Consider the following 115343-nt stretch of genomic DNA (forward strand, 5'->3'; position numbering starts at 1 on the left):
ATCGGCCGTCTGATTGGTTGTCTGCTGGGTATAATGATTTGCTCCTGTACCGACGCTATCGCTCAGGTACGACCTCAAACCGGTGCTTTACTGCCATTAAGCATTACCATACTGTATTTTGATCAAAGTAGTCCTGCGCTTCGGCCTGGCGTGAAGACAACCCTCGATTCATTGGCTCAGGTGTTGGTAGAACAACCTGCACTGATAGCCACAGTAACGGGCTATACCGATACCATAGGGAAGCGTGAACTGAACCTGGCTTTGGCCGAACACCGGGCCAAAGCGGTCGGAGGTTATTTGGCGCAGCGTGGTGTACGCAAAGACCAGATCATAGCCAATTGGGAGGGGTCCGATAAAAAAGCCACCACAACTGATTCGGAGGGTGTAAACACCATTGGTAGGCGAGTCGTTGTTCAACTACTGCCCAAGGAACAATAGAGAGCAAGCAGTAACAAGACCGTTGGCTAATTAATAATAAAATTGGGAGGGGATAACAAAACTTGTTGGGAAGTTCACTAGTTAATGTGTCGGTTGGCTTCGCTGTAAAACAAAAAAGAGTTTCTCTAATAGAAAAACTCTTTCACCATAATATGATCTAATATGTTAATAGCTGTTTAACAATTATGAGGCCAGTTTTTTCTAGCGGGCCAGAATTGATAGACAGTGGATGCTAAAACGAGTTGCTGATCAGCAATTTTTTTATAAAGATCTGATAGTCAGCATAAAAAAATTTTTTCATTGAACGGCTCCTGACTGCTTTTTTGCAGTCAGGAGTCTCTTTTTAAGAGATCTTGTTCCATAAAATGGAATAAAAGGCCAAAAAATAGACTTTGGTCGGCTGTTAGCCAGTATTTTGGGTTACTAAATTTAGTCAAAGAGAAAAAAGAAGGAATTTAAGTATCCAATAACACTAATTAGTATACGATATTTTCTATTTATCTGGAATTTTTTTAATCGTTTATAGCCTAATCATTTTGGGGCACGATCTATTGTATTTATTTATAATATTATGTTCAAGTACTTATACGTGTAAGAAAGCGTATTTATGCTCTTCTGTAAGTTATTGTAATTCAGTTACTTTGCTGTAATTGAGGGCATTTTATTCGCTGAAGGTCAACCTAATTCGGTTGATAGGAGCTACTTACCAAATGGTTTAAGAATAGCGGCCTGCCATCCGGTGGTTATGGATACTTTGGCAGAAGACTGACCTGATTCCAAATATTGGAAAACCAGTAATGATACAAAGTGAGCTATGACTATTCTGCCCATCAGCGACCCTGCTACCCTCGATCTAGCTACCGACGTAATACATCAGCGGCCTATTCTTGTCCAGTTTCCATCTGTTTTTGTTCTGCTTGCTGCACCAACGTCGAAGGGGGCTAGCCAGTTGGATGCCACAAAAGAACGCCTATCAGGTAAAAACTATGGAACCGCCATTGGCAGCTTAGAGCAATTTATTACACAGGCCCAGCCTGGCACCTTGCCCCATGAATTCACCCGTTGCGAGCACTTCACGGCGCTCACGGGAAGTTTTATTCGCTTACAATTTGATCAGGAGACGTTTCAGTCAAAGACGATTCGCAATGGTACGCATCAGGGCTTATTACTGGACGGTATTTATGGCAGGATGTTCAGGCGTATAGAGGAGTCTTTCGCTGCATCATCGTCGGAAGGTATGTGGAATCACCGAGATTACTGTGCCCCTTTATGCACTAGCTGTAACCTGAGCGGAGATCCGGAGGGGTCCATTACGGACTATGATAAAGCCTATTGTTTTGCTAAAACCAGAGGGATCGATCTCTTTATCACCGCTACGCAGTTGACAGGCGAAAAAGGATCGTATCCTATATTCGGTTTCGAGTCAGGTAAGGTAACCATTCATCGGGAAGGACCCGGTCTGGATGCATTTAAAGGAAGGATTCCGCCCCGGCTTCGAAGTTGGGAGCAGACATACAGTCAGTCAATGCAAAAAACCTTAATTGACAGTAGAAGGTAAATAAAGTGAAAAATAAAACCTCTTTCGTCTCACGCTGCACAATAAAAGGGTTTTTACGGCGTTTATAGACTGTTACATGACTTCTGCCCCGGTAAGCGAACGCCCACCGGGGCTTTTTTTTGTCTGAGCCAGACTAAAAGGTTGCCCCTTCATCATGGCAATAATAAGCTGTCTGAATACTAGAATGGTGGCAAAAAGATGGTGTTTGCCCCATTTTTGACAGGCTGTTCCTGACTGGTTGATTAACCAGAAGACTGAAACCTCATTAGACAACGTTAAATCGAACTGATATGACACATGAACCTAACCTAACGCGATTTTTAGACGCTCAGGAGAACGACTACGCCAGAGCATTAACTGAAATAAAGAACGGACGGAAACAAAGCCACTGGATGTGGTATATTTTCCCCCAGATTGCGGGCCTGGGCTTTAGTGAAACCGCAAAATTTTATTCGATACAGGATGTGGATGAGGCCAATGCGTACCTGACGCATCCGGTGTTAGGGAGTCGGCTACGGGAAATTTCGAAGGCATTGCTGACTGTTGACGGAAAAACCGCCCATCAGATTCTGGGAAGCCCGGACGATGTAAAATTAAGCTCCTGCATGACGCTGTTCGGGGCGTTGACGCCAACCGATCCCGTATTTCAGGCCGTTCTGGATAAATACTATGCCGGTATTCCCGATTCCCGAACGCTGGCTATTCTGAAAAACGGGCAGTAAACCCATTAAAAGCATAGCCAGAAAGACAAATAAGGGCGAAGAAGTTCGTATCGAAGCATCAGAAACTCGAGTGGAGCGGGCTGTGATGGGGTAAAATCTACGCTAAATTCCCTTTACCCGCTATACTTGAAACCATGCATTTCCTATGCAGTCCAACAGACGAACATTTATAAAAAGCTTGTCGGCCGCTTCGGCAGTAATCGCTACGGAGGCAGTTGCCAAACCATTTGGCGCTCCGGCTTACATTCCGAATCTGATGAAGATCAGCCCGAACGACAAGATTCGATTTGCCACTATTGGTATGGGTATTCAGGGCAATTTCGATACGCAGGCTGCTTTGCGCAACCCCGATGTCGAGCTCGTTGCCGTTGCCGATTTATACAATGGTCGGCTTGAACACGCCAAGACGGCCTACGGAAAGGACAAAGAATTGTTCACAACCCGCGATCACCGCGAAATACTGGCCCGGCCGGATATCGATGCAGTACTGGTTGTTACGCCAGACCACTGGCACGACCACATCACCATTGCCGCGCTCAAGGCAGGTAAGCACGTCTACTGCGAGAAACCGATGGTGCAGCACCTCAACGAAGGCAAAGCGGTGATCGATGCCTGGAAAAAGTCTGGTAAGACGATGCAGGTGGGTAGCCAGCGCATCAGCAGTGCGTCGTTTAAAGAAGCCAAACGGCTGGTTGAAGCGGGCGAAATCGGGCAGATCAACTACATCGAATCCAACAACGACCGCTTCAACGCCATTGGTGCGTGGCAGTACTCGATTCCGCCCGATGCATCGACGCAAACGCTGGACTGGGACCGGTTTCTGGGCGATGCCCCCAAGCGGCCTTTCGACGAAAAGCGGTTCTTCCGCTGGAGAAACTACAAAGATTATGGTACGGGAGTAGCGGGTGATTTATTCATACACCTCATTACGGGCGTTCACTTCGTAACAAACACAATGGGCCCCACCCGGATCTATTCGTCGGGGAATCTGGCTTACTGGAAAGATGGACGTGATGTGCCCGATATTATGGCATGTATCATGGATTATCCCAAAACCGACCAGCACGAAGCGTTCCAGATGGTGCTGCGGGTCAATTTTGCCAATGCGGGCAAAATCAACGACGTAACTCGCATCATCGGGAACGAAGGACAGATTGAATTTTCGGAGAACAACCTTATTATGACCAAAAAGAAACTGCCAACGGCTCCCGGCTACGGCGGTTACGACAGTTTCTTTACATTCACGGAGCCCGTTCAGCAGGAATTTGTGAAGCGGTACGATAGCCTCTACCCACCGGATACCCGCAAAGCCGATCCGGTGAAAGAGATCAGGTTCGAAGCGCCTAAAAACGACGATGCCCACGCCAAACACTTCGGCGACTTTTTCGATAACGTTCGTAAGGGTAGTCAGGGTACGGTTGAAGACCCCGTATTTGGTTTCCGGGCTGCCGCGCCAGTACTGGCCTGTAACGAAAGTTTCTTTGAGCAGAAAGTAGTGCATTGGGACCCTATTACGATGACGCAGAAAAATCTTGCAGCCAGCGCAACGTCTACTAAAAAGAAGCCGGTAACGTCGGCAAAGGCATCGACGAAAAAATCGTAAGGGATATCGATACGAATGAGTTTACGTGCGGGAGTTGGTTTGGTGTAGGGGCCGTATAGCTGAAATATGGCCCCTACACCAAACCAACTCTCACTGTTTTTATGAGGCTTGCTGGGTGGACCGTAGCTGCTTTAGGGCCTGGCGTAGCTGCTGACGCGCCGTTTCGACGGGGAGGCCGAGGGTACGGGCGGCTTCTTCGGGCGTACAGTTGTTGAAAAGAACCGAGTCAAGGAGTTCGGTCAGTTTAGAATTGGTTTCTTTCGCTGCTGACCTGACCAGTACTTTAGGCCCGTTTGTCGGGAGAGCGATCACTTTCCCGCTTGATGTCAACTGTACAGACCGCGTGGACGATTGAGCCTGCTCCCTAAGTGCATCCAGGCCTATACGTCGCGCTACAACCAACAGCCAGCTGAATATGGGTTGCTTTTCGGGCCGGTAAGTACTTATTTCAGAACGGGCTTTGATAAACGTTGTCGCCAGCAGCTCAACAGCCAGCTCGTTGTCCGAAACAATCCGGGTGATCACGCCAAGCAAAGCCGGGGCATATCGGTCGTATAGGGTTGCAAAATCAAGTGAATTCCTGCCGTTAGGCAGTCCGGGTACGTTGGGCTCCTTAAGGAATGGAATTTCGCTAACCATAGGTGAGGGAGAGTAGGTGGTGTTTGCTGATGATGCAATAATTGACGATTAGCCAGCCGTTCGTAAACACCCGGGCTGGTAAAAGGCTAATCAATAACAGCATGTTATTTATTTAGTTTTTTTAATTTTTTATTCGGTAGGAAATCCCTGAACAAGGAAGGTATCGAATGGAATGGTCGTTGTGTTGGTTCTTGTTACCTTTGGGTATCGATTTAACTAAGTTTATGAAATACAAAAAGCACGTTTTCATCTGCAACAACCAGAAAGTAGCTCCCAAGAAGTCATGCGGTGAAGCCCACGGTAATGAACTGGTCGACGCATTCAAAGCGGCCCTCGCCGAGCGTGGTCTGCTAAAAGAAATGCGGGCACAGCGCACCGGTTGTCTGGATGCCTGCGCCTTCGGGCCAACACTGGTTGTATACCCTGAGGGCACGTACTACGGTAATGTCCAGCTTTCCGACGTTGCTGAAATTGTTGATAGCCATCTGGTAAACAATCAACCCGTAGAGCGGCTCAAGCTGGATTTTTAGTAGCTACATACCTGGCGCAGGCAACTACCTGCGCCAGCTTGTCCTTTATGTACAAACACTTGTTTTTTGACCTGGACCATACACTCTGGGACTTTGATCGTAACTCGGCCGAGTGTATTACCGAGCTGTATGACACATTTCGGCTGGCCGATCTGGGCATCGAATCTGCCGCGGAGTTCAGTCGACAGTTTGTTGCAATAAACCGGCAGTTGTGGGCCGACTTCGACAAGAATCTCATTGAACACACCTACATTCGAAAACACCGGTTTCCGCTGGTATTTCGGGCGATGGGGGTCGATGAGTCGGCTGTTCATGCCGATATGAACGTGGAATATCTGAAGCTGCTGCCCCGCAAGCCTCATTTACTGGAATCAGCCAAAGAGTTGCTGGATCACCTGAACGGGCGCTATACGATGCACATTATTACCAATGGCTTTGCCGAAATTCAGGCCGTAAAAATGGATAGCGCCGAAATCGCGCATTATTTTACGCATGTGATCACCAGTGAGAACGCGAATGCCAAAAAGCCAAATCCGCTGGTGTTTCAGTACGCCATGGAAATCAGCGGCACCAACCCGTCGGAAAGCCTGATGATTGGTGATAATTACGAAGCCGATATTCTGGGAGCAAAAGGCGTTGGTCTGGACACCGTTTTTTATAACCCGCAGGGGCAGCCGGTCAGCGACCCGCCTACCTACGATATCCGCCACTGGAAAGAATTAATGGCTATCTTATAAGAAACGTCATGCAACTCACTAACTCAACCGCCATCGTTACCGGAGGAGCTTCGGGCCTGGGCGAAGCTACCACCCGATTACTGGTTGCCAATGGTGCCAATGTGGTTATTCTGGATTTGAACGAGTCCCGTGGACAGGCGCTGGCAGAAGAGCTGGGCGAAACCGTTCGGTTTCATAAAACCAACGTGACGGATGAGTCCGACGTACAGGCCGCTATCAACCTGGCCATCGAAACCTTTGGTGGGCTGCATATCAACGTCAACTGCGCCGGAGTGGCCGAAGCCCGCAAAACGTTGGGTAAAGTAGAAGGGGTGTACGGTGCCCATTCGCTGTCAGTCTTTCAGAAAGTCATCTCCATTAACCTGGTTGGTACGTTCAATGTGATCCGGCTGGCGGCTCTGGCTATGGAAACAAACGCACCCAATGCCGAAGGGGAGCGGGGAGTCATTATCAATACCGCGTCTGTAGCGGCTTACGACGGCCAGATCGGGCAGGCCGCTTACGCTGCCTCTAAAGGGGGAATTGTTGGCATGACCCTGCCTATTGCCCGTGATTTGTCCCGGTCCGGCATCCGGGTCATGACCATTGCGCCGGGTTTGTTCGAGACACCGTTGCTGGCCAGTTTACCGGAAGAAGCGCGGCTGTCGCTGGGTCAGCAAGTACCGTTCCCGTCGCGCCTTGGGCGGCCGGGTGAGTACGCGATGCTGACGAAAAGCATCATCGAGAACCCTATGCTGAATGGTGAAGTGATCCGGCTGGATGGTGCCATTCGAATGGGACCCAGGTGAGTGGTTTTAGTTGGGCACTAAATCGGTAAGTCAGTAAGTGGCTAACGCGAAAGCAATATGAACGCGTCAGCCACTTACCGACTTACTGACTTATTAGTGCGTTTGTTCCGGCTGCGTACCACAGGGCGGCTACCGCTTTCTGCTGTTTGGTACGTAGCTCTTCCAGCTTGATCTCCAAGTCGATCAGCTTCGATTCCCGGCTATTGACCAGAAACAGAGAACTCTCGCCGATGTCGAATTTCTGCTGTTCTGCGCTGAGTAAAATCCGTTGGTTATTAACGGTCTGCTGCTGTATATCGATCTGGCGCTCCAGGGCTTTTAGCTCGTTCCAAGCAGCCTGAACATCATTGCTGATGGCCCGGCTGGTTTGTTGCCGTTCCAGGGTAACCTGCTGGTTTTTGATTTGAATTTGCCGAAGCTTACCCCGCTCTTTTCTCAGGAAGAGGGGAAAGGTGAGGTCCACACCGATTTTATGATTATCGGCCCTGAAGGCGTAATAGCTTGCCCAGTCGTAACCAACGCCTGCTGCGGGCGTCCGGCTCAGCAGATTGGCGTTTACTACCAGTTGCGGTTGCAGCAGCGACCGCTGAAACCGCTCATCCAGCGCCAGTTGCTGCCCTTTGGCCGTTAGTTTCAGTAACTCCGGGTGCAGGTCGGCGGCTTTGCCCAGCAACGCCTGAAGCGTTGCTTCGTCGAGCCGGCCGTTGGGGACCGGCTGGGGCGCCACGTTAGGCAGCAGATCAACCGGCTGGGGCGTGCCACCATCAGCACTGTTCCATAAAAAGACGCTCAGCCGCAATCGGGCATTTTGCAGATTGACCTCCGCCTGCTGGAACTGTACCAGCCGGTCCTGGGCCGTAATGAGCGCTTCGGTAGTATCGATAGCTGCCGCATCGCCCAGCAACGACCGCTGTTGTATGGCCCGAAAGCGGGTATCGGCTACCTGATATCCGTTCTGGATTAGTCGGTATTGCTGATACGCCATGTACCATTCCCAATAGGTTTTGGCTGCATCGAATAGGGTTTTGTTAATGAGTTTAAGGCGTTCGGCATCGGCCAGGTTAACGGCCAGTCTGGCCTGTCGCAGGGCAGTGCGTCGGGCGTCAATGATCAGCCCCTGACCAACGGGAACGCGTATCCCTAGGGCTGCCAGTCCGGTTTCGGGCACTCGGTTCTCGGGGTTGAGGTACTCACCAATGTTTCGGTCGTAGGTTAACTTGACGTCGATACCGGCGGGTAATACCGGCACCGTCAGGCCAGATTGCCATTGGTCGTAATACAAAGACTGCCCAAACTCTTTCCGGTCGTAGGTTGAGAATAGCTTAGGGTCAAAGGCTCCCCGGGCCTGCATGATTTCCTGCTGGGCTTCGCTGTTTAGCAAGGCAGCCTGCCGAACAATTGGGTGATGGCTAAAAACGACCCGGTAAAAATCGGCGGCTGTAAACAGGGTTGTGTCAGAGGAGGATGTTCCCGCTGGCTGTGCTTTAGCGATCGAATTCAACTGACTACTGATCAACAGACTTAAACCGAATATAATCGTCTTCATTTTTTGCTCTCTTCTTTGGGCTCCTCTTTCAAACTCGGCGGGAAACCGTTCAACTGCCGCCATAATTCATACCAGATCGGTACATCGTCGAGCATTACCCAGCCATAAACGCCCGAGCCCACCCGAAGTTGCTGTGGCCAGGGCTGGTCGCCTTTCTGTACTTTGGGTTTCACCAAAAGCCGATATTTGCCATTTACACTATTGACCGCATCGATGACGGCTACTTCACCGCCAAACGTACCAACAGCTACAGAAGGCCAGCCCGAAAACTGAATGGCAGGCCATCCGTCAAACTGGAGCCGCACCGTACGGCCTCGCTGAATCAGCGGCACATCCATGGGGCGGACGTATAACTCAATGGCCACTGAGGGGTGAGCAGGTTGTAATGTAGCGATCGACTCACCTTCTTTGATCATTTCCCCAATACCGGCTTTCATTGACCGTACTACAAAGCCATCCTGCGGGGCACGAACGACATAGAGACCCCGCCGAACATCGACACTGCTGATCTTATTCTGTAGTTTCGAAATCTCACCTTCCGCTTCGGCCCGGTACGAAACCGCTGAACTACGATCGGACATCGTTTTAGCTATTTTCTCCTGATAATCGGCCTGAATGGTGTTCAAGTCGAGCCGGGAGTTGATAAGCTCCTGTCGGGATACGTTCAGTTTATTTTCCTGGGCAATCACTTTGGCGTTATCTTCCTGAACTTTCAACCGGCGGGTTTCCAGGTCCGTCAGCGAAAAGAGACCATTGCGGTAGCCTTTCTCGAAGCGTTCAAGCCGGTCGAGGGCAATCTGGTAATTTTTCTGAACGGCAATCAGATCGGTGCTGTCGCTGATGACTTTGAACTGGCTCTGCCGTACTTTGTTACGTGCCGCAGCCAGCTTCACCTGCAAGCCTGCCTGTAGAGCCGCCAGTTGCCCATCCAGCGCCGAAATTTTAGCCCCTGTCGCTGTCAGGCTGCCTTGCTTGGCGTCCAGCTGTTCATCCAGTCGCTGGGGCAGGTTGGGATCGAAATAGTCGTCTTTGATCTCGGAAATAACCAGCAAGGTATCGCCCTTCCGAACGGCCTGTCCTTCCTGAATTTTCCAACGCTCAATTCGGCCCGCGATGGCATTCTGCACCGTTTGTGGCCTGTCCTGAGGGGTTAGTGCGGTTACACTGCCCTCGCCGTTAATGTTCTGTTGCCAGGGTAAAAACAGCACCGCCAGGCTGAGGAACAAGATGATCAGCATCCAGCGACCCAGCCGTCGACCGGCATCGGGCTGGGGTAAGGTATGCAGGGTCTTGAGCGGGTAGTGGTTAAACAGCTGTTCGTCAACCCGCTGATTGGATATGTTAAGCATGGGTTTCTGTATCTGTTTCTAAAGGTAAATCGGTGACGGTTGCAATTTTTTCAACGGCGGTCAGCAAGTCAAACACAGTATCAATGCCAGAAATTAACTTTTCGACCGAGCTGGTTATCAAAACAATAACGAGTTCGGCGGCTACAAACTGACCCAGCGACATTTCCCGACTTACCACCAGGGTTGTTCCTAAAATAAGCAGGCCCCCCGTCACGATGGTCTTGAAGGCGACGGCGCTGTAGAAGAATCGTTTCAATACTTTGAAGTGAGCCGATCGATAGGCTACGTAGTTGGCTACCAGGTCGTCCATACGGTCTATGGGTTCCATCGAGTCTTCCCGATGGCGGATCAGGGGCAGATCGCGGGCCAGATCTTCGAGCCAGGCCACCACCTTATATTTATACTTCGATTCGTTGAGGCTGGTGCGCAAGCCAGAAGGGCCATAAATCCAGCTTATAGCCACGATGGCCACCAGTGTAAACAAACCAAAGGCCAGAAAGACAGGGTGGTAAAATGAGAGCAGGATAATGCCGAACAGAATCTGTACCGCAGCGGCCGTCAGGTCGATGAGCAGTTTAGGCAGCCCTTTCTGAATGGTGAGCACATCGAAGAAGCGGTTCATCAGTTCAGGCGCGTAATAATCCGACAGAGCTTTGGGGTCGATGCGGGGCAGTCGATAGGTAAATTCAAAAGCGGCTTTGGCAAAAATACGCTGTTGGAGCACTTCGACCAGTGTCATTTGACCAACCAGTAGCAAGCCTGTAATGAGGACGCCTAGTACGACCATGCCAATCAGTACATACACTGAGCTGAAAACCAGTCCACCGGAAACCAGATTAAAAACGGCCTGAATACCGAGTGGCAAGGACAAACTAATTACGCCGGTTACGAGCGCATACAAGTAGATGTAGCCAATATCTTTTTTCTCCGTGCCCAGCAGCCGGAATAGCCGTTGCAGTGGAGAAGGCTGGGCTTGCGGGTAGGTGACTGAAGCCATATTAAAAAGGTTTAATCTCTTGATAGTAATACTATCAGTTATGCAAACATAACTTTTATGTCTGAAAGTTCGTTTCTTTGCTTACCGTTTTTTATGTCAGCGGTGTTTACGTTCGATAAATGGAATACACTGTACTGGTGCGGATGAACGAGAAGTTATTTCTACGTGATCCAGAGAGCTCAGAATTAGGTCGGCGAATAGTTCGGCAAGGTATCCTTTTGATGGCAGATATTGGCTTCGAAGAAATGACATTTCGTAAGTTAGCTGATCGCATCAACACAAAAGAAGCCAGTATCTATCGTTATTTTGAAAATAAGCATCGTTTGCTGGTTTATGTTGTTGCCTGGTATTGGCAATGGCTTGAATACCAGCTTATTTTTCAGACCAATAATCTGCCTGATCCCAGAGAGAAGCTGGAGCGGGTGCTGAAGTTGCTGTTACTCAAAGATGTCAGTTCTTTCAGCTCGCAACCTGTTGCCGACGAACTGGACATTGTGGCCCTGCACGGCATCGTTATTCGTGAAGCTAGCAAAGCCTACCTGACACGCCACATTACGGAGGATAACCGGCAGCAACTCTTCAAACCCTATAAAGATTTGTGCAGCCGTATTGCCGGTATTATTCTGGAGTACCGTCCCGATTATCCGTTTGCTCGCTCGCGTGCCAGTTCAATCATTGAAACCGCTCATTATCAGGCATTTTTTATGCAAAATTTACCGTCGTTAACGGATTTTGGTTCGAAACCCAACGAGACGCCTTCGCCAGAAAACGATGAGCGTCTGCTGCGCTTTCTTCAGCATCTCCTCTTTTCCTCACTCGAAACAGATACGTTCTGACCAAGATTATAAGTTCATACCGCTGCCCCGATCACTATAAAAAATCACCGGCTTTCGAAGTTCGAAGTGCCGGTGAAGAATACTACCAACCTAATTTCTAAAAATTGATTAGAGAAGGCAATATAAGAATGAATGGATACAATCTATAAATATTTATAAAATACACTGAATTAGTTAAAATAATTTTATTGGCTTTACCCTGTCCTTCCGCATACGCTCGCGTATTCATGCTGAAAGCTATCCAACTGCTAGGGTAGCCATGTTTGCCTATATATAATCTTATGACCTTACGTAGAATAAATTACTACATAAACTATAATTGAACGAATAATATATTTAATTAAAATTATTGTAAGGAATTTTATTTTATAGATCTGATACTTAGTAAAATATAATAATTTATAATTGTCCTTTAATCTACGTTATAGTTTTTCTTGTATAAACTCTCTATCGCTAATTGCATGAAAGAACGATTATTTGCACTTCTCTGCTTACTCCCTTTGCTTTCAGTGGCCCAGCAGCGCGTTGTGCGTGGTAAAGTGAGCGATGCTAATGGGAAAGAATCCCTCCCGGGCACAACCGTGACGGTGAAAGGTGGTACTGCGGGTACAGTAACCGATGCGCAGGGTACCTATCAGATAAATGTTCCTGACAAATCAGCAACGCTGGTTTTCTCGTCTGTCGGCTTTCAACTACAGGAGGTGTCTGTTGGTAATCAGCAAGTTATTGATGTGTCGCTTATTGCCGATACCAAGCAACTAAGTGAAGTTGTAGTAACGGCAGCGGGTATAAAACGAGACAAAAATGCGCTCGGCTATTCAGTATCAACCCTGGATGCCAACAAGCTGGCCCAGCGATCAGAACCGGACCCGCTCCGGGCACTTACCGGTAAAGTGGCGGGTGTCAATGTACAGGGGTCGGGTGGGGCCGCCGGTGGTGCAACAAATATTACTATTCGGGGAAACTCCTCGTTAGGCAATAACAACCAGCCCCTGTTTGTTGTCGATGGAGTACCCTTTGATAATTCCAGTTTTGGTGGTACAGATGGTACCGTGGGTGGCTCGACTGTTACTAACCGGGCCTTCGACCTGGACCCGAACAACATCCTGACCATGACGGTGTTGAAAGGTGCTGCTGCGGCAGCGCTTTACGGTTCCAGAGCGGCTAACGGAGCAATTATTGTGACCACAAAAGCTGGTAAGAGTACCAGCCGAAAAGGGCTTGAGGTTACGTATAGTACTGGCTATTCAACAGAAACGGTAGCCGGTTTGCCGGAATATCAAACCAAGTACGGCCAGGGGACAAACTTCGATTACCGGAGTGGCGTATTCGGTTCGTGGGGGCCTCCTTACGCGGGTTACACCAGCCTGATTCCAACACGGGCCACCATTCCGCATCCGCTCACGACGAATAACCGCTACCCATCAACGGTATTTCCGCAGTTTTATCAGGCCGATGGCATAACACCCATTCAGGTACCTTACCAGTCGTATTCGCAGGGTAACGCCAAAAATTTCTTCCGGACAGGAAACGTCTTTGAAAACGCCCTCTCAGTATCGACAGGGGGGGCGAAGGGGAATTTTACAGTGGGCCTTTCCCGGACGGGCAATCAGGGTGTAGTGCCTGAGAACCAGATTACCCGTACCGGAATAAACATTGGTGGTAACGCCCAACTGGACAACAAGTTCTACGTGAGCGGTGCCCTGAACTACGTCAACACCGAACAGGTATCTCCGCAGGTGACGGCGGCCAATGGCAGCGGTAGTTCCATCATGGATATCCTGATGTTCGTGCCCACCAGCTTCGACCTGACGGGCTACCCAAATACCAATCCGCTAAACGGCAACAACGTATATGACCGCGTTGGTACGGATAATCCTTACTGGTCGGTCAAAAACAGTCCGACGATTAGTAAGGTGGATCGGTATTACGGAAACGTTGTGTTGGGTGTTGATCCGCTGCCGTGGCTGAACGTGCAGAATACCGTTGGGTTCAATGCGTATACCGACCGGCGTGTGGTTGTCAATGGAAAAGGCGGGGATTACTTCCCGAACGGCAACATTACGAACGACAATATCTATCGGCAGGAGCTGGACAACACCCTGCTTGTAACGGCAACGAAACCCCTTTCGGAAAACATTGGCCTGAAAGTAATTCTGGGTAACAACGTTAACCAGCGGGTAACCGAGCGACAGGTCGTGTTTGGCGATGGGATCATTTTTCGGGGCATCAACTCGCTGAATAACACCAGCGTGACCATTCCCCGCGTGTTGCCTAACAACCGGAATAACTTCAAGCAACGTTACTTCGCGTTCTTCACGGATATTTCGCTTGACTACAAAAACTACGCGTTTTTAAACCTCGTAGCCCGTAACGATGTCTCGTCTACACTGCCCGCCAGCAATCGGAGCTACCTGTATGGCGGGGCCAGTGCTTCCCTGATCTTTACCGAAGCGTTGAAGCTGCCTAAAAACGTTCTTTCGTTTGGTAAGCTTCGGGCGGGGTACACACGGGTAGGTAATGAAGCTACACCTTACCAGACGCAAACCGTGTACATCGCCAATCCTGTTCTGGGCGTTGGCACCGGCACGGGGTCAATCTCATCGCCGTTCAGCGGTCAAAGCACACTATCTGAATCAGACTTGCTGGCTAACTCAGAGTTGAAGCCAGAGTTCATTACCGAGCTTGAGGTGGGTACGGAATTGCAGTTTTTTAATAACCGGATTGGCCTGGATATCACCTATTACAACAAGATCAGTACGTCGCAGATTTTCACGGTCAACGCTACTCCCTCATCGGGGTATACGCAGCGGGTAATTAACCTGGGGCGTTCGTCTAACGAAGGTATCGAGATTGGTCTGACGGCAACACCCGTAAAACTCAAGAACGGGTTTAGCTGGGATATTTCGTCGGCCTTTACCATGAACCGTAACATTGTACTGGACATAGGTGCGCTGAAAGAACTACCGTACGGTGGTTTCTCAGATCTAGGCAGCGTACACATTGCCGGTCAGCCCTACGGACAGATTCGCGGGTCGACGTATGCCAGAGATGAGGTGGGCAATATCCTGGTCAACCCGAATACAGGGAAGCCGATTCTGAGTGGTAAAACGGCCGCTATCGGTAACCCGAATCCAGATTTTATTCTTGGCATAACCAATACCTTTACTTACAAAGGACTTACGCTCAGCGCCTTGTTTGACTGGAAGAAAGGGGGCGACATGTATTCTTTTACGGCCTATGAACTGCTTAGCCGGGGCGCAACTAAAGATACTGAAGAGCGGGAGGCCATTCTGGTTGGGCCGGGTGTGCTAGGTGATGTGAACACGCTGAAACCTTTACTGGATGGCGAAGGCAAAAAAATTCCTAACAACATCGGTATTGCCGTAGCGGATTACTATTTCACGGGCGGCTTTGGTCCGGGTGGCGCGGGCGAAACGAATATCTTCGACGCCACCGTTTTCCGGCTTCGTGAAGTATCGCTGGGGTATCAGTTCCCGAAGAAATGGCTGGCTAAAACACCCTTTGGCGGTGCATTCCTATCCGTCAGTGGGCGCAACCTGTGGTATCTGGCTCCCAACTTTCCCAAGTACCTGAATTTCGACCCCGAAGTTAGCTCGTTGGGTGCCGGCAATTCACAGGGCTTCGATTTCATTGGTATACCGACAACCCGCCGTCTGGGTGTCAACCTGCGGTTCAGCTTCTGATTTTATTCATCAATCCCATTCGAATACCAACTATGCGATTTATAGTTTCCATACGACGTCTTTCTCTGGTGGGCCTGTTGTTTATCAGCTGGTCATGCAACAAATTCGTTGACATCAATACCGACCCAAACAACCCGGTTACGCCGGTTCTGGAGTTGCTCCTACCCGCTACGCAAGTTTCGATGGCGGGTAGTTTGCGGGATGTAAATCAGGGCACATCCATCGTGATGCAGCACCTGTACTCGAGTAACACCAGCCGTAATTTTCAGGATGGTACCGATTACCAGCAATCGTGGAATGCCCTGTATACCCAAACATTGAATGATATTGAGATTATCATTCGGGAGGGAACCCGCCTGCAACGCTGGGATTATGTAGCCATTGCCAAACTGCAAAAAGCCTATATCTACAGCCTCATGGTGGATATGTGGGGCGACATTCCGTACACGGATGCTACGCAGGGCAATACCATCTCCGACCCGGCCTTCGAAAGTGGTGCCACCATCTACGACAAACTCTTTGTCCTGATCGACGAAGGACTGGCCGATGCTGCCAAAGGGAACTTCGCCATCCAGCCCACCACCGCCGACATTATCTATAGAGGGGATAAAGCGGCCTGGATCCGCATGGGTAACTCGCTGAAAATAAAGCTGTTTAATCAGATTAGGCTCGTGCAGCCCGATAAGGCTAAGGCGGGAATAGCAGCCCTATTAAGCAGCAATGCCCCCCTTATTACGACCAACGCGCAGGATTTTGCCTTTCGATTCGGCACCACAGAAACCCCGGCCAACCGGCACCCCTGGCACCGGGCCGAATACCAGGCGGGTAAAAGCTACTACATGAGTCAGGGATTCATTGAGCGGCTGTTCAATACTGACGACCCCCGAATCCGGTATTACTTTTACCGGCAGACGTCGAACTATACGGTAGGCTTCACCCCAACGGGCAACGGTTATTTTGGCCGTTATACCGGCGATGCCACCGCATCGCCCAATGATAACGCCCTGAAAGCAACCGTGGGCGTGTACCCGGCAGGTGGTCTGTACGATAACAGCCCGATCAATAATATCCCGACTACCAATGTGTTCGTCACAAATTCAGGAGCTACATCGGCCCCCAAGGTTGTCACGAACCTGGATGGCTCCGGCGCGGGCGTTTTTCCGTTCATTACCAATGCCATGGTGAAGTTTATTCTGGCCGAAGCTGCCTTGACGATGGGTACGACCGGTGATCCAAAACAGTTATTTCAGGATGGTATCACGGCTCAGCTAAATAGTGTCAACACAATTTCGACCACGTCGGGCAATTCGGCACCTGTATTGCCTGCGGCTACCATTACGGCTTTTGTGGCAAATCGCACGGCTCAGTACGATGCGGCTGATGCGGCCGGAAAACTGAACGCCATCATGACGCAGAAATACATCGCCCTCTACGGGAATGGTATGGAAGCGTACAATGATTACCGGCGGACTGGATTACCGGTATTACCGGCTCCGATTGCTCCATTGAACACGTTTCCGCTCCGGCTAACCTACTCCATCACGGAACTATCGACCAACGTAACTATTTCCGACAAAGCCGACCAGCTTCAAACCGCTCAGCAAACAACGCCCGTTTTCTGGGACAAGTAAACCGACGCAACCATGAAAAAGATCATACTATATTTTTCTCTCCTTCTGTTGGTCGCCCTGGATTCCTGTAAAACAGAAGATTATGTTTGGGAGAACTGGGCGTATACCGCTGTTCCGCTGGTGGCTGTAAACACCGGCAAGTCGGCCCTGCCGACTATCGCTACATCTAACACGTCCTTTTTTGACTTGGGTGCGGCTGATCTTGGAAGTCAGGTGTTTGAATACACGCTAACCTGGGAAGGCTTCGGAAAAGCGGAAGTCAAGTCAATTGACGTGTATCTAGGTTTTGTCAAAGCCCCCGCTACTGGTAACCCGGCTTACCCGATCGTGGTGTCGCAGCCAGGCGGACTTTACCCGAGTGTAACCCAGTTCCCGTTACCAAGCCGCGTAGGAACGAACGATAAACTGTACGAAACAGTAACGCAGTTCCCCAAAACGTTCACCGTAACGGCGGCTCAAATGGCGGCCTTTACCAAAACGACGCTGACGACTGTTGCCCAGAATGATTACTTCATTTTCAAATTTATTCTAAACCTGGCCGACGGACGACAGATTGCGGGCTATCAGGAAAACGTGTGCGACGAAGCCCGTGGCGAAGTCGGCGATTGCCGCGTTGGCGTTCGCTTCCGCAGGAAATAATGTAGTGGGTGAACGTGAGTGGAGTAGTCAAGTACTAATCTATTACTCCACTCACGTTCACCCACCACACTACTCCACCAATTAACCACTCCACTCACTCAACTAATAACCACTAACCCAAACCTAACTCAATGCGTTTTTTATCCAGCACATTCTTTCTTGCCCTGTTGCTGAGTCTGACGACAGCATGGGCACAAACTGTCCCGTCGCCAAAAGAGCATTTTGGCTTTAACATCGGCGATAACTATCAGCTCGCCACCTATACGCAAACCGAGGCTTATTTTAAGAAAGTAGCCGCTGCATCGGACCGGGCCAAACTCGTGGATATTGGAATGACCGAAGAAGGTCGCCACCAGTACATGCTGATCGTGTCCTCGCCGGAGAACCTCAAGAAGTTAACTCGCTATCAGGAGATCTCCCAAAAGCTGGCGCGGGCCGAAAACCTCACCGATCAGCAGGCCCACGCACTGGCCGATGAAGGCAAAGCGATTGTCTGGATCGATGGCGGCATCCACGCCACCGAAACAGTGGGGACGCACCAGCTTATCGAAACGATCTGGCAGTTGGTAAGCCGGAAAGACCCCGAAACGATGCGTATTCTGGATAAGGACGTTATCCTGCTCACTCACGCCAATCCTGATGGGCAGGAACTGGTAACGAACTGGTACATGCGCGAAGCCACTCCCGAAAAACGGTCGCTCGACAACGTTCCCCGTCTGTATCAGAAGTACATCGGACACGACAACAACCGCGATTTCTTTATGCTCAACATGAAAGAAACGCAGAATATCGCTCGTCAGCTGTTCGTTGACTGGATTCCGCAGATCATGTACAACCACCACCAGCGCGGCCCGGCGGGTTCGGTGCTGGCGGGGCCGCCGTACCGCGATCCATTCAACTACGTGTTCGATCCCATGATGGTAACGGGTATCGACGCGCTGGGTGCCGCTATGATCAACCGGTTGAACTCGGAAAACAAACCGGGCTTCACCCGACTGGGCGGCTCGGTTTTCTCGACCTGGTATAATGGCGGGCTGCGGACCACCACCCACTTTCACAACATGATCGGCCTGCTCACCGAAATCATCGGCGGTCCAACGCCGGAAGATGTGCCCCTGGTGCCCAAACGCCTGATTCCGAACGGTAACACACCTTTCCCGGTCACGCCACAAAAGTGGTACTTCAAGCAGTCAATCGACTATTCCGTATCGCTGAATTATGCTGTGCTCGATTATGCCGCCCGTCAGTCGGATCATCTGTTGTACAACATTTACCGCATGGGTAAAAACTCCATCGAGCGGGGGAGCAGCGATTACTGGGCGCTCTCGCCAAAGCGGATCGACGCCATTGAAGACGCGTACAATAAAGACCCAAAAAAGGTGGTTCCGCCGTCCAGTGCGGCTCTGGCGCAGTACGGTATGATTCCGAGAGGAGGGGGAATGCCCATGAAGTATTATGATACCATCATGAAAGCGCCCGTTCTGCGCGATCCTCGCGGGTATATTATTCCCAAAAATCAGCCTGATTTCGCTACGGCCGTTAAGTTCATCAACGCGTTGATTCGAACCGGCATCCAGATTCAGGAAGCAACGGCCGACTTCACCGTAGCGGGCAAAAAATACCCGGCGGGTTCGTATGTTGTAAAGACCGATCAGGCGTTCCGGCCGCACCTGCTGGACATGTTCGAGCCACAGGATCACCCCAACGATTTCCAGTATCCGGGTGGCCCGCCGGTTCGTCCGTACGATGCCGCTGGCTGGACACTCGCTTACCTGATGAACGTTAAATTCGACCGTATTCTGGATGGCTTCGATGGGCCTTTCAAGAAACTGCCGTATGGCGAACTACAGTCGCCGGAAGGAGCTATTGCGGGGGCATCGGGTGCCGGTTATGTACTGAGTGCCAAATCGAATAACTCGTTTATTGCGGTCAATGACCTGCTGGCTTCGGGCGTTGAGGTGTATCGGCTTCCGAACGGCGTTGGCGAGAAAGCCACCGTTGAGGCTGGGGCTTTCTACGTTCCTGCATCGGCGAAGGCAAAATCGTTGCTTGACAAATCGGCGAAAGACCTTGGCATCCTGGTGACGGGTCTGTCAAAGCGCCCAGCCGGGTCGATGACCAAAGTGGCCCCCATGCGCATTGCCCTGTGGGATACCTACGGGGGTTCGATGCCGTCGGGTTGGGTGCGCTGGATGATGGAGCAGTACCATTTTCCGATGAAAGTCGTCTATCCGAATGATATCGATGCGGGTGATTTAAAGAAGAAATTCGACGTCATCGTTTTCGTAACCCGCGCCATTCCGCCAGTTGGCGGCAAAGAGGAGGATATCTTTAGCCTGATGGGTTCTGAAGCGAAAGTGGAAAATACCCCCGCCGAATTCCGCCCGTGGCTGGGTAAAATCACGGCAGCCAAGTCGGTGCCGCAGATAAAATCGTTCCTGGAAGCGGGCGGTACGGTGGTTACTATTGGCAGCAGCACCAATCTGGCGTATCACCTAGGCTTACCGGTGAAAAACGCCCTGACGGAAATGACGGCAAGTGGTGCCGAGCGGCCTTTGCCCGGCGAGAAATACTACATTCCCGGTAGTGTATTGCGCGTGAGTCTGGACTCGACCCAGCACGCTACCTGGGGCATGTCGAACCAGAGCGACGTGTATTTCGATGCCAGTCCGGTATTTAAAATTGCGCCCGATGCCATTGCCAAAGGACTGGTGAAACCACTGGCCTGGTTCGACAGCAGTAAGCCACTCCGTAGTGGCTGGGCGTGGGGACAGTCGTATTTGCAAGGCGGTGTAGCGGCTTTCGAAGCGCCCGTTGGTGCGGGTAGGCTGTACGCGTTCGGCCCTGAGATCACGTTCCGGGCGCAGTCGCACGGTACGTTCAAGCTTCTGTTCAATCAGCTGTATACCACGGGTTCGAGTAGCCAGTCGGCCGTGGCTCCGGTAGCAGGACAGGAGTAACAAATTTGCTACATTTACAGCCCGAATGGCTCTGTGTGGGTAGTGCGTTTTTACGCTCCTGCATAGAGCCATTCGGGCTTAATAATCTACGCTACTTTATGGAAATCGGTAATCTGTTTGCTTCTATTCCCGGCTCGTTACCCGAGGAGTTGTTCGACGAAATACTCACCGGTGGTGCTTTCAAGCTGGAACGTATCGTCTCGAAAGGGCATACTTCACCCGAAGGGTTCTGGTACGACCAGGACAAGCACGAATGGGTGCTGCTGGTGAAGGGCGCAGCCATGCTTCAGATCGACGGCATTGACGAACCCGTTAAACTGCTGCCGGGGATGCACATCAACATCCCCGCTCACCTGAAGCACCGGGTGGCCTGGACAAAAGAAGATGAGGAGACGATCTGGCTGGCAATCTTTTACTGATGGTAGGGACGATCGCTCAAAAATAGTATTTTGCTTTACTCTCCCGCAAACACGCCTTCCTGTGGGTCGTGCGTGACAACCCGCTCTATCTTGCCCACCAGGAAAATATAGGAACAGGCACCAATCAGGCCCAGGGCTCCGACGAAGACGAGTGCGGGTTTGAAATCGCCGTCCTTCGCCAGATAGCCGATCACGATAGGCACCACGATGGACGCCAGATTACCCATGAAATTGAACACGCCACCTGTTAAGCCAATCAGATGTTTGGGTGATAAAATAGAAACGAATACCCAGGAGATCAACGCCATGCCCGAGCCAAAGAAGGCCAAAGCCATAAAGGCGATGATCAGTGCGGTATCGTTCGTGTAATTGGCCCCGACAATGCTGATCGACAGCAGTAAACCGATGATGATCGGGGCTTTCCGCGCCATCGTTACCGATTTTCCCTGCTTCACCAGTCTGTCGGAAACGAAGCCGGAAAGGAGCAGCCCCGCGCAGGCCGCCAGAAAAGGTACCGATGCCAGATAGCCCGATTTGATGAAATCCAGTCCACGGTATTTGACCAGATACGTTGGAAACCACGTCAGGAAGAACCAGAGCATAGAGTTAACGGCAAACTGCCCGATGTAAACGCCCCATAAGGTGCGGGAGGAGAACACCTGCTTCACATTTACCCAGCTCCAGACAGACGCTTTGTTTGTGCCTGCCTGTCGACCTCTGAACAGGCCGCCCCCTTCTTCGATGTAGGTTAGCTCAGCTTCGTTTACCTTCGGATGGTCGAGTGGGTCGCGGTAGAACAGGTACCAGACTATACCCCAGATCAGCCCAACGATACCGGTACATACGAACAAACCCTGCCACCCGAACTGACTCTGGATATAAGTCAGTACGGGTGTTAAAAACGCAAGGCCGATAAACTGCCCCGAAACATACAACGCAATGGACGAAGCCCGTTCGTGTTCGGGAAACCAGCTTGTAACAATGCGGTTGTTGATGGGGTAGGAAGGTGCTTCAAACGCGCCCGTTGCTAGCCGAAGCGAAAAAAGGCCGGCAAATCCCCGTACAAACCCCTGGCAAACAGTGGCCAAAGACCAGGTAATTAGACAAAACGCGTAGAGAATTCGGGGGCCAAAGCGGTCGGCTATGAGGCCACCCGGTATTTGCAGCAGGGCGTACGTCCAGCCAAAGGCCGAGAAAATGAACCCCAACTGTTCAGACGATAGGTTCATGTCTTTACTCAGCGCTGTTCCCGCCACCGAAATATTGCTCCGGTCGAGGTAGTTGATGACCACGTTGATAAAGACGAGCGCCAGCATACTATAGCGCACCCGTGTCTTTTTGTCTTTGCCGATTACTTGTTCCATTTCTTTACGTGTTGGTTAGGGGTGGTCAAGGATGGTTAGGTTTTGTCAGGCGGTGGTCAAGTGCGGTCAGGTAATGGTTAGAATTGGAAATCCTTGACAATACCTGACCCTTCCTGACCACCCTTGACAAAAAAATTACCTTGCCGTCCAGCCGCCGTCGACGGTTAGCATGGAGCCGACCATGTACGAACCGGCATCGCTGGCCAGAAAAATAGCGGCTCCCTGAATCTCCTGAAGTTGACCCCAGCGACCCAGCGCCGTGGCACCTACTACAAACTTGAGCCCTTCTTCTGTATCGGCGATGGGAAGGTTCATTTCGGTGAGGAAGGGACCGGGACAAATGGCGTTGACGTTGATGTTGAACGGGGCCAGTTCCAGCGCCAGAGCGCGGGTCATCTGCACAACGGCCCCTTTGCTGGCTGTGTAGGGAGTCCGGTTCGATAAACCTACTAAACCCAGCGTACTCGCCAGATTGATGATGCGGCCCCGACCATCTTTTTTCATGTAGGGCGTTACAGCCCGGCAGCATAACCAGGTACCCGTTACGTTGACTTCCATTACCTTGCTGAACTCGGCGGGGGTAAGCTCGTCAATGGGACCGCGAATGTTGATACCGGCGCTATTGATCAAAATGTCGATCCGGCCAAAGGCATCGAAAGCTGCAAGTGCCATCGCTTCGGCCTGTTCGGCGTTCGCTACGTCCGCTGCGAAGGACAAGGCTGTTACGCCATAATCGGTAGCTAGTTCCTGAGCGGCTGCTGCGCCTTCATCGGCGTTGCGGTTCACCAGCATGATGTTGGCACCGGCCGAGGCCAGTCCGGCCGCCATGGCTAAGCCTAATCCTTTGGAGCCACCCGTAATGATGGCTGATTTTCCGGTAAGGTCAAATAGACGGACGCCCGGAAGTAGTTCTTTACTCATTTTTTATCGTTTGTGGTTGTATTGCTTTTAATCATAAACCTATAAGGTTTTGAAAACCTTATAGGTTTGAAGCGACTACACCAGCCTCAGCTTCGCTTTGCTGTAATTGATGCAGGCGACAATGTTTTCCTCTTCGAGGGCCAGCTTTTCATCGGTACTTAACTGAGCAACTCTTGGAAGGCCGCCGGGGTATTTATGTTGCTTCACCAAGCGGAGCATACGTGCCAGATCGGAACCGGGCACGCTGCCCATCGTTTCCCAATAGGCATTGGTCAGGCAGGGAATTTCCAGCGGGTCGCGGGTGATCATTTCCAGGCTGAAAGTACCCGACGGATTGTGCTTTTTACATAGCTCGACCATCTTTGGTAAATCCAGAATGCCTTTGCCCATGGGTACTTCCGACAGCAGATAGCCATCGGCGTATTCCTCCACCGCCATGTCTTTCACGTGGGTGCTGAAGGTATACGGCGCCAACGTCTGAACGACTTCCATCGGGTCTTCGAGCAGGGCCATGCTGTTGCCAAAGTCAAGCGTTACGCCAATCCATTCGCTGTTGACCTGCTTTAGCAGGTTGACCAGATCCGGGGCGCGCCAGTCTTTGTGGTTTTCGACACCCAGCTTTACTTTGTACTTGCGCAGCACCGGCTCAGCCAGTTGAAGCGACGCCAACGCAGTTTTTTTTAACTCCTCAAAAGCTGCGGGCGAGTGGTAGGTTTCGTAGCGTCGGCCCGTCGAACAAACCGTTCGCAGTACCTGGGCTCCGGCTTCGCGGGCGTTGATAACATCCTGCTCAAATTTGGGGACGTCCTCCGCTTTTTTGGGTAGACCGATGGAGCCTTCCAGATAGAGGCCATATTTCTCGCGCTCATCGCGTACTTTTTTGGCAAAATCCGTCGACCAGCCGTTTACGATCACCTGGACCCCACCGGCACCCAACTGGTGGCAATGGTCGAGCAACTGAATGGCGTTGGTAAAGGCCGGATACTTTTTGCTGTCGGCTTTCGAGTTCCAGCGGCTCCAGTACGAATGCACCACAATACCCATTGGCCGGTCTTTTAAAAAAGCTGGCAGTTGCGGAAACGACAGCGCCAGGGCACCAAGGGATGCGTTTTGTAAAAAATCTCGTCTTTCCATTACTGTAAGGAAGGTTAGGAGTTCAGGTAACCGGGTTATTTGCCGCTGGTGGCTTTACCTTCGGAGATGTAATTGTTCAGCTCTTTGGCCGTCCAGGGAACTACCCGGCCCTGCGAGGTAACACGTGTCATACTCACCACCCGCTTGCCGATAGGGCCGGCATTGTTGCCCCACTCGTTGCGGATATACATCAGAATGGCCGTGATAGAGCCGTCGTCCATGGTCGAATGAGAGGGCATGACCGGTAAAATATCTGGTACATCATACACCCGTTTGGCTACCTCTACGGGGCCTTCCATGCCGTGAAGGACAATGAGCGACAGCCGTTTTTCATCGCCCAGAACCCAGTCGGAGCCGATGAGCGGGGGCGCAAATCGCTTGAGTCCGGCACCGTCGGTTCCGTGACAGCCCGAGCAGGTGCTGAGGTAAATCTGCCGCCCCGACGCAAATAGTTTTTGCTCGTCGTCGTTCAGCAGACTCTTTTTGGGTAAGGCTGTCTTACTGGCAACGTGACCGGGCCACTCGAACATGGCATTTAATACAGCCAGCCGCTCAGGTGTGATTTTATCCGTTGGTTGAGTCAAGATTTTAGGAGCCGCTGCCAGCTTAACGGGCTTTAGTTTGCTGGTGCTGCCCTGAATCGTCAGGCTGGTGAGCATGGCTTTTTCCTGCCAGTTCGCTGTTTTGCTAATATTGAGCCGGTTGAGTAGTGCCGCTAATTCGGTCGGGTTACGTTTGCGAATGACCGACGTAGTAAGCATTTCCAGAAAGATTTCCTTAGCCGGTTCCTGCGTTTGCCATTGGGGTGAGGTCAGTAGGGTTTGTAAAAAGGCCAACTCCTGATTGAACAGACTGCTCAGGGCTGCATCCCGAATCAGGGCCGATTCGCCGTACTTGTTCAAGATGCCCGCTAACAGGCGCTGCGAAGTTGCCGGGTCCAGAACCCCCGCCGTAAGCGTCATCTGTAGAACCTGCTCGATGGGCGCTTTCTCCCACTGGTTTAGTAGTTGCTCGCCTAGCTTTGTCCGAACGGCTTTATCGGCCTTCGCGAAGGGTTCCAGCAAACGCAGGGCCGTTGAACTGACCAGCGGGTCGGCATCGGTCAGCTTCGCGGAAAGCAGATCAGGACTGCTCATTTTTAAGCCATCCAACGTCCACAAGGCGTGAAAACGACCCAGGTTGCTGGTGCCTCTTCGGGCCAGATCGGTCAACGCCAACTGTACACTTTTGTCGTTTCGCTCGATGAGCAGCCGCTGGGCCATGTCGCGGTGCCAGCCGTCGGGGTTGGCTAGTTCAGCCACCAGATCAGCCGATGAAGCCGCCGATAGTTTCTTCGCTTTTGCCGGTTGCCAGTTCTCCGGCACGATGCGCCAGATACGGCCCCGATGGACGGGAAGGACCAGATCTCGCTCAATCGTTTTTTCTTTCAGATAGGGCGTTACGTAGGCGCTGTGCTGGATAAGACCTCGGTACATATCGGCTACGTACAACCCGCCATCGGGTCCCGTTGCGGTGTGAACTGGTCTGAACCGCTCGTCGGTCGACGCCAGAAATTCCTTGCCGGGATGCGGGTCGCGGGCGGCAATCAGCAAATCTTTATATTCTGATAGGTTACGTTTGATAAGGTTTCCGGCCGGCTCGCACACGAATACGTTGTTGTAAAAAGGCGCGGGCAAGGTTTGCGCCCGATACACGAGGGGTGAGCAGGCGGCCGTAAATTCCAGTAAGCGCCCGTCTTTATCGAGTGTTCCCGGTATATAGCCCCGGTTAACGGCGGGGTTGGGACGGATGGGGTATACGCGCCGGTCGATGGTAAGGCCGTGGTCGATGCCCGTGGTAGGCGTGTGGTGTTTGTTGCGGGATAAGTAATTAGGCGGCACCAGATCGGCGTGGAGTTGCGACCAGTTGTAGTTGTAATGCAGTCGGCCGCGGTCGTCGTGGCTGATGCCCCACTGGCCACGCGCTTCGGTGCTGTCGCGCAGCCATTTGCCATCGACCTCACGATAGCGGAAGCGTGATTTGGCGTTGTAAAACCAGTTGTCCATACTGCGCCAGAGTCCGTTGCCCGAATGTTCGGGAAGGCCGCTGCCCGCGTAGTCTTTGTCGATCAGGGTTTTGGTGTCGGCTTTGAGGTCGCCGTTAGTATCTTTAGTGAGCCATAGTGCGCCACTTTCGGCTACGAGTGCCCCACCTTTAATTAGGGCCAGCGCTCGGGGCATAACCAGGCTATCGAGGTAAACGGTACTGGCGTCCATCTGCCCGTCGCCGTTGGTGTCTTCCAGCACCGAAATGCGTCCAACGGGTTTGTCTTCGCCTTCGCCATTGATGTTAGGCATGAACCCGCGCATCTCGACCACCCACAGCCGACCGTCTTCATCGAAGGTAATCACGACAGGGTCCTGTACCATCGGCTCAGCTGCTACGAGTTGTATTTTCAGACCCGGTTCAAGCTGAAAGGTCGCTTGTTCTTCGGCGGGGGTATGGGCAGGAGAGGGACCATCGTCCAGCAAACTGCCAATCTTGCCCTTGAAGCTTAACAGTCCGAGGAGACTGGCACCCAACACGTATAGGTAATGAACGGGCTTAGCCATGAACGAGATACAGGTTTTTTACTTTCGGAATAACCTTGGTGTGATCAATCCACCAGTTCTTATAAAAGCTTTTTCGGTATTGCAAATACTACAACTTGTTCTATATTTTTTACAATTTGAGCTGTTCTTGCCTGTAGTACCGGCGGGACGGTCGGGCGAGATGTAGGTTACTTCACCGCCGATCGCGACGGTCGGTATTACAGTAAAAACCAGTTACTTTTTGATTTAAAATCTACATTGGTTCACTCGAAGAATACAGTTAGAGCATGTCAAGTCGATTCACAAAGCAGGTTGCTATTGTTACAGGAGGTGCCGATGGCATCGGAAAAGGAATTGCCAAACGAATTGCGTCGGAAGGTGCCAGGGTTGTATTGTTCGACGTCAATACCGCATCGCTAGATCGTACTGTAGCGGAATTCACGGAGCTGGGGCTGGCTGTTAGTGGTCAGACCATCGATATTTCGGATGAAACGTCGGTCATTTCAGCCGTTGATCAGGTCGCTAAAGCCTACAGTCGGCTGGATATCATGGTCAACTCGGCGGGGATTGTGGGGCTAACGAGTACCAAAATCACGGACTATTCGGTGGATGACTACGACCGGATTTACCGCATCAATTTACGCGGAGCATTCCTGATGACGAAGTATGCCATCAAGGCCATGGAGCCGCGCAATTACGGACGAATCCTGCATATGGCGTCCATTGCCGGAAAAGAAGGTAACCCGTTTATGGCCGGGTATTCGTCCATGAAAGCGGGGGTTATTGGACTGGTCAAAGGCGTCGGGAAAGAGTATGCCGAAACGGGCATCACCGTCAATGGAATCGCCCCGGCGGTTATCAAAACAGCCCTTAATGAAGATACTGCCCCCGAACAACTGGCTTATATGCTGGCCAAAATACCCATGAAACGGCTGGGAACGGTGGAGGAAGTGGCATCGCTGGCGGCCTGGATTCTATCGGAAGAAGCTAGTTTCAATACCGGCTTTATCTTCGATCTATCGGGCGGGCGCGCAACGTATTGATAACCCTCACAACCCTCTGTGCGTATTTTGGGTCAAGTGCTGTAAAGACGCGGATATGAAATGGCTATTTCTCGTTCTGCTGCTTGGTTCCTGTCGTCAGGAGCAGGCTATTCTCAGTCAGTGTGGGGTAAATGATCCCCTCACCGACTTACCCTGGCTACAGAAACTGGCCAGCAACAAAGATTTGGGAATAAGTATAGTCCAGGGTACTTACCAGAATCAAACCGTCTATGCTGTTTCAACGTGTGGTCGTTGTTTCGCAGGGCCATACATCACGGTTTATCGGTGTGATGGATCATCCATTTGCAGCGGTCTTGCCGCTGATGCAGCAGCCAGCGGATGCAGTAAAATCGCTCAGAACCTGGACGATAAACGGACGCTGCTCAACGAGTAGGACAGAAAAAGGGAGGTAAACACAAGTTGGTGACAGTTACGGCCCGTTATTAAACGGCTGTTATGCCCATTAAAGCAGCCTATAATTTTCCAGCAGGACTTAGTTCACTCGTTGCATTAACATCCCCGGAATAATAAATAATCCGGCTTGCCAGGTACGGTTTTTAAACTTGGTATCAGAATCGACACCCGGCAAAAATAAATACTCATTGAAGGCGTTGAAATAACCTACTTCCAGACCGATCCATTTGTAGCGGTAAGCTACACGAGCGGTTAGACCTACCTCCACAGGTCGATTGTTACCCGCAGGTGTTGGGGAGTAAGGTGAATAGACACTGTTCTTGACGAGCCAATTCACTTCCGGGCCGACCAACAGACTGAGATTAGTTATTGGATAAAAGCCAATCAAAGGCGTAAGACCTACGTAGTGAAAGCGGTTTTGATACATTACATCGCTGTTTTGATCGTAATGTGCATACCCTTTTTGTTGATAGTTAGCTTCTATACGGTATGCGAACCGTTTGCCAAAACCTTGTTGGTAGAATATACCTGTATAAAAGGCATCACGTGGAGCATATCCTTTATTGGAATATGTATTTCCTGAAGCAGAAATGAAAACGTCAGTCGTCACTCGTTGAAAGCCTCCTTTAATCCCGAAATAGTTCTGAGAACCAGTAGATTGGCCAAGTCCTAAATTGGCTGAAAGAATACTTATACAAGCAATCATTAAATATGTACTTTTCATAAGATCGCGTTGAGTTAATAGATTGTAGATAGGCTTTATTATTGAGCAAAAAGCGTTAGGTCGCTGATATCAACCGGGGTGTTTTTGTAAAGTAACTCTACTACCTGTTACGACATGCGTGCAACAACCAGTCGTTTATTTAAAGTTAACCCCCGTCGTGATACTAAAGCCTTCGAACTTCACCCGCGTAGACCCGGCATCGTACGGAGTCGGATATGAAAAATTGCTCAGGTAGCGTTCGTAACGCAATGTGACAGGAATGCTGATTTTCTGCCCATCAATAGTCACACCGATTCCCGCCAGCCCACTCACCGCCGAGCGGGTTACCGGGGCCAGATTGCTACTGTAAAAGACCGGACAAGGCGCGACAATGCAGTAAACAATCTGCTCCTCTTTGTAGGTGCTGCTGATAATGCGATTATAACTTACACCAGCCTCCAGAAATAGTAGTTTGCCGCTGGGCAGGACGTAGTGCCGATAAACTACCGGAATCTTAACGGTAGAAAGGCTGAAAACAGGTATTGCCCAGCTTGAAACAGGCCTGACATCCCGCACCTGCGTCCAGGACGGTTGAACGTGCAGGGAACCCAGGCTGGTGAGCCGATAGCGCAGGTCGATACCCGCGAGCAGGTCACTGTGTGAGCTGAAATGATCCGGGAGTCGGGTGCTTACGCGGGGATAAGTGTAATTCAGTCCTGCGAATATACCGAAGCCAAACCGGTTGATTTTGACGGTTGCGGACTCCTGCGCGTACAAACTCGTCAGCGTCAGGATCAAAACAAGCAGAGAGGTAAATAGATGTTTCATTGTCAGGTGTGTTGGTCTGTTTTCAGGAAATATCGGTTGTTTAGCTTTACTAAAAAAGCAGGATTCAGGTAGGACGTGATCTTCTTTTTAGCAACTAAGTTGAAATTACCGATTGGTTATGTCCCAAAGCGATTCATACGTTCAAATTTCCTTATTTTTGGCTTAAGGCCCGATTTTAGGCCGTTTTTCAATCATAAACCACGTTATGTCACTGCCTTTGCCCCGTATCACTGCTTTTGCTCTGCTGAGTGCCGGATTTATAACTTTATCTGCCAGTTACTTGCCCCTCGAGGACTTGTTTACAGCGCGCGTGTTCACCCCGGAAAATGGATTTACATCGGGCGTTGAAGGCCCGGCTGTGGATAAGGCCGGTATGCTCTACGCGGTCAATTTTGCGAAGCAGGGGACTATTGGGCAGATTACGCCAACTGGTCAGGCAAGTGTATTTGTTGAGTTGCCGGAAGGGAGCATCGGCAACGGTATTCGCTTCAGCAAACGGGGAGATATGTTCATTGCCGACTACCCGAAACACAACATCCTAAAAGTAGTGATGGGGACAAAAAAACTAAGCGTTTTCGCCAATGAACCCCGCATGAATCAACCTAACGATATTGCCATCGACAGTCAGGACCGGCTCTACGCCAGCGACCCGAACTGGAAAGAAAACACGGGCAATATCTGGCGCATTGACACCGATGGAAAGGTAACCCTGCTCGAAGCCAACATGGGTACTACCAACGGAATAGAAGTTAGCCCCGACAACAAAACGCTGTATGTCAACGAGTCGGCGCAGCGCAAGGTGTGGGCGTACGACTTGTCGAAGGCGGGTAAGGTTAGCAACAAACGGCTGCTGATCGAATTTACGGACTTCGGCATGGACGGCATGCGGTGCGACGCCAAAGGCAATCTGTACATTGTCCGGTACGGCAAAGGCACCGTGGCGAAACTATCGCCCGCCGGGAAACTGCTTCAGGAAATCAAGCTGATTGGTCAGAAGCCCACCAACATCGCGTTTGGCGGCAAAGACGGCCGGACGGCATACATAACCTTGCAGGATAAAGGCAACCTCGAAACTTTCCGCGTCGACACGCCCGGCCAGGAATGGATGATGCGGCAGAAATAGCGCGAATGGAGAGGGTTGAAACCTGTTTACAGATTAAGGCACAAAGTGCACAGAGATTCTACAAGGATAGAAGGCGACCTGTAGAATCTCTGTGCACTTTGTGCCTCTGTGGAAAAAAAACAGTTTTCGGGATCAGATCGAAGCTACAGAGACAGCAACCCCATCAAAAGCCAGAACTGATGAAAAACCATCTGGCTTTTGAGCGCTCCCAGTGCTTTGTACAGCAGATTGGCCACCGATTGCCGGTTAATTTCCATTAAAGCCGCAATCTGGTCGTTTTCCAGCCCGTTATAGAATTTAAGAAAAACAACTTCCTGCTGGCGCTTGGGTAGCGTGTTTATCGCCTGACGTACTTTATATTGACTTTCGGAATCGGCTTCGCTTTGTTCGATTTCCGTTTCAATCGTCTGCCAGTCCGATAGATCGCTAACCTCCAGGCTGTTCAGCGACGATTGTTCTGGCTTACTCCTGCGAAACTCCTGCAACAACTGATTCCGAAGCGATTTGAACAGATAAATCGAGACATACTGAATGGTAGTGGTAGCGCGTTTCTCCCAGATACGGATGAAAATCTCCTGGATCGAATCTTTTATAAAATCCCGATCCTCCGTGAAGTTAGTTGCATAGGCAAACAGGGAGCGGTATTGCCGTTCGGCCAATTGGCAAAAGGCCGCTTTATCTCCATCTTTGGCTCTATGCCAAAGGTTCAGTAAGTATTCGTTCTCTTCGATAAGTCGATGTCGCTGATCCAAAATACCCTGTTTTTTTATCGAAAGGTAAAATAACGGTAAAATTCAGGAAAACATAAATTATACGCCGATGAATTGCGAACGCGACAATCTATCATGCGTTTTCTGATAGATTGTCGAAAGATAATTATGCAGTCGTCAGCTTATGTTTATCGGGATAGTGTAAAGCCACGAACCGATCGACCCGATGCGCCCACCAGTAAATCAATACGTCCGGCAACGTTCACGGTCGCAAAATCACGCACATCGCCATCCCAAGCCAGGCCCGATGTAGCCATCGGCACGTAAGTGAAATGCCCTTTGCCCCGATTTAAAAACAACTGCCCCCGGTTAGCATCGTCCTTGCCCAACCGAACCCGGTTATACTCGCGGTTGCCGCCCACAATTAGGTCGGGCAGGCCATCGTGATTGACATCTACGGCCGCTAGGGCATAGGCCGGAGCCGTCTGCGCTTCGATGGGTAGGGGTTGCCAGGTAAAGGAGGGCGATTGCTCACCATTACTCATAAATACGCCACTTTGTAGGGTGGATGCTTCGAGTTTTTGCGCCTGTTTTAATTCATCCGGCCCAAATAGATCGGTAATAGTGGCTTTCGAATAGCTGGTGTAATCGGTGAATTTCTTTCGCAAGCTCACCACCTGATCGAGCATTTCGTCCCGGGCGTTGAATGGGTAGGGCTGTTTATCGGCCGCATTGTTTCGGTCATAACCCGCCAGAACCGGCAGCAAGGCACCTGACGTGTTTTTAATGCCGTAAAGCGTTAAGGGCCGGTCGGCTGTAGCCTGAAGCTGGCTGTTCAATCCGGCGTTTGCCGCAATGATATCCGGCTTTTTGTCGTTGTTAACATCCTGCACCAGCAACCGATTCCAGCAACCTGTTGCTGGTGGCAGCAGGTTATCCAACCGGTGAAGCGTTTCTCCTTTGCACGAAAAAGCCTGTATCGGTCCAAAGTCGGTAGCCACGATTAATTCGGGCCGATCTCCGTCGGGAATCAAGTCCGCAAAGGCGGCATCGGTCACCATGCCCAGTTGTGCCAGAACGGGACTGGGTTTATCGGTAAAATGACCTTTGCCATCATTCAGTAGTAAATGGCTGACGGGCGTTTCGGGGTAGCGGCCCGGTACCACCCGCGCTCCAATGAACAAGTCGCGGTCGCCGTCGCCATCCACATCTGCCGACCGAACGCAGGAAGCACTCACGCGTACATCGGGAAAAGCTGCCCGGCTCAGGTGGCCTTTCCCGTCGTTCAGGTACAGCCGAACCCGTAGCCGGGCATCGTCGGGAGCCAGTTCGTAACCCGCGCTGCTTACCACCAGATCCAGGTCTTTGTCGCCGTCTGCATCGAGCCATTCTGCCCCCGCATCAGCACAGGCGCGGTCAGCGAGGAAAGCCGGTTGGGGCATGGATGAGAATCCACTTTTGCCAGCGAGAAACAATTGTCCACCCTGCCCGCGTCCACCCCCGGCAAAAACGTCGTCTCGGCCATCACCGTTGGCGTCACCAACGGCAAAACAGGGGCCGATGGTCGAGAGCATGTAAGGCAACAACGGCTGGATTTTAAAGTCATTGACGGCTTCCGACTGATGGGTCCAAACCAGGTCGGTAGTTGATCGCCAATAAGGTTTTGGCGGAACGGGCTGTGTTCGTTCGGGCGTTGGGGCGTAGGCAATCGTCACCACGCCAGCCGCTGGTTTGCTGATTTGGTTCAGGTCCATAAACTGCGTTTTGCCATCGGCCCAGCGAATTAACACCGAGTCGGCCGCCGGGGACTGTCCCAATCCGAACAGCAATGGTCCGTACATGGCCGACTGAAAGCCCCGCACGGGCATGAATTCCTGCACCTGCATCCGGCCACCCGCCCAGATCGTTGCCCGTGCACCCATCAATTGGGCCGGATTCGGGCTTTTCAACTGAAGGCTCAGGTAGTGGTTTGATTCCTTTTCATTCGTGTGGTTTTCGTAAATACCCGCTTCGGCATTCACATTGTTGATGACCAGATCCAGATCGCCGTCGTTATCCAGATCGGCATAAACGGCCCCGTTCGATTGCGTTGGCTCGTCCAGTCCCCAGCTTTTGGTTTCGTTCGTAAACATCAATTGACCGGATCGCCGGACCGCGGCCTGCGAGTCACCGGACCGGTTTCGGTAGATGAAATTGGGTTCGTTGATGCTCGGCATTTTCGCAATGACGGCCATCGGGTCCAGTGACGTTGTTGGCGCATCCGGTTGGCGGGCCTTCAATTGCTCATCCATCGTGAACTTCAGAAACTCCATGTTCGTGTAATCGCGGGCGTAGCCATTGGTTATGAACAGGTCTTTCCAACCATCATTGTCGACATCCGCAAATAGCCCCGCCCAACTCCAGTCGGTATTGGAAATGCCTGCCAGCTGCCCAATTTCGCTGAAGAGGGGGGTAGAGGGTGGATAAACTCCTTTATTGGCTCCTGCTGACACCTCTCCGACATTTAGTTGCAGCATGTTGCGCATGGTCTGGTGGTGGAAGCCCGACCGGAGCAGTTGGGTGTACTTGTCGTAATTATCGTCGCCGGAGGTGAGCTTAATGCGCTCGTTGCGTTCGGGGAGCATGTCCAGGGTGAGGAGGTCCATGCGACCATCGTTGTTCACATCAGCGGCATCGGAGCCCATGGAGTAGAGTGACGTATGGCCCATCGCATCACGCACCGCTTCCCTGAAGCTGCCGTCCTGCTGGTTGATGTAGAGGTAGTCGTTTTCGTTGTAATCGTTCGAGACGTAGAAATCGAGCCAGCCGTCGTTATTGAAATCAGTGACGGCCACGGCTAGCCCGAAACTCAGCACGTTGGAAATCATACCCGACGAGACCGATACGTCCACAAACTTACCGTTCTGATTCTGGTAGAGTTTACTCGAATAATTGGGGTTTGCCTGTTGCTTATAATCGCTGATCATGCGGCTGAACCCGGCGTACTCCTGCACCGAATGGTTGAGCAGAAAGCAGTCCAGGTCGCCATCACGGTCATAGTCGAAGAAGGCGGCCTGGGTGGAGTAAGCCGGGTCGTCGAGGCCATAGTCGGCGGCTTTCTCGGTAAATGTCAAATCTTTGTTGTTGATGAACAATAAGTTACGGCGTAGCCGGATATCCGAAGCGGCTGAGCGGCACACGTAAATGTCGAGCCAGCCATCGGCGTTGATGTCGACCACCGATACACCCGTGTTCCAGCCATTGGCAGCGGCCACACTGGCTTTATCGGTAATGTCGTCGAAGGTTAAATCACCTTTGTTCAGGTATAATTTGTTGGGACTGAGATTGCCCGTGAAGTACAGGTCCGTTAGGCTGTCATTGTTAAAGTCCGCAGCCGCCACGCCCCCGCCGTTGTAGAAATAGCCGTACTTGAGGACGTTAAAATCCGGTGCTTCTTCCAGCGCGTTTTTGAAGGTAATATTCGTTTTGGAGGCAGGGAGCTTCTCAAACAGCGTGTCTGTACTGTCGCAGGCCGAGAGCAGAAGGATGGCTGTAAAGAGGAAAAAAAACGTCTTCATATGGGTAGTAACCGGCTACGGTTGGGGTTGAAAAGACGAAAGCGGACGACATTATCGCCCGCTTTCGCGACCTATCAGGTAAAAATAAGGGCAATTAGTTCTTGTCCCACCATAAGGGCGTTGTCACCTTATCGGGACCACCCAGCAGCGTCTCGGCCTTCTTGGCTTCAACAGCGTTGGTTTGCTGTTCGACCAGCAGAATCGGAATACGGCGTAGGACTCCACCAGCCGGAATATCGGGGTTGTCGGAGTTTACGACGGGGTATAGTTTCGGGAAGCGGGTTCGACGGTATTCGGCCCAGCCTTCAAAACCATCGGGGAAGATAGCCAGCCATTTCTGGGTCCCGATCTGCTCGCGCTGTATGGCTTCTGTACTGCCCCAGGCAACGGGAATGTTGCTCAACGGTGCCGATTTAAGGTAATCGTTGGGTGCAATAGGCGTTTTTGTGCTGTTCTGGTAGGCTGCAATAGCCGCTGCGTCGCTAACACCCCACTGTTTCATGGAATTAGCGATGCCCTGAAGGTAAAAATCCTTCGCCGTACCACCCATGCTCCAGCCGTTGAGGGCACCCTCTGCCCGCAGGAAATAAGATTCAGCCGTAGCCATTACATTTTGAGCCGTTCCCAATCCGGTCGATGTCCAGCGCTGACCTACGTGTGAGTTGAAGTCGGCCGTGTTGACGGTTTCGGTCAACTGCGTTGTGCCCAGTCCATTCCGAAGTCCTTCGTATGTGTTAGTTTTTACAGCGGGCAAAAAGTAGGTTGGTAACCGTGGATCCTCGTAGCCTTTCAGTACCGACTCCATGGCCGCACTCATCCGAAACTCGTTCCAGTCCGACATAATCGCCAGCCCATTGTTGTCGCCCCCTTTGGTACTGCGTTGCACCAGTGCGTCGTCGTCGGGGCTGGTGGTCAGCACACCGCCCGCTACTGCGGCTTCGGCTTCCGTTTTGGCGCGGGCCGGGTCGACTTTCGAGATACGTAAGGCTAAGCGCAGCCGAAGCGTATTGGCGAACTTGATCCACTTGGTGGCATCACCGCCGTAGATCAGGTCGAAAGCACCAAAGGGTTTTTCTGCCGTTTTAGCTTTCAGAACCGTTGTTGCAGCCGCCAGCCGCTTGAAAAAATCGTCGTATATTTTATCCTGAGCGTCATACGGTACCGAGGTGGCCGGTTCGCCCGCTTTGAAATAAGGAATAGGACCAACATAATCCGTCCAGCGGTGAAACGAATATACCCACCAGATGCTGGCCAGTGCATACTCCGCCGAATTGGGATCGGTACTCGACATGATCGTTTTCAACTGAGGAACAACCTGGGTGTAAAGCGATGTCCAGGGGCCACCCAGCCAATCCATCCGAATCACGAACCGGTCGGAGGGGAAGTACGTAGCGACGCAGGCGAAATACTGCGCATACTGATCGGAGAAGAGATTCTGACCGACCTGATAATTGCCGCCGGGAAGCGTTGCCGCCGACTGTGCTTTCGAGAACAGGTAAGGAATTTCGCCCGCACCAATAATGGTTATTTTGGTTTGGTTGGTGTTAATCTCATCGAAATTTTTGGTACAGCCAACAGCCCAGAATAACGGGGCCGAAAGGCAGGCCGCCACGACTGTTTTTCGTAATATCGTTTTATAGCTTGTCATATTGACGATCGTTTCAGGTTAAAAAGAAAGTTTCAGATTCAGGCCAAGGCTCCGGTTCGATGGGAGGGTGCCATATTCGACGCCCTGGAAATTGCCATTACTGATGTTTACATCGGGGTCGAACCACATCTTCCGCTTGCCAATACCGGGAATATCCAGCAGCGAACTACCCCGGTAAATCCAGAACAGGTTCCGGGCCACGAACGACAGGCGGGCCGACTTGATAAAGAAATTCGACGGTACCGGAATGCCATAACCGATCGAAATTTCCCGAAGGCGCACGTTGGTCGCATCGTAGGCGAAGAACTCACCCCAGCCGTAGCGTTTACCCGATACCGTTTGCCAGAACTGCTCGGCCGTAATGGCCTGTGCGTTCGTTTTGCCGGCTCCGATCAAGGTTGTTCCATCGGCCCCGGCAACGCCAGCCGTAACGCCCGGCAATACCCAGCCACCACCCCGATTCAGCGCCGTTACTTCTGGAATGCCGCTGAATGCCAGGTTCATTTCGGTACCCGATACGGCAATGCCGCCTAAACGGGCGTCGACCAGAAAGCGAAGCGAAAAGCCCTTGAACGTAAATGTATTGGTGAAGCCCAGGAGCATTTTGGGGTTGAAGTTGCCAATATACTCCTGCTCTTTGGTAGCTACGGGCAAGCCGGTCGATACAACTGATGCTTCGGATACCGTCCCGCTCGGTGTTTGCGAACCAATCAGGTATTGACCATTGGCATTTTTCGCCCAGCGGTATGATACGATATCACCGTAGGAGCCACCTTCCTGCACAATCGGTGATGCCGACCGGCCATAACCGCCCGACAGGAACGCCGTTTTAATATCGGGCGACAGGCTAACGATTTTATTCCGGTTCAGGCCCATGTTCAGCGTCAGATCCCAGGTCAGTCGGTCGGTTTTAATTGCTGTTCCATTGATAACTACCTCAAGACCCATGTTGCGGATATCGCCCGCATTGATGTATTGATCGCTGAATCCCGATGCGGGTGCCAGCCCCAGTTTCAATAACTGGTTGATCGAGTTTGTTTTGTAGGCCGTAATCGTTGCACCGATACGGTTGCTGAGAAAACGGGCGTCGACGCCAAGTTCCAGACTTTTTGTGATCTCTGGTTTCAGGTTACCAATGGCCTGTGTACCATCCCGGCTAATGAATCCGGAACCGGCACCCTGGCTGTACGAGTAGTTGGTTTGCAACAGATATGGATCGGCTCCGTTACCCACCTGTGCGAACGATCCATTGATTTTCAGGAACGACAGCGGTCCCGAAAGTTTCAGCAGATCAGACAAAACTACCGATGCGCCGACGGATGGGTACTGGAACGAATAAGGTTTTGGCAAGGTTGATGACCAGTCATTACGCAAACTGGCGTTGATAAAGATAGCATCCCGCCATGCCAGCGATGCCTGCCCGAAAAGCGATTGGGTCTGAACCCGCGAAAAATCATCGCCCAGTGTCTGGTTCGTACCAAAGTTCAGGTTAAACCGGTTCGGTACATTAAGACCGTCGGCCAGCGAGTTGGTCGATTGGTAGCGGGTGTCCTGAATAATGGCACCCGCCTGATAGTCGAGCGTAAGGTCAGTCCCGATTTTATTCCGTCCTTCAATTAACAGGTCATACCAGCTTTGGGTATTCACGATGTTGTTCCGGGAGAATTTACCACCCGCCTGGTTGGCCCACAGAATTGTGCCCTGGCTATAGTTTTCTTCATTTTTGTCGAAATACTTATCGAGGTTAGCCCGGCCCTGAATGCTCAGGAAATCGGTTAACTGGTACTTCGCCAGCACGAAGCCGATGATGCGGTCCCGATACTGGTTAATGGCCGTCTGGTTGGTCATCCAGTAGGGATTCTGGTAGATCGACGACAATGTCGATGGCCAGGCCGTTGGTGTTGGCAGACCGAACGAGTTGGGCGCAGCGTAGTTTTGTGCCGTGGTTAGGCCTACGTTACGGGGAATCTGGTAGAGGTCAATGACCGGCGCGTTTTCCTCACCCGTCCGGGGCTTGTTTACTACTGACTGATTGATATACGTCACCTTGGCATCGGTCGATAGCTTCGAGCTGATCTGGTTCGACAACCGCAGGTTGATGGTGTGACGGGTCAGGTCATTGCCCGGGACTGTTCCCTGCAATGAGTTATTGGTATACGACAGATACGTCTGCGAACGCTCTGAACCTCCTGTAATACCAATGGAATTATTTAAACTGACCGCTGTGCGAAAAAAATCACGAATGTTGTTGGGCTGGGCCGAGTACGTATCAGGATTGCCGAGGTAGTTTGTGTACGACTGGCCCGTCATGGGTGCGCCCCAGCTAGCCCCAACGGCAGGATCGAGCTTACCGCCAACGCCCTGTCCGAACTGGTTTTGTACCATAGGTAGCGCAAAGGGTTTATCGACCGAAACGCCCGAGTTTATATCGACCGATACCCGGCCCGACTTTCCGCGTTTTGTTGTGATCAGGATTACGCCGTTGGCAGCCTGACTGCCGTAGAGGGCAGCCGCCGACGCACCCCGCAATACGGTCACGTTCTCGATATCGTCGGGGTTGATGTTCGAGGCCCCATCTGAGTTGGCCACGCTGCCAAAGTCGCTGGTGGCCTGACCAAACGTACTGTTGTTGATTGGAACGCCGTCAACCACCATCAGGGCATTATTTGTTCCCTGAATGGAGCGGTTTCCCCGCAGCACAATTCGTGACCCCGTGCCCGGTCCGCCGGAACCCTGAGTAATATAAGCACCGGCAATTTTACCCTGTAAGGTGTTTAACACGTTACCGTCGCGTACTTCGTTGATCTGGGCGGGCCTAATCGTCTGGGTAGCGTAGCTGAGGGCTTTCGATTCGCGCTTGATACCCAGGGCGGTAACAACCACTTCGCCTAACTGCCGATCATCGGTCGCCAGCGTTACGCTGAGTTGTGTCTGACTCGATGATACAGGTACGTCCTTTGCCGTATACCCGACTGAGGAAATTGTCAGGATTGTATTTTCAGTAGGGATTGACAGGCGAAATTCACCAGCGGCATCCGTTGTAGTACCGCGCGTAGTTCCTTTAATGACCACGTTTGCGCCGGATATGGTCTGGCCCTGCTCATCGCGCAGCACACCCGTCAATTGTCGGGTTTGCGCCCAGAGCGGTCCCGTCGCAAGCGTAACCAGCAGAAAACATCCAAGTAAGTATTTCAGCATAGTATTGGTAAGATTTAGAATAAATGATGGAGTAAATTACAAAACGCATGATATTAAATCAATATTAAGTAATTATTCAAAAAATTTATAAAGTAAATTCGTATTTAACCTTTTTTTAATAAAATGGTCAATTTAATATGAATAATGTACCATTTGCCTCATTTGGATGTGATATTTTCTATAAACAGGAGATAAATTAGAAACTGTAAAATTGATTTTAATAAAAGTGTGTAATGGTGAATAAATGTGTTAGATAAATTCATAGACATTCTTTGTAATAAAATGCCTGTTCGGATGTGGATTCCCATGTCGCCCCCATTGATTTATGAAAAAAAAGCTACTCCTCTGTTTGGTACTGACCTGTACCGAAACCCTGATTGCGCTTGCCCAAACGCCGGTCGACTATGTATGGTGGAACCCTGCCAAAGCCGACGTTTCCGCCGTTGAGGGACAGGGCTGGACGGGGAAAGACCTCCTAAGCCCCTACGACCGCCTGCCTGCCATGGCTGAAAAGAGTGTTCGGAAAGAAGTCTGGAACCTGTCGCGCAGTTCGGCGGGGCTCATGATTCGGTTCCGGGCTAGTACGGATCAGGTGGTTGTTCGCTATGTGGTGGGTAATAAACAGCAGGCGCTGCCGCATATGCCTGCTACGGGCGTTAGCGGGGTGGATTTATACGCCGGAAACAGCGACGGCGACTGGCTGTGGGCGGCTGGGAAATACACCTTCGGCGACACGATTCAGTACCGGTTCGCTAACCTGGAACCCAACGATAGTTACAAGAGAGGGCGTGAATATCGGTTGTTTCTGCCCTTGTACAACTCCGTTCAATGGCTGGAAATCGGCGTTCCTAAAGGTGTGACGTTAACACCACTGCCGGTTCGGCCCGAAAAGCCCGTCGTTATTTACGGCACGTCCATCGCTCAGGGAGCCTGTGCTTCCCGGCCCGGTATGGCCTGGACATCCATTCTGAGCCGTAAACTGGACCGGCCACTTATTAACCTGGGCTTCTCTGGCAATGGCCGGCTCGAAAAAGAAGTCGTTGATTTGGTAGGACAGGTCGATGCCAGTGTGTACGTGCTTGATTGTCTGCCAAACCTGATCGCAACGGTGGGTATCAAGCCTGATGAAATCAAAACCCGGATTCTGGAATCGACGAAAGCGCTGCGGCAAAAAAGACCCGCTACCCCCATCCTGCTGGTCGATCATGCGGGGTATACCGATGGTAATATCAACCCTATTCGCCAGCAATACTATACGGACGTGAATACACTGATGCAGCAGGCGTTTACGCAGTTGAAAGCGGAGGGCGTCAATGGCGTTTACCTACTGCCCAAGTCGCAAATCAACCTGGACATGGATGCGATGGTCGACGGAACGCACCCGACAGATTTAGGTATGCAGCAATACGCCGATGCTTACGAAAAAAGTCTCCGACTTATTTTAAACGAACCCGTAGGGGACCTGTCGACCATGAAACCCCGCACCCAATACCGCGACGGGTCGTTCGACTGGGAGATTCGCCACCGCGAGGTGCTGGCCCGCCTGAAAGCCAAACCACCCCGTATTATTTTCATGGGCAATTCCATTACGCACTTCTGGGGCGGTGAGCCCAAAGCCTCGCGGGTTAACGGGGGCGATTCCTGGAACAACGTGCTGGAGCCGCTGGGTGCCCAGAACCTGGGCTACGGCTGGGACCGGGTCGAGAATGTGCTGTGGCGTGTGTATCATGGTGAACTGGACGGCTACAAAGCCGATCAGGTGGTACTGATGATTGGCACGAATAACCTTCAACTCAACACCGACGCCGAAATCGTGGCCGGACTCAAGTTTCTGATACAGGCTATCAAATCCCGCCAGCCCACCGCCGAGGTATTGATGGTAGGTATCTTTCCCCGCCGAAACGGAGAAGCCCGCGTGGCTACGATCAACGACGCCATTGCCCGGATGACGGGTGAGACCAACGCCAGTTTTGCACAACCGGGTTCTGTTTTTCTGCAACCCGACGGCAAAATAGACGAATCGCTATTCTCCGACGGCCTCCACCCCAACCCCGAAGGCTATCGGCGTCTGGTTGGGGCATTGAAGCCGTTTTTGAAAGAGAATGTAAAACGGAAATGAGTGTAGGCTGGCGCGAACGTAAGCTTGCGCTTTTTCATCTGGCAAGTACATGAGTGCATCAGTTAATGCTGATTTTTTCTCTCAACCGCTCAATCAACGCTCTTCCTAACGAGTAATCTATCTGCGTATATTCCTCCGCATAAGCGAAACGGCTCGTTTACAATCATCTCTACTGTATGAAACGTCTGATTGTTTTCTTCGTCCTTGGGTTAGGGATGACCTCTATGCTATCTGTCGAGAAAACCCTTTTCAAGATCATTGGCGGCAAGTCTGTTTTTGACATAAAAGACAAAAAGGTCTTTCTGTTCACGTCCGGATTTATGGTCGACGCAGATGGGGCACCCAAAGCCTATCACACAGACAGCAAAAAAGCTTTGGATTTTCTGGGTAATGCCGGAAAGCCCGGTAACTGGTGGGCGCTGGTGACGGATACCCGAAAAAAGACCGGAACTCCCATTGTGCAGGCGCAAACCGATCCGGCTCCCGGTTTTTTCGTGTCTACAACGGCATTGATAGATCCATCCAAAAGTGTTAGTGACCCCAAACGCTACGTCAATTCGGAAACCATCCCCTACATTGCCCTGCCGGGTAAATTCTCAGTCGATTTCAAATTGGGAGATATTGCGTGTGTTGTCAACACAAAAAACAAGAAGATGTGTTTTGCTATTTTTGCCGATATAGGTCCGGCTGATAAAATTGGTGAAGGCTCGATCTTTCTGGCCGAACAGCTTGGCCTGAATAGCAGTCCCAAAAACGGCGGAACCAGTTCGGGAATCACGTATATACTCCTCAAAAAATCCGGGCAGCAGTCAGTGCTGACCAACGCACAAATCCAGACGATTGGTAAATCAATGCTTTCAATGACTGATATTAATGAGTTAAGCAAGTAAAGGCTTTCCGTCACGAGTCAGTGAATATTGATTGCATAGCGACTTGCATGTGCAAATACCCGCGCCAGTCGCTATGCCTAATCGCATATAAACTCCTTACTCAATGTTCAGATTTAATGCCGATAAGTATGACTTCTGGCCTATTTATGAGGCCATAAAACGATTTTACCCCATCGGAATACGGGGAATTAACTTGGATGGAGATAATCAGATGTTTTTATCCTATCCAGGCTTAAAAGAGCTGGGAGCGATTGTCGTTGATAACATACATAATGAAACGCATTTCACGGAGCGGTGGAGCAACTTTACTCAGGAGATACAGGATGAAACGGGTAAAGAAGTCGTCGAAACAACCTACGGCCAGGCACCCTCATTCAGCTCATTCGTTCTTCTCGAAAAAACGTCATTAGGCAACCTCACCCGGACAAAGGAAATCCATTTTTTTGTTAGCCTCGTCGGACCTTTTTACACCGTTATCGGGCGAGATGCCAGCGCTGTGCTACTCGATGGAAGGTATCAATATGGAGGAGTAAATTATTTGGTCGTTTCCCCCGAAAATGAATTTGCTGATGTCTTCAAACTTTTATGCGATAAAATAGAAGACCGATTTAAAGATTATCGGTTTGTACCAGTCAACATTTGTGTACAAACCATAACCGGTTTATCCGTCCGCTATTCCGACGAAAAGCTGGAAGCCATTTTCCACGCCTTATTCAATAACAGCCTTAATCTGACCGCCCACAGCAGGCTGGGAGATGACTATTATAAATCCGCTGACTGGATTAAAGAAGGCCGGGAGGGATTGGATGGCGGTTGGGTAATCATGCCGCCATTGGGTAGTAACTAACTATAGTGACCGACCCGCGCCAGTTTACTCATGTTACTGAACCTTCTTCTCCACTTTAGGCATCATCACCTCCACTATTTTTCCAATGGGTTTTCCGTTGCGGTAAGCAATTATTTTTACTCGCTCGGCCCCTTTGGGCATCTGGAAGGGTTGGGTATACAAAGGAAAATGATCGTCGGGAACGGTGTTATCTACTGAATAATAGAGGTAGGTATCAGGGAGTTCGTGGCCTAGCGTAACTTCCATCATACCCATCGGGTGCTTTTTCAGCGTGACAATGGGGTTGTACACACTGAGGGCATAATTTACATCCTGCGCGTCGAATCGCTTGAAATGAGCTTCTACCCGTTTCATGAAGTCCGGCCAGTTCCGTTTTTCTTTCGGCGACCAAAGCACCTCAGCGATGGCAAAGGCCCGTGGCCATGTCATGTATTCAGCATGGCGATTGTTGGGTACGGATTCCGTCCAGAGGTTGCCCTGCCCACCCAGAATCAGGTCGGCGCGTACACTGTCGGGGACCGGTTCGAATGAATAGGAAGTGCTCAGCCGGGCCATGCTGTAGGTGCTAGGTTCGGCGGAGGGTTCGCCCTGGTAAAGATCGAGGTAACAGAACTGAGCGGGCGTCATAATAACGGGATGACCCTGTTTGGCGGCTTCAATCCCGCCTTTCATACCTCGCCAACTCATGACGGTAGCGTTTGGCGCAAGGCCGCCTTCCAATATCTCGTCCCAGCCAATGAGTTTTTTGCCTTTCGACTGCACAATCTTCTCTACCCGCCGGATGAAGTAGCTTTGCAGTTCCTCTACCGATTTAAGATTATTGACCGTCATGGTTGTCTTGCACTCTTCGCAGGTAGCCCAGAACCCTTTATAGGCTTCGTCGCCCCCAATGTGGATGTAAGGCCCCGGAAATAGTTGGGCAATTTCCGTCAGGACCTTGTCGATAAACAGGTACGTACCGTAGTTGCACGGGTTCAGGGTATTGTCTTCCAGTTTGTAAAACTTACCATTGGTCGGTATAAGCACCTGTTTTTTACCACAGGTAAGGGCTGGATAAGCCGCAATCGCCGACATCATATGCCCCGGCATGTCAATTTCGGGCACAATGGTAATGTTACGCTGCTGGGCATACTGAACGACTTCACGGATATCGTCCTGTGTGTAAAACCCGCCGTACGACGGCACTTCGCCCGGCTGAGGATTTTCAATCTCGTTCCAGCTTCCCGTTCTTGGTACACGCCACGCGCCTATTTCAGTTAATTTCGGCAAGCTATTGATCTGGATTCGCCAGCCCTGATCGTCGGTCAGATGCCAGTGAAACACATTGAATTTATACTGCGCCATCTGGTCGATGTACCGCTTCACGAACTGCTTGTCGAAGAAATGGCGGCTCACATCGAGCATCAGCCCCCGCCAGCCAAAGCGGGGCTGATCGCGGATGTGCAGGGCTGGTATCGACTGGCCGCGAACTGTTTTCACAACGGGCATCAGTTGCCGCATGGTTTGCAGTCCATAAAACAGTCCGGCCGCTTGGGGAGCCGTCAGCGTAACACCAGTTGGTGTAACCACCAGGTCATAGCCTTCCGGCCCAACACCCGCAATGGGCGCCAGCCGAACTGTAATGGCTCTGGTCAATTTCGGAGCATCGGAGGCCGGGATACCAGGGAGATTATCCATCACCATCCGACGCACATCGGCCACGGGGGTGAGAATGGCTAATCGAGTTTGGGCGGTTATCGCGAAGGTTCCGGTACCGGGTTCGAGCGTTTGGGGAGCCGGAATTAGCGCCGGAATCGGCATTTGGGCCGAAGCGTTGAAAGCCAGCAAAAGCAACGCAAGGAGTTTGTACATGTGGGTTCAGACGGTTTACGGTCGTTAGATAGGCAAATGGCTGCAAGGTTTAGGTGGGTATCAAGGTGTAGGTTTGTATGTATCAAACAGCAGGCCGAGTGGCCGGTGCCATGCTGTTTGGTACACAACACACAATCACCCCTTGGGCCAATTCGTTTCGATGCCCTGCGAACGAATTAACTTCTGGAAGTCACCCAAAAGTTGTCCTTTTTCCCGAACCGAGCGGGGAATTACTTTTTTGTCGAGGGAATAGGCAACCAGCATGCCTACCGCTTCGCCAATGCTCCATTCGACGGGGTGCAGCCGGTAACAGCCGTTGGTGATGTGCGTGGTGCCGATATTTTTGTTGGCGGGTAACAGGTTTTCCATGCGTTTGGGTAACAGCGCCCCCAATGGAATCTGAAACGGCATGGAGCTAAAGTCAATATAATTGTTGCCGCCGGTGCTGGGATGGAGGTCGATATGGTAGTAGCCCACGCCTACGCTATCTGGAAAATCGGCTGAGGTATTGCCCTCTTTTTTGCCCGTGATCATCGCTCGATTTTCGGCTCCCACATGCTCTTCGAGAACGGTAAATACCGCTTTGATTCGGCGGGATTCTCGAACGTATGGGTATTTGGCCAGCCCGTCTTCTGTACCCATCATATCTGGCCGAAACCGGATGCCCGGCCAGCCCTGTCCGCCGTCGGGGCGGGGCACTTCGGTCTGGAGCCAGTAAAGCAACGATAGACTCAGTTGCTTGGCCTGCTCAACGTATTTTTTGAAATCTTTCGCGCTGGCTCCAATCAGGTTTCCGGCGCTGTAATCGTTTTGCGGCCAGTTCACGCCCGACACATCGCCAGCATACGTTCCGGGTTTGAAATTCGCTTTGCTGATTACCCGACGGTAATTCCAGAGGTTGAGTTTATCGCCAGTGGCAATGCCTTCGGGGTGAAAGCCAAGCTGTTTGGGCTCTAGTGTTTTCGGGTTTGAATATGACAGGTCGAGCAACTTCCCCGACCAGGCGGGTGTAACCTTAGGCGAGTAGTTTCGCCAAAAAGCGTAGTCTTTAGGTTTGTCGATAACGTGGTTTGCACCCGCTATGTAATCCATCGCAAAGCAGACCGTAAACGCCTGACAGTTGTTGGGGTCGGCTTTTTCGGGGGCGTGTAGTTCGCGGGTTTCGGAGCGGGCTTCGGCTCCCGTAACGAACTCGGTTCCGGTGAGGGGCAGCAGGTCGCCGAGTTCGGTGGCGTCGACGAAATAAGGGGCAGTAAGAACCGTTTCTTTCCCCGTGCGCTGGCTGACAGCTTTAAGCGCACGGACCTTATCGCCCTGAACGTCGGCTCCGGTGATCTTGTGTTCGAGCAGCAGCGTCAACTGACCGGAACTCTGGTACGGGGCCATCAGCTGCTGCAGGACCGCTAGTGCCACCTTCGGCTCATGACACAGGCGCGACACGGCTCCATCACCCGGATTCAGGAACTTACTGGCTTTTGCGGCATCCGTCAGCGGATAGTGCTGCTTGTAATAGTTCCGAATAGCCGTGCGCAGGTCGCGGTAAAGCTGGGTAGCACCGTGGGTTTCTATCCACTGGTGTTCATCGGGTGGCACGCCCTGCTGAGTCATCTGCCCGCCAATCCAGTCGGTTTCTTCGGTCATAATGACCGTCAGCCGGTTGCGTAAAGCGGCCAGAGCAGCCGCACAGCCGCCCAGTCCACCACCGGCAATGACGAGATCGGCGGCTCGCTCGGCCTGCCCGAGCCGGTTCAGCAACCCACTGGCCTGAGCGTGTGATTCTCCCGAAAAGGTGAGCAGTGGAGCGGTTAACACGGCTCCACTGCTCACCGTCGCTTGTTCTAAAAAATTACGTCGATTCATGTGTATGTACTGTACAATGGAAAACCTTCGCGCGGGCGGTCCCGTCCGTTGTACATAAAGTCAATTTGCTGCATTCAGCGTTAACCGCTGTTTATCATTTAACAACACTTTGCTCAACGTTTCGTAGGGCAACCGTTGCGGACTTACCTTGTTGTCGATACTCAGCACAGCCGCCGTGGCTGCCGACTGACCCAGAATCATGAACACGGGTTCCATCCGGATAGAGCCATAGGCGATGTGCGAGCTGGAGACACAAACCGGCACCAGCAGGTTGTTACATTCTGTTTCTTTGGGTAAAATCGACCCGTAGGCAATCGAATAGGGTTTGTCGGGATGCACGCCAATGTCGCCTTCGTTCTGCACGAAACCGTCGGGCTTAACGTACCGCTGGGCATTGTGGGCATCCAGCGAGTAGGAGCCCATGCCAATGGGTTGCGGCACGGTTGTTTTCCCGAGCGCGTCGGCTTCTTTCATGACAAAGACACCCAGCATACGTCGAGCTTCGCGAATATAGAGTTGATGCGGCCAGTTGCCGTTATCGGTGAACTCATCTTTCGCCAGGCCCCACTGCTGCATGGCCTGATGAACATCGGCCGGTACGCGCGGGTCATTGGATAGAAAATACATCAGGCCTTTCTGATACAGTTCGTGGTCCTTAATGATTTGCTTCCGGCGGGCGTAGGTCGCTTCAGGATAATCATAATTTTTGCCAATGTAATCGGTGCTGAACGGGCCGTGGTTGTTGGTGTCCGTTTTGCGGTTGGGGATAGGATCGTACTTATCGAAGGTTTCGCGCCAGCCAGCCGCAAATACCCGCGCCAGTAGTTCATAACGATCGGGGTTATACCCTTCTGGTTTCGGAAAGGGCACCCGGTTGTCGGGGTGGTTACTCAGGCACATCCGGAAGCAGTAGGTCTGGACTTTATTGTCGCCCGTACCGTTCTCACCGGGTTGTTCGGCCGATACTTCGGGGAGAAGTCCGCTGGCCGGATCGCCCGGTATTTTGTACGGACTGATGTTGGTTTTGAAGTGGTGTCCGTGCTGGAAAACGCCTTTCTGCACGCCATTCCATTTTTCGCCATAAACACTGTTAGCTTCGCGGCCCACATGGTACTTCACACCGGCAGCGGCCATCAGATCACCTTCGTACGTGACGTCGATGAACATTTTGCCCTGATACACAGCTCCGCTCATCGTCCGGAACGAACGAATACTGCTCCCTTGTTTGGTTACGCCTTTGGCCGAGCGGTCGAGCCATTCATCGCGGTAAATGGTTAGTTTATATTCTTTTGCGAAATCTTCGAAGACCTGTTCGGCGGCATGGGGTTCAAAAATCCACATGGTCCGGCTGTTGCCGTCAATGGCGGGGGTGCCCTGGCCTTTGTTGCCGTACTCGTCGGGCTTTTGCCATTTCCAGGATTCTTTTTTCTGATAGTGCTGGTATAGTCGCTGATAAAACTCGCGTGATAGGCCGCCAATGACTTCTTTGTTGCCGGTATCGGTAAAGCCTAACCCACCCGACGACAGGCCACCCAGGTGTGTATCCGGCGAAACGATGATGACCGATTTGCCCATTTTCTTTACCTGAACAGCCGCCGTAACAGCCGCCGACGTGCCGCCGTAAATAATCACATCGGCCTGCCGAACCACGGCTCCAGGTTTGCCAACGGGGGGCACGAAGGCGATAAAAATCGGAAGAAAAAGCACGGCCGAAAGCCAGTTGGAGCGGGGTGAACGCCTGGCTAACGTACTGGTCAGTCGGGGCATCAAAGTTTCGAAAATGTTCATGAGGAATCAGGTAATAACGCGGATTTGATTAAATCCTGAGCGGAATAAGTTGAGCCGGGGGCAACGTGCTTCGATGCGCCCTCATCCGATAAAGAACCATCCCGAACAGGTTTACTTGATTACTGCACACAAACCAGCAGACATAGAATACATTTCGTAAAATCAATCTGTCTGTTTGCCTGGCAGACACTGAAAACGACTATAGCAGTTGGTAGGGACTTTATGCACAGTTCATGAATTGGTTATGCCAATTCATCGGATTGGAGTAGAGCAACCCCCTTACTGTCAATTACTTTTGGCTCATTAACTTTTTAATTAAAACACAACTAATGAACCCAAAACGTATCCTTTTTGCAACAATGCCGATGGACGGCCACCTGAATCCACTTACCGGACTTGCCGTTCACCTTCAGCAACTTGGCCATGATGTTCGCTGGTATACCGGTCCAGCCTACGCCGATAAAATCAAATCGCTGGGCATCCCGTACTATCCTTACCAGCAGGCGAAGGAAATCAACCAACTCAACCTGGATACGGCGCTGCCCGAACGCCAGCATATCAAAGGAACCATAGCCCGGCTGCGGTTCGACCTCAACAACCTTTTTCTACTCCGGGCACCGGAGTTCGTGATCGATTTGAAGGCCATTTACCATGAGTTTCCGTACGATTTGCTCGTTTGCGACATGCTCTTCACCGGAGCACCTTTCATTCAGAAACTGCTGAATGTGCCAGTGGCTGCGGTGGGTGTGGTGCCTTTGTCCGAGACAGGGCGGGACGTACCACCGGCAGGTTTGGGTATGGTGCCCGCGAATGGATTCTTCGGTAAACTGAAGCAGGATTTTATTCGCTACCTGACCGTCAATCACCTGCTCAAACCCTGCACCGATCTGTTCAATCAACTACTGGAAGAACATGGTCTGGCCACAACGACCGATTTTATGTTCGATACTTTCATCCGGCAACCCGATCTTTTTTTGCAGAGCGGTACGCCCGCTTTCGAATATCCTCGCCAGACGATGAGCCCGAATATTCGGTTTGTGGGTCCGATGCTGCCTCATAACAAAGGAGGACGGCATCCGTTCCGGCAGGTGGAGTTGGCGAAGCAGTACAAAAACGTGGTGCTGGTAACGCAGGGAACCGTTGAGCGCGACCCCGCCAAGATCATCGTTCCTACGCTTGAGGCCTACAAAGATGACCCTAAAACGCTGGTAATAGTTACGACGGGAGGTTCACGGACTGACGAGTTGCGGACGCGTTACCCACAGGCGAATTTTATCATTGAAGACTTCATTGACTTCAATTCGGTCATGCCGCATGTGCATGTGTACGTGACCAATGCGGGTTATGGTGGAGTCACGCTGGCCTTACAGCATGGATTGCCTATGGTGGCCGCCGGGGTTTATGAAGGCAAAAACGACATTGCTGCCCACATTGGGTACTTCAACGTGGGCATAAACCTGAAAACGGAAACGCCAACAGCCGCCCAGATTCGAAAAAGCGTAGTACGGGTGCTGGCCGACCGGAATTACAAACGAAACGTGCAGCGAATAGGTATTGACTTTATGCAGTATGATACGAACACGGTCTGCACAACGTACATTCATGACCTGCTGGGAAAGTTCGAACCTGAAACGGAATTCGTGTAACAGTAGTTGACCGCATTCTGCTGTCCCCGCCGACAGGCGAATTTTGTTTAGCAGAGGCCATATTCGCTCAGCAGCGGGGACAGCAGGATGCGGTCCACTACATCATGAGCGGGGTTGCTGGGTGACGACAACCGGGTTAGCGATGCCGTTGAGGTCGTACACAATCCTGCCTTTGCGAATGGTCATTTCGCAGCCCAATTTTTGTTTGCCTTCAATCTTGTGCCCGGTATAGTCGAAGAAACCGAAATAGCCTGTATCCCGAACCTCAAACTTGCCATCGTGCAGGTTCAGGATCGCCACATCGGCCACGGAACCTACCGACAGATGCCCCAGCTCAGGACGTTTGATAGCCTGCGCCGGTGCCCAGGTGCTGGCTTTGATCACGCTCTGTAAGTTCATGCCCATTGCCATAAACTTCGACATCACGTTGAGCATGTCTTTCATCGCGTTGTTCATGCTGCCCGTATGAATATCGGTGCTGATGGTATTAGGGTAGAAGCCGCTTTTGATAGCCGGAATTGCCTGAGAAAAAGCAAAGCTGATGCCGCCGTAGCCTACGTCGAAAATGATCCCTTTCTTCTGCGCTTCCCACACAAAAGGTTTTACCTTATTGGTCGTCACATCCAGAATAGGCTCCCTCGTCTTCAACTGCCCGAAGCAATGCGTGAAAATATCGCCCGGACGCAGCCGCTTTAAAAACAGGTCCTCAATCGACAGGGTAGGAGTACTGCCACCGAAGTCGATCATGACGGGAACGTTAGCGAGTTTTCCAGCTTCCACGGCACGATCGGTGGGTGTCCAGTCGTAGCCGTTGTAGTGAGCAAGTTTAACGCCCACTACATATTCGGGGTACTTTTTCGCCATCTCGGCCGTTTGTTTGGCATCCATGTCGTCGATGTTTTGCTCAAACTTGCCGCCCCGCATGCCACTGCCCACAATGTTAAGCAGAGCCAGTACCCGCGTCTGCGACAGGTCGATGGTCTGTTTCTTGAACGTTTCGAAGTCACGCCAACCCGAGCAGCCCGCATCCACAATAGTCGTCACGCCGTTGCGAAAGGTGAATCCATCGGGCGGCAGGGCATTGGGACCGTTGCTGTAGGTCTGGTCGAGGTTGGTGCCGAAAAAGACGTGCGTGTGCATGTCGATAATACCCGGCGTCACGTACATACCTTTGGCATTGACCACCTGAAGGGCACCTTTGGTATCAATGGATTTGGCGACCTGCGCAATCTTCCCATCGGCAATGGCGACGTCCATGATGCCGTCGATATTATTCTTCGGGTCAATGACATGCCCGCCTTTGATGACGACGCTATACGGCTGGGCCAGGGCTAGCTGGCTCAATGCGAAGCAGACGAAGAGTAGGAGTAAGGGTATCTTTTTCATAGTTGAGGGGATGTTTTTGTCATTCCTCCTGACGCATCGGCGGACCGGTCAGAATGACAAAAAGATACGTTATACAGCTGCTTTGGTCAGTTCTTCTTTAATGCGCCGGGCTACGATTTTTTCCTGGCCGGGTTTCATCATCCAGACCGTTACGCCGATGTTGCTGGGGCCGCTGCCGCCTACCTCTATCGAAGGGTCGCCTTTGCGAAGGGCTTCCTGTAGGTCCTTGCCCGTGATGCGGAGTTTGGCGGGGTCCCACGAGATACGCAGGGTGGGCGTATGGTTGCCCAGGGGCGGTACATGCACGCTGGTCGTTACACCATTAACAGCTTTGACCGTGTTCTCGACATAGGCCGTGTTTTCTTCCCACATCTTCCACACCTTGTCGTGGTCTTCGTTGATGAACCGCTCCAGCGCGACGTACATGCCCAGAATTTCTTCTTTATTTACCTTCATACCCCGGCCGATGTTGAAACCTCGGGGCGGCATATGGAGCCGGGCGGCTTCAATGATGCTTTTCTTGCCCATCAGCAAGCCCGCACTCTGCGGCCCCCGCATTGCTTTTCCACCCGAAATAACCACGAAATGGAAGCCCATGTCGTTGAATTTCCAGAGATTCTCGACCGGCGGCACATCGGCGGCAATGTCGATGGATGTTGGGATGTTGTGTTTTTTACCCAGCGCCACCCATTCTTCGTGCATGATCTTGCCTTTATCGGCTTCGATGTGCAGGAAGTGCATCAGCGCGGTTTTCTCGTTGATCGCCTTTTCTACATCTTCCGCTGTTTCGACCACCACGATTTTACAGCCGGTGTTGGTCAGGGCATGGTTGTAAACGATGTCGTGGGCTTTCTGGCAGATAACTTCCGTTTTCATGCCGGTACCGGCCAGATGCGGTAACATCTCCACCTTTTTCTGATCCATACCGGTCAGAATTCCCGCCAGTCCAAGCGTCATCCCGGAGAAAGCCCCGGAGGTAACAACGGCTGCTTCGGAGTGAACCATCTGGGCGATCTTAGCCCCGACTTTATCCTGAATCTCATCGAGCAGACAAAATTCTTTAGCGCCGTAATTAATAGCGTCCAGCACCTCGTCGTGCATGAGCGAGCCGGTCATGTAGGTGAGGGTACCAGCCGCGTTGATGAACGTACGAATGCCGAACTCCTTAAATAAATCACGCTTGGGAGCCACTGCCGGAGCCGCTTCCAGCGACAGCGGAAGCCCGCCGACCAGCCCGCCTAAAATGGGAACGCTGGACAGGCGTTTGATGAGTTTTCGTCTGCTTAACATGCGAAGATTCGAAAATAGGGTAAATAGCTAAAGTGACCGTGGTAGATGTGGTATCGGCTAGATATAAGCAATGCAATCCATTTCAACCAGCGAGTCGCCCGGTACACCGCCATACACGGCTACCGTAGTCCGAACGGGGGGCTTCTTTCCGAATCGGCCTCTGTAAACATCGTTCATCCCTTTGTAGTCGTTGAGGTCGTGCAGGAATACGCCTACTTTCAGGACTTTCTCCATAGATGAACCCGCTTTGATCAGCTGTTTTTCCATTTCCTTTAGTACCTCGTCGGTATGTACTTTAATGTCGCCCTCCTTGTGGTAGCCTATGCCCGCTATAAACACCAGATTTCCCATTTTGGTAGATTGGGAAAAAAGCGGCACATCGTCCTGCATAACCACGTTGAATACTTCTTTCTCGGCAGCAGGCTCGGCAATGGGTTCGGCAATGGCTTTGCTGGCAGCACCCAGTCCGACGACACCGGCGGCAGAGGCAAAAAGGCGTTTAAGAATAGAACGGCGTTGTGTTTCCATGATGAATTGAATTACTGGTTGTTATCGTTTGGTTTTGCTACTGGATTTACGTTTTGGGGTACTCTCTTTACGCTCCTGCTGGTTGATCGCCAGCCGGACTTCGTTGACTTCGGCCGCGCTGATGCCATCGGCGGTGTTGCCAAAGTTCTGCCGGATGTGGGTCAATACTTCAGAAAGCTCTTCATCTTTCAGAAAACTGTGCTGGGGCATGGCGTTGTTGTACGACTGCCCTTTCACCTCAATGGGGCCTTCCAGCCCTTTCAGCAGCACCGTAATAAGCTTCTTCTTATCGCCCGTTACCCACTCCGAACCGGCCAGGGGCGGAAACCGCTGTGAGTCGCCCAGGCCATTGCGCTGGTGGCAGGCGGAGCAATAAGTACCATATACTTTACCCCCCGCCACGGGCCGATCCCGATCCAGGTTGTCGGTGATAAAATCCGGGTCGCGGATGTTCGACAGGGTCTTGCGCTTCTCCATCTGCGCCAGTTGAGCCGGGCCGAAGTTCTGCTTGTTGCCTTTATAGGTGACTTTCCAGATTTTGCCCTTCTCGGTTTCGGCGAAGTACAACGAGCCATCCGGCCCCATCGCTATACCCATCGGACGATAATGCGCATCGCTCACGTTGACAATCGGGTCGACACCGGCAAAGCCATCGGCAAAGACTTCCCAGTCGCTTCCCAGCGTCTTGCTTTTGGCGGGGACGAAGCCAATGAAATAACCAGCCTGCGGATAGGGCGCCCGGTTGGTAGAGCCGTGAAAGGCAATAAATGCCCCGTCTTTGTACCGTTCCGGAAAGCCGTTCGATGCGTTGGTGCCCTGATAAAACAGGATGTCGTTGGGTGCCCAGTGCGCCGGGAAGCCAATTAACGGCTTTTCGTAATCGCCACAGCGACCCACTAGTTTACCATCGCCACCGTACTCCGGGTTGAGCAGTTTTTTGCCCTGAATCTGATCGTAATAGCAATATGGCCATCCGCCATCCATGCCGTCCTTCACCTGAAACAGCTCTTCAGCGGGGAAAACGGCACTCTGCCAGGGGTTGTATTTTTCGGCCCACAGCATCAGCAGATCGTCGCGTCCGTGCTGAAGGGCGTATAAACTGTTATTGGTTGGGTTCCAGTCCATACCCACCACCGAGCGTAAGCCGGTAGCATACCGACGGCCGTCTTTCTGGGTCTGGTTGTTTTTGTTAGCGTCGAACTGCCAGATGCCGCCGTGGTCTTCCAGCATCGGGCAGGGGTCGATACCAGCCATGTTGGGCGTCCGGTTTTTGGGCTGGCAACCGTTGGAAGCCGCCCCGAATGCAACGTACATATGGCCGTCGTTATCGAACGTAATGGGTTTGGCAATGTGTTCATGCATCCCGTGCTCATGGTCGTCGGTGAGGATCGTCTCCATGGGGCTGCTCGGAATCAGTTCACCGGGTTTGAGCTTGTAACGAAACACGTTCATCTCCGAACTGAAATACAGGTAGCCTTTGTAAATCCGCATGGCCGTTCCATAGGCACGCTCTTTACCAATACCCCCAAATGTCTTGATGATGTCGGCCCGACCGTCGCCGTTGGTGTCCCGCAGCGCAATCACCGACTCATCTTTGTTGCGGGCGAAGCGGGCTTTTACATAAATGTCGCCGTTTTCGTTGACGGCCAGGTGCCGCGCCCGTCCGGGCAGGCTGTCGACCACAACCGTTGCTTCGAATCCTTCAGGGACAAACAGGCCCCCATTGGCATCGGTTTGTATGGGAAGTCCATTCCGGGTAGCCCGCTGCGTAAATCCAACAAATGTCAGCAGGGCCAGTGCAATGCCTTTGATGTAAATTTTTGTCATTGGGTTGAGAGAAGGAAAAGGTAAACGCTACTTTGCACTCGCAATGCCAATACCATTCAGATCATACACAACCTTGCCACCTTTGATGGTCATTTCGCATTCGAACTTCTGCTTGCCCATCATCTTATAGCCGGTTTTGTCGTAAAAGCCGAACGTGCCCTGCCGCATCGAGAAAATGGCGACATCGGCAATGGCGCCTACAGATAAATGCCCCAGATTCTCGCGTTTGATGACCTGCGCCGGGGTCCAGGTGCTGGCTTTGATGACGCTCGGAATGTCTTCGCCCATCGCCACGAATTTGGACATGATGCTGAGCATGTCTTTCATGGAACCGTTCATGCTGCCGGTATGCAGATCGGTGCTGATGGTGGTCGGGTAAAATTTAGCTTTCACCGCCGGGATGGCCTGCGAGTAGTTGAAACTCGCCCCGCCATAACCTACGTCGAATACGATGCCTTTCTTACGGGCCTCCCAGGCAAACGGCTTCACAGTTTTGGTCGCTTCATCGACTATCGTCTCCCGGACGTTGCCTTCCAGCAGGGTGTAGGCATGGGTGAAAATATCGCCCGGACGAAGGTGCTTCATGAATAGTTCTTCGAGCGAAAGGGGTGGGTTATTCCCGCCGAAGTCAATGATAACGGGCATGTTGGCCAGTTTACCAGCCGCCACGGCATGGTCGACGGGTGCCCAACTAGGTCCCTGAAAGTGGGCGACCTTGAATCCGACAACGTCATTCTTGTTTTCGAGCGCCACTTTAGCGGCCATTTTGGGGTCCATGTCGGTGGTGTCCTGCTCGAAAACGCCCCCGCGCATGCCTTCGCCCACGATGTTCATAAACGACAGCACACGAGTCTTGGACGTGAAAATGATGTTCTTTTTGAACGTCTCGAACGATTTCCAGCCTGCGCCCCCCGCATCGACAATGGTCGTGACGCCCACCCGAAACGTGAACCCGTCGGGCGAGACGGCTACCAGTCCGTTGCTCAGGTAATGGTCGGGTTCGGTGCCGTAAAACACGTGCCCGTGAATGTCGATCAGGCCGGGCGTTACGTACATGCCTTTCGCATCGACCACCTGCCGCGCTTGTTTCGCGTCGATGGATTTCGCCACCTGCGTGACTTTCCCATCGGTGATGGCGACGTCCATCACCGCGTCGATGTTATTTTTCGGGTCGATCAGGTGCCCGCCTTTGATAAGAAGCGTATAGGGTTGCGCCCAGACCGAAACCGACAGAAAAGAGAAAAGGGTCAGGAAGAATAAGATGTTTTTCATGGGTTAGGATATATAAGAAGCGCGGTTCTTAAGACCACGTAACCATAGGCTAATAGCAACATTACCCCCACCCCTTAAAGGGAGCTTTAATTGAGTATGAGGGAAGCCCCCTTTAGGGGAGTGGGGGTAATTACACAGCCGCTTTCGTAAACTCTTCTTTCAGCCTTGCTGCCACAATTTTATCCTGGCCGGGTTTGAGCATCCAAGTTGTCATGCTGATGCCGTTGGGTTCGCCCACAACTTCAATGGACGGGTTTCCGTTGCGCAGGTTTTCCTGTAAAGACTTCGTGGTCAGGTTGACTTTGCCCGTTTCCCACGTTACCCGCATGGTGGGCGTGTGGTTGCCCAGTGGTGGCGCGTAGGTTTCGACGTTGATTCCGTTAATGCCTTTGATGGCGTTGGAAATGACCGCCACCCTATCTTCCAGCATCTTCCATTCTTTCTTGTGGTCCATTGCGATGAACTTATCGAGGGCGACGTACATGCCCAGAATCTCCTCTTTGTTCACCTTCATGCCCCGGCCGATGGTGGAGCCACGGGGTGGCATGCTGAGCCGGGCGGCAGCGATGTACTGTTTTTTGCCCATCAGCAAACCTGCGCTTTGTGGCCCTCGCATGGCCTTCCCGCCCGATACGCAAACCAGGTCGAAGCCCATGTCGTTGAATTTCCAGAGATTCTCGACCGGCGGCACATCGGCAGCAATGTCGATCATCGTCGGGATGTTGTGTTTCTTGCCCAGGTTTACCCATTCCTGATGCTGAATCTGGCCTTTGTCGGACTGGATGTTCAGAAACCAGAGCATGGCCGTTTTGCTGTTGATGGCTTTTTCGGCCTCTTCCAGCGTTTCGACTACTACAATTTTACAACCGGTATTAGTGAGGGCGTGGTTGTAGCCAATGTTGTGCGCTTTCTGGGCAATCACCTCCGACTTCATGTCGGTGCCTTCCAGATGCGGCAACAGCTCTACTTTTTTCTGGTCCATGCCCGTCAATACACCCGCCAGTCCAAGGGTCATGGCCGAGAAACAGCCCGCCGTCACCACCGCCGATTCGGCATGGGTCAGGGCGGCAATCTTTTCGCCAACTTTGGTCTGCACATCGTCCAGCATGACAAACTCTTTGGATGATGCGTTGATCGTTTCCACCACGTCATCTTCCATCAGCGAGCCCGTCATGGCTGTGTAGGTACCGGCCGCATTAATGAAGGTACGTAAACCCAGTTCCTTGAGTACGTTCCGCGAGGCCGCCTTGGCCGGAGCTGCCAGCACCGACTCAAGCGGAGTTACGCTACCGATCAGGCCACCCAGCAGGGGCACGGTCGACAGTCGTTTGATGAGGGATCTTCTATTGAGCATGATAAAGTTGGTTTGTATCGGTGATCGTTCTTACTCAAAAATCAGCGTTCCGAACTTCTTGAATTCGTGAAAGCTGCCACTCGTTTTTTGCCACGACCAGGTTTGATACCCCTTGTCGTAATCAATGCGGTACAGGTTACCGCGCCATTTCGTGCCAGACGTTGGTGGAGTCTGAACGAGAGGGTTTAGTAACGTATAGGGAATAAAAAACTCGGCCGTCCAGCCTTTAATGGCTGCCTTGCTTACCTTGTCGCCACCCTGAATGCTGGTCGCATGTTGCACTTTCGATTTACCTGTGTAATGCCAGGGTTTCCAGCCCATGAATTTGCCATTTAGATTCGGCACCAGAATCGCTAATTCGTAATTCAACGGTGATAGTTCGTACTCAAAGTAGATGGGTACAGACTCATCAGGCCAGAGAAATACTTCTACCACATCCTCGTTGTACAACGCCCCGAAATCGTCCTGTATCGTAGCCGTTAACGTTTCATCTTCGCACTGAAAGAGGAAATACATACCCGTACCAGAATATAGCGTTTTGGTCTTCGTCGCCAGGTTTCGCCCGGCCGATTCCTGAATCGTGATGGGTACCCAGTCTGTTTTGTTCCAGGCGCTGTTGTCGCCATTGCCATTCACTTGGAAATCATCGGTTTTTCGGACGACCATTTGCGTTGGATCGCTGGTTTGTGCGTGGATAGGCATGAGTCTTAGGGAGAGTAAAATGGCTAAAACGACGACGGTGAGTTTTTTTCGTACCCAACCGTTTCTAGCTGTTTGGTACACAGTACTACACATACGCGACGCAGTCAATTTCGACCCAGGAGTTGCCGGGAACACCGGCGTGAACGGCGACCGTTGTCCGAACGGGTGGATTCTTGCCAAAACGACCTTTATAAACTTCGTTCATAGCTTTGTAATCCTTGAGATCATGCAGCAGGACGTTCACTTTTAGTACTTTGTCCATTGACGAACCTGCCTTGATTAGTTCTTTCTCGATCTCCTTGAGCACATGATCTGTATGCGACCGGATATCGCCCTCGAAGTGAGCCCCGGCCCCGGACACAAAGACCAGATTGCCTAGCTTTGTCGACCCCGAATACAAGGGAATATCGTCCTGAGATACTACACTGGCCACTTCTTTTTCAGGGGTTGACACAGCTTGAACTTCGGTCGAGGTATGTAGTCCGGTTAGTCCGGCTACGGATGAAAACAGGCGTTTTAACAGGGAACGGCGTTGTGCTTTCATGAATCGCTTAAAAAAGGAAAAGGGCGTTTTTTAGGAACTTACTCTAAATTTAAGCCACTGCCTGTCAATTTATTAAAAAATATTAGAAACTGTAGTGTAGTGTCGGGGTAAAGACCTCAGCACTACGCTACAGTTTTGCTTTACTTATCCCACCACACTACGCTGGAGAGCGTGTTCGTGCCGCCCTGCCGCGTACGAGCTTCGATGAAGTTAGTTTTGTTGTACGTCTCTTCCGAGTCGGGAATCACAAAGCGGGTCGGGATTTTGCCGCCGGTGAGGTTGCCCGGATAATTGGTTGGTGTGAGCACCGGATACCCCGTCCGACGCCAGTTGGAGAAGATTTCGTATTCATCTTCCAGAAATAGGGATACCCATTTCTGCGTCTGAATCTGCTCCATCTGCTGCGCCACCGTTCCTGTAGCTTTGTATGGATTAACCGCCAGATAGGCGTTGATCCGAGCTTCCGAAATCGTACCGCCCGTTCCAAACAGCGCCCATTGCCGCATACCGGCACGCACGGCATTGGCATAAGCCGTAGCTGCGGTGGTGCCGCTGGCCCAACCCCGAACAGCGGCCTCGGCCAGTAACAGGTTCGTTTCGGCATTGCCAAACACGATCAGCGGGGCGCTGTATTTCAGCAGCGTGTTCGGGTTGGGCTCCGAGAACGAGTTGAAATTGGCAGGCAGGTTGTTGTAAGCTGCGTTGGGCATACCACTTTGCAGAGCCGTTGTTGTGTCGGCAGTGAACGTTTTGCCGTCGGTGGTTGTCCACACAATCGAGATCACGTTCAGACGTGGGTCTTTGGTGTTCTTGAGGTAGTCGATGAACGTTTTGGCGTACTTACCGCCTTCTACGTTATCGCCACCGGGTGTTACGTAATCCGTGCTGATCAACCCGCTGGCAATGAAGTTACGGCTGGCCGTTTGCGACCCATCGACATAGGCAATCACGGCGCGGTCGGCATCGTCGAGAATAATGCCCCCGGCAATGGCTTTTTCGCTCCAGGTTTTGGCCAGCGCCGGGTCCACTTCGGTCAGGCGCATACCCAGCCGCAGCATCAGCGAATAGGCGAATTTCTTCCATTTGGTAATGTCGCCCCCGTACATCAGGTCGGCGTTGCCAAACGTGGCTTTGCTGGCATCGAAAGCAGCAATGGATTCGTCCAGTTCTTTCAGCAGGTCGGCGTAAATAGCCTGCTGGGTATCGTATTTGGGGCTGTAATTCTTATCCGAAAGGGCTTTGCCTGCATCGAAGTAGGGGATGTCGCCGTACATATCCGTCAGGCGATGGAAAATATACGCCTTCCAGATACGAGCTGCCGAGAGTTTATTGACATCCAGCGGGCTGGTCGAAACGGCGTCGATCACCTGCCGGATGGAGACCACTGCGCCCTGCCCGGCTGCGGTACCGGCGTAGGCATTCCAGTTGCCAGTCGAATAGCTGTAGTTAAAGTACTTGTCGCCCGCAGCCGGTACCTCTTTGTAGGTGGCGAACTGCTGCATCGACTGGCCAATAGTCAGATAGGCTGCCCCGGTAAAGTTAGTGCTCACGCCGTCCAGTTGGGCGCGGGTAAAAAGGTAGCCGGGCACTACTTCCGAGTATTTGTTCGGGTCCACGTTCATCTCCTCAAAGCCCTTGTCGCAGGCAGAGAGGAGCAGAAGCATTGGGGCCACAACCAGTATTTTTTGGATCAGATTCTTCATCGTCAGAAAATTTTTTGGTTAGAATTTCACCATTAAGTTCACGCCCAGGCTCCGGGTTCTGGGTACGCCGAAAGCCTCAAGACCCTGCGCGTTGGTGCTTGTATAGCCCGACTCGGGATCGAAGTACTGGTTCTTCTTGTCTTTGTAAAGAATGGCCAGGTTACGTGCCACAAACGAGATCGTAGCCGATTGTAGCTTCAGGAACGGCAGTTTGGCAACGGGCAGGTTATAGCTGAGGATCACCTGACGCAGCTTCACGAAGTCGTTGTTGAACATGAACATGGCTGTGTAGTTCTTGTCGTTATCGTAATATGTATCGACTTCTTCTTTGCTCCATGTTTTGGTATAAGGGGCACCTTCGGGGGTTACGCCCGTAACGGTGATGCCCGTCTCGCGACCCGGCAGGGTTTCCTGCGGCAGACCGAAGCGGTAGGCGTATTGATACAGGTTCGAATACACGATGCTGCCGAATTTACCATCGACCAGAATGTTCAGCGAGAAGTTCTTGTACCGGAAATTGTTGGTAATACCCATCGTGAGCGGGGGTGTGCCCTGTCCGATCTCCTGCAAATCGCCCCGAAGCGCGTAGCCGCTGGCCGTATTGAAAACGACGTTACCGTTGGCATCGGTTTTCTTATTATAGCCCCAAACGGTGCCGTAAGGCCGGTCGAGCACATTCCGAACCAGACCACCACCTACGCCAGCACCAACGTCGATACCGGTGATGCCTGCGGCCAGTTGTTCGATTTTACTCTTGTTATACGCCATGTTGTAGCTAACATCCCACGAAAAAGGCCCTTTGCTAACGGGCGTGCCGGTCAACAGGAGTTCAACACCTTTGTTGCTCAACGCTCCCACATTCAGCAGGGCCGAGGTGTAGCCCGACGATAGAGCAATGTTCGTCGTTACGATGTCGTCGGTCGTTTTGCGGTTGTAGAGTGTCAGGTCGATGCCCAGCCGGTTATTTAGGAACTTGGCTTCGATGCCGCCCTCATAGGTGGTCGAGGTCAGCGGTTTCAGGTCGGGGTTGGGTACCTGCGACGACGATAGCACTTGTACGGGCCGGCCATTGTGACCACCCTGCTGCATGGAGTAGTACTGGTAAATCTGGTAGGCGTTGACCGTCGCACCACCCACCTGCGCCCACGACGCCCGTAACTTGGCAAAGCTAACCGCCTTGGGCAGTTGGAACGCATCCGACAGAATGAACGAGCCACCCACAGAAGGGTAGAAGATGCTGTTGCTCTTGGGGTTCAGTACCGAGAACCAGTCCTGCCGACCGGACAGCGTCAGATACGCCACGTTTTTATACCCGAAATCCGCCGAGCCAAACACCGAATTGATGGCACTTTTCAGGTAAGTCGGTGTGGTCGTTGAGGTGGCCAGGTTGGTGTAGCTGTAGAAATACGGTACGGTAAATTCACTGCCAGCTATGGTTGTCTGATCGAAGATCGCTTTCTGGGCATTGCCGCCCAGCAGGGCTGAAAAGGTAAGGTCCTTGAAAAAGGTCGTGTTGTAGTTCAGCGTCAACATGCCATTGGTTTCCGACGAGCTTGTTTTACGGGCTTCGTAGGTGCCCAGCGGCTGGTAGGCGTTGTTGGTAGGCTGGACATATTCTGACGAAAAGCTATAAAAATCCTGGCTCACGCTGCCTTTAATAAATAGGTTGTCCAGAATGTCGTAGCGGATGCTTCCCTGGCTGATGAACCGGTGTTTGGTGTCGTTGTTCTTGAACTTGTTGATCACGAAATATGGGTTCGGTGCGGCCGGAACGGGGTTCCATTCGGTCTCTTTGCCCGTAACGGGGTCGTAGCCCGGTGCCAGACTGCGGATGTCGACCACGTTGGCAATCAGGTAAGTCGCCCAGTGCGGGTTAAAATCGGCATACCCCACTTTCGGGCGGTTGATCCCCTCTTCCACATTGTACTGGAACACTGTTTCAACGCTCAGTTTCTTGCCCAGAAAGGCGTTCAGGTTCAGGTTAGCAATCCGCCGGGAGAACGATGAGTTAGGCACGATGCTGTTCGATTGGGTGTTGTTGAGCCCCAGACGGAAGTTTACCGTTTCGCTGCCACCGGTGAAGGCCAGCGAGTTGATGTAGTTGGTACCCGTGCGGTAGAAGTTCTTCAGGTTGTCTTTCTGCGGAGAGTAGGGGTGCATCTGTCCATCCACCTGAATCGTTGGTAGTCCATCCATTTTAGCCCCGTACGACAGTCGACCGGTACTTTTGGCCTCCGTTACCGTGGTTGGTTTTTTGCCATCCAGACCCTGACCGTATTCATACTGCCAATTTGGAATAACGGCAATATCTTCAAAGGTCGTGTTGCTGTTGATCTCCACCCCGACACCCTTCTGGGCGCGACCCTTCTTGGTAGTGATCAGAATAACACCATTGGAGGCACGGGCACCGTACAGAGCCGCAGCAGGGCCGCCTTTCAGCACGCTGATGGATTCGATATCGTCGGGGTTGATACCGCCAATGCCGTCGCCCCGGTCCACGTTCATACCGTTACCGTCGGCGGTGGTACCGCCGGGGGTGCTGTTGTCCATGGGCATCCCGTTGATAACGTACAGCGGCTGGTTGTTGCCGTTCAGGGAGCCGTTGCCCCGGATGATGATGCGGCTCGACCCGCCGGGGCCGGTAGCCATACCCGTTGCGTTAACACCCGCAATCTTGCCAGTCAAAGCGTTGGCTACGTTGTTTTCGCGGGCCTGCGTAAACTCGCTGCCTTTCACTTCCGACACGGCGTAGGCGAGTGCTTTTTTCTCCCGCGCAATACCCAGTGCCGTTACCACCACTTCGCCAAGGGTGCTGGCTTCCGGAGCCAGTGTTACCGAGAGGTTACTCTGGTTGCCAATGGTAAGCTCCTGTCGTTTGTAGCCCACAAAGCTGAACACCAGCACCGCGTTATCGTCCGGTACATCGAGCGAAAAACGGCCGTCGGCACCCGTGGTGGTCCCTTTCTGGGCTTCTTTGATCACGACGCTCACGCCCGGCAGACCCGCCCCGTTTTCGTCGAGAACGATACCCGCCACTTTACGTTTGGGGGCTTCCTGCTGAACAGGAACCCGGATGTCGGACGATTCCAGGCGTTTCAGAATGATCCGATCCTGAAGGACTTCGTAGGTAACCTGATACGGATACAGGATCTTGTTCAGGACTTCGGAGAGCGGTTCGTTGCGAAATTTATAGGTGGCTTTGGTGTCGTTTCCGAAGATTTGCGGATTGTACAGAAATTTTACGTTCGTAACGGTCTCAATTTTGTCCAGCACTTTTTCAACATCGGCGTTGGACAGTTGAAGGGTTACTTTTTGCTCCAGCACTTTCTGCCCACTAACCTCTAAGGCGTAGGAGAAGGTGGCAAAAGCGACAGAAAGAAAGGCCTGGTAGATGCCAATGCGCATGATTTTCTGTAAAGTCTTTTGATAAAGTACTCGTTTTGACATAGTTTTGGCTTTTGTCGGGTGAAAAATTCGGCACAATAAAGTCCCGGTCCGCTTTTTAGCGGATGTTGTAATGAGCATACACGAAGGGCGATTTTGAAGGCGAAGATGTTAGCGCATCTCCGCCTTTTTTATGCGTATGTCGGAGCGGTGTTGATCATAGGCATTCAAGGAATTAGATAGGTTAGACGATGATTTGGGTACGCGGTATTAACAGCCGTTACTACTGATCTGGATCGTTCCATCTACCTGCTTATACGTGGCATTGATGGTTCGGCAAATCAGGTCAAGTTTTTCAAAAAGGGGTTCGTCGGTAAACGAAGCGGTCAGGTAACAGGTCCGCATCAGGTCTTTGTCGAAAGCGATGGGTACGCCGTACGATTGCTCGAGGGTAGCGAACACTTCGGCAATGGGGGTGCGTTTAAAGGCAAAAAGCGGCTTCTGTAGGGCCTGCTCCAACAAAACCGGGTTCTCAATCAGGCTCTTTTTTAACTGTGTTTTCTCCGTCGAGAAGACGATTTGCTGATTGGGTGTCAGCACGATACCGTCCAGTTTATAGGTTTCTTTCTGAGGTTGCTCCGCCACCTGCTTCTGGGAGAACACGGCCACTTTTCCCGTCCGAACAACGACTTTCATCTGCTTCGCGCCTTCATAGGCCTGCACCGTAAAACTAGTGCCCAGTACTTTCGTCACCAGTCCGTTAGCATAGACGTAAAATGGTTTCGACGGATTTTTGACGACCTCGAAAAAGCCTTTACCCGAAAGGTAAATTTCCCGTTTCGTACCGGCAAATCGATTGTCGTAACTCACCCGGCTTTTTGGGTAAAGGGTAATGGCACTTTTATCGGGAAGATCGACCCGCATCGGGGCGTCGGTCGCGTTGATTACTTCGGACAGGGGTTCGGCTACCTGAGCCACGAGTTCGGTGTAGGTCACCGCCGTTTTATTGGTCGAAGGGCGGATTTGATTCCAGCCAAAAAGCCCGAGTACAACCAGTACACTAGCCGCCACCCCATAGCGAACCGGCCAGGACCGAAACCACGGCACCGCTATAACTGGCACCTCACGATCCTCCAGTGTCTCGTGCAGGCGGCTAATCTCTTCCTGAATTTCCCGTTCTGAAAGAGGTAGCCGCTCGGCAATGTGTTCGCTATAAGTGTTATGCAGGGAAATCAACAACGAAGCCGCCTTGTCGACCAGCTCGGTTTTGTCCGGATTCTGGGTCAGCCACGCTTCCCAGAACGCATTGGCTGTGGGGTCGTGGCTCAACTGCCAGCGTTGAAAAGACGAATCGAGGGCCAATTCTTCGGGTTCTAAATCCCTGTACTCCTGCATACAAACGGATGCGTTATTGGTGCATTTGGAGGAAAGATGCAGAAGTCATTGGCGAATACTCTCTTTTCCGAAACTTTATTTTAAAAAATTTTAAAATGGCAGTTGAGCGTCCCATAGCCCCTTACCGGATTGCAACCGATGTTAGCTACAGTCAACCCCGTCGGGGTTGTGGTGGCGCGGGCGGTCCTGTGCCACCGGATTGCATCCGGGGTTAACTACGGTCAACCCCGTCGGGGTTGGGGCGACGAGTAACAGGCATACAGGGACCCTCCAGTTACAAACCCGACGGGGTTATGACTGGAGGGCTCCGGATGTAGTCCGGGGTACGAGGCAGGTGTAGCCTTTAGTTACAACCCCGAGGGGGTTGACTGTGGATAGCTCCGGACGTAGTCCGGGGTTTGGGGGTTGTGTGCATCCGGGGACCACGCGTTTCGTAAAAACCGCAGCCAGTTTTTATGGAATATGTTTTCGATATCTTCCTCCGTGTAGCCGCGTTTGGCTAAAAGGCCGGTCAGGGTTTGCAGGTCGGCGATGGTGTCGAGGTCGCGGGGCGATTGTTCGATGCCATAGGTGCCGTCGAGGTCGCTGCCGATGGCGATGTGCTGGCTGCTGCCGGTGAGCTGACAGATGTGGTCGTAATGGTCGATAATGGTTTCGATAGAAATACCGAATTCGGTCGGATTGCTGACTCGCTGGGTGAAGCCGGGTTTCATCATCCAGGCGTCGAAACACCCGCCGATGACGCCACCCCGCTCGGTCAACTGCTTTATTTGATCGTCGGTGAGCTGGCGTTGGTGCGGTACCAGTGCCCGGCAGTTGTGGTGACTAGCCCAAACGGGTCCTTTGTACAAAGAAAGGGCTTCTGTAAACCCTTCGTCGGTGAGGTGGGTGGCGTCCAGGATGATACCCAGACGGTCCATTTCTTTGACCAGTTCGCGGCCCTGCACCGTCAGCGGGCCACTCAGGCCGGTGCCGGGGGCGTAGCGCCCCGTGCTGTAATGCGCTGGACCGAGGGCACGTAAGCCGTAGTTATAGGCTTTTTCCAGATACGACAGGTTCACCAGCGAGTCAGCTCCCTCCAGACTGAGGATATACCCTACAGGTTTGGTGTCGTTCGGAATGTTTTCGTCGAGCCAGAATGCCACATGTTTATCCAGACTGGCACGGTCAAGAATCTGCGTCATTTCGCCCGCGTCGACCATCGTTTCGTACCACGCCCGTTGCGCCTGCGTCATGGCCCAGGCCTGTTCGGGGGAGTTCCAGCCCGCGCCGGGCAGGTTGCCGTTGCTCTGGTTGAAACGGGCAATCTGCGTGGCTACGACCAGCCCAATACCGCCCCGGCGGAGGTCGGGCAGAGAGACAGTGCCTTTGGCCCGGTCAATTTTGTCGGTCATGTCGGCTTCCTGTTGTCTGATCTGGTGAGCCGACAGTCGGTAGTCACGGTTCCATTCGATGGCGTTGAGAGCCATGTCGAGGTGGGCATCAATAATGAACATGGGTTTGGTTTATGATTTGGTTTTGCACCAGACAGTAGGGATGCTGTCTGGTGCAAATTGACTAGTCTTCGCTCTCCTTTTTCAGCTTTTTCTTCACCACATCGGCCGGGTATTTGAGGGCTAACTGACGAATGTCGTAGCTGAACTCCTCGTAGGTTTCTTTCCAGAGTTGGGCTTCTTCGGGGGTGTATTCGTAGAAACCGTGAGCGTTCTGAACGCCTTTCCCACCTGCTTTCACAATATCGTCGATCAGTTTAGGAACTTCGGTTTTATTGCTCAGCGTGGGGAATAAGTCCTTCATAACGGTATGGTAGGCTGCTACGCCTGTCAGGTCCATCCACCGAAAAACGCCTACAAGTGTCATCCAGTAGCCGGTATTGTTTCGGCAGGCGCGGTCCACATCTTCTACAGTCGCGTATCCATTTTCGACCAGATTGAAAGCTTCCCGATACATGGCGTATGCCAACCGGTTGGCAATAAACCCCCGAATATCCTTGCGCACCAGCGTTGGCTCTTTAGCCCAGAAATGGGCTAGCGCATACAGCCAGTCGGCGGTTTGCTGATCGCTCAGGTCGCCACAGATGATTTCCAGAAAGCGGGTCGTGTGCGACGGTTCTGCCCAGTGCAAGCCCAAGAACCGCTCCGGCAATTTGATTTGCCGCTGGAGTATGCTGATTGGAATGGCCGAGGTGTTGCTCGTAATAAGGGTATCGTCGGCAACAACGGCTTCAATTTTGTCGTAGACGGATTTCTTGATACCGATGTCTTCGAGCGTACATTCCAGTACAAGCTTGCAGTCCTTCAACAGACTATAGTCCTCTGTAATGGTCAGTTGTTCAAAATAAAGCTCGGGGCTCTGGGTGATCAATCCTTTCTCGAAGGCTTTGGTCAGGTGTTCGCGAATGCGGGGTTCGGCCGTTTCCATGTCGGCGGGCAGGGGCGCAACGGCTACTACCGGGTGCCCGGCAATGAGTAGGCAGACGGTAATGCTACAGCCCATCAGGCCCAGCCCTACAACGCTCACGAGTATATCTGCCGGATTTAGTTGTTGAGGTTCCATTACTATGTGTTTGGGTACTTTTGTCAGGCTTTGCAGCCTTCGTCGCATGACAAAAGATTACGTCAGTTGGCTTATATCGACTAGTTTAGGTTTGCGGGTCAGCAAGTGGATGATAATCCAGGCGGTCAGGTACGTAAATCCACAGATAGTGAACAACAGGTTGTACCCCCCCGACAGATTTCCGGCCGCTTTGTAGGTGTCCAGCAAACGCCCGACCAGCATCGGGAAGAAGATGCCGCCGACGGCACCGGCCATCCCCGCTATACCAACGGCCGAACTTACCGCTTGTTTCGGAAATAAATCAGATGCCATCGTAAACACATTGGTCGCCCAGGCCTGGTGAACGGCCACTGCCAGACTAATCAGCCCCACCGCTACCCATACATCCGTCGCAAATTGAGCAAGGATAATGGATAATTCCAACCCGGCAAATACGATGAGGACCGTTTTTCGGGCTTTCAGTGTAGGCCAGCCACGTTTAATAAGCCAGGACGACAGGTACCCGCCCCCAATGCTGCCCACGGTGGTAGCGGTGTAGATGAGCATCAGCTCCAGACTTGGTTTTTTGAGGTCCAGCTTAAAGGTAGACGAGAAATAGGAGGGAAGCCAGAACAGGAAAAACCAGTAAATAGGATCGATAAGCCCTTTTCCGGTGATCAGCGCCCAGGTCTGTGGAAGCGTAAACAGCCGGAACCACTTGATGGGCAGTTTCTTTTCGGTTTCGACTTCCTGACCGCTGGTAATGTAGGTGTACTCATCTGCCGACAGCCGTTTTTGTCGGGCAGGAACTTCATAGAAGATCAGCCAGAATATTAGCCAGACGAATCCCATTGCCCCTGTAATCCAGAACACTTCCTGCCAGCCGTAGTGATTCAGTATCCAGGGAACAATGAGTAAGGCCACTACCACACCGATGCTGGTGCCGGCGTTAAACAGCCCCGTTGCCAGCGCACGCTCTTTTTGCGGAAACCACTCGGCTACCGTCTTTACAGCGGCCGGGTAATTTCCCGCTTCGCCCAGCCCTAACCCAACGCGGGCGAGACCAAACCCAAATGCACTTCGGGCCAATGCGTGCAGCATACCGGCTACGCTCCACCAGACGATCGTAACGGCATACCCTACTTTCGTGCCAACCTTGTCGATGAACCAGCCGAAAGCCAGCAGACCAACGGCATAAGCGGCCGTAAAGGCGATCACAATATTGGCAAACTGCGTTTCTGACCAGCTAAATTCAACTTCCAGAATGGGTTTCAATAAGCCGATGATCTGGCGGTCGAGGTAGTTGATGGTGGTAGCGGTGAAGAGCAAAATGACGATGATCCAACGGTAATTGTTGGGCTTGGAAGTAGTAGTCACTGGGAGTAGGGTTTAAAGTGTTAGGTTGGTGGGGGTGGTGGCTGCCGATGACGAGGTTGCTGGTTTGGGCATTGGCCCGTATCTTTTATATGGACAGCATTTGCTGGCGTTACAGCTATTTATCCATACATCAGTTAATACTGACTTCATAAAAAGACACGGGCCAATGCCCTCGCCAGCAACGCCATCAAACCCGCGCCTTCTCCATACGTTGTACAAAATCCTGTAGATGGCTTTTAAGGCCCTCCCAGTTTTTCTGCTGAACTAGGTTTTTGTCAAACAGGTGGCTGCCGATGCCGAGCCCGTCGGCCCCAGCTTTGAAATACGCGGCCATGTTGTCCAGACTTATACCGCCTGTGGGCATGAGTTTCAACTGGTTGAGGGGAGCTTTTAAGTCTTTGATGTAATCGGGGCCGAGGGATGTAGCCGGGTAAATCTTGACCATCGATGCACCCAGCGACCAGGCTTTGTAGATTTCCGATGGCGTAAAGGCTCCCGGAAAAATGGGCACACCGTGCTTGACGCAGGCTTTGATGACTTTCTTCTCAAGCACGGGCGTTACAATGAACTGAGCACCAGCAGCCAGTGCCTTTTCCAGGTCTTTCAATGTGCAGACCGTTCCGGCTCCGATGTTCAGCCCCTCGCTATGGTACTTTACCGCATTTTGGATGATGGCTTCGGCATAGTCGGTATTCATCGTGATCTCAATCGTCGTCAGTCCGGCTTCCCGGTAAATAGGCATGATGTGATGAATATCGTCGGGTTTCAGCCCCCGAATAATACCGACGACCGGCGCTTTGGAAAATAACTCCCAGGAGAAGGGTTGTTGACTCATGTAGGTTGGTTATTGGTTATTGAGTTAATGGTTAATGAGTTATTGGCAGGAAGTTATTAAACCTCCTGCCAATAACTCATTAACCATTAACCAGCTGGTTCTGGGCAATTTTTACTTGTCCGGCAATGGTGGCTTTGTCGATCAGATCAGCTGAAATAGTAGTTGTCCGGTTACTTAGTTGCAGCTCGTGCATGGCCAGCTTATACAGCTCATAAAGATTCGTCCCGCTGCACAAAATCAGCTGCCACTGTGGCTGGTCGATAAGCGTTTTTAGCTCCTCGCCGATGAGCAGACCACTGAGGTAAAGGGCATTCTCGGGTTTGGTCAATTGGCTGAATAACTGGTTTGTCCTGACCCGAAACAAGCTGTTCAGAATAGACGGTGACCCAGACTCCGTGACGCCGGATTTGAAGGCGTTGCATTCTCTTTCAGAAAACAAATCCAGTTCTTTGGGCGCAATGGAGTCTTTCAGAATACTGTAGTGCGCCATCAGATTAAAGACCTCGCCGGTCATGAACGTTTGAAAATCAATGACCTGCTGATTCTGGATATAGATATGCTTCGAATGCGTACCCGGAAAGATGAGTATCGACGCATTAGTAGTCACGTGCTGGGTATCCAACAGAGCCAGCAACCCAATAAGCTGCGTTTCTTCCCCGCGCATTACATCGTGCTCCGTCCGAACCCCCGAAATCAAGGTAATCTCATGCGGGAAATCACCCTGTTTGGGCAGTCGTTTGGTGCTGGACAGACTGCCATCGACCGGAAAGGGGAGGGTTGCATACGGCACTTCGGCCATCCCGATGGAGGACGAAGCCATACCCGAAATGACAATGGGGATGCCACTCAGATCAATGCCTACTTTGGTCGATAACTGCTTGATCTGCCGTTTCAACTGCCGACGGAAAAACTGTTCTCTGGGCAGCGTTGCTCCATCGCCAATGGCTTTCCAGGCCGTGAAGGTGCTGGCAATGCCTTCCTGCGATGTAATCTCCCCGATAAGTTGGTGGCCTGTGCTGTCTATGAGCCGTAGTCGAAAAGAAGACGTTCCCCAGTCGCAGCCTAATAGATAGTTTTTCATTGATTCTTCTTTTTGTGCTTGTTACGGCAACGCAAACGCTACATACGAGCCACCCGGCTTCAGGCCATAGCGGGTACCACCCGCAGCAATGACGATATACTGCTTTCCGCCAGCCATATAGGTTATGGGTGTGGCGAAGCCCCCGGCGGGTAATTTATACTCCCACACGATTTTACCGGTTTTTCGGTCAAATGCCCGAAGCTTTTCATCATATGTGGCTGCAATAAAAACCAGCCCACCCGCCGTCACGATGGGGCCACCGTGGTTTTCGGTGCCGGTGGGGGGAATCCCTTTTTTCGATAGTTCGGGGTATTCGCCCAGTGGTACCTGCCAGAGGTACTCGCCCGTGTTGAGGTTGATGGCGTTCAGCGTACCCCAGGGCGGTTTAATAGCCGGGTAATTATCCTGATCGCGAAACTGCGTATTGCCGTTGTTCAGATACGGTGGCGTATAGGGGAAGTCTTCTCCCTCAGCCGTAGGCGTGTTCACCACCGAACTGTGCTGGTCGTTGGCAGCTATGGCCGCCGTGGACGCGGCCGCCGTGGATGCGGGTTTGGTGTCGAGTTTGAACAGGTATCGGACAATAGCCTCCCGATCATCGGCAGACAGGTGCCCGAACGACGGCATACGGCCCCGGCCCGTTATCAGAATGGAAGTTACCTGCTCTTTCGTCAAACGCTTGTCAACGTCCGTCAAATTCGGGTAGGCCTGGGCCGTCTGGCTTGCTCCCCCCGATTTTTCACCCGCAGCATGACAAACGGCGCAGTTGGTGTTGAACAGGCTGCCGCCCCGTGTTAGGGCTACACCACCGGCCTGCGCCCGAACGTCGCGCATTTTGAGCCACCAGAGCATGGTGTTCGCATTTTGGTACAGAATTCCGTCCGGATCGGCAGCATTGCCGCCCCATTCGGCCCCGCCCCCGAAGCCGTAATACAGCGTCCCTTCAATACTGGGCGGCATATATTTGCTCCCATGTCGACTGTTGCGGTAACGGTCGAGGACGTAAGCGTGGGCTTCGGGCGTACGGGTCGTGATTTCGTTTTCGGTCAGCTCCTGCCGGACAAACGGAGCCGGTTTAGTTGGCACGGGCTGTGTAGGCCAGGGCTTTTCGCCGGGTAAGGCGGGCGATGTCATAACCGGAACTTCTTTCACCGGAAAGAGTGGTTTACCCGTGTCGCGATCCAGGACAAATACATAGCCGTCTTTGGTGGCCTGCGCTACGGCGTCGACCATCCGGGGCCGACCGTCGGGGCCTTTGTGTTTTACCGTGATAAGGTTCGGCGGACAGGGCAGATCGCGGTCCCACAAATCGTGGTGAACTGTCTGGAAATGCCACACCCGTTTGCCGGTGGCGGCATTCAGCGCAATGACACAGTTGGCAAACAGATTCTGGCCGGGGCGGGCACCTCCGTAAAAATCGACGGAGGGCGAACCGGTACCGGCGTACACGACACCGCGTTTTTCGTCGAGCACCATACCCGCCCAGCAGTTGGCACCCCCCAGCTTTTTGTAGGAATCTTTGCCCCAGGTTTCGTAGCCGTACTCACCCGGCAGCGGGATGGTATGGAACACCCAGGCAAGTTTACCCGTCCGTACATTAAACGCCCGGATGTAGCCCGGTGGCGCGTCGCCCCCCTCGTTAACGGCTGAGCCGGTGATGAGCATATCCTTGTAGATAACGCCGGGTGTCGTAACGCGAATGGACAGGTTCGCCACGTCGTGGCCGATGGTTTCCTTATCGCCAAGTCCTTCGTGCAGATCGACCTTTCCCTGCTTGCCGAAGCTCTCGACCGGCTTACCGGTGTTTGCATTAATGGCATACAGAAAGGAACCCACGGTGTACAGCACCCGCTTGTCGTTGCCATCTTCCCAGTACATCACCCCACGCATCGGGTGAAACCGGGGCTTGGTGTCGGGGTCGGCAAAGGGGTCGAACTGCCAGTGTTGCTTACCCGTAGCAGCATCTACGGCAAAGAGTTTTAGCCGGGGCGAGGTGCCGTAGAGAACACCGTTGACCACGATGGGCTGGCACTGAATATCCATCCCCCGTTGCGAGGCATCCTTATTATCGCCGGTGTCGTAGCTCCACGCCAGCTTCAGGTTTTTTACATTTTGTGTGTTGATCTGCGTTAGTTTCGAGTATCGGTTACCCGCGTTATTGCCGCCATAGGTCGGCCAGTCGTCGTTGGGGGGCGACTGGTTTATTGGTTTCGGGGCGTCTTTCAGGGACACAAAACTTCCCAGAATGAGCAGACCGAGTAAGGGTTTCAGGTATGTATTCATGGATTTGTTGAAGAGGTGTGGCTACCTCCCTTTTTCATAAAATTCGTACGCTATTTTCCATGTCACTTCTTTTCCGGGGGGCGCTTCCAACCTGATGTACGGCTCCGGACAGGAGGTGGTGGCGCAGGCCCAGTACACCAGCTTTTCCATGGGCTGATCGCTGGTGATATGGACGCCCGCTCCCGTTTTTTGATTCTCGATACGGATATCGTAATCGCTGGCCGTTGGCCCAAAACCGTGAACATCCGCCGTATACACGTTCTCTTTTTTCTCCAGATTACGGGCGTAAACAAACCGGTTGTCCTGCGTCACAATGAGGCTCCCGAATCCTTTTCCTTCGGCTTTTACGGCATACGGAAACCGGATTTCGATGCCGGGACCGGTGGGTTCTTTGTCGATGATGAAGAAATTGTGGTCGTACACGCTCGTTTTGATGGGCAACTTGCCAGTGTTTTTCAGGCTGTGTTCCAACACCAATTCCGGTTTGCCCTTGATGAGCCTTACCGTTTTTCGGTACACATAGCCGTAGCCCGTTGGGTCGTTCAGTTCATGCGTAAACTCAATACGGTCTTTACGCCGTTTTACCGTCCATTTGCCGTGGTCAGCCACTTCATAATTGCTCGCAAAAGTGTAGGGCTTGTCGGCAGCTTTGCGAAGGGTACCCACGCCAATCTTCACGAACGTATCCCCGGTTTTGGCCTCGGCATAACCCAGGGGCGTAAACTCCTCGGCAGGGCCGTTGATGGCATCGTGCATCTTAGGGTCGTAGTTCTCAAACCACTGGTCCACGAAACTGTGCCCTTTGTACGTCAGGCTTTTAAACGCCCCCGACCAGTCGAAACGGGTGCCCTGATAATAGCCCTGCTGTTCATCCGGCATATAAAGCGTTGTCTGAATAACACCGTTGGACAGGTCAGCCTGCGGCCAGTCGGCCAGAGGGACGGTTGTGCTGCACAAGCCGACTACGGCAAAGGCGGGGAGAAGGATACGTTTCAGGCTGGACATTTGGTGGATTGGTTAAGTCGTGGAATGGTGGAGTGAGTGGAGTGGTGTCGGGTCCTGGAACGCCAGCCCGGTCAGACCCGACACCACTCCACTCACTCCACCATTCCACTAATTTAAATTCGGGTTCAGCGACGTGTCACTATACGGCAGCGGGAACCAGTAATTGGCTTTTGTGATCGCTTTGATTGGTTGCAGGTCGTCAGGGCTCTTTTTGGCGTTGGCGGCTTCCACCTGTTCGAGCCGGACGAGGTCGAACCAACGGGTGCGCTCGGCGGCAAATTCCCAGGCTCGCTCCTCTACGACGGCGTCGGCAAACTGGCTGGCGGTCAGCCCATCACCGGGAGTTAGCGCTTTGGTTCCAGCAGCCCGTCCGCGCAACCGTACCTGATTCAGCGCATCATAGGCTGCCTGGTCGGGACCGCCGGTGCCCCGTGCTTTCGCTTCGGCGTAGATGGTCAGCACGTGGGCGTAGCGCATCATGACCGAGGGCAGCGAAATGCTCGACGTGACGATGTTTCCCTTGATGTACCACTTTTGGTAATACGGGTGCCGGGTCAGGCTTTGCTGCCACGGAATGGTAGAGGCCCCCAAACCAAACTGGGTGCGGAACGTCTTGTCTTTGCGGGGCCCTTCGGGGAACATCGCGAAGAAATTCAACTCCGCAAACATATCGTCCCAGCCGCCTTCTTCGCCGGGCATAGCCGTGTTGCCGTAGGTCGCATTGGCCGTGCCGCTGCCTGCCGCAAAGCCGCTGATTTGATAGACCGATTCGGGGATGATAGCCACCGCCGGGTCGTTTTCAAAGACGGCGGCAAAAGTAGGCATTAACTGAAATCCATACAGGGTGCTGTTGTTGATCACCTCTTTTGCTTTGGTCGCTGCGAGGTCATATTTGTCAGTTTGCTTTAACGGCCAGCCCGCCATTGTCAGGTACACATCGGCCAGAAATGCCTTCGCCGAGCCCGCATTGGGCCGACCCGGATCGCGCCGGGTGTTGGGCAGCATGGTTTCGGCTTTCTTTAGATCCGACACGATCAGGTCATACACCTGCGCTACCGTCGATTTTTTGATGGTCAGCAAACTATCCGAATATTCCCCCGCCGTAACGAGCGGAATATTGCCATAAAAGCGCGTCAGCCAGTAATACGAAAAGCCCCGGATGAAGTAGGCTTCGCCCGCAATGATGTCAATTGTGGCCTTGGTGCCCACCGTTTTCGAGTAGTTATTAATAACGTTGTTAGCTCCCTGAATGGCTTTGTAACAGCCATTGTACACCGCCCCCGAGCGCTGGTTGGTGGTCGACACGTTGAACTGGTCGAACTCCCGCCAGTCGGCCTTGTTGCTGGCGGGGTGGGTGGTCACGTCGTCGGCCCCCAGCACAGCCCCGTTGGCCGAGGGGTGAATAAATCCGTACGTCCATTGGGAGCCCAGTCCTTTGTAAGCCCCCGTCAGCGCCGATTCCAGGCCGTCCTGAGTCGACAGCACATTGGGGCCGTAGAGCAGGCCGGTGGTGTCTTCGTTGAGGTAATTTTTGCAGCCCGTTGCCAGTGCGGCAGCGAGTAAACAGATCAATATCTTTTTCATACTAGCGAAGAGTAAGGGGCTTAAAAACCGAGGTTCAGGCCGATGGTGTAGGTTTTTGAGTTAGGATAAGAGCCGTAATCGATACCGATAGCCGTATCGGTACCGGAGCCAACGCTGCTCGATTCCGGATCTGGTCCCTTGTATTTGGTGATGGTCAGCAGGTTCGTCGCACTGAAAAATATCCGCGCATTAGCCTTGTTGCGAAGCACCGACGCCGGTAAGTTGTACGAAAGACTCACGTTCTTGAGCCGGACGAAACTGCCATCTTCCAGGAATCGGCTCGACTGCGTGAACGGCTGATACGTTCTCGTGAAGGCGGGCACGTCGGAGGTTTCGTTGCCTGGTCGGTAGTAATCCCGAACTTCAGCCAGGATAAACTGACGCGCATCGCCCGCGCCGGAAAGCGCAGCTGCCCGCGTGTAATTGAGCTTGTCGACGCCAAAGACGCCGTTGAAGAAAACGTTCAACGTCAGTCCTTTGTAACTGAGCGTGTTATTCCAGCCGCCGGTTGCTTTCGGAAAAGCGCGACCGATAATCTGGAAATCGTCGGTCGTGATGGAGTTGTCGCCGTTGAGGTCTTGGTAGTGCGGATCGCCGGGAACACGGCCGAATCGGGCGGCCAGATCGGATTCATTGGGCTTGAAGGTACCCAGGTATTTCAGGCCCCAGTATGATCCGAGGGGTTCGCCGGGCATCAACATAAACTCGTTGGTGGTCGACATCCCCGCGCCTACGCCTGTACCGGTACCCAGCCGGGGTAGTCCACCCAGGCTGATGACCTGATTTTTAAGGGTAGAGAAGTTCAGGTTCGTTTCCCAACGGAAGCCGCCTTTGTCGAAGGGCGTTCCACCGAGCGATAATTCAAATCCTTTATTCTCGATTTCGCCCACGTTTCGGGTCTGCGTACCACCACCAGCATAACTCGGTAAGGCGACGTTCAGCAGCAGGTCGGTGGTGTTTTTCTTGAAGTAATCCGCTTCGAAGCGTAACCGTCCGTTGAAGAACTCCATTTCCAGGCCAACGTCGGTCTGTTTAGTCGTTTCCCATTTGAGGTTGCGGTTGCCCTGATTTCCCTGAATCACCCCCGCCACAGCCGCTGTGTTGTTGAACGCCACAAAAGTGGTGTTGTAGGGCGACAGTGTAGCGTAGGGGTTGATGGCCTGACTGCCCGTCATACCCCAGCTTCCGCGAAGTTTGAGGTTGCTGAACACGTTCATCTTTTTGATGAATTCCTCTTCCGACAGTCGCCAGCCCAACGCCAGCGAGGGGAAAACACTGTTTCGGTTCTCGGGGCTGAACTTGGACGAGCCATCCTGCCGAACGGCTGCCGTGACCAGATATTTGTCTTTGTAGGCGTAATTGACCCGGCCAAGCAGTGAGAGCAGTGTCCATTTCTGGAAGCCGGAGCCTACCGAAGCCGCCGAGTTGCCGCCGATGTTATTGTAGCCCAGTTGCGGAAAACGCAGTCCCGTAGCGGTGGCCGTAAAGTTATTATCTGTAAACTGCTGCGTTTCCAGCACCGCCACCGCATTGATGGAGTGGTTGCCGAACGCCACCGTATAGTTCAGCGAGTTCGTGTTCTGTAACGTCACCTGCTCCGACGAATAGCGGCTGGCGCTGGGGTTGTTGTTAGAAAGCCGTTTGCCCGAAAAGTTCAGGTTTTGGGCGTTCAGGTAGTTGACAGCATATTGCAAATCCAGCGTAAGGCCTTTGATCGGAAGCTTGTAATTCAAGCCGCCATTCACGTTGATGGATGACCGGTCGAGGTCTGCCGCCTGATCGTAGAGGTAGTCAATCGGATTGCGGTACACCGATCCGATAGGGTCGGTAAAGGTAGGTTGCCCGTCGGAGCCGTAAGCGGGGGTTGTAGGCGCCCACGCCAGTGCCTGAATGATGGCTCCACCCCCGTTGGTGTTATGGTTTCTCGACTTCGTACCCCATAAATTCAATCGGAACGAAAGCTTGTCATTGATCTGCGTATTCAGATTGGTGCGCAGAATATACCGTTTAAAACCGCTGTTTTCCACAATACCGTTCTGGTTGACGTAGTTACCGGAAATCAGAAACGTTGTTTTGTCGCCACCGCCCGATACGGTAATCTGGTGCTGCTGGCCGCTGCCCGTTCGGAAAACGATGTCTTGCCAGTCGGTGCCGCCATTTTGTTTAAACTGGGCGATCTGGTCGGTAGTAAAGGGGAGATTTGAGCCGGTAGCCGTGGCGCGGGCGTTCACGATTTCGGCAAATTCACCGGCGGGTAAAATGTCATATTTCTTGATCACGCTGGAGACGCTGCCCTGCCCTTCGTAATTGACTTTAATACCCTTGGCTCCTTTTTTGGTGGTGATAATGACCACGCCATTTGCCCCGCGGCTGCCGTAAATAGAGGTCGAAGCGGCATCTTTCAACACCTGTAGCGTTTCGATGTCGCTGGGATTTATGAAGTTGAAATCAGCCCCGACAAAGCCATCTACCACGTACAATGGGTTGTTGCTGCCCAGCACCGAATTGGCTCCCCGTATCCGGATGCGGGCATCGCCACCGGGCGCTCCCGTTGCCTGGGTTACCTGTACGCCAGCCGCGCGGCCCTGCAAGACCTGATCAATGCGGGTAACGGGCTGCTGGGCAAATTCCTTCGTCGAGATGGCCGACAGAGCACCGGTAACGTCCGTTTTGCGTTGCGTACCATACCCTACCACGACTACTTCATTGAGTGTTTTCTGGTCTTCGGCCAACTGCACATTAATGACCGTGCGTCCATTTATAGGCACCGTTTGCCCGGCATAGCCAATGTTTGAGAACACCAGCGATCCATTACCCGGCGCATTTAGTGTAAAATTTCCCGACGCATCGGTGGACGTTCCCAGCGTAGTTCCGCTCACTTGGACGTTGACGCCCGGCAGCCCCTGATTGTCCGGTCCGGTAACCGTACCCGTGATTCTGGCGTTCTGTGCGAAGGCATAGCCCCGGCAGAGCAGCAGTAGAAAAAAGAAAAGTTTTACATGCTTTTTCATGAGATAAATTAATTGAGTAGAGGAAATTGATTGTGTTGGGGTAGTTCACTATAGAATTGTAATAACTCCTCTACCAGTCCACCACCGAGCCGTCGAGCGCGTTGTACGATTCGGGGTTTTTCCAGTCGTGGCCGATCTTGTCTTTTAGCTGGGCTTCGTCCAGTTCGACACCCAGACCGGGTCCCTGCGGAATCATGACGGTACCGTCTTTCTGTAGCTTGAACGGGTTCTTGATGTAGCCTTCGCCCAGCGATACCTGCTCCTGTACCAGAAAATTTGGTACACTGGCGGCTAGTTGCAGACCAACGGCCAGTGAGATTGGACCCATCGGGTTGTGCGGGGCAATGGGCACATAATACGCTTCGGCCATGCCCGCAATCAGGCGACCTTCCGTAATACCGCCCGCATGACAGAGGTCGGGCTGGACGATGCTGACGGCCTTTTTCTCCAGCAGCTCGCGAAACCCCCATTTGGTGAAAATCCGCTCTCCGGCAGCAATGGGCAGGTGGGTGCCCCGTGCAATGTCGACCATTGTATCGACGTTCTGCGCCTGACAGGGCTCTTCCACGAACATGGGCTGATAACGCTCCAATTCTTTGATCAGAATCTTGGCCGTCTGGGGTGGAATACTGCCGTGGAAATCAATGGCAATGTCCATATCGTCGCCACCGGCCTGCCGCAGCTCCGCAAAATTGTTGATCGCATTCCGGACAAAACGGGGGTTCTCGACAATGTTGGCCGGGTCTTTTTTGAAAACACCCGTTTTGATGACGGTATACCCTTCGGCCTTCCGTTTCTTGATCTCCTCGCCCGAACTGGCGCGTCCGTACACGCGCACCCGGTCGCGGGTGGGGCCGCCTAGGAGTTCGTAGACCGGCACGTTCAGGAGCTTGCCTTTAATGTCCCATAGGGCGTGGTCGATGCCGCTCAGGGCGCTGGTCAGAATGGGACCGCCCCGGTAGAACGCGTGGCGATAAATGGCCTGCCAGTGGTGAACGATATGACGCGGGTCTTTCCCGATCAGGTAAGGCTCCACTTCTTTAATGGCCGTTTGGATGGTCAGCGCCCGCCCTTCGAGCAGCGGCTCGCCCAGCCCGACGACGCCTACATCGGTATGGATTTTCAGGAAGATCCAGCGGGGCTTCACCAGAAAGGTTTCCAGCTTCGTGATCTTCACCTTGCTGTAATCGGCAAAGTGCCCCGGACTGGCCGCATACGACGATTGCGGGAGCGTCATGGCCGTTACGCCCGTCACACCCAGTACCGACTGGATGGCCGCCCGGCGGGAGATACCCGTTTTTTTATTTGATGATTTCATAGAGGGTTTAGGGGAGTTTAGTGGTGGAGCAGGTGGGGTGGGTGGTGTCGGGTTCTTAAACCCAACTCCACCCACTCCACCAAATCACGGCCGGATGATCGTTCCGTCCATCTTCCGCACCTGCCAGTTCGACTTGGTTGTAATCGGGTATTTGGCGGCTTCTTTCTCGTTGATGTCAACCCCTAAACCTGGCACCTCGTTGACCGACATGTAGCCTTTGTTCATCGTTGGGCAACCGCTGAAAACGGCCTGGGTCTTCTCCGAAAACTGCACCGCTTCCTGAATGCCGAAGTTCCAGACCGCGAGGTCGATGTGCGCGTGGGCGGCATGCCCCACCGGCGATACATCGCCCGGTCCGTGCCAGGCGGTGCGAACGTTGAACCACTCGCCCAGCCGCGCTACCTTCATGGCCGGGGTGATGCCGCCGATCTGCGACACGTGAATCCGGATGTAGTCGAACCACTGGTTCACCATCGGCTCCTTGAACTCGTTGATGTTGTTAAATAGCTCACCCATCGCAATAGGTACCGTGGTCGTTTGCCGCAACTGGGCGAACCACTTCATGTTTTCGGGCGAGAAGGGGTCTTCGATAAAGAAAGGGCGGTATTCTTCCACCTGCTTGATCATGTTGATGGCCTCCATGGGCTGTACCCGCTCGTGTACGTCGTGAAGCAGTTCGATTTCCTCGCCACACTCTTTGCGCACGACATTGAACATCTTGGGCACCGATTTCAGGTAGCCCATTACGTTCATGTACGCGTCGCCTTCGTAGCCGAAACCGGCCGCTTTGAAGTCGGGCTTGTCGACGGTGCTGCCTACGCCACCGTAGCCGCCCTGCTGAATACGGATGTACTTGAAGCCCTGTTCCATGAACTTCTTCACGCTATCGGCGGTGGCTTCGGGCGTGGTGCCGCCCGCGTGGGTGTAGCAGGGAATGGCGAAGCGCACTTTGCCGCCCAGCAACTGGTAAACCGGCATATTCGCCCGTTTGCCTTTGATGTCCCACAGTGCCTGATCAAGACCGGAGAGGGCGTTGTTGAGCACCGGCCCGTTGCGCCAGTAGGAACTGACATAGGCCGACTGCCACATGTCTTCAATGTTGTCGACGTCCTTGCCAACGCAGAAGTCATTGAGGTAGCTGTTGATGGCCACAACGACGGCGGCAGCGCGCTGGGTGAAGGTAGCACAGCCAAGGCCATACAGACCGGGTTCGGTGGTTTCCACCTTCACGACGATCAGGTTCGAGCCCTGTGGCGCGGTCGCGATGGCTTTGACACTTTTGATCTTGACGGGTGCCAGCCCTTTAGCATACTGCGGGGTTCCCTGCTGTTCACGGGCTTCGGCGGTGGAGATGCCACCAAACAGACTTAACAGACCGGCAGACGAGCCGAATCCAAGCATTTTCAACGTGTCGCGACGACTTTGATCAGGTTTATTCATTTGAGAAAAAGAAAGGTTAATAGGTTGTAAGTATGAGGGGTAGGGGTGAATCCCTACTTCTTGTCCCACCACACTCGTGTATCAAGCGTGTTTGGTCCCTGCCGGGTGATGGCTTCGTTCAGGTTTGCCGAATTAACAACGATCTCGCTGTCCGGGTAGGGCATGCGCCGGATGAAGTCGCCTTTCACTTCGGAGCCGGGGTACGGATTTTTCTTCAGGGCCGGGAAGCCGCTGCGCCGGAAATTGGCGAAGGACTCATTGCCATCCAGGAAGGTTGCTACCCAGTACTGCGTGTTTATCAGTTCCAGCGCTTTGGCCGCATCCAGGGGGTGCGTATCCAGATACACTTTAATATCAGCTTCCGGAACGGCTGATCCATAAGACGCCATCTGTTCCAGATTGGCCCGGATACCTTTGGCGTAATAGTCGGCTGCCGAGCCCGTTACCCAGCCCCGAACGGCGGCTTCGGCCAGCAGCAACTGCACTTGTGAGTAGGTGATGTGAAACTCAGGGGCATCTAACTTCAATACCGTGTTCAGGTTTACCTGGCTGTAATCCCACAGGCTGGCTACTCCGTTTTGGGCTAGTGTCGTTGTAATGGACACGTCATTGTAGCCCATCGGCATCCCGATCTGCACTTTTGGGTCGGAGGAGGCACGCGAAGTTGTTTGTTCCTGGCCACCTTTGGCCCCTACGTAGCGAACCGCGAAAATGGGCAGACGCGGATCGTTGTTCTCTTTCAGGTAATTAACGAACGGAGCCGCGAGGTAGAAATTGGTTTTTTCGCGGGCGGCCAGGTGGTTGGCAATGTAGTTGTTGTAAATGGCCGTGTGCCTGATAATCGAGTTGTCGGCGTTGGACTGGAACACGCCCCCCGCTACAGCTTTGGCTACGTAGGATTGCGCCGTGGCGGGATCGACTTTGGTTAACCGCATGGCGGCTCGCAGCATAAACGAATAGCCGAGCTTTTTCCATTTGGCAACGTCGCCCCCGTATAGAATATCCGTAACGACGGGCGTCTGTGCCGTGGTCAGCGCGGCCGATGCTTCCTCAAACTCTTTCAGGATATCTTTGTAAATGGCCTGTTGGGCGTCGTATTTAGGGGAGATGATCTCGTTCGTGTAGCCCTGTCCCGCTTCGAAATACGGTATATCGCCGTAGGTATCGGTCAGGATCATAAAGATGTATGCTTTCCAGATGCGGGCCTGGTTATAGGTATTGGACTGGAGCGGGTCATTTTTGGTCTGGTCCAGCACGGCGACCAACTGTTTGAGCACATTTCGGTAGAAGTTAACCCACACCAGCGGGGTATTGCTCCCGTTGACCTGGTCGTAGTTGGCCCCCGACAACGAACTGCCATAAGGCGTAATGATCTGCTGCACAATGCCAAAATTGTACGTCAGCATGCCCAGCGTGCCAAAGCCATCGAGGTAGGTAGTGCTGATAATGGCTTTGTTAAGCACCAGCGAAGGAGCTAGTGCCGTCGGGTTTACCCGGTTCGTATTTAATTCGGTAAACCCTTCATCACAGCCCGAAAGCAGGCTTAGCGAGAGGAGTAAGGGAAGGATGTATCTTAGATTTGTTTTCATGATTTCTGTCGTTTGGGTTTGTCATTGCGGGAAATGACAGAAAAAATTAGAAGCGGGCGTTCAGGTTGAAACCGATGCTGCGGGTAGGTGGCAGGCCTGGCCAGAAATCCAGCCCTACGGCGTTATCCGACGAAACAAGCACTTCTTCAGGGTCCATGTTCTCTGTCCACTTTTTGATGATCAGGACGTTGTTGGCCACCGCATTCACCCGCAGGCCTTTCAGGAAAAACCGTTGGGGCAGGATCTTATCGAAATCGTAGCCCAGGGAAATCTGACGCAGTTTCCAGAAGCCGGCGTTGAATACGAAATCTTCATTGATACCCAGCGGATTGATTGACTCGTAGAAGGGCTGCACGGCGGCTCTCGTCTGGTTGATCTCTCCGTTTGGATTGACCCCGTTGCCGATCACATACCCTACATCCCGACCCGGTAATGTCCGTTTCGACAGGCCGTGACGCATGTAATTGATGTTACGACCCGCAATCATTTTATGGCCCAGCTTGAAGTCGATCAGCGCCGATAGTACGATGCCCCGGTATGTGAAGGTGTTCGTAATACCACCGAAATAGTTTGGCAGGGCATTGCCCACGTTTTTCAGGGTATTGTTCCGAAGTGGCATTCCGCTGTTGGGGTCGAACACCTGCCGACCCTGCGCATCCCGCAGGTAGGTGAAGGTATACAACTGCCCGATGGGCTTGCCCACCACCTGATTGAGTGTGCGGCCACCGCCACTGCTGACGGTAATGACGGTGTCGTTGGGGGATAAGCCAAGTTTCAGGACTTTAGAGGTATTGTACGACACGTTGGCGCTCACATCCCAGCGGAAGGCAGTCGTCCGCACGGGCGAGAAGGTTAGCAGCATCTCAAGTCCCTGGTTCATACTCCGGCCTACGTTGATCAGCTTGCTGGTGTACGACGAGGCATCGGAAACCTGAGCGGCCAGAATCTGATCGTCCGTTGTTTTGTGGTAATACGTGAAATCAAAGCCTACTTTGTTGGCAAACAGCTTCAGTTCCAGTCCCACTTCGGCCTCCTGAATACGGAGCGGACGCAGGTTTTTATTGGGAACAACCGTTGCATTGATGCCGCCCACGGGCACCAGCGCTCCAGAAGGGTTCGGGAAGGAGTTGTTGTCTACCGAAAAATACAGCGCATTGGAGTAGGGGTCGACGTTGTCCGAGCCGACCTGCGCATAGGCCGCCCGCAACTTCCCGAACGATAGCCAGGCGGGCATGTTGTCGAACGCCTGGGAGAACACGAAACTACTTGTTACGGATGGGTATAGAATGCTTCGGTTGGAAGGGGCCAGTGTCGAGAACCAGTCATTGCGGGCGGTAGCGCTCAAAAACAGGAAGTCTTTGTAGGATACCGTAGCAGCCCCAAATACGGAGTTGATCTTTTTCTCGGCCAGACTGTAGAGCGGGTCTTTGATGCGGCCGTTCATGACGGTATACAGCCCCGGCTGCACAAAATCCTGTACCGATACGCTGTTGTAATCGTTGCGGGCGTAGCGGTGGTTGCCACCCAGCGTTACGTCCACGCCGATCGTACCAAACGTCTTATTCATGCCAAGAATCAAGTCGAGGTTCCGTTCGGTGTTCTGACGGACATCCTGCGTGTAAGAACCGTTTACAAAACCTACCGGGGCGCGGGCAATGGGCGCATACCCGTTCGGGATGTTGTACTCCTGGTTACGCACATAATAATCCTGCGCCAGGCGGGCCTGAGCGTACAGCCAGTCGGTGAACTGGTATTTAAGGGCCACATTTCCGAACAGACGGTTTCGATTGACGTTCTCGAATTTATGGCTCATGGAATAGTAGGGGTTATTCCGAACCAAAAACCGCGAAAAAACGAACTCATCGCCGTTGGGCAATGTCTGATTGTCGCGCAGTGCGTCGAAAGGCATCGAGTTGGCCAGTGTAAAAATCACCGTTGAGACCGACAAGTCCTGGGTATTTAGCTGGGGTGGATTGACGTTATTCTCCAGCGAGTAATTGATGTTTCCCTGTGCGGTCAGTTTGGGCGTAATGTTCTGCGTGAATCCCAGGTTGATCACCTTGCGGTTGAAGGTGTTGTTTTCCATGATTCCCCGGTTGTCTGTATTGCCAAAGGATAGGCTAAAACCGCCGTTCTGGCCGCTGTTCGAGACCGTTACAGTATTCGTAAAGTTGGTGCCTACGCGGTAGAACTGGCGCACCCGATTGTAAACGGGCTCGTAAGGGTAAGTCTTGTTATCGAACAGAATTTGCGTCATGCCCGGCTGGAATTTCTCCCCGAAGCTCCATACACCCGAGGTTGGATTACGGTCGGTTGGTCGTTTGCCGCCTTCGCCCTGCCCGTATTCGTATTGAAAGTCCGTAAAATCCAGCGGGGTGTCGGTCGTGAAGTTGGCGTTGTAGGTGACACCGAAGCCTTTGCCCGATCCCCGGCTTTTGGTCGTGATCATGACCACGCCGTCTTTGGCGCGCGAGCCGTACAGAGCTGCGGCTGTCGCTCCTTTCAACACAGTCATGGTCTCGATATCGTCGGGATTGATGCTGCTCAATCCATCGCCCCCATCCGAACTGTTGGACGCCCGGTTACCGAAATCACCCCCGAGGGAGTAGTTGGAGTTGTCGATGGGCACCCCGTTCACGACGATCAGCGGGTTGTTCTGTCCGCTGAACGACGACTGCCCCCTGATGCGGATTTTAGCCGTTCCGGCGGGACCGGTTCCCATAGATGTGATGTTGACACCGGCCATTTTACCTTGTAACCCACTCATGAAATTGGGTGTCCGGTTTACGTTGATCTGTTCAGAATTGACCGTCGCCGTGGCGTAGCCCAGCGTTTTGGCTTCCCGCTTGATACCAAGGGCCGTGACCACTACCTCATCGATGGCCTTGGCATCTTCGGCCAGTTCGACGTTCACGACCGAGCGATTATTGACGGGTACTGTCTGGCTGACGTAGCTGATGTAGGAGAAAATCAGCGAGGCATTGGCGGGTGCGTTGATGGCGTAATTCCCCGACGCATCGGTTGCAGTACCAACAGAAGTACCACTGACCAGAACGTTCACGCCAGGTAATGGCTCCTTGTCCGTACCGGTTACCTTACCGGTTATTCGGTTCGTCTGGGCGTGTAACAGACCGCAACTCAGGAGCAGACAACAAAGAAAGATTAGAGCTTTATTCATGTGTAACAGAGATTTAGGGTAGCAGAATAGGCAATGTATTGTCCTTGAATATCAATGATTAATACTGATATAATTCTAATTTCTGACAGTGATGAAATGAGTTTACCCAACCCTGATTGGAACAGGATAAAGGAACTACAGCAACAAGCTTTTAATCGATCTTCAGGTTGTAGAAGGGGTACGCTTACCAGTTGTGGATGGCGCCATCGGGACTTTTCAGGATTGGGTGAGGAAACTCCGTTTTGGCCGCTACCTCCAGTACAAACGTTGCTTTCTTGGGGTCGAATTTGACACCTAGGCCCGGCTCGGGATTTAGATACAGTTTGCCGTTTTTGAAGTTTATAAAATCCTCGTTGAAATAGGCAGGCCGTTCGGGTTCGCCACCGCCTAACTCCATCAGGCAGCGGGTGGGGCTGCTGGAGCCCAGAACGTGTACCAGTGCCGCAGTAGACAGTGGCCCCGTGAAGTGCGGAATCATGCCTGCATAGTGCGTTTCGCACAGAGAGGCTATCTTTTTGAACTCACCGATGCCACCCGTATTGGGTAAGGTTACCCGCGTATAGTCGATCAGGCGTTGCTCAATGAATTCGTTAATATCCCAGCGGTCGCCGAATTGCTCACCGACGGCAATGGGTACGGTGGTCATCTGGCGGACGGTTTTATAGACAGCCGGGTTTTCGGAGCGGACAATGTCTTCCACGAAGTAAGGCTCCAGATTTTCCAGCGCTTTGCAGATCTTGATACCCTCGGTGGTGTCGAAGCGGGTGTGCAGGTCGAGGGCCCATTTGCCGCCCCCGCCAACGGCCGCGTCGATGCGTTTGCAGATCTCAATCGTTTTCTTTGCGTTGTCGTAGAAATCGAACGGCTGTTCGCCGTTGCCGCCGGTTGGGCCGATGCGGTAGGCGCGTAAACCGGCCTCTATGCAGTCTCTGGCCCGTTCTTCTTCTGTTTTGGCTTTGGAAGCCCGAAACCCCGTAGCGTAACACTCAACATAATCGCGGGTAGCCCCGCCAAGCAATTCATAAACAGGTACACCCAACGCTTTTCCTTTAAGGTCCCAAAGGGCCATTTCCAGAGCACCCAGTGCGTGCAGTTTCTCGCGGCCCGGCGGATAGAACATGCCCCGGTACACGTTTTGCCAGATGTGCTCGATGCGGAACGGGTTTTCGCCGATCATCATCTGGGCGCATTGCTCAATCATATCTTTGGAACCGCCCTCGCCAATGCCAATAATGCCGCCATCGGTGTAAATCTCTACGATGCCACGCGCCTGGTTAAACAGGGGTTTGTTGTAGCCCGGGGCGCTGTAATACCTGATTTTCGTAATTTTTAGTTTCGGTGGTGCCTGCGCCAGACTCGTCGGCCAACCCGCCCAGAGGGCAGTTGAACCGACGAGCGCCGACTTGAGAAAGTTTCGTCTTTCCATAAAGTTAAGGGTAAGTAATAGGCAGATTAAGGGTAGGAATAGGCAATAAAAGGTGTCAATCTGGGTACATCCACCCAATCGGTCAAGGTTTAGGAATAATCAGTATAAGGTTCTCGCTTAAACGATTAAGCAAGGGCATAAAACTAGATGGTTAAGGTTTTCTTTGTTTTTGACGAGGCTCGTTCGATCAACTCTGCTTTCATAAGTATCTGGGCTGGTTCGGTTAGTTTATGGGTTAGTTTTTTTACCAGTAATTCAACCGCCGTTTGACCTAGCAGCACAATAGGCTGTTTGAGGTAAGTGATCGGGCAGTAGTACAATTCAAATACTTCAGCTTGTCCGAAACTGACAATAGCCAGATCGTCCGGCACCTTTATGCCAAGCTTGTTTATATGTTTCAGTCCACTTACGGCCAGGCTGTAGGTGGCAAACAGCAGCGCGTCGATGGGCTGGTCAATAGCCAGCATGCTGTCGATGGCCGCTTTTACGCCGGTGTCGATGGCACTGATTTTCACTCGTTTCAACCAGTGTTCATGTGCCTGTACGTGGTTATCCCGGAGTGCGTCCTGATACCCTCTGATTCGTTCCTGCATATGAAACAGCTGCGAATCGTAGGCGATCATGCCAATGTGTTTGTATCGATTCCTGACTAAGTGGGTGCCTGCGTCATACGATGCCTTGTAATGGTCTGTTGATACAAAATCGGTTGGGATATCCGGAAAATACCGGTCCAGCAGCACAAAGGGAATATGCTTGTCGTTCAGGCAGCGAATTTGCTCTTCCGAATCTTCTGACGAGACAATGATAAACCCATCTACTTGCCGGTTAATCAGCACGTCGAGTAAATCCTGCGATTTGCTGGCGTTTTCATCCGAACTGCCGATAATAACTGTATATCCGTTTCGTTTTGCTTCATCTTCAACCACCCGTGCAATGTTGGCGAAGAAGGGGTTCGATATATCGGCGATGACCAGGCCTATAGTATGCGTTTTCCCGCTTCGTAAACTCTTTGCCAGATGGCTCGGCTGGTAGTTCAGTTCGGCAGCTATTTGCCGGACCTTCGTTGCTATTTCCTGCCCAACCCGACTTTCTTTTTCCTTTCCATTCAATACGTAAGACACTAAAGCGGTGGAGACACCGGCTCTTTGGGCTATATCTTTTATAGACACCTTCGTCTTACTCATCCTTATTTTTCCGAATTAAACTATCCGATTGGTGGGATAAGCGGGCTCCGGTAATAAAATCAAACAAATATAAAGTTAATCGTTTAAGCAAAGCAAGAACTATTATTATTTTTATTGCAATTTGTTTTATTATTAGAAAGCATGCCTAGGTAAAGGATTATCAGGAAACTCAAAAAGATGGTTTCTGGCAGCCTTAAAGAGAACATACTGGCTAGTTGATTAAGCCAACAAGCGGTTTCTTTGTAGAAAAAATACCCGCTTAGCAATCATGTTTGAACAGATTCAGGAAACCGCTCAGTTTATTCAATCAAAAACAACCCTTCGGCCAGCCATTGGTATTATTCTCGGAACCGGTTTGGGTGCTCTCACCAATGAACTGGACATCGACACAACGATTCCTTACGAGACAATTCCGCATTTTCCCCTCTCGACGGTTGAGTTTCATTCGGGCAAATTACTGATTGGCACACTGGGTGGTAAATCGGTGATGGTTATGCAGGGGCGGTTTCATTATTATGAAGGCTATACCATGCAGCAGGTTACCTACCCGGTTCGGGTGATGCATGCGCTGGGTATACAAACGCTGCTCGTTTCCAATGCGGCCGGCGGAATGAATCCGGCCTTTCAGACCAGCGATCTGATGGTGATCAACGACCACATTAGTCTACTGTTGCCGCAAAATCCGCTGATCTGCCCGAATCCGCCCATTTTTGGCGACAGATTTCCCGATATGAGTGAGCCGTACCGAAAATCCCTTATCGATCTGGCGTTTAAGATTGCATCAGAGCTAGCTATCCCGTTGAAAAAGGGTGTATATGTGAGCGTAACGGGGCCGCAACTAGAAACGCGGGCCGAATACCGAATGCTACGCCAATGGGGTGCCGATGCCGTTGGCATGTCAACAGTACCCGAAGTGATCGTGGCGAATCAGCTCGGTATGGAGGTTTTTGGCATATCTGTCATTACTGATTTATGCTTTCCCGATACGCTGGAAAAGGCAGAACTGGTTAAGATTCTGGCAGCTGCTGCACAAGCCGAACCAAAGCTAACGGCGCTGATTCGAGAAATGATTGGTCGCTTGTAAAATGGACTATTCGGTTGGCTGGCAGGCGCTCCCTCAGCAGGGTCGTACGACCATTTGCTAAGGGCTGTCGTGTGAAACACAACGAAAAAGCCTATATTCCTTCTTAATAATCATCTGTAACGAGTCATGATCCCAAGCCTGTTCATTTCCTCCTGAAGATACATACTGATATGAAAACTGTCTTTCTTGTTTTGTTCTTTCCTCTACTTTTAGCTGCCTTTTTCGTTAGCAAGCCCTCCTCTGTATCCGTTTCTGAAACGGGCACAAGTATCGCCATGTGTGGGTCTGATGCCAGTGGCCGTGTCAGTCAGCTGGAAAATGGAAAATTTATGGTTCCTCTGCCAGGTTGGGGAGATCATTCGTATCCGATCTCTACCCGGTCGGATAGTGCTCAGTTTTACTTCAATCAGGGTCTGACGATGTACTACAGCTACCACATGAAGGAAGCGATGGCATCGTTTAAAGAGGTGTCCCGTCTGGACCCCACCTGCCCGATGGCCTGGTGGGGACAGGCATTGGCCGGAGGACCTTATTACAATGCGGCCCATACATACACCGTTCCCCCGAATATGCCCACTATTCTGACTCGCATGAACGAGTTAGTATCGAATGCTACCGCGAAAGAGAAAAGGCTGATTCAGGTTATGAACACCCGATACGCGACCGATACGGCCGTGGATGATCGCAAAACGCTTAACCAAGCCTACGCGTCGGCAACCAAAGAACTGATTGCCGAGTTTGATGACCCGGAGATCAAGATGCTGTATGTAGATGCCATCATGTTGATCCATGCCTGGGACTTCTGGACAACCGATGGCAAGCCCAAAGACTGGACGCAGGAGGTAGTCGACCTGACCGGGGATGTACTGACGCAATACCCGAATCATCCGGCAGCCCTGCATTACCAGATCCATCTGACCGAAGCGTCCCGACAGCCTGAAGTGGCCTTGCCCAGCGCCGATAAACTCAAAACACTGCTGCCGGGCGTTGCGCACATGGTTCACATGGCGAGCCACGAATACCAGCGAAACGGTCTTTTTGAGCAGGGTGTACAGGTCAACGACAAAGCCGATGCCAACTTGCTGATCTATGATTCGCTGGCGGCTCATTTAAATCTGGTAAAGCATTCGCCCCATTATTTTGCCGTTCAGACGTACTGCGCTTTGTCGGGAGGGATGTACGAAGTTGGCTTGAAAGACGCCCTGCGCTGCCGCAAATCCGTTTCTCCGGTGGCCGGGAATACCTACGATCAATACTTGTACATGTTACCTTCCCTGACGTTGGTGAGGTTGGGTAAATGGAACGAGATTCTGGCGGCACCAAAACCGCAGAATGAGTGGGCTTATGCCATGTTGCTGGATCATTTTTCACGGGGCATGGCGCTGGTGGCCCTAGGGAAAACGGCGGAAGCTCAACGGGAACTGACACGGCTTCGGGAGCGGTTGAGTGACCCGATTCTTGAAAAACGACGTATTCCTTTCAATGCGCCCCTGCCCGTAGCCCGTATGGCCGGACATATTCTGGACGCTTCACTACAGTTCGCTCAAAAGGCGCCTGATCCGGCTTTTGCGGCCCTCGATCAGGCTATCAAACTGGAAGATCAACTGATCTATACGGAGCCTAGCGATTGGCCTCTGCCAGCCCGTCAGTTTTTAGGAGCTTATCTGCTGCAACTAAAAAAAGCAAAAGAAGCTGAACTTGTGTATCGCGAGGATTTGGCGCATCATCCGGGTAATGGCTGGTCGTTGGTTGGGCTTCATATAGCGCTTGCCCTTCAGGGTAAACGGGCTGAACTGGCGAGAATCGAGGCCGGTTACAAATCCGCTTTTTCAAAGGCCGAGCGCCTTCCGGTATCGTCTGTTTACTGATTGGTGAGCGGTTTCCCTGCTACGTGTTGACAAACGGTCAATCCGGCTTTTGCTGTTGGCAATTCTGTCCGGCTGATTTGTACGATAGCGGACCACTTTTGTCCGCTATCGTACAAATCAGTTCATGCTTGTTTTATGTAATTTGTTGGTAGTCAATGGGTTGATCTATTGGCATACTTGTTGGCATATAGTACGTGAACTCAAACAGTACGTAAAAACAACAACTTACAGCCATGAACAACTCACTTACTTCCGCTTTTGCTAAAATAGTTGCCGCCCTCTTTGTAAGCGCCACACCTTTGCTGGCCAATCCAACTAATCCAACAAAACCGGCTTCTTTCGATGCCAGCGTTTACATCACCAATACCAACAAAATTAAGCTGGCCGTCGACAAGACAACGGTTGAGTCGGTAAGTATCAGTCTGCGTGAAGTTGGTCAGAGTAATTATTTGTTTACGCAACAGGTAGGCAAACGACAAACGCAGGCTCGCTTGCAGCTTAACGTAGAGGATTTACCAAATGGAGCTTACGAGCTGGAAATAAAGTCGGCAAGCGGTGCCAGCATTATTAAGCAGGTACAACTTGGGGCTACCACGCCAATGGCTGCCCCGCAACGTCTGGTCGCGATTAATTAGCGCAAAGAGTTCTCTACAACGACACGGGCTACACTTTTGGTGTAGCCCGTGTCGTTGTAGGGTAGCGGCTATTCTTATATCAACTACTAAATTTAGGTTGCTGTTTAAGCGCAAAGCCGACTAACAGAATCAGTACAGGTACTTCGATCAGCGGCCCGATAACAGCGGCAAACGCTACGCCGGAATTGATGCCGAACACAGAAATGGCTACGGCAATGCCCAGTTCGAAATTATTGCCAGCGGCTGTAAAGGCGAGCGACGTGCTTTTGGGGTAATCGGCTCCAGCGCGTTTGGCCAGGTAGAAAGCGGCAAAGAACATTAGAACAAAGTAGATAACCAGCGGCAGGGCTATTCGTAATACATCGCCCGGAAGTTCCAAGACCAGACGACCCTTCAGGCTAAACATGGCCACGATGGTAAAGAGCAAGGCTACCAGCGTAATGGGACTGATGGCTGGCAGAAAACGGGTTTCGTACCAGTGCTGCCCTTTCCAGCGGGTCAGTGACCAGCGAGACAACATGCCTGCCAGGAACGGAACACCCAGGTAGATGAACACGCTCTCGGCAATCTGACTGATGCTGATGTCGACTGCCATACCGGGCAAACCGAATAGGGGAGGTAGTACCGTAACAAAAACATAGGCGTAAATCGAATAGAAAAAGACCTGAAAGACGCTGTTAAAGGCCACCAGGCCGGCTACGTATTCGCGGTCGCCGAGGGCCAGATCATTCCAGACAATGACCATGGCGATACAACGCGCGATGCCGATCATGATCAGGCCGGTCATGTATTCGGGTTTGTCGGGCAATAGTAAAACGGCCAGCACAAACATCAACACCGGTCCGATAAGCCAGTTTTGTACCAGCGAAAGAAGCAGGATTTTCCGGTTTCGGAATACCTGAGGCAACTGGTCATAGCGGACTTTGGCCAGGGGCGGATACATCATCAGGATTAGGCCAATTGCCAGTGGAATATTGGTTGTACCCTGCTGGTAGGCATTCAGGGATTGCTCAATTTGAGGAAACAGGTTGCCCAGCAGAATACCCAGGGCCATCGCTCCGAATATCCACAGCGTGAGGTAGCGGTCCAGAAAAGGAAGCTGTCGGTTGACGGGTTTACCCGGTAGCGTTTCGGTATTCATTCCCCTACCGACTCAGCCAGCCGTTCGTTAATAAATTGTTCACTATACTGTTTTATCTGGTCCCGAACCACCCGGAACTGCGTCAACCGTTCGCTTTCCGGAGCATGAGAAGGGTCCGTAAAACTGTGGTGGATCATCTCCGCCGTCGACGGAAAATAAGGACACTGTTCACGGGCGTTGTCGCATACGGTAATGACATAGTCGATGGGGAGATTCATGTATTCATCGACATGGTTGGAGGTATGGTGCGAAATATCGACATGGTCTTCGGCCATTACCTGAATGGCCAGCGGATTGACACCATGCGGGGCTACCCCGGCGCTGTATACCGTGGCGCGGTCTGCCGCAAAATACTGAAGGTAGCCGTGGGCCATTTGCGACCGGGCTGAATTGCCCGTGCAGAGTACTAGAATCGTTTTCATCTTTTTTGGGATTAATCAATGCCTACGGTTGGGCTCCGTCGTTCGAGGAGTAAAATATCCCGCCAGACACCAGCCCGTTTGCCAATGCGTTCATGGTAGCCAATTTCGCGGAAGCCGCAGCGTTTGTGCAGGGCTATACTGGCTGTGTTCTCGCGCAAAACACTCGCCTGTAAAGTCCAGAGGTTCTTTGCTTCACTCTCGGCAATGAGTCGATTAAGGAGTTGTTGCCCCACGCCTTTGCCCCGGTGAGCGGCATCAATATACAGGCTCACTTCGGCCACGCCCGCAAAAATACACCGGCCCGACACGGCTGTGAGCAGGGCGTAGCCAATAACGATATCGCCTTCAACGGCCACTAACTGCGGGGAAGCCATATAGGAGGTCGCCATCGTTTTGGGCGAGGGTGCCTGCGTTTCCATGGTGGCATTGCCCGTGTCGATGCCTTGCTGATAAATAGCGGCCATCGCAGGCCAGTCGGTGGGCTGTACAGGTCTGATTAACATAGTGGTTAGTTATTGGTCGTTCGTTATCGGTACTGGTTATTGGTAGCAGCGATTGATTAATTAATAATCAGTAACCACTTAGCAACAACTGCTGCCGGGTTCGCAGCAGGCATCCGTTTTCGTTGTCAAGTCGATGAGCTGAACACGGGGCTTAGCGAGCGTTGAGGGTTTCTCGGCATAAGCTGTCAGGCTAACGATGCCCGTGCCTGCTTGACGGAAGGACGCTATTTCGTCGGTCGTGAGGTAGTTGGCCAATAGCTCATCGGGCAGGAAGATAGCTTTCTGCTTTTGCAGCGTCAGGTTGGTAAAACCGGCTTCCTGAATCAGATTCAAGTAAATGTCCTGCTGAATAGCTCCCGACACACAACCCGCATACAGTTCGGCCGCTTTGAGTAAGTTGGCGGGTAAATCACCGACGAGTACGATGTCGGAAATACTGAAATGACCACCGGGTTTGAGTACGCGCCAGATTTCGGAAATTACGTTTTTCTTGTTGGGAACCAGATTCAGCACACAGTTGGAAACGATAACGTCGGCGGTATTATCGGCAACGGGCATCTCTTCAATATCTCCGAATCGAAATTCGACATTGTTGTAGCCCAGCGAATCGACGTTTTTCCGGGCGCGGCTGATCATGGCTTCGGTGAAGTCGATACCGATGACCTTGCCGGTTGGGCCTGTGGCATGGCGAGCGACAAAACAATCGTTGCCCGCGCCCGAACCGAGGTCAATAACCGTATCGCCGGGTTTAATCTGTGCGAACTGGGTAGGCAAGCCACAGCCTAAGCCAAGATCGGCATCAGCTACGTAACCGGCAAGCTGGCTATAGTCGTCGGCCATAATAGCGGGATTGTCGGTGGGCGAACAGCAACTGGTTGCACCACAGCAGGATGCTTCGTTATACGCTTTCGACTGGCTGGCAATCTGACCGTACGCTTCGCGGACAACGGTTTTTAACTGATCATCGGTTTGCATAGTTGTATTGGTTAATTGTAATATTACGATTGACTAGGGTAAAAGTTGGTTGATAATTAGTAGCTATTGAGTTAATGAGTATTACTCTTGACTAGTAATTGTTAACTCGATAAATAATAACCAATCAGCAACAGCTTTTTTCAACAATAACTGAGTCAAATACCTGTCCAAATAACTGGCGGGCTTCTTCCCAGATAGATTCATCGATGCAGTAGCAAACCCGTGGCGGGTCGATGCTACCCTGAATGATGCCTATGCGTTTCAACTCTTTCAAATGCTGCGAAACGGTTGCCTGAGCCAACGGCAATTCGTCAACAATATCGCCACAGACGCAAGCCTTCTTCTGGGCTAACAATTGCAGGATAGCGACACGAGCCGGGTGGGCGAAAGCTTTTGCCAGATCCGCAATGCGGTTCTGTTCTGCCGTGAAAATTTCTGTTTTGGTCAGTCCCATCCTCCAAAAGTAAGAAGAATATTTATAATCGTAATATTACGATAAATTTTTTCAGGTAAAAAGAGCGTGTTAAAGCGAGTAAAGTGGGCTAGAAATGATAAGTTAGTGTTAGCCCTTTTTGGCCGGTTGGGGAAAAGAAAGGGTCCAGAGCCACCGCCTTCGACTGTTTAATGCGTTTGTGCAGCTCTGGAATAAGGATGCCCGAGGCCGCTCCAACCGCAAATCCCAGCATAACATCGGTCTTAAAATGTTTGCCAGCTTCCATTCGATTATAGGCAACCAGGGCTGGCGGAACGCTCGTCAGCGAAAAAATAGCCACTCGTTTCCAGCCTTTAATATGATGATAGTCCGTAAACACCTTGGCCAGAAAGAACGTGGCCGTTGAGCTGAAGGACACATGACCGCTGTAGAATGAATTACTTTTGGCTACTCCGACTTTTGTTTCCAGCGGCACATCCGGATTGTAGGTAAAAGGTCTGGCTCGCCGAACGGAATAGGCCGACGCAAAGTAGATTGCATTATCTACGGCATGAGTTACGACGTACAGAGTCAACAGATCGAGCCAGTCTTTGCGAATCCGTTTGTCAGCCATCAACAGCAGCGGACTTAGGATGGATACATTCAGGAAAAGATCCGACCGTTTTTGCGCCCGGTCATAGTTTGCCGGATTGTTGAAAATAACCGACCGGTCGAAGGCATTAACGGAGTTTGGATCAAGATGAACAACATCGGCCTGATCGAAGGACGCGACGCGATCGAGTTGTTTGAAGCCCAGAGCCGAAACGCCGATGAAGACTAACGACCCGCCCCCTTCATACGGCAGGCTTACCCGATAAACCTTTTGTGTTGTGGTATCTGTCTGACCAGATACATTCGTTAGAGAGAGGGATAAAAAGATAAGTACACTGAGCAGTTTCATAAGCAGAATACCATTGAGTAGGTAGTTATTCTGCAAAGATCATCATGGACGTTAATTTTCCTGTATGATCACCACGATACCTTCACCAGCGAAACGCCCTGACGGGGTAGCTGGAACGGCATGGTCAGTACACCTTTTTCGATCGTTACCCAGATTGGGGAAGTGAGTAGCTGCAGTTGACCAGCTTTCTCAAGTTCGGCCACCTGTTCGGCAGTTGGAGCTTTCGGAGAACCCATTTTCTTCCAGACCTCGTACGAGTTACTGAATTGCTGATCAATCCGGTAATGCTGCACCCATACTTTTTTGGCCGTAAGCCCATTGAGCGTGAGCGACACTGACGAACCGGGACCCTGTACATTATCGTCGTGGTAATTCCAGACCATGACCGAAGCCGACTGGGCATCTTTAGTAGCCAGCGCATTGATATCCGGCTCGCCCCGAACGCTCTCGTCACGTATCTTTTTGGCGTTATAGGTCAGGTCTGTGTTGACCGCTACCCGATTGCCCTGCATCATGCCGAACATCCGAAACACATTCAGTACCGGTTTATCGACGCCATTGGTCGCTAAGTCGCGGAAGCCCCGGAACCAAGCCTGATCTTCAAACTCAAATCCCCAGGTAACGGCTCCCGCCAGATTAACGCCCCGCGCTTCGGCCAGATCGTATTTGCGGGCAAAGGAAGCTGCTGTATAACTGGAATACATCGTGCCATTACGATAGGCATTTTGGGGGTGCAGGTCTTCCGAACAGGCCGCGCAGCCTTCTGGGTCCGATTCGCCAATGATAATGGGCAGGTTTTTCAGGCTGGGGTACGACGACACAATTTCAAAGCCTTTGTCGATGTCGCGCAGTTGCGTGCCCATGTTCATCTGCACTACGCCATTCACCACTTTGGGTGCCCCTTTGGCGTGGAAGGTGATGAAGTCAATTGGGGTACCAACTTTGCCCGTAACGGCGTTCGTACCCTTTACGACGTGGTCCATGAAGGCCCGGAAGAATTTTTCGGAAACATCCCAGTTGGGACCGGTAACTTCGGGTCCGCCGATTTTAGCCGTTGGCAGCGCCCGTTTTACCGCGTCGGCAGTGTAATCATATAGTTTGATGTATTCTTCGGTAGTGCCTTTCCAGTAGCTGATGTTAGGCTCGTTCCATAACTCCCAGTACCAGCTTTCAACTTCTTTCTGCCCGTAACGCTGAACCGAGTGTTTTACCCACTGGTACACCAGTTCGCTCCATTTCTTGTAATCTTTTGGCGGGTAAGCCCAGCCGGTGTAAATGTCATTGTAGTTGTCGCCGGGTTTCCAGTAGTGCCGGTAGGGTTGCGGTTTGGTGGAAAGGGCTTCGGGCATAAACCCGATCTGGGCGATGGGCTTCATGCCCCGCTCGATAAACGTATCGAAGATTTTGTCAATAATCGTCCAGTTATAAATTGGATTACCGGCCTTATCCTCAGTATAGGCATTGGTCGATCCCCATTTCAGCGCGGCCGTTCCATCGCCCGTAACCAGCAGACTGTGAACCCGAACGTTCACCGGGACCTTGCTCAGCTGCGAAATTTCGGTGAGCAGTTTCTGCCCATCTTTCATGTAGGTGTAATTGGGCTCGTCATACCCAAACCAGGCCCATATGGGTTTTAATGGTCCCTTATCCTTTGTCAAATCAACCCGAATCGCCACCGGTTTATCTTGACTGGTTTGCGCATGGCTGTCAATGCTACCGAACGCAGCTGAAAGAACCAGACCAAAAAATAAGGCCGAAAGGTGGCCCGTTTGCAAGCAAAGGCTTCGAAGTAAAGGCATAAACCGGGTTGATAGCGGGGAAAAATCACCAGCATCAACAAGGGTAAACGCCCCCCAATCTACCCATGATGGATGAGGCCGTTCGGGCAGAAAACTGTCCGTAACCGGCCTGGTCAGGATAGTTTTGCCGGAACAAGGCGACAGACCATTACCGGCTAACCTGGTCGAGAACATTTGCCCGGCTCGGTTGCGCCAAACTGCTTAAAAACGTTTTCAACTGCCTGGGCTGTTTGAAAATCAGGACAGTACGGTTATCGAGATGTTCGTTAATTCGCTTCAAAACCTGCGGCCGATTGAGGTATTTGTAGGTTAATATCCAGCCCAGAAAGCGCCAGTTCACTTTCTCGGGGCAACCGGGGCTCATATCGGGTCGGCTTTTTCCCCGGTAGGTGATGAACCGTTTGATAACGCGCCGGAAGCAGAGCAAAACAGGGAAATCCAGAAAAATAATGGTGTCGGCCGCTTCGAAACGCAACTCCATGGTCGCGTTGTAATTTCCGTCGATGATCCAGCTGGACTGATTTGTCAGCTGGTTTAATACAATAATCTCTTCCGCTTTGGAAATCATCTTCCAGCCCGGCTTCCAGAACTGGGCATCCAGATGAACAACAGGCAAGTGAAGTACTTCGCCAAGCTGCCGGGCCAATGTGGATTTGCCTGCACCTCCACAACCGACAATAACGATCTTTCTCATTCCCTCAATCCTCCTTTACATACAGTTTTTAGAAATCTTCATCAGGAATCGGCACCTCATTGTGGCATTATTGCTGTACCAACCTATAAATACGCCAGGGCGCTGGTTATACTTGTTCCCTGTTTAGGCTTTTATCGAATGATTTGCAAACGAATTAGTTCGCCAAAACAAAGCAGTGAAGCCGTAATACGATAGCTGCTGAAACCGGAATGTAAGCAATAGACGCAACACTTGCCTGTTTATCCGTCCAATTTACCGACATGGCAGCAAAAGCCGGCAAATCGACTAGAGTATTGATTCTTTAGACGTGTCTTTTGACTAGGAAAGTACAGGAAGGATGTAAATTTGTAGTATCTACATTTGCCGAATGAAGTTGCCCTGTTTTTGCCCGCTCTGCACAGGGAAATTGCCTAGTCTGAATAGAACATGAAAGTTGGCCTGTTTATCCCTTGTTACATTGACCAGTTTTATCCCAACGTAGCCATTGCTACGCTGAAGTTGTTGGAAAAAGTAGGCTGCGATGTTTCGTATCCACTCCAGCAAACCTGTTGCGGGCAGCCGATGGCCAACTCCGGTTTTGAACATCTGACGGGCGGCTGTAACGAGAATTTCGTTCGTAATTTTGCCGACTTCGACTACGTCGTTTCGCCTTCGGGCAGTTGCACCCTGCACATAAAACATCACCTTCATTCGACCAATGAAGAGGCCGCAACCGGCATTCGCTCCCGCATTTACGAATTAACGGAATTCCTGACGGACGTGCTGAAGGTAACCAGTCTAGACGCGACCTTTCCCTATAAAGTTGGGTTACACCAAAGTTGCCACGGCCAGCGCGGGCTGCATCTGGCGCAAATGTCGGAACTGGTGGTTTCGCCACCTTTTTCGAAGCCGGTGCAGTTGCTCAACCTGGTCAATGGCATTGAGTTGATCCAGCTCGACCGGCGCGATGAGTGCTGCGGATTTGGGGGTACGTTCTGCGTGACAGAAGAAGCTGTTTCGGTGAAAATGGGAAAAGATCGGGTGGCGGATCACCTGCGCCACGGCGTTAATTACATTACCGGTGTCGATGTGTCCTGCCTGATGCACATGGAAGGCATTCTGAAACGGGCAAACTCCGCCGTGGAAGTCAAACACATTGCTGAAATTTTAACGGCTACGCTTTAATCAACAACACCCGATGAACAAGCAGCTTATCTTAGATCACGCTGATGCCGCCGTTGAGTTCAATAAGAACGAAGCGAAGGTCGACTGGCACGACGAAACGCTCTGGTTTGTACGTACCAAACGAGACCGGGCCGTTGCCCAGATACCCGAGTGGGAACAGCTCCGGGAAGCAGCCTCGCAGATAAAAAACCATGTGCTGTCCAATATGCACGATTTGCTGATTCAGTTCGAAGAGAATGCCGCTCGCAATGGCATCAAAATTCACTGGGCTGCCGATGGTGACGAACATAATGCCATTATTCTCGACATTATAAAACAGGCGGGAGCTAACCGGATGGTCAAGTCGAAGTCGATGCTGACCGAAGAATGCCACCTCAATCAATTCCTGATTGACAAAGGTATCGAGGTCATTGACAGCGATTTGGGCGAACGGATTGTGCAGATGCGCAACGAGCCACCATCCCACATTGTGCTGCCCGCCATTCACCTGACCAAAGCTGAAGTTGGCGAGACATTTCACGAGCACCTAGGTACGGAGAAGGGTGCCACCGACCCGCAATACCTGACCGAAGCCGCCCGGCAGCACCTGCGCGAAACCTTCCTGACGCGTAAAGTGGCACTCACGGGTGTCAATTTCGCCATTGCCGAAACAGGCGGATTTGTCGTGTGTACCAACGAAGGCAATGCGGATATGGGCGCGCACCTGGCCGATGTACACATTGCGGCTATGGGTTTCGAAAAGATCATTCCCCGTGCCGAGCATTTAGGCGTTTTCCTGCGGCTGCTGGCCCGTTCGGCAACCGGACAGCCCATTACGACGTTCTCCAGCCATTTTCACCGGCCGCGTCCGGGGCAGGAGATGCACATCGTTATCGTCGATAACGGACGCAGCCGCCAGTTAGGACGACCCGATTTTCGAAATTCGCTCAAGTGCATCCGCTGTGCGGCCTGCTTAAATACTTGTCCCGTTTACCGGCGGTCGGGTGGGTTTAGTTACCACAGCGCGGTTGCCGGGCCAATTGGCTCTATTTTAGCGCCGAATCTGGACATGAAAAAGAACGCCGATTTGCCGTTTGCCTCGACGCTTTGCGGATCGTGCTCCAACGTATGTCCGGTTAAGATTGATATTCACGACCAGCTCTATAAATGGCGTCAAGTGCTGATGAAAGAAGGATACGGCCCCGGCAGCAAAACCGTTGCTATGAAAGCCATGGCTACCGTGCTGGAGTCGCCCCGTTTGTACCGAATGGCGGGTAAAGTAGGGCGGGGGGTACTGCGATTTGCCCCGATCACCGTCGAAAACGGACTGAACCCCTGGTATAACCAGCGCGAAATGCCCGAACCACCTTCCGAGAGTTTCCACGACTGGTACGTTAATAATAAGAAAGCATGACCACCCGCGATCAGATGCTGGCCAGTATCAAGGCGAATCAGCCTGCCTTGCTGCCTACTCCGACCAACTTTACGTTTATGTCGGTTTATCCCGACCTGACGCAGCAATTCATTGATGTGCTCACGTTTGTAGGTGGGGCCGCCCTTGTCGTACCGGATTTTGCATCTATCCGGGCTTCATTGCACACGCAATTTCCAAATATGACAAGTGTGGCGACAACCTGCCCGGAACTCACTGATCTGGCCGATGTAACGATGAATGTTACGGACCCGCACGAACTCTCGGGGCTAAATCTGGCGATTATCGAAGGGCCATTAGCGGTTGCAGAGAATGCGGCTATCTGGGTTGACGAGCGTCAACTGCCCCAGCGGGTAGCGCCCATGATTACGCAGTATCTGGTGATCATCATCCGGCAATCGACCATTGTGCCTAACATGCATGATGCGTATAAGCTGTTGAACGTCGATGAAACCGGTTTCGGGACGTTTATCTGCGGCCCCTCAAAAACGGCCGATATTGAGCAGAGTCTGGTAATTGGTGCCCACGGTGCCCGGTCATTGATGGTCTATATCCTGCCGTAAAACTGTACCAAAACAGACGTCTGTCTTGGTACAGTTTTACGGCAAGCTAAAACTACGTGATTAATTAAGGTGCTGCTCTTTGTATTGCATGGGCGTCAGACCCACCATCTTTTTGAACAGCCGGGTGAAATAGGGCGGATTCTCAAAACCCAGCTGGTAGGCTATTTCAGCAATATTGTGGTCGGAGCTAAGCAACCTGTTTTTAGCTTCGTCGACCAGGTAGATATGGATATGCTCCAGCGCGGTTTTACCCGTTTCCAACTTCAGTACATCGCTCAGGTAGCGTGACGAAAGAGACAATTCATCGGCCAGTTGGTGCACCGACGGCAACCCCTGGTTCTGAAGCTGGCCGTTTGCGGCATACCGGTTCAGTGCTTCGTGAAATTTACGAATCGTCGTTCCCGAGAGGTTGGTGCTTCGATTAACAAATTGCCGTTTATAAAACCGCTCTGAGTACGTCAGGATGGAGTCGATGTGGGTGAGAATGATCTCTCGGCTAAACTCATCCTGGTTGTTGTCGTATTCTGTTCGAATCTTCTCGTACGAATCCCACATGATTCTCTCTTCGGACGGCGACAGATGCAGGGCTTCGTTGATTTCATACTCAAAGTAGCCGTATTTTTTGATCTGCTCGTGCAACCGATGCCCCGACAGGTACTCTTCATGGAAAAAGATCAAAAACCCTTTTTCGGCAAACTGCACATTGCTAACCTCAATGATCTGCCGCGGTTTCACAAAAACCATAGAGCCATTGTCGTGGTCGTATCTGGTTTTGCCATATAGCACATAACCCGATTTGATCTTCTTCAGCGCAATCATGTAAAAGTCGCTGGTGAACCGGGATTCGCCTACAGAATACGTCATTAACTCCCTGCATGTCATCAGGCTCAGCAATGGGTGTTCCGGCGGAGGAAAGCCGCTTTTCTGGTGCAGTTCCGAGATGGTTTTATAGTGGTTGATCCGGTCCATGATCAGAACGAGATAACCAGTTTTCCAATCGTTGTGCCCGACTCAAGCTGGGCGTGGGCTTGCTTCAACGTGTCGGCCGTCAGGCCATGCAGGGTTTGGGTGACCGTCGGTTGCAGCACACCTTCGTCCAGCAACTCGGCTACCCGGTTCAGAATATGGTACTGCTCGATCATATCATCGGTCTGGTAGGTAGATCGCGTGAACATGAACTCCCACGAAAAGCTGACGCTTTTGTTTTTGAGCTTGTTTAGCACAACGGGCGCGGCACTACCCGTAATGGAGGCAATGTGTCCCTGGGGTTTGATGAGCTCGGCCAGCGTATCCCAATAGCCGTTGGTATCTACAAAATCCACGATGTAGTCAACATGCTGAAAACCGGCGTTTCGAACCTCGTCAACCAGATTTCGATGGTTAACGACCAGATCGGCTCCCATCTTCTTGCACCAGTCAATCGTTTGGGGGCGCGATGCGGTGGCGATTACGTGCAGGCCCAGTAGTTTTTTTGCCAGTTGAATGGCAATGGAGCCAACACCCCCGGCCCCTCCGATGATCAGCAGGGTTTTATTCCGGTCGCGTTCGGGCGAAAGCCGCATCCGGTCGAAGAAGATTTCCCAGGCGGTCAGGGCGGTCAATGGAATGCCAGCAGCCGCTTCGTTTGATAACGTAGTTGGCTTGCGGCCCACGATCCGCTCGTCTATTAGCTGGTATTCGGCATTGCTGCCCGATCTGGTAATATCTCCGGCGTAGTACACAGCGTCGCCCACCTTGAACAGGGTAACGTCACTGCCCACTGCTTCTACTATACCTGAGGCATCCCAGCCAATGATTTTGGGTTGTTCCAGCACCGTGTCCTTCGCTGAATTCTGCCGGATTTTAAAATCGACCGGATTGACGGAGATGGCGTTGATCTTCACCAGCAAGTCTCGACCGCCCGGAGCGGGTTTTTCAATGTCAACGTCGATAAAACTCTCGTCTTCTGAAATGGGGAGCGATGTTTTAAATCCTACTGCTTTCATGTCTGATTTACGTTAATGCGGTATTATTTGCCGTGGGCTTCTGTGCTCACTTGGTTCCAGGCTCCCCAGGTTGCCAGCCGCTGTTCGTAAACGGCTTTGACGGTTGGATAGCCAATTTTCCCTAAAATTAAGCGGAGTGGTGGTTCCGGCGCATCGACAAGTTGTAAAAGTGCGTTGACCGTAGCCGCCGGAACGCCGTAGTGGTCGGGATTATAGCCATTGCGGAAAGCTGTTTTCAGATTAGTGTAAGCGTCCAGTTCCTGTGCATGACTGGCCGAGGTGCCGCCCCATTCGGTTTCGTAGCCGTTTGGCTCGATCAGGGAAACATGAATACCGAACTCCTTCACTTCGGTAGCCAGGGTTTCGGTGAGTCCTTCGACCGCAAATTTAGACGCGTTATACAACCCCAGCGTAGGTACCGTGAATAGTCCCAGCACACTGGATACCTGAATAATGTGGCCGCTCTTCTGCGCCCGCATGTACGGCAAAACTGCCTGAGTAGCCCAAAGTAAGCCAAAGAAATTGACATCCATCTGCTTACGGGCCTCCTCTTCCGACACTTCCTCTACGGCACCAAACACGCCATAGCCTGCATTGTTGATCAGTACGTCGATCTTACCGAAATGATCATGGGCTTTTTTTACGGCCTCAATGGTCTGTGCTTTGTTGGTTACGTCGACCTGTACGGGCAAAACCCTGTCGCCAAACTCCTGAACCAGATCAGTCAGGTCTGCCAGATTGCGGGCTGTAGCCGCCACCTTGTCGCCACGTTGCAGGAATGCCTTTGCCCATAATTTCCCGAAGCCACGGGAAGCGCCCGTAATAAAGATTGTCTTTGCCATTGCCTTGTTTTGTTATCGTGAATTGATAAGGCAAAGGTGGCGTACTAATCGGGCGAACTGCTTATACAGAAAGCGGCATTAATGATACAGTTTTACGCAGGCGTATCCGTTCATGAACTCGATTCACACACCTAATAACTTGTAGAATCTCTCCCGGTAGACATCGCCAATGGGAATGTTTACCGGTTCCTGATTGCCATTTTTGATGTAAATACGACTACGTTCAACCGTAGAAATATGGGCCAGGGCTACAATAAATGATTTATGTACCCGGACAAAAGACGAGGGTGGCAGATTACTCTCTAAACTGCCAAATGTTTGCCGGGCTATTACTTTTTCGGCCACGGTATGCACTACGGTGTAGTTCTGCAAACCCTCTGCATATAGGATATCGGCTATATTGACCCGTTGCATTCGGTGTTCGGTGCGAATGAATAGGTAAGTACGCGGTTCAAGTGGCAGATCGGGCGAAGGCCGCATCTGCTGCTGAACTTTCAGGACCGATCGATAGAATCGCTCAAACGAAATCGGCTTGAGCAGGTAATCTACCACATCGTGTTCAAAGCCATCCAGCGCATATTCGGCGTAGGCTGTCGTTAAAATCACTCGCGAACGGCTGTTGAGGGCTGTAAGAAATTGAAGGCCGGTGAGTTCCGGCATTTGAATATCCAGAAAAATCAGGTCTATCGGTTCTTGGGCCACCCGCATCAGCGCGTCGAGTGGGTTCGTCGTTGCCGCTGCCAGGTGCAGGAAAGGCACTTTGCCAATGTAATCGGTCAGAATGTCGAGTGCCAGGGGCTTATCGTCGACAACCAGGCAACGAATGGGTAAGGTCATAGATCGAGGTGCAGGTTTATGTGGTAATCAGTTGGATGGTCGATCACCTCCAAACGGTGCTGACCAGGGTACAACAGCGCAAGTCGCCGTTGGACATTAGCCAGACCGATGCCACCCGTATGATCTTTATGCTGCTGGTTTTTGCGGTTATTCAGTTGAAAGTCCAATGTTGTTTCGGTCAGGTTGAGTGTCAGGCAAATGGGGTGCAGAGGGTCCGACAACACGCCATGCTTAAAGGCATTTTCGACAAAAGATACGAGCAGTAAAGGGGCTATCATTTGTCCATTGATTGAACCCTGAAGTTGATAGTTAACATATAGATTGTCTTTAGCACCAATGCGTTGCAGATCGATCAGGCTATGCAGGTAGTCAAGTTCTCTGGCCAGCAACACGTAATCGTGCCGAGCCTCGTGCAGGACATAACGAAGCAATTCTGAAAGTTTAAGTAAGGCTCTCGGTGCTTCTTCGGACTTACAGTAGACTAACGCATAGATGTCGTTAATGGTGTTGAACAGAAAATGAGGGTTCAACTGTGATCGTAGAAAAGCCAGTTCGGCAGACGTTCGGGCCTGTTCCGTTTCTCGTCGGAGCTGCTCATTGATGAAATGACGCTTGATAAAGGTATAGAGCAGCCCATAAGTGATATAATCGGCATAGTAAAACACGCTATTTCGTATGAACCAAGCTATGGTGAGCGTTTTATTACGGCTGTAATTATCAAATCCCAGTACCGGTTTGAAGAGGTGCATTTCAAGCGCATATCGCCATAAAATGATACTCAGCAGGGTCGTCAGGAGCCCGCCAAGTGCCCAGCTATACTGTCGCCAGCTGAGAGGGACTGTCAACAAAGGCCGGGCTACCAGAAACACGGAGCCATAAAATGCACCGGCACTGATGGAGGTATAGCCGATTACCAGCAGCCAGTAGGTAGCGATAGCCGTTTTTGGAACCGGATATGCCGGATTGTAATACATATTCGCAACGTCTTTTACTACCAGAAGCGCCCATACAAGCACATGAATGCTCCATTCGGGTAGCGCGCGAAATCGGAAATGGCTCATCGATCAGTCAGTTGCCTATTCGGATATTTTTGGGCTAAGTACGTCAGGATTTGCGGGAAGAATTGAGGAAAATTGACGTAGGCAGGATTGCCGATGTAGTTACTTGTCAGCACATCGGCAATGTCTTCTGCGTACAGGAAATCACCGACTATTTCGCGGGCGGCCTGTTTACGGGCTTCTTTAGGGCTGCGATATTGACGAAAGAGGGCAATAACAATCCCCCGGACCAGGTTCTCATCGAAACAATGCGCCCAGGTGTTGATATTATTCCGTTTCATACCTTCATCGCCTTTATTTAGCAGATAGGTTAGTTTGGCGATATCAGCCGCGTATCGCTTCTGCAACTCATTCGTATAGCTATGACTCCCTTCATGCCAGACCATCGAGACCGGCTCTGAACCAATTATAAAGGTAGGAGCGTCTGTATCTTTTGCGTTTTGGTCAAAGAAACCAACATTATACACCACGTGGTCTGCATACCGTGGGTTAATCGTTTTGGTCATGATCGCATGCGCCCCCCAACTGTTGAGCGGGTCCAGGCAAATCGTCCAGTTGGTATGACCGTCAAATCGATAAAACGAGTCTAGTTTAGCCACCCACCCTTTCTGCGTAAGTTCTTGCTGCACGGGTGTAGCCCAGGCCTTGTAATCGGGCTGGTGCTGCTGGTAGAAGTCCCAGAATTTCGTTTCTTGGGCGAATTGTTTACACAGCCTCATATAGGTTTGTACGGTGTCTTTACCATACTTTTTATACCAGTGCAGGCTGTCTGGATAATAAATCCGGATGGCCGGGAATGCATCAAAGCAGTAGCCAAGTTCGGCCAGATCGGCATAAACCCGGCCCATCTTTTTTACCTGCTCCACTGCCGGGTGGTTCGCGTAGGGCTTGAAATAGGTTTCAACTGCTTTGGCATAGGCTGATGGGGTAGGCATTTTGTACTGACCGGCCAGCAGTTGTACCACTGTAAAGAGTTCAATGCCCGGATGGACCGTTACTTCAATCCGTTTGGAGGCCGGAGCCGGGGTAGACAACTGAGCCTGTATGGGCTGCGTTAATCCAACTAAGAATAGGCAAAAAAATATATGTTTCATGGCAGACATATTGATTGAAAGTTTCTGCCTTAAACCTACCTACCCATCCGTACGGTATCAAAAGCGATTGACAAACGCCTGATTTTCGTTGACGAACCCCAATAAGGCAAACGCCATATCTGGTAGATATGGCGTTTGCCTTATTGGGGTTCGTCAACGAGTTTTACTTTCCCTTCAATATCGTCCCGTACCGGTTCATGTCTTTGAACAGGTCAAGGGCCGCTTTCATTTCGGGGTCGGTAGCGAACGAGGCTTCCTTAATGCCTTTTTGCAGGAAGTAATGACCAGCTATTTCCTGCTCAAGCAGAGTTTTTAACTCAGGCTTGAATGTGTTCAGGTCGGCATCTTTACTGTGCGACATTTTGGTCTTCAGCGACTTCAGTTGATCCTGAATCTGGTCGAAATATTTTTCTTTCCGGGCCGACGCTTCCAGGGTGCCGAGGTCTTTCTCGACCTGAGTCGTATAGTCGTACTCTTTATCGCCGAGCCACTTCGTAAACTCACTGTATTCGGTATCGGTCAGGCGGAATTCGCGGGCGGGTTTGATGCTCGCATGCTCGTGTCGGTACTTCACGGCATAATCGAAAATCAGCCCTTTGTTTGTCAGGCTCAACGCTACTGGCGAGGGCGTCTGCGCTTCCACGACAATATCGGGCAATACGCCACCGCCGTCGTATACCACCCGACCCGCCTTTGTTTTGAATGCGGTTTTCAGAGAATCCGGAATTTTACCCACGCTGCCATCGGCGTTGCGGTGGCTGTAGTCGATGGCCTGAATGCACCGGCCACTCGGAATGTAATACTTGGCCGTTGTGATTTTTAGCTTGGTGTTGAACGACAATTCACGCGTGGTCTGTACAAGACCTTTTCCGTAAGTACGCTGCCCGATCAACACGCCCCGGTCGTAATCCTGAATAACTCCCGATACAATCTCGGCGGCCGAAGCGCTGTGGCTGTTTGTCAGCACAACAATAGGAATGTCGAGGTCGAGAGGTGGGTTCATGGCGGTGTAGGTCTTGTTCCACTCCGTCACTTTACCTTTAGTCGTCACGACTTCCGAATCTTTCGGGATAAAGATATTCGAGATGTCGATGGCCATGTTGAGGAGCCCGCCCGGATTTTCACGAACGTCGAGGATAAGTTTTTTCATCCCTTTGCCCTTCAGTTCCTGATAGGCGGTTCGTACCTCACGCGAAGCCGTGGCTGTAAAATCTTTGAGGTCGATATACCCCACTTCGTCCGATACCATGCCATAGTAAGGCACATTGGTCATTTTAACCACATCCCGGATAACGCTGAGTTCGAGTGGGGATTTTTGTCCGTACCGACTAACGGTCAGTTTTACGGCCGTGTTGTTCTGCCCTTTCAGGAGTTTGCCCGGGTCGAGTGGTCCGCCATCGCGGTCTTTGCGAGTCTTCAGGTCAACACCGTCCACCTTAATCACTTCATCGCCGATTTGCAGCCCCGATTTTTCGGCGGGGGTGCCTTCATACACCATCAGCACAATGCTTTTACCCTGTCGTTGCCCAATGAGCGCCCCAATGCCGTTGTAGCGGCCGGTGGTCATGGTCATGTAATCCTCGATTTCGTCTTCGGCGAAGAAGTTCGTGTACGGATCGAGGGCTTTCAGCATGGCGTCGATGCTGGTTTTAACCATGCGGTTCGGGTTTACCTCATCTACGTAATAGAGATTGAGTTCCTTGAAGAGCGTGGCGTAAATGTCAAGGTTGCGGGCTATCTCGAAAAACCGGTCGTCGGTCTTGAACGAAAAGAAGCCGATGCCACCCGCTACAAGGGCCGAGGAGGCTAACAGGGTGAGTCGTTTAGAGAAGCGCATAGATTGAGTGAAGAATACAGAGTGGAGAATGGCAAATAAAGATCTGAAGAGATAGAACTGACTCCTTATTAGGAATATTCTTCACTTCACGTTCTTCATTCTACATTTTCTGTAAAGCTAATTTCATACCTTTTTCTATCTCTTCAAACGAAATTATTTGTTTGGCCGTATAAAGAAAGGCAATAGTAGCTGGTGGTGTGCCGGTTTGGCTGAAAAGAACCTTATTCAGGCGGTAGGCTTCCCGTACGCGTCGTTTGATCTGGTTGCGGTCAACGGCGCGTTTGAAGATGCGCTTGGGAACGGTAATGACAATAGCGGGCAGAAGCGGCTCGCTGTCTGGACCCGGTTCGGGTTGGGGGATGTATAATATCCGAAACGGAAAAAGGTAGAACGTCCGTACGGATGCACTACCTTTTTTAAATAATTCGCCAAGAATCTTTTTGCTGCAAAGACGTTCGGATTTCGTGAAGGTTTGCGGCATGAGAGACGGGTAAATCAGCTTACTGACTTGGAGACTTGCTGACTTACCGACTAATTAAATTTTGAAGCGGTCGCCTTTTTTCTCGTCAGAGACAGTCAACTTGTGGCGGCCTTTGGCACGACGGCGGGCCAAAACCTGACGGCCATTGGCAGTAGCCATCCGCTCGCGGAAGCCGTGTTTGTTTTTCCGCTTCCGGTTCGATGGTTGGTACGTTCTTTTCATGATATATAATCCCTAAAACCTTTATTTTTCCAAATGAGTCCGCAAAGATAGGAGAATGCCTGAGTTTTTCCAAACCTGATTTCAGAAAAACGATTTGACTGACTGATAGTTACTTTTGTACGACTTACCTTGCCATTACCCGTATGCGCTATCGCCTGTCTGCTGATCCCATTCATTCACACTATATTGCCGTTGATGCCTATTTAACCAACATTTCGACCTCGGAAGTTGAACTGCAATTGCCCGCCTGGCGCCCCGGCCGCTATGAACTGCAGCAGTTCGCAAAAAATATTCAGCGGTTTGAGATCGTTGACCAGGCTGGTAAACCACTTTCGTTTCGAAAAATTACTAAAGATCGCTGGCTAGTACAAACCGACGGCGTTAGTGAGCTTACCGTTCGGTATACCTATTACGCCCTCCTGCCAACGCCTAACCAGCTTAATGCCGGCAGCAGTTTTATCAGCGAGTCGCTCCTCTATGTTAACCCGGTAAATCTGTGCCTGTATGCCGAAGGACGCATTTCGGAGCCCTGTGCGCTGGAACTGGCCATTCCCGATAGCTGGACGGTTGCCTGTGGCCTGACCGAAGCCCGCTCCGAACAACCCAATATACGTACGTTGCTGGCCGCCGACTTTTATGAACTGGTCGATTGCCCGCTCATGGCCGCTCCGGTTATTCAGGATATACAGTACACTGTCGGCGATACGGATTTTCACGTCTGGGTTCAGGGCGGTCGGCGGACGGATGGCAATCCGACCTTCGATGCCGCCCGGATTGTGACCGACTTCCGGCGTTTTTCGGTGAAGCAGATCGAACTTTACGGCGAGTTTCCCGAAAAAGAGTATCATTTCCTGACGCTCATTTTACCCGTTCCCTATTATCACGGTGTCGAACACCGCAACTCGACCGTACTAACGCTCGGCCCGAACGATGAGGGAGAGGGGCTGTATCAGGATTTGTTGGGGGTTTCGTCGCACGAGTTGTTTCATGCCTGGAACATTATCCGCATTCGCCCTAGCGAGCTGCTTCCGTACGATTTTACCAGGGAGAATTATTTTACGACCTGCTTCGTCGCCGAGGGGGTAACGACCTATTACGGCGATTTAATGCTGCGGCAATCGGGCGTGTTTACCGATGAAGCGTACTTAAAAGAATTACAGGTTTTGTTGAAGCGTCATTTCGAGAATAACGGACGGGCCTTCCAGTCGCTTACCGAATCGTCCTGGGATTTGTGGCTCGACGGTTACGACAAGGGCGTTCCCGACCGCAAAGTGTCGGTTTACCACAAAGGGGCTATTGCCGCTCTGATTCTCGATCTGCACATTCGTCAGGCCACCAACCACGCCCGCTCACTTGACGACGTTATGCGCGAAATGTGGCAGCGTTTCGGCAAACCATTCATTGGCTATACTCTGGACGATTACCGCGCTGTAACAGAAGCCATTGCGGGCGAGTCGCTTGACTGGTATTATGCCGTGTGTATCTTTGGCAATCAGCCACTTGAGCCCTTGCTGAACAAGTATCTGTCGTGGGTTGGCCTGCTGGTTGCCTATGAAGAGCCAACGCCCGACCAGCCGGGTGGCATACGCTTACTGGAGATCGATAGCCAGGAGGGCCGTCAGCAGCGAGCAAGGTGGTTTGGGCAAGGCAAGGTTGACAAGGCTGTTTCAGAAGGGAGTGTACATCCTGTACCTGAAGAGAAATTGGGTAAAAACGTAGTCGCGAAATGAACCATACCCCACACGATCTTAGTATCTCCACTTCCTTTGATCCTTTACCAGATATACATTTATCGAGTACCTTCATGCTAAAACGTTTGTCTTTCCTTTTTCTGCTGATTCCGAGTCTGCTCCTGGCGCAGGCCAAGCCCGAAAAGCCCTGGATGCTCGGCCCTTTTCATAAAGAGAATGCGTTTAATCCCATTCTAAACGCCAAGGCCACGACCGAATTTTATTGCCCGATCCGGCAAAAGCTGGTGCGTTGGGAGGAGAAAGATGTATACAATCCAGCCACGGTGGTCCGAAATAATAAAGTGTATATGCTCTACCGGGCCGAAGATACCGTTCGGAGCGTGGGCGGCACCTCACGGTTGGGACTGGCAGTTAGTACGGACGGTATTCACTTCAAACGGATGCCCAAACCCGTTTTTTATCCTGATAACGACCCGATGAAAGTCTACGAGTGGGAGGGCGGCTGCGAAGATCCCAGGGTGGTGGAAAGTCCCAATGGCGTATATGTGATGACCTACACTTCCTACGACGGTGACAAAGCCCGGCTCTGCGTTGCCACCTCGCGTGACCTCATAAAGTGGACTAAGCAGGGACTGATCTTTGGCGATGCTGACAATGGGAAATACCGGAATAGCTGGTCGAAGTCGGGTGCCATTGTCTGCAAACGAATCGGGAACCGGTTGGTTGCACAGAAGATCAATGGCAAATACTGGATGTACTGGGGCGACCAACCCCAGCTTCGGGTAGCCACGTCGGACGACCTCCTGCACTGGACTCCCCTCGAAACCCCTGCGGGCCAACCCATCGTGGCGGCTGAGTCGCGGAGAGGAAAGCACGATGTGCGGCTGATTGAACCCGGACCGTTTGCCATGCTGACGCCAAACGGAATTCTGTTGATTTACAACGGCATGAACGACGCTAAAAACGGAGATAAAACCCTGGCCGAAGGCGCTTATGCCGGTGGACAGCTCCTGTTCGATGCAAACGACCCCGCCAAACTGCTCGACCGGTCGGAGAATTACTTCATCAAGCCCGACCAGCCTTACGAAATGGTGGGGCAGGTGAATCAGGTGTGTTTTCT

General features: G+C 51.9%; 88 protein-coding genes (2 of these 88 running past the window's edge). 28 read left to right on the forward strand and 60 right to left on the reverse strand.

All coding sequences use genetic code 11. The annotated features are described in order from the left end of the window. From NT073_RS28640 to NT073_RS28655, 4 genes are all read left to right on the forward strand, one after another. Window positions 1-438: the 3' portion of an OmpA family protein gene (locus NT073_RS28640; RefSeq protein ID WP_297380867.1), read on the forward strand. Its footprint begins 75 nt before the window's first position; the window shows 438 of its 513 coding nt (coding positions 76-513); the start codon falls outside the window, past its left edge; the stop codon is at window positions 436-438. An 814-nt stretch (window positions 439-1252) separates the two neighbouring features. After that, window positions 1253-1996: a hypothetical protein gene (locus tag NT073_RS28645; protein ID WP_297380869.1), complete on the forward strand. Its 744-nt coding sequence runs from the start codon at window positions 1253-1255 to the stop codon at window positions 1994-1996. A 290-nt stretch (window positions 1997-2286) separates the two neighbouring features. Further along, complete coding sequence (locus tag NT073_RS28650) at window positions 2287-2718, forward strand: DUF1810 domain-containing protein (RefSeq protein ID WP_297380871.1); 432 nt, start codon at window positions 2287-2289, stop codon at window positions 2716-2718. Window positions 2719-2863: 145 nt separating this feature from the next. Further along, window positions 2864-4321 carry a Gfo/Idh/MocA family oxidoreductase gene (locus NT073_RS28655; RefSeq protein WP_297380873.1) on the forward strand — a complete coding sequence of 486 codons (1458 nt, stop codon included), beginning with the start codon at window positions 2864-2866 and terminating at the stop codon, window positions 4319-4321. Window positions 4322-4420: 99 nt separating this feature from the next. Here NT073_RS28655 and NT073_RS28660 read toward each other — a convergent pair whose 3' ends face one another. Next, the gene (locus NT073_RS28660; protein WP_297380875.1) at window positions 4421-4960 is read right to left on the reverse strand and encodes a sigma-70 family RNA polymerase sigma factor; all 540 of its coding nucleotides are present in this window, start codon (window positions 4958-4960) and stop codon (window positions 4421-4423) included. Window positions 4961-5184: 224 nt separating this feature from the next. Here NT073_RS28660 and NT073_RS28665 point away from each other — a divergent pair, with 224 nt between their 5' ends. Genes NT073_RS28665 through NT073_RS28675 form a run of 3 tightly spaced genes read left to right on the forward strand, consistent with a single transcriptional unit; the run spans window position 5185 to window position 7015 of the window. Next, window positions 5185-5490 (forward strand): (2Fe-2S) ferredoxin domain-containing protein, encoded by a 306-nt coding sequence (locus tag NT073_RS28665; RefSeq protein ID WP_297380877.1) that lies wholly within the window; start codon window positions 5185-5187, stop codon window positions 5488-5490. A 47-nt stretch (window positions 5491-5537) separates the two neighbouring features. Further along, complete coding sequence (locus NT073_RS28670) at window positions 5538-6227, forward strand: YjjG family noncanonical pyrimidine nucleotidase (protein WP_297380880.1); 690 nt, start codon at window positions 5538-5540, stop codon at window positions 6225-6227. A gap of 8 nt (window positions 6228-6235) precedes the next feature. After that, window positions 6236-7015: a 3-hydroxyacyl-CoA dehydrogenase gene (locus NT073_RS28675; RefSeq protein WP_297380883.1), complete on the forward strand. Its 780-nt coding sequence runs from the start codon at window positions 6236-6238 to the stop codon at window positions 7013-7015. A gap of 82 nt (window positions 7016-7097) precedes the next feature. Here the strand turns inward: NT073_RS28675 and NT073_RS28680 are convergent, their stop codons facing one another. The 3 genes from NT073_RS28680 to NT073_RS28690 are packed head-to-tail and all read right to left on the reverse strand — an operon-like array spanning window position 7098 to window position 10907. After that, window positions 7098-8561 (reverse strand): TolC family protein, encoded by a 1464-nt coding sequence (locus NT073_RS28680; protein WP_297380886.1) that lies wholly within the window; start codon window positions 8559-8561, stop codon window positions 7098-7100. After that, window positions 8558-9910 carry an HlyD family efflux transporter periplasmic adaptor subunit gene (locus NT073_RS28685; protein WP_297380891.1) on the reverse strand — a complete coding sequence of 451 codons (1353 nt, stop codon included), beginning with the start codon at window positions 9908-9910 and terminating at the stop codon, window positions 8558-8560. The genes NT073_RS28680 and NT073_RS28685 overlap by 4 nt, the downstream gene beginning before the upstream one ends. Further along, the gene (locus NT073_RS28690; RefSeq protein ID WP_297380894.1) at window positions 9903-10907 is read right to left on the reverse strand and encodes an ABC transporter transmembrane domain-containing protein; all 1005 of its coding nucleotides are present in this window, start codon (window positions 10905-10907) and stop codon (window positions 9903-9905) included. The genes NT073_RS28685 and NT073_RS28690 overlap by 8 nt, the downstream gene beginning before the upstream one ends. A gap of 119 nt (window positions 10908-11026) precedes the next feature. Here NT073_RS28690 and NT073_RS28695 point away from each other — a divergent pair, with 119 nt between their 5' ends. From NT073_RS28695 to NT073_RS28720, 6 genes are all read left to right on the forward strand, one after another. Then, on the forward strand, window positions 11027-11743 hold the full coding sequence (locus tag NT073_RS28695; RefSeq protein WP_297380897.1) for a TetR/AcrR family transcriptional regulator: 717 nt from the start codon (window positions 11027-11029) through the stop codon (window positions 11741-11743). Window positions 11744-12204: 461 nt separating this feature from the next. Further along, on the forward strand, window positions 12205-15450 hold the full coding sequence (locus NT073_RS28700) for a SusC/RagA family TonB-linked outer membrane protein (RefSeq protein WP_297380899.1): 3246 nt from the start codon (window positions 12205-12207) through the stop codon (window positions 15448-15450). A 32-nt stretch (window positions 15451-15482) separates the two neighbouring features. Next, window positions 15483-17081, forward strand: a complete 1599-nt coding sequence (locus tag NT073_RS28705) for a SusD/RagB family nutrient-binding outer membrane lipoprotein (RefSeq protein WP_297380901.1) — start codon at window positions 15483-15485, stop codon at window positions 17079-17081. A gap of 12 nt (window positions 17082-17093) precedes the next feature. Further along, the gene (locus NT073_RS28710; RefSeq protein ID WP_297380902.1) at window positions 17094-17720 is read left to right on the forward strand and encodes a hypothetical protein; all 627 of its coding nucleotides are present in this window, start codon (window positions 17094-17096) and stop codon (window positions 17718-17720) included. Window positions 17721-17851: 131 nt separating this feature from the next. Beyond that, a complete protein-coding gene (locus NT073_RS28715) occupies window positions 17852-20680 on the forward strand; it encodes a M14 metallopeptidase family protein (protein WP_297380904.1) in 2829 nt (942 codons plus the stop codon). A 98-nt stretch (window positions 20681-20778) separates the two neighbouring features. Beyond that, a complete protein-coding gene (locus tag NT073_RS28720) occupies window positions 20779-21099 on the forward strand; it encodes a phosphoribosylaminoimidazole carboxylase (RefSeq protein ID WP_297380906.1) in 321 nt (106 codons plus the stop codon). Window positions 21100-21134: 35 nt separating this feature from the next. On the opposite strand, the gene NT073_RS28725 is transcribed toward NT073_RS28720, so the two are convergent. The 4 genes from NT073_RS28725 to NT073_RS28740 all read right to left on the reverse strand — a co-directional run bounded on the left by NT073_RS28725 (window position 21135) and on the right by NT073_RS28740 (window position 27109). Beyond that, a complete protein-coding gene (locus NT073_RS28725; RefSeq protein ID WP_297380908.1) occupies window positions 21135-22463 on the reverse strand; it encodes an MFS transporter in 1329 nt (442 codons plus the stop codon). Between the two features lie 135 nt (window positions 22464-22598). Further along, on the reverse strand, window positions 22599-23384 hold the full coding sequence (locus NT073_RS28730; protein ID WP_297380910.1) for a glucose 1-dehydrogenase: 786 nt from the start codon (window positions 23382-23384) through the stop codon (window positions 22599-22601). A 75-nt stretch (window positions 23385-23459) separates the two neighbouring features. Beyond that, entirely contained in the window at window positions 23460-24518 is a 1059-nt protein-coding gene (locus NT073_RS28735) for a sugar phosphate isomerase/epimerase family protein (RefSeq protein WP_297380913.1), read from the reverse strand. A 35-nt stretch (window positions 24519-24553) separates the two neighbouring features. After that, complete coding sequence (locus NT073_RS28740; protein ID WP_297380916.1) at window positions 24554-27109, reverse strand: c-type cytochrome; 2556 nt, start codon at window positions 27107-27109, stop codon at window positions 24554-24556. A gap of 266 nt (window positions 27110-27375) precedes the next feature. Between NT073_RS28740 and NT073_RS28745 the strand changes: the two genes are divergently transcribed. Further along, window positions 27376-28131, forward strand: coding sequence for an SDR family NAD(P)-dependent oxidoreductase (locus NT073_RS28745; RefSeq protein ID WP_297380919.1), 756 nt, complete (start codon window positions 27376-27378; stop codon window positions 28129-28131). A gap of 55 nt (window positions 28132-28186) precedes the next feature. Then, on the forward strand, window positions 28187-28525 hold the full coding sequence (locus NT073_RS28750; protein ID WP_297380920.1) for a hypothetical protein: 339 nt from the start codon (window positions 28187-28189) through the stop codon (window positions 28523-28525). Window positions 28526-28624: 99 nt separating this feature from the next. Here NT073_RS28750 and NT073_RS28755 read toward each other — a convergent pair whose 3' ends face one another. After that, on the reverse strand, window positions 28625-29269 hold the full coding sequence (locus NT073_RS28755; RefSeq protein WP_297380923.1) for an outer membrane beta-barrel protein: 645 nt from the start codon (window positions 29267-29269) through the stop codon (window positions 28625-28627). A gap of 135 nt (window positions 29270-29404) precedes the next feature. Then, window positions 29405-30076: a hypothetical protein gene (locus NT073_RS28760; protein WP_297380926.1), complete on the reverse strand. Its 672-nt coding sequence runs from the start codon at window positions 30074-30076 to the stop codon at window positions 29405-29407. 205 nt (window positions 30077-30281) lie between these two features. On the opposite strand from NT073_RS28760, the gene NT073_RS28765 reads away from it, so the two are divergent. Continuing rightward, a complete protein-coding gene (locus NT073_RS28765) occupies window positions 30282-31199 on the forward strand; it encodes an SMP-30/gluconolactonase/LRE family protein (RefSeq protein ID WP_297380929.1) in 918 nt (305 codons plus the stop codon). 143 nt (window positions 31200-31342) lie between these two features. Here NT073_RS28765 and NT073_RS28770 read toward each other — a convergent pair whose 3' ends face one another. From NT073_RS28770 to NT073_RS28785, 4 genes are all read right to left on the reverse strand, one after another. Continuing rightward, window positions 31343-31951 (reverse strand): sigma-70 family RNA polymerase sigma factor, encoded by a 609-nt coding sequence (locus tag NT073_RS28770; RefSeq protein ID WP_297380932.1) that lies wholly within the window; start codon window positions 31949-31951, stop codon window positions 31343-31345. 146 nt (window positions 31952-32097) lie between these two features. Beyond that, window positions 32098-35466 carry a VCBS repeat-containing protein gene (locus tag NT073_RS28775; protein WP_297380934.1) on the reverse strand — a complete coding sequence of 1123 codons (3369 nt, stop codon included), beginning with the start codon at window positions 35464-35466 and terminating at the stop codon, window positions 32098-32100. Window positions 35467-35560: 94 nt separating this feature from the next. Continuing rightward, window positions 35561-37114 (reverse strand): SusD/RagB family nutrient-binding outer membrane lipoprotein, encoded by a 1554-nt coding sequence (locus NT073_RS28780; RefSeq protein WP_297380937.1) that lies wholly within the window; start codon window positions 37112-37114, stop codon window positions 35561-35563. Window positions 37115-37132: 18 nt separating this feature from the next. Next, on the reverse strand, window positions 37133-40312 hold the full coding sequence (locus NT073_RS28785) for a SusC/RagA family TonB-linked outer membrane protein (protein WP_297380940.1): 3180 nt from the start codon (window positions 40310-40312) through the stop codon (window positions 37133-37135). A gap of 325 nt (window positions 40313-40637) precedes the next feature. Between NT073_RS28785 and NT073_RS28790 the strand changes: the two genes are divergently transcribed. From NT073_RS28790 to NT073_RS28800, 3 genes are all read left to right on the forward strand, one after another. Beyond that, a complete protein-coding gene (locus NT073_RS28790) occupies window positions 40638-42431 on the forward strand; it encodes an SGNH/GDSL hydrolase family protein (protein WP_297380943.1) in 1794 nt (597 codons plus the stop codon). Window positions 42432-42607: 176 nt separating this feature from the next. Next, the gene (locus tag NT073_RS28795) at window positions 42608-43321 is read left to right on the forward strand and encodes a glycoside hydrolase family 75 protein (RefSeq protein ID WP_297380944.1); all 714 of its coding nucleotides are present in this window, start codon (window positions 42608-42610) and stop codon (window positions 43319-43321) included. Window positions 43322-43424: 103 nt separating this feature from the next. Beyond that, window positions 43425-44168, forward strand: coding sequence for a hypothetical protein (locus NT073_RS28800; RefSeq protein ID WP_297380946.1), 744 nt, complete (start codon window positions 43425-43427; stop codon window positions 44166-44168). A gap of 33 nt (window positions 44169-44201) precedes the next feature. On the opposite strand, the gene NT073_RS28805 is transcribed toward NT073_RS28800, so the two are convergent. From NT073_RS28805 to NT073_RS28815, 3 genes are all read right to left on the reverse strand, one after another. Then, window positions 44202-46019, reverse strand: coding sequence for a family 20 glycosylhydrolase (locus tag NT073_RS28805; RefSeq protein WP_297380948.1), 1818 nt, complete (start codon window positions 46017-46019; stop codon window positions 44202-44204). Between the two features lie 135 nt (window positions 46020-46154). Next, window positions 46155-47879 (reverse strand): FAD-dependent oxidoreductase, encoded by a 1725-nt coding sequence (locus NT073_RS28810; protein WP_297380951.1) that lies wholly within the window; start codon window positions 47877-47879, stop codon window positions 46155-46157. Window positions 47880-47939: 60 nt separating this feature from the next. Continuing rightward, complete coding sequence (locus tag NT073_RS28815) at window positions 47940-49667, reverse strand: FAD-dependent oxidoreductase (protein ID WP_297380953.1); 1728 nt, start codon at window positions 49665-49667, stop codon at window positions 47940-47942. A gap of 329 nt (window positions 49668-49996) precedes the next feature. On the opposite strand from NT073_RS28815, the gene NT073_RS28820 reads away from it, so the two are divergent. Continuing rightward, window positions 49997-51313 (forward strand): glycosyltransferase, encoded by a 1317-nt coding sequence (locus NT073_RS28820; RefSeq protein WP_297380955.1) that lies wholly within the window; start codon window positions 49997-49999, stop codon window positions 51311-51313. A gap of 102 nt (window positions 51314-51415) precedes the next feature. Here the strand turns inward: NT073_RS28820 and NT073_RS28825 are convergent, their stop codons facing one another. The 26 genes from NT073_RS28825 to NT073_RS28950 all read right to left on the reverse strand — a co-directional run bounded on the left by NT073_RS28825 (window position 51416) and on the right by NT073_RS28950 (window position 90544). Next, the gene (locus tag NT073_RS28825) at window positions 51416-52699 is read right to left on the reverse strand and encodes an amidohydrolase/deacetylase family metallohydrolase (RefSeq protein ID WP_297380958.1); all 1284 of its coding nucleotides are present in this window, start codon (window positions 52697-52699) and stop codon (window positions 51416-51418) included. Between the two features lie 69 nt (window positions 52700-52768). After that, a complete protein-coding gene (locus NT073_RS28830; protein WP_297380962.1) occupies window positions 52769-53989 on the reverse strand; it encodes an aminotransferase class V-fold PLP-dependent enzyme in 1221 nt (406 codons plus the stop codon). 57 nt (window positions 53990-54046) lie between these two features. Beyond that, complete coding sequence (locus NT073_RS28835; protein WP_297380965.1) at window positions 54047-54517, reverse strand: RidA family protein; 471 nt, start codon at window positions 54515-54517, stop codon at window positions 54047-54049. Between the two features lie 21 nt (window positions 54518-54538). Then, entirely contained in the window at window positions 54539-56344 is a 1806-nt protein-coding gene (locus NT073_RS28840) for a PQQ-dependent sugar dehydrogenase (protein WP_297380967.1), read from the reverse strand. A gap of 27 nt (window positions 56345-56371) precedes the next feature. Further along, window positions 56372-57616 (reverse strand): amidohydrolase/deacetylase family metallohydrolase, encoded by a 1245-nt coding sequence (locus NT073_RS28845; protein ID WP_297380971.1) that lies wholly within the window; start codon window positions 57614-57616, stop codon window positions 56372-56374. A 130-nt stretch (window positions 57617-57746) separates the two neighbouring features. After that, the gene (locus NT073_RS28850) at window positions 57747-58970 is read right to left on the reverse strand and encodes an aminotransferase class V-fold PLP-dependent enzyme (protein WP_297380973.1); all 1224 of its coding nucleotides are present in this window, start codon (window positions 58968-58970) and stop codon (window positions 57747-57749) included. A 30-nt stretch (window positions 58971-59000) separates the two neighbouring features. After that, window positions 59001-59672: a carbohydrate-binding family 9-like protein gene (locus tag NT073_RS28855; protein WP_297380976.1), complete on the reverse strand. Its 672-nt coding sequence runs from the start codon at window positions 59670-59672 to the stop codon at window positions 59001-59003. A gap of 85 nt (window positions 59673-59757) precedes the next feature. After that, entirely contained in the window at window positions 59758-60216 is a 459-nt protein-coding gene (locus tag NT073_RS28860) for a RidA family protein (protein ID WP_297380979.1), read from the reverse strand. A 140-nt stretch (window positions 60217-60356) separates the two neighbouring features. Then, window positions 60357-61919 (reverse strand): SusD/RagB family nutrient-binding outer membrane lipoprotein, encoded by a 1563-nt coding sequence (locus tag NT073_RS28865; RefSeq protein WP_297380982.1) that lies wholly within the window; start codon window positions 61917-61919, stop codon window positions 60357-60359. Window positions 61920-61937: 18 nt separating this feature from the next. Then, window positions 61938-65366 (reverse strand): SusC/RagA family TonB-linked outer membrane protein, encoded by a 3429-nt coding sequence (locus NT073_RS28870; protein WP_297380985.1) that lies wholly within the window; start codon window positions 65364-65366, stop codon window positions 61938-61940. 207 nt (window positions 65367-65573) lie between these two features. Further along, window positions 65574-66698 (reverse strand): FecR family protein, encoded by a 1125-nt coding sequence (locus NT073_RS28875; protein WP_297380987.1) that lies wholly within the window; start codon window positions 66696-66698, stop codon window positions 65574-65576. A 347-nt stretch (window positions 66699-67045) separates the two neighbouring features. Then, on the reverse strand, window positions 67046-68194 hold the full coding sequence (locus NT073_RS28880) for a membrane dipeptidase (protein ID WP_297380988.1): 1149 nt from the start codon (window positions 68192-68194) through the stop codon (window positions 67046-67048). 61 nt (window positions 68195-68255) lie between these two features. Beyond that, window positions 68256-69254, reverse strand: a complete 999-nt coding sequence (locus NT073_RS28885; protein WP_297380990.1) for a 3-hydroxyacyl-CoA dehydrogenase family protein — start codon at window positions 69252-69254, stop codon at window positions 68256-68258. A gap of 57 nt (window positions 69255-69311) precedes the next feature. Further along, entirely contained in the window at window positions 69312-70610 is a 1299-nt protein-coding gene (locus NT073_RS28890) for an MFS transporter (protein ID WP_297380992.1), read from the reverse strand. Between the two features lie 187 nt (window positions 70611-70797). After that, the gene (locus NT073_RS28895) at window positions 70798-71445 is read right to left on the reverse strand and encodes a bifunctional 4-hydroxy-2-oxoglutarate aldolase/2-dehydro-3-deoxy-phosphogluconate aldolase (protein WP_297380994.1); all 648 of its coding nucleotides are present in this window, start codon (window positions 71443-71445) and stop codon (window positions 70798-70800) included. 79 nt (window positions 71446-71524) lie between these two features. Further along, window positions 71525-72526 (reverse strand): 2-dehydro-3-deoxygalactonokinase, encoded by a 1002-nt coding sequence (locus NT073_RS28900; RefSeq protein WP_297380996.1) that lies wholly within the window; start codon window positions 72524-72526, stop codon window positions 71525-71527. 21 nt (window positions 72527-72547) lie between these two features. After that, a complete protein-coding gene (locus tag NT073_RS28905; protein ID WP_297380999.1) occupies window positions 72548-74809 on the reverse strand; it encodes a PQQ-binding-like beta-propeller repeat protein in 2262 nt (753 codons plus the stop codon). A 21-nt stretch (window positions 74810-74830) separates the two neighbouring features. Then, a complete protein-coding gene (locus NT073_RS28910) occupies window positions 74831-75814 on the reverse strand; it encodes a hypothetical protein (RefSeq protein WP_297381002.1) in 984 nt (327 codons plus the stop codon). A 108-nt stretch (window positions 75815-75922) separates the two neighbouring features. Further along, a complete protein-coding gene (locus tag NT073_RS28915) occupies window positions 75923-77398 on the reverse strand; it encodes a RagB/SusD family nutrient uptake outer membrane protein (protein WP_297381005.1) in 1476 nt (491 codons plus the stop codon). A gap of 20 nt (window positions 77399-77418) precedes the next feature. Then, entirely contained in the window at window positions 77419-80409 is a 2991-nt protein-coding gene (locus NT073_RS28920) for a TonB-dependent receptor (protein ID WP_297381007.1), read from the reverse strand. A 70-nt stretch (window positions 80410-80479) separates the two neighbouring features. Continuing rightward, window positions 80480-81727 (reverse strand): galactonate dehydratase, encoded by a 1248-nt coding sequence (gene dgoD / locus NT073_RS28925; protein ID WP_297381009.1) that lies wholly within the window; start codon window positions 81725-81727, stop codon window positions 80480-80482. Between the two features lie 84 nt (window positions 81728-81811). Further along, on the reverse strand, window positions 81812-83167 hold the full coding sequence (locus tag NT073_RS28930; RefSeq protein ID WP_297381012.1) for an enolase C-terminal domain-like protein: 1356 nt from the start codon (window positions 83165-83167) through the stop codon (window positions 81812-81814). Window positions 83168-83220: 53 nt separating this feature from the next. Beyond that, on the reverse strand, window positions 83221-84756 hold the full coding sequence (locus tag NT073_RS28935) for a SusD/RagB family nutrient-binding outer membrane lipoprotein (protein ID WP_297381015.1): 1536 nt from the start codon (window positions 84754-84756) through the stop codon (window positions 83221-83223). Window positions 84757-84802: 46 nt separating this feature from the next. Then, window positions 84803-87934 (reverse strand): SusC/RagA family TonB-linked outer membrane protein, encoded by a 3132-nt coding sequence (locus NT073_RS28940; protein WP_297381018.1) that lies wholly within the window; start codon window positions 87932-87934, stop codon window positions 84803-84805. Window positions 87935-88118: 184 nt separating this feature from the next. Then, the gene (locus tag NT073_RS28945) at window positions 88119-89360 is read right to left on the reverse strand and encodes a mandelate racemase/muconate lactonizing enzyme family protein (RefSeq protein ID WP_297381021.1); all 1242 of its coding nucleotides are present in this window, start codon (window positions 89358-89360) and stop codon (window positions 88119-88121) included. 143 nt (window positions 89361-89503) lie between these two features. After that, window positions 89504-90544 (reverse strand): LacI family DNA-binding transcriptional regulator, encoded by a 1041-nt coding sequence (locus NT073_RS28950; RefSeq protein ID WP_297381023.1) that lies wholly within the window; start codon window positions 90542-90544, stop codon window positions 89504-89506. A gap of 268 nt (window positions 90545-90812) precedes the next feature. Here NT073_RS28950 and NT073_RS28955 point away from each other — a divergent pair, with 268 nt between their 5' ends. The 3 genes from NT073_RS28955 (at window position 90813) to NT073_RS28965 (ending at window position 94131) form a co-directional block, all read left to right on the forward strand. Continuing rightward, window positions 90813-91628 (forward strand): purine-nucleoside phosphorylase, encoded by an 816-nt coding sequence (locus NT073_RS28955; RefSeq protein WP_297381026.1) that lies wholly within the window; start codon window positions 90813-90815, stop codon window positions 91626-91628. A gap of 170 nt (window positions 91629-91798) precedes the next feature. Beyond that, on the forward strand, window positions 91799-93496 hold the full coding sequence (locus NT073_RS28960; RefSeq protein ID WP_297381028.1) for a hypothetical protein: 1698 nt from the start codon (window positions 91799-91801) through the stop codon (window positions 93494-93496). Window positions 93497-93729: 233 nt separating this feature from the next. Next, window positions 93730-94131 carry a hypothetical protein gene (locus tag NT073_RS28965; protein ID WP_297381031.1) on the forward strand — a complete coding sequence of 134 codons (402 nt, stop codon included), beginning with the start codon at window positions 93730-93732 and terminating at the stop codon, window positions 94129-94131. A 79-nt stretch (window positions 94132-94210) separates the two neighbouring features. Here NT073_RS28965 and arsB read toward each other — a convergent pair whose 3' ends face one another. The 8 genes from arsB to NT073_RS29005 form a co-directional block, all read right to left on the reverse strand. After that, window positions 94211-95272 carry an ACR3 family arsenite efflux transporter gene (gene arsB, locus NT073_RS28970; protein ID WP_297381034.1) on the reverse strand — a complete coding sequence of 354 codons (1062 nt, stop codon included), beginning with the start codon at window positions 95270-95272 and terminating at the stop codon, window positions 94211-94213. Beyond that, entirely contained in the window at window positions 95269-95694 is a 426-nt protein-coding gene (locus NT073_RS28975) for an arsenate reductase ArsC (protein WP_297381037.1), read from the reverse strand. The genes arsB and NT073_RS28975 overlap by 4 nt, the downstream gene beginning before the upstream one ends. An 11-nt stretch (window positions 95695-95705) precedes the next feature. Further along, the gene (locus tag NT073_RS28980) at window positions 95706-96197 is read right to left on the reverse strand and encodes a GNAT family N-acetyltransferase (protein WP_297381039.1); all 492 of its coding nucleotides are present in this window, start codon (window positions 96195-96197) and stop codon (window positions 95706-95708) included. Window positions 96198-96275: 78 nt separating this feature from the next. Continuing rightward, the gene (locus NT073_RS28985; protein WP_297381042.1) at window positions 96276-97172 is read right to left on the reverse strand and encodes an arsenite methyltransferase; all 897 of its coding nucleotides are present in this window, start codon (window positions 97170-97172) and stop codon (window positions 96276-96278) included. A gap of 124 nt (window positions 97173-97296) precedes the next feature. Continuing rightward, window positions 97297-97626 (reverse strand): metalloregulator ArsR/SmtB family transcription factor, encoded by a 330-nt coding sequence (locus tag NT073_RS28990; RefSeq protein WP_297381044.1) that lies wholly within the window; start codon window positions 97624-97626, stop codon window positions 97297-97299. 88 nt (window positions 97627-97714) lie between these two features. Continuing rightward, entirely contained in the window at window positions 97715-98545 is an 831-nt protein-coding gene (locus NT073_RS28995) for a phosphatase PAP2 family protein (RefSeq protein WP_297381047.1), read from the reverse strand. A 68-nt stretch (window positions 98546-98613) separates the two neighbouring features. Continuing rightward, window positions 98614-100344, reverse strand: coding sequence for a beta-xylosidase (locus NT073_RS29000; RefSeq protein ID WP_297381172.1), 1731 nt, complete (start codon window positions 100342-100344; stop codon window positions 98614-98616). A 148-nt stretch (window positions 100345-100492) separates the two neighbouring features. Beyond that, a complete protein-coding gene (locus NT073_RS29005) occupies window positions 100493-101038 on the reverse strand; it encodes a DNA topology modulation protein (RefSeq protein WP_297381051.1) in 546 nt (181 codons plus the stop codon). Between the two features lie 426 nt (window positions 101039-101464). Here NT073_RS29005 and NT073_RS29010 point away from each other — a divergent pair, with 426 nt between their 5' ends. From NT073_RS29010 to NT073_RS29020, 3 genes are read left to right on the forward strand one after another with little or no spacing between them, the layout of a single operon-like run. Continuing rightward, window positions 101465-102202 carry a (Fe-S)-binding protein gene (locus tag NT073_RS29010; RefSeq protein ID WP_297381053.1) on the forward strand — a complete coding sequence of 246 codons (738 nt, stop codon included), beginning with the start codon at window positions 101465-101467 and terminating at the stop codon, window positions 102200-102202. Between the two features lie 13 nt (window positions 102203-102215). Continuing rightward, entirely contained in the window at window positions 102216-103595 is a 1380-nt protein-coding gene (locus NT073_RS29015; protein ID WP_297381056.1) for a lactate utilization protein B, read from the forward strand. Then, window positions 103592-104176: an LUD domain-containing protein gene (locus NT073_RS29020; protein WP_297381058.1), complete on the forward strand. Its 585-nt coding sequence runs from the start codon at window positions 103592-103594 to the stop codon at window positions 104174-104176. Before NT073_RS29015 ends, NT073_RS29020 begins: the two co-directional genes overlap by 4 nt. 60 nt (window positions 104177-104236) lie before the next feature. Here NT073_RS29020 and NT073_RS29025 read toward each other — a convergent pair whose 3' ends face one another. The 9 genes from NT073_RS29025 to rpmH all read right to left on the reverse strand — a co-directional run bounded on the left by NT073_RS29025 (window position 104237) and on the right by rpmH (window position 112532). Then, window positions 104237-105145 carry a helix-turn-helix domain-containing protein gene (locus tag NT073_RS29025; protein ID WP_366107987.1) on the reverse strand — a complete coding sequence of 303 codons (909 nt, stop codon included), beginning with the start codon at window positions 105143-105145 and terminating at the stop codon, window positions 104237-104239. Between the two features lie 2 nt (window positions 105146-105147). Further along, window positions 105148-106161, reverse strand: coding sequence for a zinc-binding alcohol dehydrogenase family protein (locus NT073_RS29030; RefSeq protein WP_297381060.1), 1014 nt, complete (start codon window positions 106159-106161; stop codon window positions 105148-105150). 23 nt (window positions 106162-106184) lie between these two features. After that, the gene (locus NT073_RS29035; RefSeq protein WP_297381063.1) at window positions 106185-107003 is read right to left on the reverse strand and encodes an SDR family NAD(P)-dependent oxidoreductase; all 819 of its coding nucleotides are present in this window, start codon (window positions 107001-107003) and stop codon (window positions 106185-106187) included. 123 nt (window positions 107004-107126) lie between these two features. Next, entirely contained in the window at window positions 107127-107840 is a 714-nt protein-coding gene (locus NT073_RS29040) for a LytTR family DNA-binding domain-containing protein (protein ID WP_297381066.1), read from the reverse strand. Then, window positions 107837-108901: a histidine kinase gene (locus tag NT073_RS29045; protein WP_297381068.1), complete on the reverse strand. Its 1065-nt coding sequence runs from the start codon at window positions 108899-108901 to the stop codon at window positions 107837-107839. The genes NT073_RS29040 and NT073_RS29045 overlap by 4 nt, the downstream gene beginning before the upstream one ends. Beyond that, window positions 108898-109992, reverse strand: a complete 1095-nt coding sequence (locus tag NT073_RS29050) for a DUF4932 domain-containing protein (RefSeq protein ID WP_297381070.1) — start codon at window positions 109990-109992, stop codon at window positions 108898-108900. The genes NT073_RS29045 and NT073_RS29050 overlap by 4 nt, the downstream gene beginning before the upstream one ends. Before the next feature lie 163 nt (window positions 109993-110155). Further along, window positions 110156-111829, reverse strand: a complete 1674-nt coding sequence (locus tag NT073_RS29055) for a S41 family peptidase (protein WP_297381073.1) — start codon at window positions 111827-111829, stop codon at window positions 110156-110158. 100 nt (window positions 111830-111929) lie between these two features. Then, window positions 111930-112310: a ribonuclease P protein component gene (locus NT073_RS29060; RefSeq protein WP_297381075.1), complete on the reverse strand. Its 381-nt coding sequence runs from the start codon at window positions 112308-112310 to the stop codon at window positions 111930-111932. A 54-nt stretch (window positions 112311-112364) separates the two neighbouring features. Continuing rightward, complete coding sequence (gene rpmH / locus NT073_RS29065; protein WP_012928422.1) at window positions 112365-112532, reverse strand: 50S ribosomal protein L34; 168 nt, start codon at window positions 112530-112532, stop codon at window positions 112365-112367. A 143-nt stretch (window positions 112533-112675) separates the two neighbouring features. Here rpmH and NT073_RS29070 point away from each other — a divergent pair, with 143 nt between their 5' ends. Both NT073_RS29070 and NT073_RS29075 read left to right on the forward strand, forming a co-directional pair. Next, a complete protein-coding gene (locus tag NT073_RS29070) occupies window positions 112676-114262 on the forward strand; it encodes a M61 family peptidase (RefSeq protein WP_297381080.1) in 1587 nt (528 codons plus the stop codon). 74 nt (window positions 114263-114336) lie between these two features. Beyond that, window positions 114337-115343: the 5' portion of a glycoside hydrolase family 130 protein gene (locus NT073_RS29075; RefSeq protein WP_297381083.1), read on the forward strand. The gene runs 88 nt beyond the window's last position; only the first 1007 of its 1095 coding nucleotides appear in the window; the start codon lies at window positions 114337-114339; the stop codon falls past the right edge of the window.

The sequence above is a fragment of the Spirosoma sp. genome, assembly GCF_026391055.1.
GTDB lineage: Bacteria > Bacteroidota > Bacteroidia > Cytophagales > Spirosomataceae > Spirosoma.

What these genes read in the sequence shown, in the direction of transcription:
- NT073_RS29055 (WP_297381073.1), bottom strand. Translation starts at nt 111,829, where the DNA reads ATGCGCTTCTCTAAACGACTCACCCTGTTAGCCTCCTCGGCCCTTGTA.
- NT073_RS28745 (WP_297380919.1), top strand. Translation starts at nt 27,376, where the DNA reads ATGTCAAGTCGATTCACAAAGCAGGTTGCTATTGTTACAGGAGGTGCC.
- NT073_RS29025 (WP_366107987.1), bottom strand. Translation starts at nt 105,145, where the DNA reads ATGGACCGGATCAACCACTATAAAACCATCTCGGAACTGCACCAGAAA.
- NT073_RS29020 (WP_297381058.1), top strand. Translation starts at nt 103,592, where the DNA reads ATGACCACCCGCGATCAGATGCTGGCCAGTATCAAGGCGAATCAGCCT.
- NT073_RS29015 (WP_297381056.1), top strand. Translation starts at nt 102,216, where the DNA reads ATGAACAAGCAGCTTATCTTAGATCACGCTGATGCCGCCGTTGAGTTC.
- NT073_RS28790 (WP_297380943.1), top strand. Translation starts at nt 40,638, where the DNA reads ATGAAAAAAAAGCTACTCCTCTGTTTGGTACTGACCTGTACCGAAACC.
- NT073_RS28885 (WP_297380990.1), bottom strand. Translation starts at nt 69,254, where the DNA reads ATGGAACCTCAACAACTAAATCCGGCAGATATACTCGTGAGCGTTGTA.
- NT073_RS28680 (WP_297380886.1), bottom strand. Translation starts at nt 8,561, where the DNA reads ATGAAGACGATTATATTCGGTTTAAGTCTGTTGATCAGTAGTCAGTTG.
- NT073_RS28855 (WP_297380976.1), bottom strand. Translation starts at nt 59,672, where the DNA reads ATGCCTATCCACGCACAAACCAGCGATCCAACGCAAATGGTCGTCCGA.
- NT073_RS28945 (WP_297381021.1), bottom strand. Translation starts at nt 89,360, where the DNA reads ATGGAAAGACGAAACTTTCTCAAGTCGGCGCTCGTCGGTTCAACTGCC.
- NT073_RS28715 (WP_297380904.1), top strand. Translation starts at nt 17,852, where the DNA reads ATGCGTTTTTTATCCAGCACATTCTTTCTTGCCCTGTTGCTGAGTCTG.
- dgoD (WP_297381009.1), bottom strand. Translation starts at nt 81,727, where the DNA reads ATGAAATCATCAAATAAAAAAACGGGTATCTCCCGCCGGGCGGCCATC.
- NT073_RS28755 (WP_297380923.1), bottom strand. Translation starts at nt 29,269, where the DNA reads ATGAAAAGTACATATTTAATGATTGCTTGTATAAGTATTCTTTCAGCC.
- NT073_RS28805 (WP_297380948.1), bottom strand. Translation starts at nt 46,019, where the DNA reads ATGTACAAACTCCTTGCGTTGCTTTTGCTGGCTTTCAACGCTTCGGCC.
- NT073_RS29070 (WP_297381080.1), top strand. Translation starts at nt 112,676, where the DNA reads ATGCGCTATCGCCTGTCTGCTGATCCCATTCATTCACACTATATTGCC.
- arsB (WP_297381034.1), bottom strand. Translation starts at nt 95,272, where the DNA reads ATGAATACCGAAACGCTACCGGGTAAACCCGTCAACCGACAGCTTCCT.
- NT073_RS28785 (WP_297380940.1), bottom strand. Translation starts at nt 40,312, where the DNA reads ATGCTGAAATACTTACTTGGATGTTTTCTGCTGGTTACGCTTGCGACG.
- NT073_RS28975 (WP_297381037.1), bottom strand. Translation starts at nt 95,694, where the DNA reads ATGAAAACGATTCTAGTACTCTGCACGGGCAATTCAGCCCGGTCGCAA.
- NT073_RS28830 (WP_297380962.1), bottom strand. Translation starts at nt 53,989, where the DNA reads ATGTTAAGCAGACGAAAACTCATCAAACGCCTGTCCAGCGTTCCCATT.
- NT073_RS28665 (WP_297380877.1), top strand. Translation starts at nt 5,185, where the DNA reads ATGAAATACAAAAAGCACGTTTTCATCTGCAACAACCAGAAAGTAGCT.
- NT073_RS28995 (WP_297381047.1), bottom strand. Translation starts at nt 98,545, where the DNA reads ATGAAACTGCTCAGTGTACTTATCTTTTTATCCCTCTCTCTAACGAAT.
- NT073_RS28930 (WP_297381012.1), bottom strand. Translation starts at nt 83,167, where the DNA reads ATGAATAAACCTGATCAAAGTCGTCGCGACACGTTGAAAATGCTTGGA.
- NT073_RS28935 (WP_297381015.1), bottom strand. Translation starts at nt 84,756, where the DNA reads ATGAAAACAAATCTAAGATACATCCTTCCCTTACTCCTCTCGCTAAGC.
- NT073_RS28695 (WP_297380897.1), top strand. Translation starts at nt 11,027, where the DNA reads ATGGAATACACTGTACTGGTGCGGATGAACGAGAAGTTATTTCTACGT.
- NT073_RS28800 (WP_297380946.1), top strand. Translation starts at nt 43,425, where the DNA reads ATGTTCAGATTTAATGCCGATAAGTATGACTTCTGGCCTATTTATGAG.
- NT073_RS28835 (WP_297380965.1), bottom strand. Translation starts at nt 54,517, where the DNA reads ATGGAAACACAACGCCGTTCTATTCTTAAACGCCTTTTTGCCTCTGCC.
- NT073_RS28895 (WP_297380994.1), bottom strand. Translation starts at nt 71,445, where the DNA reads ATGAGTCAACAACCCTTCTCCTGGGAGTTATTTTCCAAAGCGCCGGTC.
- NT073_RS28875 (WP_297380987.1), bottom strand. Translation starts at nt 66,698, where the DNA reads ATGCAGGAGTACAGGGATTTAGAACCCGAAGAATTGGCCCTCGATTCG.
- NT073_RS28815 (WP_297380953.1), bottom strand. Translation starts at nt 49,667, where the DNA reads ATGAACATTTTCGAAACTTTGATGCCCCGACTGACCAGTACGTTAGCC.
- NT073_RS28820 (WP_297380955.1), top strand. Translation starts at nt 49,997, where the DNA reads ATGAACCCAAAACGTATCCTTTTTGCAACAATGCCGATGGACGGCCAC.
- NT073_RS28880 (WP_297380988.1), bottom strand. Translation starts at nt 68,194, where the DNA reads ATGTTCATTATTGATGCCCACCTCGACATGGCTCTCAACGCCATCGAA.
- NT073_RS28955 (WP_297381026.1), top strand. Translation starts at nt 90,813, where the DNA reads ATGTTTGAACAGATTCAGGAAACCGCTCAGTTTATTCAATCAAAAACA.
- NT073_RS29010 (WP_297381053.1), top strand. Translation starts at nt 101,465, where the DNA reads ATGAAAGTTGGCCTGTTTATCCCTTGTTACATTGACCAGTTTTATCCC.
- NT073_RS28840 (WP_297380967.1), bottom strand. Translation starts at nt 56,344, where the DNA reads ATGACAAAAATTTACATCAAAGGCATTGCACTGGCCCTGCTGACATTT.
- NT073_RS29045 (WP_297381068.1), bottom strand. Translation starts at nt 108,901, where the DNA reads ATGAGCCATTTCCGATTTCGCGCGCTACCCGAATGGAGCATTCATGTG.
- NT073_RS28645 (WP_297380869.1), top strand. Translation starts at nt 1,253, where the DNA reads ATGACTATTCTGCCCATCAGCGACCCTGCTACCCTCGATCTAGCTACC.
- NT073_RS29000 (WP_297381172.1), bottom strand. Translation starts at nt 100,344, where the DNA reads ATGCCTTTACTTCGAAGCCTTTGCTTGCAAACGGGCCACCTTTCGGCC.
- NT073_RS28735 (WP_297380913.1), bottom strand. Translation starts at nt 24,518, where the DNA reads ATGGAAAGACGAGATTTTTTACAAAACGCATCCCTTGGTGCCCTGGCG.
- NT073_RS28860 (WP_297380979.1), bottom strand. Translation starts at nt 60,216, where the DNA reads ATGAAAGCACAACGCCGTTCCCTGTTAAAACGCCTGTTTTCATCCGTA.
- NT073_RS28865 (WP_297380982.1), bottom strand. Translation starts at nt 61,919, where the DNA reads ATGAAGAATCTGATCCAAAAAATACTGGTTGTGGCCCCAATGCTTCTG.
- NT073_RS28905 (WP_297380999.1), bottom strand. Translation starts at nt 74,809, where the DNA reads ATGAATACATACCTGAAACCCTTACTCGGTCTGCTCATTCTGGGAAGT.
- NT073_RS28710 (WP_297380902.1), top strand. Translation starts at nt 17,094, where the DNA reads ATGAAAAAGATCATACTATATTTTTCTCTCCTTCTGTTGGTCGCCCTG.
- NT073_RS28950 (WP_297381023.1), bottom strand. Translation starts at nt 90,544, where the DNA reads ATGAGTAAGACGAAGGTGTCTATAAAAGATATAGCCCAAAGAGCCGGT.
- NT073_RS28685 (WP_297380891.1), bottom strand. Translation starts at nt 9,910, where the DNA reads ATGCTTAACATATCCAATCAGCGGGTTGACGAACAGCTGTTTAACCAC.
- NT073_RS29035 (WP_297381063.1), bottom strand. Translation starts at nt 107,003, where the DNA reads ATGGCAAAGACAATCTTTATTACGGGCGCTTCCCGTGGCTTCGGGAAA.
- NT073_RS28810 (WP_297380951.1), bottom strand. Translation starts at nt 47,879, where the DNA reads ATGAATCGACGTAATTTTTTAGAACAAGCGACGGTGAGCAGTGGAGCC.
- NT073_RS28870 (WP_297380985.1), bottom strand. Translation starts at nt 65,366, where the DNA reads ATGTCAAAACGAGTACTTTATCAAAAGACTTTACAGAAAATCATGCGC.
- NT073_RS28670 (WP_297380880.1), top strand. Translation starts at nt 5,538, where the DNA reads ATGTACAAACACTTGTTTTTTGACCTGGACCATACACTCTGGGACTTT.
- NT073_RS28795 (WP_297380944.1), top strand. Translation starts at nt 42,608, where the DNA reads ATGAAACGTCTGATTGTTTTCTTCGTCCTTGGGTTAGGGATGACCTCT.
- NT073_RS28690 (WP_297380894.1), bottom strand. Translation starts at nt 10,907, where the DNA reads ATGGCTTCAGTCACCTACCCGCAAGCCCAGCCTTCTCCACTGCAACGG.
- NT073_RS29060 (WP_297381075.1), bottom strand. Translation starts at nt 112,310, where the DNA reads ATGCCGCAAACCTTCACGAAATCCGAACGTCTTTGCAGCAAAAAGATT.
- NT073_RS28705 (WP_297380901.1), top strand. Translation starts at nt 15,483, where the DNA reads ATGCGATTTATAGTTTCCATACGACGTCTTTCTCTGGTGGGCCTGTTG.
- NT073_RS28910 (WP_297381002.1), bottom strand. Translation starts at nt 75,814, where the DNA reads ATGTCCAGCCTGAAACGTATCCTTCTCCCCGCCTTTGCCGTAGTCGGC.
- NT073_RS28940 (WP_297381018.1), bottom strand. Translation starts at nt 87,934, where the DNA reads ATGAATAAAGCTCTAATCTTTCTTTGTTGTCTGCTCCTGAGTTGCGGT.
- NT073_RS28915 (WP_297381005.1), bottom strand. Translation starts at nt 77,398, where the DNA reads ATGAAAAAGATATTGATCTGTTTACTCGCTGCCGCACTGGCAACGGGC.
- NT073_RS28960 (WP_297381028.1), top strand. Translation starts at nt 91,799, where the DNA reads ATGAAAACTGTCTTTCTTGTTTTGTTCTTTCCTCTACTTTTAGCTGCC.
- NT073_RS28740 (WP_297380916.1), bottom strand. Translation starts at nt 27,109, where the DNA reads ATGGCTAAGCCCGTTCATTACCTATACGTGTTGGGTGCCAGTCTCCTC.
- NT073_RS28900 (WP_297380996.1), bottom strand. Translation starts at nt 72,526, where the DNA reads ATGAAAAACTATCTATTAGGCTGCGACTGGGGAACGTCTTCTTTTCGA.
- NT073_RS28700 (WP_297380899.1), top strand. Translation starts at nt 12,205, where the DNA reads ATGAAAGAACGATTATTTGCACTTCTCTGCTTACTCCCTTTGCTTTCA.
- NT073_RS28775 (WP_297380934.1), bottom strand. Translation starts at nt 35,466, where the DNA reads ATGAAGACGTTTTTTTTCCTCTTTACAGCCATCCTTCTGCTCTCGGCC.
- NT073_RS28825 (WP_297380958.1), bottom strand. Translation starts at nt 52,699, where the DNA reads ATGAAAAAGATACCCTTACTCCTACTCTTCGTCTGCTTCGCATTGAGC.
- rpmH (WP_012928422.1), bottom strand. Translation starts at nt 112,532, where the DNA reads ATGAAAAGAACGTACCAACCATCGAACCGGAAGCGGAAAAACAAACAC.
- NT073_RS28985 (WP_297381042.1), bottom strand. Translation starts at nt 97,172, where the DNA reads ATGCAAACCGATGATCAGTTAAAAACCGTTGTCCGCGAAGCGTACGGT.
- NT073_RS28675 (WP_297380883.1), top strand. Translation starts at nt 6,236, where the DNA reads ATGCAACTCACTAACTCAACCGCCATCGTTACCGGAGGAGCTTCGGGC.
- NT073_RS29050 (WP_297381070.1), bottom strand. Translation starts at nt 109,992, where the DNA reads ATGAAACATATATTTTTTTGCCTATTCTTAGTTGGATTAACGCAGCCC.
- NT073_RS28845 (WP_297380971.1), bottom strand. Translation starts at nt 57,616, where the DNA reads ATGAAAAACATCTTATTCTTCCTGACCCTTTTCTCTTTTCTGTCGGTT.
- NT073_RS29005 (WP_297381051.1), bottom strand. Translation starts at nt 101,038, where the DNA reads ATGAGAAAGATCGTTATTGTCGGTTGTGGAGGTGCAGGCAAATCCACA.
- NT073_RS28660 (WP_297380875.1), bottom strand. Translation starts at nt 4,960, where the DNA reads ATGGTTAGCGAAATTCCATTCCTTAAGGAGCCCAACGTACCCGGACTG.
- NT073_RS28655 (WP_297380873.1), top strand. Translation starts at nt 2,864, where the DNA reads ATGCAGTCCAACAGACGAACATTTATAAAAAGCTTGTCGGCCGCTTCG.
- NT073_RS28720 (WP_297380906.1), top strand. Translation starts at nt 20,779, where the DNA reads ATGGAAATCGGTAATCTGTTTGCTTCTATTCCCGGCTCGTTACCCGAG.
- NT073_RS28730 (WP_297380910.1), bottom strand. Translation starts at nt 23,384, where the DNA reads ATGAGTAAAGAACTACTTCCGGGCGTCCGTCTATTTGACCTTACCGGA.
- NT073_RS28990 (WP_297381044.1), bottom strand. Translation starts at nt 97,626, where the DNA reads ATGGGACTGACCAAAACAGAAATTTTCACGGCAGAACAGAACCGCATT.
- NT073_RS29030 (WP_297381060.1), bottom strand. Translation starts at nt 106,161, where the DNA reads ATGAAAGCAGTAGGATTTAAAACATCGCTCCCCATTTCAGAAGACGAG.
- NT073_RS28920 (WP_297381007.1), bottom strand. Translation starts at nt 80,409, where the DNA reads ATGAAAAAGCATGTAAAACTTTTCTTTTTTCTACTGCTGCTCTGCCGG.
- NT073_RS28725 (WP_297380908.1), bottom strand. Translation starts at nt 22,463, where the DNA reads ATGGAACAAGTAATCGGCAAAGACAAAAAGACACGGGTGCGCTATAGT.
- NT073_RS29040 (WP_297381066.1), bottom strand. Translation starts at nt 107,840, where the DNA reads ATGACCTTACCCATTCGTTGCCTGGTTGTCGACGATAAGCCCCTGGCA.
- NT073_RS28750 (WP_297380920.1), top strand. Translation starts at nt 28,187, where the DNA reads ATGAAATGGCTATTTCTCGTTCTGCTGCTTGGTTCCTGTCGTCAGGAG.
- NT073_RS28780 (WP_297380937.1), bottom strand. Translation starts at nt 37,114, where the DNA reads ATGACAAGCTATAAAACGATATTACGAAAAACAGTCGTGGCGGCCTGC.
- NT073_RS28850 (WP_297380973.1), bottom strand. Translation starts at nt 58,970, where the DNA reads ATGCTCAATAGAAGATCCCTCATCAAACGACTGTCGACCGTGCCCCTG.
- NT073_RS28760 (WP_297380926.1), bottom strand. Translation starts at nt 30,076, where the DNA reads ATGAAACATCTATTTACCTCTCTGCTTGTTTTGATCCTGACGCTGACG.
- NT073_RS28765 (WP_297380929.1), top strand. Translation starts at nt 30,282, where the DNA reads ATGTCACTGCCTTTGCCCCGTATCACTGCTTTTGCTCTGCTGAGTGCC.
- NT073_RS28965 (WP_297381031.1), top strand. Translation starts at nt 93,730, where the DNA reads ATGAACAACTCACTTACTTCCGCTTTTGCTAAAATAGTTGCCGCCCTC.
- NT073_RS28980 (WP_297381039.1), bottom strand. Translation starts at nt 96,197, where the DNA reads ATGTTAATCAGACCTGTACAGCCCACCGACTGGCCTGCGATGGCCGCT.
- NT073_RS28650 (WP_297380871.1), top strand. Translation starts at nt 2,287, where the DNA reads ATGACACATGAACCTAACCTAACGCGATTTTTAGACGCTCAGGAGAAC.